89 protein-coding genes and 1 riboswitch are annotated in these 95258 nt (G+C 69.4%); of the genes, 55 read left to right on the top strand and 34 right to left on the bottom strand.

All coding sequences use genetic code 11. The features are described 5' to 3' along the window. Positions 1 to 143 precede the first annotated feature (143 nt). Entirely contained in the window at positions 144 to 1331 is a 1188-nt protein-coding gene (locus EV671_RS16085; protein ID WP_243655761.1) for a sensor histidine kinase, read from the top strand. 234 nt (positions 1332 to 1565) lie between these two features. Here the strand turns inward: EV671_RS16085 and EV671_RS16080 are convergent, their stop codons facing one another. The 6 genes from EV671_RS16080 to EV671_RS16055 form a co-directional block, all read right to left on the bottom strand. Then, positions 1566 to 2261 (bottom strand): hypothetical protein, encoded by a 696-nt coding sequence (locus tag EV671_RS16080; RefSeq protein WP_132573538.1) that lies wholly within the window; start codon positions 2259 to 2261, stop codon positions 1566 to 1568. After that, positions 2231 to 2650 carry a hypothetical protein gene (locus tag EV671_RS16075; RefSeq protein ID WP_132573536.1) on the bottom strand — a complete coding sequence of 140 codons (420 nt, stop codon included), beginning with the start codon at positions 2648 to 2650 and terminating at the stop codon, positions 2231 to 2233. Before EV671_RS16075 ends, EV671_RS16080 begins: the two co-directional genes overlap by 31 nt. A gap of 135 nt (positions 2651 to 2785) precedes the next feature. Continuing rightward, positions 2786 to 3607 (bottom strand): ParB N-terminal domain-containing protein, encoded by an 822-nt coding sequence (locus tag EV671_RS16070; RefSeq protein WP_132573534.1) that lies wholly within the window; start codon positions 3605 to 3607, stop codon positions 2786 to 2788. A 76-nt stretch (positions 3608 to 3683) separates the two neighbouring features. Then, the gene (locus tag EV671_RS16065) at positions 3684 to 4886 is read right to left on the bottom strand and encodes a glycoside hydrolase family 27 protein (RefSeq protein WP_132573532.1); all 1203 of its coding nucleotides are present in this window, start codon (positions 4884 to 4886) and stop codon (positions 3684 to 3686) included. A 19-nt stretch (positions 4887 to 4905) separates the two neighbouring features. After that, on the bottom strand, positions 4906 to 6348 hold the full coding sequence (locus EV671_RS16060; RefSeq protein ID WP_132573530.1) for an MFS transporter: 1443 nt from the start codon (positions 6346 to 6348) through the stop codon (positions 4906 to 4908). Positions 6349 to 6493: 145 nt separating this feature from the next. Further along, entirely contained in the window at positions 6494 to 7564 is a 1071-nt protein-coding gene (locus EV671_RS16055; RefSeq protein ID WP_132573528.1) for a LacI family DNA-binding transcriptional regulator, read from the bottom strand. A gap of 174 nt (positions 7565 to 7738) precedes the next feature. Here EV671_RS16055 and EV671_RS16050 point away from each other — a divergent pair, with 174 nt between their 5' ends. From EV671_RS16050 to EV671_RS16040, 3 genes are read left to right on the top strand one after another with little or no spacing between them, the layout of a single operon-like run. After that, complete coding sequence (locus EV671_RS16050) at positions 7739 to 8671, top strand: PfkB family carbohydrate kinase (RefSeq protein WP_132573526.1); 933 nt, start codon at positions 7739 to 7741, stop codon at positions 8669 to 8671. A gap of 8 nt (positions 8672 to 8679) precedes the next feature. Beyond that, positions 8680 to 10062, top strand: a complete 1383-nt coding sequence (locus tag EV671_RS16045; RefSeq protein WP_132573524.1) for a GH1 family beta-glucosidase — start codon at positions 8680 to 8682, stop codon at positions 10060 to 10062. Positions 10063 to 10094: 32 nt separating this feature from the next. Then, entirely contained in the window at positions 10095 to 11630 is a 1536-nt protein-coding gene (locus tag EV671_RS16040) for a tryptophan halogenase family protein (protein ID WP_132573522.1), read from the top strand. 77 nt (positions 11631 to 11707) lie between these two features. Here EV671_RS16040 and EV671_RS16035 read toward each other — a convergent pair whose 3' ends face one another. Then, positions 11708 to 14782: a TonB-dependent receptor gene (locus EV671_RS16035; protein WP_132573520.1), complete on the bottom strand. Its 3075-nt coding sequence runs from the start codon at positions 14780 to 14782 to the stop codon at positions 11708 to 11710. Positions 14783 to 14940: 158 nt separating this feature from the next. Continuing rightward, the gene (locus EV671_RS16030) at positions 14941 to 17433 is read right to left on the bottom strand and encodes a glycoside hydrolase family 2 protein (RefSeq protein WP_132573518.1); all 2493 of its coding nucleotides are present in this window, start codon (positions 17431 to 17433) and stop codon (positions 14941 to 14943) included. A gap of 190 nt (positions 17434 to 17623) precedes the next feature. Here EV671_RS16030 and EV671_RS16025 point away from each other — a divergent pair, with 190 nt between their 5' ends. Genes EV671_RS16025 through EV671_RS16010 form a run of 4 tightly spaced genes read left to right on the top strand, consistent with a single transcriptional unit; the run spans position 17624 to position 22233 of the window. Further along, the gene (locus EV671_RS16025) at positions 17624 to 17857 is read left to right on the top strand and encodes a hypothetical protein (protein ID WP_132573516.1); all 234 of its coding nucleotides are present in this window, start codon (positions 17624 to 17626) and stop codon (positions 17855 to 17857) included. 40 nt (positions 17858 to 17897) lie between these two features. Further along, the gene (locus tag EV671_RS16020; RefSeq protein WP_243655763.1) at positions 17898 to 20012 is read left to right on the top strand and encodes a GDSL-type esterase/lipase family protein; all 2115 of its coding nucleotides are present in this window, start codon (positions 17898 to 17900) and stop codon (positions 20010 to 20012) included. Further along, positions 20009 to 21226, top strand: coding sequence for an AGE family epimerase/isomerase (locus EV671_RS16015; protein ID WP_132573512.1), 1218 nt, complete (start codon positions 20009 to 20011; stop codon positions 21224 to 21226). The genes EV671_RS16020 and EV671_RS16015 overlap by 4 nt, the downstream gene beginning before the upstream one ends. Beyond that, on the top strand, positions 21226 to 22233 hold the full coding sequence (locus EV671_RS16010; RefSeq protein ID WP_132573510.1) for a glycoside hydrolase family 5 protein: 1008 nt from the start codon (positions 21226 to 21228) through the stop codon (positions 22231 to 22233). Before EV671_RS16015 ends, EV671_RS16010 begins: the two co-directional genes overlap by 1 nt. Here the strand turns inward: EV671_RS16010 and EV671_RS16005 are convergent. After that, complete coding sequence (locus tag EV671_RS16005) at positions 22230 to 22799, bottom strand: hypothetical protein (protein WP_132573508.1); 570 nt, start codon at positions 22797 to 22799, stop codon at positions 22230 to 22232. The two genes, EV671_RS16010 and EV671_RS16005, sit on opposite strands and share 4 nt — an antisense overlap. A gap of 159 nt (positions 22800 to 22958) precedes the next feature. Here EV671_RS16005 and EV671_RS27790 point away from each other — a divergent pair, with 159 nt between their 5' ends. Both EV671_RS27790 and EV671_RS15995 read left to right on the top strand, forming a co-directional pair. Next, positions 22959 to 23855, top strand: coding sequence for an AraC family transcriptional regulator (locus tag EV671_RS27790; RefSeq protein ID WP_132573506.1), 897 nt, complete (start codon positions 22959 to 22961; stop codon positions 23853 to 23855). After that, positions 23852 to 25261 (top strand): dihydrolipoyl dehydrogenase, encoded by a 1410-nt coding sequence (locus tag EV671_RS15995; protein WP_132573504.1) that lies wholly within the window; start codon positions 23852 to 23854, stop codon positions 25259 to 25261. Before EV671_RS27790 ends, EV671_RS15995 begins: the two co-directional genes overlap by 4 nt. A 25-nt stretch (positions 25262 to 25286) precedes the next feature. On the opposite strand, the gene EV671_RS15990 is transcribed toward EV671_RS15995, so the two are convergent. From EV671_RS15990 to EV671_RS15980, 3 genes are read right to left on the bottom strand one after another with little or no spacing between them, the layout of a single operon-like run. Continuing rightward, positions 25287 to 26783, bottom strand: coding sequence for an efflux transporter outer membrane subunit (locus tag EV671_RS15990; protein ID WP_132573501.1), 1497 nt, complete (start codon positions 26781 to 26783; stop codon positions 25287 to 25289). Positions 26784 to 26793: 10 nt separating this feature from the next. Then, entirely contained in the window at positions 26794 to 29979 is a 3186-nt protein-coding gene (locus EV671_RS15985) for an efflux RND transporter permease subunit (RefSeq protein WP_132573499.1), read from the bottom strand. Between the two features lie 14 nt (positions 29980 to 29993). After that, positions 29994 to 31340: an efflux RND transporter periplasmic adaptor subunit gene (locus EV671_RS15980; RefSeq protein ID WP_243655760.1), complete on the bottom strand. Its 1347-nt coding sequence runs from the start codon at positions 31338 to 31340 to the stop codon at positions 29994 to 29996. 23 nt (positions 31341 to 31363) lie between these two features. Here EV671_RS15980 and EV671_RS15975 point away from each other — a divergent pair, with 23 nt between their 5' ends. Both EV671_RS15975 and EV671_RS15970 read left to right on the top strand, forming a co-directional pair. Then, positions 31364 to 32134, top strand: a complete 771-nt coding sequence (locus EV671_RS15975; protein WP_132573497.1) for an exodeoxyribonuclease III — start codon at positions 31364 to 31366, stop codon at positions 32132 to 32134. A 156-nt stretch (positions 32135 to 32290) separates the two neighbouring features. Then, on the top strand, positions 32291 to 33517 hold the full coding sequence (locus tag EV671_RS15970) for a vanadium-dependent haloperoxidase (RefSeq protein ID WP_132573495.1): 1227 nt from the start codon (positions 32291 to 32293) through the stop codon (positions 33515 to 33517). A gap of 7 nt (positions 33518 to 33524) precedes the next feature. Here EV671_RS15970 and EV671_RS15965 read toward each other — a convergent pair whose 3' ends face one another. Then, positions 33525 to 34172: a CatA-like O-acetyltransferase gene (locus tag EV671_RS15965; protein WP_132573493.1), complete on the bottom strand. Its 648-nt coding sequence runs from the start codon at positions 34170 to 34172 to the stop codon at positions 33525 to 33527. Between the two features lie 90 nt (positions 34173 to 34262). Between EV671_RS15965 and EV671_RS15960 the strand changes: the two genes are divergently transcribed. Continuing rightward, a complete protein-coding gene (locus EV671_RS15960) occupies positions 34263 to 35864 on the top strand; it encodes a methyl-accepting chemotaxis protein (RefSeq protein WP_132573491.1) in 1602 nt (533 codons plus the stop codon). A 12-nt stretch (positions 35865 to 35876) separates the two neighbouring features. Here the strand turns inward: EV671_RS15960 and EV671_RS15955 are convergent, their stop codons facing one another. Both EV671_RS15955 and EV671_RS15950 read right to left on the bottom strand, forming a co-directional pair. Continuing rightward, the gene (locus tag EV671_RS15955; protein WP_132573489.1) at positions 35877 to 36119 is read right to left on the bottom strand and encodes a hypothetical protein; all 243 of its coding nucleotides are present in this window, start codon (positions 36117 to 36119) and stop codon (positions 35877 to 35879) included. A 320-nt stretch (positions 36120 to 36439) separates the two neighbouring features. Next, entirely contained in the window at positions 36440 to 37168 is a 729-nt protein-coding gene (locus tag EV671_RS15950; protein WP_132573487.1) for a helix-turn-helix transcriptional regulator, read from the bottom strand. 86 nt (positions 37169 to 37254) lie between these two features. On the opposite strand from EV671_RS15950, the gene EV671_RS15945 reads away from it, so the two are divergent. Together EV671_RS15945 and EV671_RS15940 are read left to right on the top strand one after the other, a co-directional pair. Beyond that, positions 37255 to 37671 carry a hypothetical protein gene (locus EV671_RS15945; protein ID WP_132573485.1) on the top strand — a complete coding sequence of 139 codons (417 nt, stop codon included), beginning with the start codon at positions 37255 to 37257 and terminating at the stop codon, positions 37669 to 37671. A gap of 67 nt (positions 37672 to 37738) precedes the next feature. Then, complete coding sequence (locus tag EV671_RS15940; protein ID WP_132573482.1) at positions 37739 to 38284, top strand: PaaI family thioesterase; 546 nt, start codon at positions 37739 to 37741, stop codon at positions 38282 to 38284. On the opposite strand, the gene eda is transcribed toward EV671_RS15940, so the two are convergent. Beyond that, entirely contained in the window at positions 38270 to 38890 is a 621-nt protein-coding gene (gene eda / locus EV671_RS15935; protein WP_132573480.1) for a bifunctional 4-hydroxy-2-oxoglutarate aldolase/2-dehydro-3-deoxy-phosphogluconate aldolase, read from the bottom strand. The two genes, EV671_RS15940 and eda, sit on opposite strands and share 15 nt — an antisense overlap. A 69-nt stretch (positions 38891 to 38959) precedes the next feature. Beyond that, positions 38960 to 40789 (bottom strand): phosphogluconate dehydratase, encoded by a 1830-nt coding sequence (edd, locus tag EV671_RS15930; protein ID WP_132573478.1) that lies wholly within the window; start codon positions 40787 to 40789, stop codon positions 38960 to 38962. Between the two features lie 119 nt (positions 40790 to 40908). On the opposite strand from edd, the gene EV671_RS15925 reads away from it, so the two are divergent. Beyond that, the gene (locus EV671_RS15925) at positions 40909 to 41532 is read left to right on the top strand and encodes a gamma-glutamylcyclotransferase (RefSeq protein ID WP_132573476.1); all 624 of its coding nucleotides are present in this window, start codon (positions 40909 to 40911) and stop codon (positions 41530 to 41532) included. A 9-nt stretch (positions 41533 to 41541) separates the two neighbouring features. Here EV671_RS15925 and EV671_RS15920 read toward each other — a convergent pair whose 3' ends face one another. Next, a complete protein-coding gene (locus EV671_RS15920) occupies positions 41542 to 42150 on the bottom strand; it encodes a nucleotidyltransferase family protein (RefSeq protein WP_341540504.1) in 609 nt (202 codons plus the stop codon). Between the two features lie 132 nt (positions 42151 to 42282). Here EV671_RS15920 and pdxH point away from each other — a divergent pair, with 132 nt between their 5' ends. Continuing rightward, a complete protein-coding gene (gene pdxH, locus EV671_RS15915) occupies positions 42283 to 42918 on the top strand; it encodes a pyridoxamine 5'-phosphate oxidase (RefSeq protein WP_132573472.1) in 636 nt (211 codons plus the stop codon). Here the strand turns inward: pdxH and EV671_RS15910 are convergent, their stop codons facing one another. From EV671_RS15910 to EV671_RS15890, 5 genes are all read right to left on the bottom strand, one after another. After that, positions 42919 to 43401 carry a DUF3299 domain-containing protein gene (locus tag EV671_RS15910; RefSeq protein ID WP_132573470.1) on the bottom strand — a complete coding sequence of 161 codons (483 nt, stop codon included), beginning with the start codon at positions 43399 to 43401 and terminating at the stop codon, positions 42919 to 42921. 176 nt (positions 43402 to 43577) lie between these two features. Next, positions 43578 to 44774 carry an FtsX-like permease family protein gene (locus tag EV671_RS15905; protein WP_132573468.1) on the bottom strand — a complete coding sequence of 399 codons (1197 nt, stop codon included), beginning with the start codon at positions 44772 to 44774 and terminating at the stop codon, positions 43578 to 43580. Then, the gene (locus EV671_RS15900) at positions 44771 to 45415 is read right to left on the bottom strand and encodes an ABC transporter ATP-binding protein (protein ID WP_132573466.1); all 645 of its coding nucleotides are present in this window, start codon (positions 45413 to 45415) and stop codon (positions 44771 to 44773) included. The genes EV671_RS15905 and EV671_RS15900 overlap by 4 nt, the downstream gene beginning before the upstream one ends. Then, positions 45415 to 45951: a peptide-methionine (S)-S-oxide reductase MsrA gene (msrA, locus tag EV671_RS15895; protein ID WP_132573464.1), complete on the bottom strand. Its 537-nt coding sequence runs from the start codon at positions 45949 to 45951 to the stop codon at positions 45415 to 45417. The genes EV671_RS15900 and msrA overlap by 1 nt, the downstream gene beginning before the upstream one ends. A gap of 9 nt (positions 45952 to 45960) precedes the next feature. Continuing rightward, positions 45961 to 49434 (bottom strand): DUF748 domain-containing protein, encoded by a 3474-nt coding sequence (locus EV671_RS15890; RefSeq protein WP_165917596.1) that lies wholly within the window; start codon positions 49432 to 49434, stop codon positions 45961 to 45963. 38 nt (positions 49435 to 49472) lie between these two features. Here EV671_RS15890 and EV671_RS15885 point away from each other — a divergent pair, with 38 nt between their 5' ends. Further along, a complete protein-coding gene (locus EV671_RS15885) occupies positions 49473 to 50264 on the top strand; it encodes a YdcF family protein (protein WP_132573460.1) in 792 nt (263 codons plus the stop codon). Between the two features lie 141 nt (positions 50265 to 50405). On the opposite strand, the gene ubiD is transcribed toward EV671_RS15885, so the two are convergent. Beyond that, positions 50406 to 51968: a 4-hydroxy-3-polyprenylbenzoate decarboxylase gene (gene ubiD / locus EV671_RS15880; RefSeq protein WP_132573458.1), complete on the bottom strand. Its 1563-nt coding sequence runs from the start codon at positions 51966 to 51968 to the stop codon at positions 50406 to 50408. 226 nt (positions 51969 to 52194) lie between these two features. Between ubiD and EV671_RS15875 the strand changes: the two genes are divergently transcribed. The 18 genes from EV671_RS15875 (at position 52195) to tolA (ending at position 66859) form a co-directional block, all read left to right on the top strand. After that, positions 52195 to 53040, top strand: coding sequence for a lytic transglycosylase domain-containing protein (locus tag EV671_RS15875; RefSeq protein ID WP_132573457.1), 846 nt, complete (start codon positions 52195 to 52197; stop codon positions 53038 to 53040). Between the two features lie 8 nt (positions 53041 to 53048). Beyond that, a riboswitch (ZMP/ZTP riboswitch) is annotated at positions 53049 to 53161 on the top strand. A 60-nt stretch (positions 53162 to 53221) separates the two neighbouring features. Further along, complete coding sequence (gene glyA / locus EV671_RS15870; protein ID WP_132573456.1) at positions 53222 to 54475, top strand: serine hydroxymethyltransferase; 1254 nt, start codon at positions 53222 to 53224, stop codon at positions 54473 to 54475. A 17-nt stretch (positions 54476 to 54492) separates the two neighbouring features. Then, positions 54493 to 54936 carry a transcriptional regulator NrdR gene (gene nrdR, locus EV671_RS15865; protein ID WP_132573454.1) on the top strand — a complete coding sequence of 148 codons (444 nt, stop codon included), beginning with the start codon at positions 54493 to 54495 and terminating at the stop codon, positions 54934 to 54936. Between the two features lie 144 nt (positions 54937 to 55080). Then, positions 55081 to 55629, top strand: coding sequence for a GspH/FimT family pseudopilin (locus tag EV671_RS15860; RefSeq protein WP_132573452.1), 549 nt, complete (start codon positions 55081 to 55083; stop codon positions 55627 to 55629). 45 nt (positions 55630 to 55674) lie between these two features. After that, positions 55675 to 56187, top strand: coding sequence for a type IV pilin protein (locus EV671_RS15855; RefSeq protein ID WP_132573450.1), 513 nt, complete (start codon positions 55675 to 55677; stop codon positions 56185 to 56187). Between the two features lies 1 nt (position 56188). Next, the gene (locus tag EV671_RS15850; RefSeq protein ID WP_165917595.1) at positions 56189 to 56782 is read left to right on the top strand and encodes a pilus assembly FimT family protein; all 594 of its coding nucleotides are present in this window, start codon (positions 56189 to 56191) and stop codon (positions 56780 to 56782) included. Beyond that, on the top strand, positions 56776 to 57534 hold the full coding sequence (locus tag EV671_RS15845) for a PilW family protein (RefSeq protein ID WP_132573446.1): 759 nt from the start codon (positions 56776 to 56778) through the stop codon (positions 57532 to 57534). Before EV671_RS15850 ends, EV671_RS15845 begins: the two co-directional genes overlap by 7 nt. Then, complete coding sequence (locus EV671_RS15840; RefSeq protein ID WP_277592414.1) at positions 57525 to 58820, top strand: pilus assembly PilX family protein; 1296 nt, start codon at positions 57525 to 57527, stop codon at positions 58818 to 58820. The genes EV671_RS15845 and EV671_RS15840 overlap by 10 nt, the downstream gene beginning before the upstream one ends. An 8-nt stretch (positions 58821 to 58828) precedes the next feature. After that, positions 58829 to 60139 (top strand): type IV pilus modification PilV family protein, encoded by a 1311-nt coding sequence (locus tag EV671_RS15835; protein ID WP_132573442.1) that lies wholly within the window; start codon positions 58829 to 58831, stop codon positions 60137 to 60139. Positions 60140 to 60165: 26 nt separating this feature from the next. Beyond that, the gene (gene ribD / locus EV671_RS15830) at positions 60166 to 61197 is read left to right on the top strand and encodes a bifunctional diaminohydroxyphosphoribosylaminopyrimidine deaminase/5-amino-6-(5-phosphoribosylamino)uracil reductase RibD (RefSeq protein WP_132573440.1); all 1032 of its coding nucleotides are present in this window, start codon (positions 60166 to 60168) and stop codon (positions 61195 to 61197) included. Between the two features lie 24 nt (positions 61198 to 61221). After that, positions 61222 to 62319, top strand: a complete 1098-nt coding sequence (gene ribBA / locus EV671_RS15825) for a bifunctional 3,4-dihydroxy-2-butanone-4-phosphate synthase/GTP cyclohydrolase II (protein ID WP_132573438.1) — start codon at positions 61222 to 61224, stop codon at positions 62317 to 62319. 17 nt (positions 62320 to 62336) lie between these two features. Beyond that, the gene (ribH, locus tag EV671_RS27455) at positions 62337 to 62810 is read left to right on the top strand and encodes a 6,7-dimethyl-8-ribityllumazine synthase (RefSeq protein WP_243655759.1); all 474 of its coding nucleotides are present in this window, start codon (positions 62337 to 62339) and stop codon (positions 62808 to 62810) included. Continuing rightward, a complete protein-coding gene (gene nusB / locus EV671_RS27450) occupies positions 62807 to 63310 on the top strand; it encodes a transcription antitermination factor NusB (protein WP_243655758.1) in 504 nt (167 codons plus the stop codon). The genes ribH and nusB overlap by 4 nt, the downstream gene beginning before the upstream one ends. After that, on the top strand, positions 63310 to 64500 hold the full coding sequence (locus tag EV671_RS15815) for a pyridoxal phosphate-dependent aminotransferase (RefSeq protein ID WP_132573436.1): 1191 nt from the start codon (positions 63310 to 63312) through the stop codon (positions 64498 to 64500). Before nusB ends, EV671_RS15815 begins: the two co-directional genes overlap by 1 nt. Then, positions 64497 to 64895 carry a tol-pal system-associated acyl-CoA thioesterase gene (gene ybgC, locus EV671_RS15810; protein WP_132573434.1) on the top strand — a complete coding sequence of 133 codons (399 nt, stop codon included), beginning with the start codon at positions 64497 to 64499 and terminating at the stop codon, positions 64893 to 64895. Before EV671_RS15815 ends, ybgC begins: the two co-directional genes overlap by 4 nt. Next, positions 64892 to 65569, top strand: a complete 678-nt coding sequence (tolQ, locus tag EV671_RS15805) for a protein TolQ (protein ID WP_132573432.1) — start codon at positions 64892 to 64894, stop codon at positions 65567 to 65569. The genes ybgC and tolQ overlap by 4 nt, the downstream gene beginning before the upstream one ends. Position 65570: 1 nt before the next feature. Then, positions 65571 to 66008 (top strand): protein TolR, encoded by a 438-nt coding sequence (tolR, locus tag EV671_RS15800; protein ID WP_132573430.1) that lies wholly within the window; start codon positions 65571 to 65573, stop codon positions 66006 to 66008. Continuing rightward, a complete protein-coding gene (gene tolA, locus EV671_RS15795; protein WP_132573428.1) occupies positions 66008 to 66859 on the top strand; it encodes a cell envelope integrity protein TolA in 852 nt (283 codons plus the stop codon). Before tolR ends, tolA begins: the two co-directional genes overlap by 1 nt. On the opposite strand, the gene EV671_RS15790 is transcribed toward tolA, so the two are convergent. Genes EV671_RS15790 through EV671_RS15775 form a run of 4 tightly spaced genes read right to left on the bottom strand, consistent with a single transcriptional unit; the run spans position 66843 to position 69156 of the window. Further along, positions 66843 to 67331, bottom strand: a complete 489-nt coding sequence (locus EV671_RS15790; RefSeq protein WP_243655757.1) for a DoxX family protein — start codon at positions 67329 to 67331, stop codon at positions 66843 to 66845. The genes tolA and EV671_RS15790 overlap by 17 nt on opposite strands. Then, positions 67328 to 68026, bottom strand: a complete 699-nt coding sequence (locus tag EV671_RS15785) for an HvfC/BufC family peptide modification chaperone (RefSeq protein WP_165917593.1) — start codon at positions 68024 to 68026, stop codon at positions 67328 to 67330. Before EV671_RS15785 ends, EV671_RS15790 begins: the two co-directional genes overlap by 4 nt. Beyond that, positions 68023 to 68877 carry an MNIO family bufferin maturase gene (gene bufB, locus EV671_RS15780; protein ID WP_132573424.1) on the bottom strand — a complete coding sequence of 285 codons (855 nt, stop codon included), beginning with the start codon at positions 68875 to 68877 and terminating at the stop codon, positions 68023 to 68025. Before bufB ends, EV671_RS15785 begins: the two co-directional genes overlap by 4 nt. 3 nt (positions 68878 to 68880) lie before the next feature. Further along, positions 68881 to 69156, bottom strand: coding sequence for a BufA1 family periplasmic bufferin-type metallophore (locus tag EV671_RS15775; protein WP_132573422.1), 276 nt, complete (start codon positions 69154 to 69156; stop codon positions 68881 to 68883). 112 nt (positions 69157 to 69268) lie between these two features. On the opposite strand from EV671_RS15775, the gene EV671_RS15770 reads away from it, so the two are divergent. The 17 genes from EV671_RS15770 to EV671_RS15690 all read left to right on the top strand — a co-directional run bounded on the left by EV671_RS15770 (position 69269) and on the right by EV671_RS15690 (position 86981). Next, positions 69269 to 69850, top strand: a complete 582-nt coding sequence (locus EV671_RS15770) for a sigma-70 family RNA polymerase sigma factor (RefSeq protein WP_132573420.1) — start codon at positions 69269 to 69271, stop codon at positions 69848 to 69850. Further along, on the top strand, positions 69847 to 70041 hold the full coding sequence (locus EV671_RS15765; RefSeq protein ID WP_132573418.1) for an anti-sigma factor family protein: 195 nt from the start codon (positions 69847 to 69849) through the stop codon (positions 70039 to 70041). Before EV671_RS15770 ends, EV671_RS15765 begins: the two co-directional genes overlap by 4 nt. A 102-nt stretch (positions 70042 to 70143) precedes the next feature. Beyond that, positions 70144 to 72669 carry a GspE/PulE family protein gene (locus EV671_RS15760; protein ID WP_132573416.1) on the top strand — a complete coding sequence of 842 codons (2526 nt, stop codon included), beginning with the start codon at positions 70144 to 70146 and terminating at the stop codon, positions 72667 to 72669. Between the two features lie 216 nt (positions 72670 to 72885). Then, positions 72886 to 74619, top strand: a complete 1734-nt coding sequence (locus EV671_RS15755) for a GspE/PulE family protein (RefSeq protein ID WP_132573414.1) — start codon at positions 72886 to 72888, stop codon at positions 74617 to 74619. 166 nt (positions 74620 to 74785) lie between these two features. Next, positions 74786 to 76012 carry a type II secretion system F family protein gene (locus tag EV671_RS15750; RefSeq protein ID WP_132573412.1) on the top strand — a complete coding sequence of 409 codons (1227 nt, stop codon included), beginning with the start codon at positions 74786 to 74788 and terminating at the stop codon, positions 76010 to 76012. Between the two features lie 149 nt (positions 76013 to 76161). Then, a complete protein-coding gene (locus EV671_RS27785; protein ID WP_132573410.1) occupies positions 76162 to 76536 on the top strand; it encodes a type II secretion system protein in 375 nt (124 codons plus the stop codon). Between the two features lie 6 nt (positions 76537 to 76542). After that, positions 76543 to 76989, top strand: coding sequence for a prepilin-type N-terminal cleavage/methylation domain-containing protein (locus EV671_RS15740; protein ID WP_132573408.1), 447 nt, complete (start codon positions 76543 to 76545; stop codon positions 76987 to 76989). A gap of 37 nt (positions 76990 to 77026) precedes the next feature. Beyond that, a complete protein-coding gene (locus EV671_RS15735) occupies positions 77027 to 77587 on the top strand; it encodes a type IV pilus modification PilV family protein (RefSeq protein WP_132573406.1) in 561 nt (186 codons plus the stop codon). Next, positions 77565 to 78389, top strand: a complete 825-nt coding sequence (locus EV671_RS15730; protein ID WP_132573404.1) for a prepilin-type N-terminal cleavage/methylation domain-containing protein — start codon at positions 77565 to 77567, stop codon at positions 78387 to 78389. The genes EV671_RS15735 and EV671_RS15730 overlap by 23 nt, the downstream gene beginning before the upstream one ends. A gap of 26 nt (positions 78390 to 78415) precedes the next feature. Then, on the top strand, positions 78416 to 78829 hold the full coding sequence (locus EV671_RS15725; RefSeq protein WP_132573402.1) for an agglutinin biogenesis protein MshP: 414 nt from the start codon (positions 78416 to 78418) through the stop codon (positions 78827 to 78829). Then, positions 78826 to 81987, top strand: a complete 3162-nt coding sequence (locus EV671_RS15720; RefSeq protein ID WP_132573400.1) for a polymer-forming cytoskeletal protein — start codon at positions 78826 to 78828, stop codon at positions 81985 to 81987. The genes EV671_RS15725 and EV671_RS15720 overlap by 4 nt, the downstream gene beginning before the upstream one ends. Next, positions 81987 to 82982, top strand: a complete 996-nt coding sequence (locus EV671_RS15715; protein WP_132573398.1) for a hypothetical protein — start codon at positions 81987 to 81989, stop codon at positions 82980 to 82982. The genes EV671_RS15720 and EV671_RS15715 overlap by 1 nt, the downstream gene beginning before the upstream one ends. 7 nt (positions 82983 to 82989) lie before the next feature. Beyond that, a complete protein-coding gene (locus tag EV671_RS15710; RefSeq protein ID WP_132573396.1) occupies positions 82990 to 83676 on the top strand; it encodes a PilN domain-containing protein in 687 nt (228 codons plus the stop codon). Further along, complete coding sequence (locus EV671_RS15705; protein WP_132573394.1) at positions 83673 to 84392, top strand: hypothetical protein; 720 nt, start codon at positions 83673 to 83675, stop codon at positions 84390 to 84392. Before EV671_RS15710 ends, EV671_RS15705 begins: the two co-directional genes overlap by 4 nt. Beyond that, positions 84389 to 84793 (top strand): hypothetical protein, encoded by a 405-nt coding sequence (locus tag EV671_RS15700; RefSeq protein ID WP_132573392.1) that lies wholly within the window; start codon positions 84389 to 84391, stop codon positions 84791 to 84793. Before EV671_RS15705 ends, EV671_RS15700 begins: the two co-directional genes overlap by 4 nt. Beyond that, on the top strand, positions 84790 to 86580 hold the full coding sequence (locus EV671_RS15695; protein WP_132573390.1) for a pilus (MSHA type) biogenesis protein MshL: 1791 nt from the start codon (positions 84790 to 84792) through the stop codon (positions 86578 to 86580). Before EV671_RS15700 ends, EV671_RS15695 begins: the two co-directional genes overlap by 4 nt. 2 nt (positions 86581 to 86582) lie before the next feature. Then, the gene (locus EV671_RS15690) at positions 86583 to 86981 is read left to right on the top strand and encodes a hypothetical protein (RefSeq protein ID WP_132573388.1); all 399 of its coding nucleotides are present in this window, start codon (positions 86583 to 86585) and stop codon (positions 86979 to 86981) included. 58 nt (positions 86982 to 87039) lie between these two features. Here EV671_RS15690 and EV671_RS15685 read toward each other — a convergent pair whose 3' ends face one another. The 5 genes from EV671_RS15685 to EV671_RS15665 form a co-directional block, all read right to left on the bottom strand. Next, on the bottom strand, positions 87040 to 87921 hold the full coding sequence (locus tag EV671_RS15685; RefSeq protein ID WP_132573386.1) for a DMT family transporter: 882 nt from the start codon (positions 87919 to 87921) through the stop codon (positions 87040 to 87042). Next, positions 87918 to 88409 carry a methylated-DNA--[protein]-cysteine S-methyltransferase gene (locus EV671_RS15680; protein WP_132573384.1) on the bottom strand — a complete coding sequence of 164 codons (492 nt, stop codon included), beginning with the start codon at positions 88407 to 88409 and terminating at the stop codon, positions 87918 to 87920. The genes EV671_RS15685 and EV671_RS15680 overlap by 4 nt, the downstream gene beginning before the upstream one ends. Then, the gene (locus tag EV671_RS15675) at positions 88406 to 89857 is read right to left on the bottom strand and encodes a DNA-3-methyladenine glycosylase 2 family protein (RefSeq protein WP_132573382.1); all 1452 of its coding nucleotides are present in this window, start codon (positions 89855 to 89857) and stop codon (positions 88406 to 88408) included. The genes EV671_RS15680 and EV671_RS15675 overlap by 4 nt, the downstream gene beginning before the upstream one ends. A gap of 72 nt (positions 89858 to 89929) precedes the next feature. Next, positions 89930 to 90679: a LytR/AlgR family response regulator transcription factor gene (locus EV671_RS15670; RefSeq protein ID WP_132573380.1), complete on the bottom strand. Its 750-nt coding sequence runs from the start codon at positions 90677 to 90679 to the stop codon at positions 89930 to 89932. Then, a complete protein-coding gene (locus EV671_RS15665; protein WP_132573378.1) occupies positions 90676 to 91806 on the bottom strand; it encodes a sensor histidine kinase in 1131 nt (376 codons plus the stop codon). Before EV671_RS15665 ends, EV671_RS15670 begins: the two co-directional genes overlap by 4 nt. Positions 91807 to 91942: 136 nt before the next feature. Here EV671_RS15665 and EV671_RS15660 point away from each other — a divergent pair, with 136 nt between their 5' ends. Beyond that, a complete protein-coding gene (locus tag EV671_RS15660; protein WP_132573376.1) occupies positions 91943 to 93340 on the top strand; it encodes a phosphomannomutase/phosphoglucomutase in 1398 nt (465 codons plus the stop codon). Next, positions 93324 to 94616 carry a 3-deoxy-D-manno-octulosonic acid transferase gene (locus tag EV671_RS15655; RefSeq protein WP_132573373.1) on the top strand — a complete coding sequence of 431 codons (1293 nt, stop codon included), beginning with the start codon at positions 93324 to 93326 and terminating at the stop codon, positions 94614 to 94616. The genes EV671_RS15660 and EV671_RS15655 overlap by 17 nt, the downstream gene beginning before the upstream one ends. On the opposite strand, the gene EV671_RS15650 is transcribed toward EV671_RS15655, so the two are convergent. Beyond that, on the bottom strand, positions 94607 to 95258 hold a 652-nt coding region (locus tag EV671_RS15650; RefSeq protein WP_243655756.1), incomplete at its 5' end, for a sensor histidine kinase. The two genes, EV671_RS15655 and EV671_RS15650, sit on opposite strands and share 10 nt — an antisense overlap.

Here is a 95258-nt window from a genome sequence, read left to right as displayed (position 1 = left end):
GCCCCACGGGGCCCTTCCCACTGGCCGGACCGGCTACCGGCTTACGCGCAAAACCGCGTCCTCACCGCCGAATAAGCGCGGATCCTGACCGCCGCTAACAGCAGGAGCGCCTGGCGCTACTCAAGTCCACGGCGGGGGCGGAATTGAGCGAGAGCCTAGACATTTTCGGAGCCCATGTCGAGACGGTACTGCGCGAATGCCGGCAGGTTGCGGATCTGCTGACCAAGCTGACGGCAGTGCCCGTTGCTGCTCGCGTCGACGAGATCCAGGGCTTGCTTAACGGTGAGCAAGCCCTGGCGGCCCGGCAGTCCCAGCGATACCGCCGCTATCTGTTCTGGTTTGCCGCGGCGCTGATTGCCTCGCTGGTCTACGCTGCGGTGCTCATCGCGCGCAGCCATGCCCTGGTTCGCAGCATGAACAAGGCCTTGGTTGAGGCCAATGAGGGGCTGGAGCAGAAAGTCCAGGCACGCACCTCTGAACTACTGAAGGCCAACGAAGAACTTCAAGCGGTGAATCGCCAATTGACCGACACGACCCGGCAATTGGTGCAGTCCGAGAAGATGGCCTCGGTGGGGGTGCTGGCCGCTGGCGTTGCGCATGAGCTCAACACGCCCATCGGCTTCGTGTCGAGCAACCTCGGTGCGTTGTCGGACTATGCCGATCAAATGCTGTCGTTGCTGGAGAGCTATGAGGCGGTCGAGTTCCTGCTCCATCCCATGGAGTCCGAGACCTCGTTGCGCCTGACCGAGGCCAAGCGAAACATCGATCTACCGTATCTGCGTCAGGACCTGCCGGAACTGATTCAGGAGTCGCGCGCCGGCCTGGAGCGTGTACGTAAGATCGTCGCGGACTTGCGGGCTTTCACGCAGTTGGACACCGTCGGCAGCCAGTCCTTTGACTTACACGAGGGGCTCGACCAGGCGATTGGCCTACTGGGCCGGCAGTTGGCTGGCAAAGCGGAACTGGTCCGGAGCTTCGGTAGCTTGCCATTGGTGGAATGCCAGACCGCGGAAATCAATCAGGTCTTCATGAATCTGCTACTCAACGCGGCGCAGGCCATCGGGGAGCATGGCCGCATCGAGGTCAGCACTGGCACGGACGGCGGCGATGTCTGGGTCCAGATCGAAGACAACGGTTGCGGAATCTCCGATGCCCAATTGCCGAAGATCTTCGACCCCTTCTTTACGACAAAGCCGGTGGGAACCGGTACTGGACTGGGCCTGTTTGTGTCGCACGCTATCGTGAAGAAGCATGGGGGGCGCATCAAGGTGGACAGCGAGGTCGGTCGGGGGACATGCTTTCGGGTGTGGTTGCCGGGCGTGCGCTACTGACCTGAATCGAACCGAACCCCTTGCAGCGAGGCGATCGGGAGGGCCTTCGGACGCTTTCTTTTCTGCACTCAGACTGTTGTTGCCGCATCCCTTCTGAGTCCGTCGTTGACGCCAGATGCGTCAAGGTCACCACGACCTCGAGAGGATTGTTCATCTCCGACACGGTGTCGGATGAGGAACTGTTTAAGGCATGCCGGGAGGCAGCCGAGGCGCGCCGGTGCGCCGTGCCCGGTCCTACTGCACCTGGGTGCTGGCCTTCCACGCCTCCCGTTCCCGTTTGGCGAGCTGCGCCATGGCCTCGCGTTCCAGGTTCTTGGCGGCGAGCCGCCGGGCCTGAACCTTGGCAGGCGCCCTTTCGGCGGTCGCGCGCGGGCTCATGACCTCGCCCAACAGGATCTGGAACTCGACGTCGCGGGCCCGGCTGAAGTTGGCGGAGCGCTTGGCATCGTCGACCAGCATGACCCGGATCGGGTTCAGGCGCAGCAGGGCACGCCAGCGCGCGTCGAGCGACGCGAAGTAGGGGATGAAGAACGAGCCCAGCACGGTTTGGCGGGCCGCGTCCTGCAGGGCGCGCAGGTGCGTCATGTCCCAGGCCATGCCGCGGGCGGCCTTCAGCGTCTTGTCCGAGGGGCTGATCAGGGGGCCGAAGAACGGCGCGACCGGCTTGGCGGTGATGCCGCTCCAGATCAGCGTCAGTTCCAGCAAGGGCAGGGCGCCCAGCTCGAAAATGCTGAAGTCGACCAGGTCGCGCAGGATGCGCCTCGGATCGGGCTTCGGGGCCGTCTTCCACAGGCTGGAGAAGCGAAGCAGGAGCGCCTCGGCGCCCAGGGCCCAGGCTTCACGCTTGAGGACCAAGGGGCTCGAATGCAGGCTCGTCAGGAACTCTCGGGCCTTGGGTTTCAGCTGCTCGCGCAGGTCGTCGGCCGGCATGGCGAACTTGAACTGCGTGGGGTCGGCCAGGAAGGCGTCCCAGTCCAGGTGATCGAGCATGTAGAAGGCGACGAGGGTGTCCAGGGGCGGTCGTTGTCGTCCTGGTCCCGATCGAAGCGCGTGTTCTCGATCAGAAACGGCTGGACGTCGAGCTGGACGCGCGGATTTGCAGCCTTGAGCTTCAACACGGCGGTGACGCGGTCGCGGTCGGCCTTCTCGACGTTGCGTCCGTGGAGCATGGCCTTGAGCTTGTCGGCGAAGTTCGAATCGAAGCCGATGGAGTAGTCCAGGGGCACGTTCGAGTGCCCGCCGGTCAGCAGGTTCTGGACGGCCGTGTGCGCCGACACCATCAAGGCGCGCGGGCCCTCGAAGATCGGCGTGACGGTCAATGTTGTCGCCAGAGGGCAGTCTCAAGGGGGGAATTCTTGTCGGACAGCTGAGGCCCGTCAGGCGGCGGCCGTGAACGAGTCGTCATTCGCTGCATTTCTGCGCCGGTTGACATAATGAACATTGTCGCCAATTTATCAAACCGCCCCGTGTGCGCGCAAGGCCGCCAGTTCCTGCCGCAGCGCAGAGTTCTCGGCCTCGAGTTGCGCAATGCGTTGTTGCAACGACTCCATCGAGCTGCCTGAAGCCTGGTCCACGACCGCTTCGGGCGACGGTGGGCTCGCATCCGGCGCCGGGCTGGCAGCCGGCGGCTTGCGCCGGGACTCGCGCACGCGCTTGGCGGCCTGCTTGAGTTCCTCGGCACCCACAGTGGCGGCAGCCGCCTGTTCCTCGACCGGCAGCGTGGCGACGGCCGCGGCGGCGTTGATCGAGATCGCGCCGGCCTTCACCGCCGCCACCAGCTCGGGGGCGCCTTGCTTCTGGATCTTCTCGATCAGCAGCACCTGGCTGCTGCTCAGACGGGCGGCCTTGGCCAGGGCCTCGCGCGTCTGCAGTGACTCCTGGGCGGGGATATCGGCGGGCTCCTGAGGCGCTGCGGCCTCAGCCGCGGGAGCCGGTGCGGCCGCGCGTGCGCGCCTCCCGGCCACGATCTCGCGCTTGCGCAGCGCTAGCACGCCGCGCTGGAAGTCGGAGACGCTGCGCCGGCCCAGGTGCTGGTCGATCATCCACAGGTGCACGTCCTCGAAGGACTTGAAGCGCGGGTTCTGGACCGTCTGGAAGCTCAGCCCGTGCTTGCGGCAGATGCCGTAGCGGTTGTGGCCGTCCACCAGCACATCGCCCCAAAGCACCAGCGCGTCGCGGCAGCCTTCGGCGAGGATGCTGCGCTCCAGGGCCTCGTATTCCTCCGGCGTCAATGGGTCGATGTAAGCCTTGAGTTCTTCGTTGACGACGATATCCATGGAGGCTGGCGCAAAAAAGGGGCGCATTCTAGAGAGGGCGCACAACGCGCCTGCGCCCTGCCCCCTCAGGTGCAGCTCAAGGCAGTGCCGGCGTCACGCGCAGCATCAGCACGCCGTGGCTGGCCACCCGGCCGCCGGTGCGGCCGGCGACGCCATGCGTTTTCCTGCCTGACCACAGGTCGTGCACGTCGGCCTTCAGCCGCGTCGGCAGGTCGAGAAGTTCCCAGCTCACGGACATCTCGGCCGCCGCATCGCCACGGTTGAACAGCACGACGGCGCGGTCACCGCCCTGCAGCGGCCGCACCCAGACCTCCAGCGGCCCCTGGCGCCAGACGCGCCGGCCCTGGCGGCCCAGCGGGTCCTGGTCGACCTTGATGACCTCGGCATTGGTCAGGATGCGGCGCGTGTCCGCGTCCATCTTCGCCATGTCGTTGCCGGCCACCAGCGGCGCGGCCAGCATGGCCCAGATCGAGAAATGGCTCTCGTACTCGGTCGTCGTCATGCCGCCGTTGCCGACCTCCAGCATGTCGGGGTCGTTCCAGCCATTGGGCGCTGCTTCGCTCCACAGCTCGGCATTCATGTCGATGATGTCCAGCAGGCCATGCGACCACTCCTTGGGGCCCTGCCAGGCGTCGCGGATGTCACCCGTCGTGCGCCACAGGTGGCCCACCGGATGCGCCCAGCGGCCCGGGTGGCTGCTGCCCCACTCGCAGATGGACAGCAGGATGTCGCGGCCCGACTCCCGCAGCGCCTTGGCCATCAGCATGTAGGCGGCCGGGGCGTCGCGGCTGCCGGTGTGGCACCAGTCGTATTTCAGGTAGTCCACGCCCCACTTCGCATACTGGCGCGCGTCCTGGAACTCATGGCCGGCGCTGCCCGGGCGGCCGCCGCAGGTCAGCACACCGGCGTCTGAGTAGAGGCCGAACTTCAGGCCCTTGCCGTGCACATAGTCGGCCAGCGCCTTCATGCCCGACGGGAAGCGCTCGGGGTCGGGCTGGATGTTGCCGTCGGCGTCGCGGCTCTTCTGCCAGCAGTCGTCGATGACGATGTAGGTGTAGCCGGCCGCCTTCATGCCGGAGGCAGCCATCGCATCGGCCTGCTCGCGGATCAACTGCTCGCTGACGTTGCAGGCGAACTTGTTCCACGAGTTCCAGCCCATCGGCGGCGTGGGCGCCAGGTCGGGCTTGGGGGCGTCGAGATGCAGGGTTTCGTGCGCCTGTGCGCCGCCAGCGGCCAGCAGGCAGGCCAGCAGCGCAAGGCGCAGCCAGTTTGTGAACATTGCGGGCTTTCCGAAGGGTTCAGACGGTGCCGCGGCGGGCTTCGAGTTCCGCGCGGATCTCGTGCATGCGCTGCTCGGTCAGGAAGTAGCGCGACACGACGTAGAGGGCCACCAGCAGGCCGCAGATCGGGATGCCCGACAGGAAGATGCGGATCAGCAGGATGGCGCCCTCGTCCTGCGCGGGCAGCTTGGCGTCGAAGCCGGTGAACTGCAGCACCCAGCCCGAGGTCATATTGCCCAGGGCCAGGCCGACCTTGGAAATCCAGGAGCCGCAGGCCGCGAACGAACCCTCGCGGCGCTGGCCGCTGTCGAGCTCGTCGTGGTCGATGACGTCCGCCATGGCAGAGCCGTAGATGGTCCAGAAGCCGGCGCCGATGAAGGCCACGCCGCCGCTGGCGAAGAGCTGCAGCCAGGGCAGCTGCGGGTTGTAGAAGAACCAGTCGCCGACGAAGGCCAGCACGCCCAGGGCCAGCACGGTCATCAGCGCATTGCGCTTGCCGTGGGCCCGCGCCACCCGGCCGGCGAAGGCGATGCCGGCCAGGCCGCAGGCCATGCCGGCCACGCCCATCATCGAGTTCCATTTCGTGGCCTCGGCGATATTGCCGCCGCAGACGTAGTAGACGGTCGCGTAATAGCCCAGCAGCCCGACCATGGCCGTGGCCATGTTGTAGGCCAGCATGGTGCCCAGCATCTGGCGGAAGGGGCGGTTCTTCAGCGTGCGGTAGAGGGTGTCCTTGAAGGGCACGCGCTGCGTGCTGCGCTTGACGACGGACTCGTAGTAGCGCTCGCGCGTCAGCAGGAAGATGGCCACCGACACGACGACCATGATGCCGCCCAGCATGCTGGTATAGACCTGGGCGCCGCGCAGGATGTCGGGCTTGCCCGAGGCGTCATTGAAAAGGGCCAGAGTCGTGAACTGGGCGGCAACGAACATCGCCAGCTCGGGGATCTTCTGGATCGCGTTCTTCACCGACATCACGCGCGTGCGCTCGTGGTAGTCGGGCGTCATCTCGGCGCCCAGGCTGTTCCAGGGCATGTTGAAGCAGCTCATCACCGGCACGTAGAGGCAGGTGGAGACAAGCATGAAGACGAAATACTCGCTGTCGCTCCAGCCGCGGCCGACGGCGAACATCAGCGGCAGGCCAATGCCCGCCAGCACGCCGCCGACAAGGATGAAGGGCCGCCGACGCCCCCAGCGCGTGCGGGTGTTGTCCGAGATCCAGCCGAACAGCGCATCCGAGACGGCGTCGACGAAGATCTTCAGGCCCAGGGCCGTCGAGATCAGGCCCGGCGCGACGCCGAGGAAGACATTGAAGACATGGAAGGCCAGGGACTGGTAGAGCCAGTGCCCCCACATGTCGAGGAAAGAACCGAGGCCGAAGCCGATCTTCTGCGGCAGCGGCACGCGGTCCCCGGCGGCGGTGGCTGACTGCGTGGGTGCTGGCGCTGCGAAACGGGGCATGGGAGGCGCGGCGGCCCCATCGGCATCGGCAATCACGGCTCTGTCTCCTGGGCCGCATAAGACGGCATATTTTTAGTAAACAGAGATATTTTTGTCCGATGTTCTATCCGGCGATAGGCGGTGCAAACACCTATGCCGGCGGGCGTCAGCCCTTGGCTGCAGCCGCCTGGCGCCCGGGCTTGCGCGCCGGGGCGGCCTCTGCCCCGGCGACGTCGACGTCGACGTCGCCGACGCGCGAGCTCTCGCGCACCACCAGCTCCACCGGCAGCGAGGCGTCGTTGGGCTCGATGTCGCCCTCGATCAGCGCGCGGGCCGCCACATGGCCCAGCGCCTCCTTGTCCATCTTCACGGTGGACAGCGACGGCTTGTTGTGCGCGGCCTCCTCGATGTCGTCGTAGCCGATGAAGCGGATGTCCTCGGGCACGCGCAGGCCGCGTTCGCGGCAGAACTCGATCGCGAAGATGGCCGTCGAGTCGTTGTAGGCGAACACGGCGTCGGGCGGCTCGGGCAGCGCCAGCAGGCGGCGCATCGCGTCGCGGCCCGCGTCGCGGTATTCCAGCGCCGGGTCCAGCGTGACTTCGTAGTCGGGGTCGAACAGCCGGCCGGCCTCGTAGAGCGCGCGGCGAAAGCCCTTGGCGCGCAGCGACACCGAATGATGGGCGAGCGGCCCGAAGATGGCCGCCACGCGCCGGGCGCCGCCGTCCAGCAGATGGCGCGTCGCCAGCCAGGCGCCGAGCTGGTTGTCGTCGTTGACGCAGCGCACGCCCGGGAAGAAATGGTCCACCAGCACCAGCGGCAGCTCGCAGCGGCGGATGGCGTCCATCGCCTCGGGGTCGAAATAGCCCGCACCGAGCAACGCGTCGGATTCGTGCCGGCGTACCTGGGAGGCCACGTCGTCGCCCGCCAGCACCGACATGATGCTCAGCGGCACCCCGGCCTCGCGGCAGGCCGTCTCGGCGCCATGCAGCACATACGAGTAGAAGGGGTTGTTGGCCAGCGAGCCGATGCTGCGGTTGTAGAGGAAGAGGATGCGCCGGGGCTTGCCGGTGCGCAGCTTGGCCGTGTCATAGCCCAGCTGCTGGGCGACGTCGAGCACCTGACTGCGCGTCTGCTCCGACAGGCCCGGCTGGCCCTTCAGCGCCCGGGACACGGTGCCGATGGACACCCCCGCTGCCTGGGCCAGCTCACGAATCGTCACCCCCCGCTTGTCGGCCATGCCCGAACTCCATTTGTTTAGCTGCGCGAACCGGCACGATTGTGGCATCCCCTGCCCCGGGCCGCTTTGAAGCGCCCTGCATCCGGGGCCGATCCGGGATCACCCTGAGCTAATGTTGTTCACTAAACACATATTGTTTGCATAGAATATTTCGTCCTTCCATCCGTTGCAAAGATGCCCCGTTGCCCCATCGCCGTCCTGGGCGAAGCCCTGGTGGACGAATTCCATGACGGCCCGGTCGCGGGCGGCGCACCCTTCAACGTGGCGCGCTCCCTGGCCGCCCTCGGCGTGCCGGCCCTCTTCATCAGCCGCATCGGCGCCGACGATGCCAATGGCCGCCTCCTGCTGCAGAGCGCGCGGCGCTACGAGCTGGCCGAGCAGGGCCTGCAGCGTGACATGGCGCATGCAACGGGCCGCGTCAGCGTGCACGAGCGGCCCGGCGGCGGGCACAGCTTCGAGATCCACGGCGACGCGGCCTGGGACCATCTCGACGCCGACCCCGCGGGAGCGGCGCTTGCCGAGGCCGGCCCCGGGATCCTCTACTTCGGCAGCCTTGCCCAGCGCCACCCGGTGTCGCGCGCGGCGATACGCGCCCTCGCCAAGGCCTTTGCCGGCGTGCGCCTGCTGGACCTGAACCAGCGCCCCGGCACCGACACGCCGCTGCTGGCCGCCGAGTCGCTGATGCTGGCCGACTGGGTCAAGGTCAACGACGAGGAGCTGGCGCGGCTGGCCGCGTGGTTCGCCGATCCGTCCGGCACCGAGGCTGCCCAGGTGGCCGCGCTGATGGACCGCTTCGCGCTGCAGCGCCTGGTGCTGACCTGCGGTCCCGAGGGCTGGCGCTTCTACGGCCCGGGCGGCGCCCTGCTCGCGCAAGGCGGCGGCGCAGCCCAGCCCCGCCTCGTCGACACCGTCGGCGCCGGTGATTCCTTCACCGCGCTGCTGCTGGCCGGCCTGGCCCTGCGGCGCGACCTGCCGGCCACGCTGGCCCTGGCCAACCGCTATGCCGCCTTCATCTGCGGCCTGCGCGGGCCCCTGCCCTCCCATCCGCAAGCCCTGGCCTCCTGGCGCGAAGCACTGCAGGCGCTGCCGCCCTCCCCCGCCGCCTGACCGAGCCCATGGACCTGACCCCGCCTCCCACCCTCGCCGAGCTCGTCTCGCCCCCGGCCGGTTCGGCCATGCGCCGCCGTGATTTCATCTTCGGCGCGGGCACCTCGTCCTACCAGATCGAAGGCGCCGCCCGCGCGGACAGCCGGCTGGAATCCATCTGGGACCGCTTCTGCGCCACGCCCGGCAAGGTGCTGCGCGGCGAGACCGGCGCCGTCGCCTGCGACCACTACCACCGCTGGCGGGAAGACCTCGACATCCTGGCCCGCCTGGGTGTGGACGCCTACCGCTTCTCCATCGCCTGGCCGCGCGTGATGGACGAGGCCGGCAGACCCAACCACCGCGGCATCGACTTCTACAAGCGCCTGCTCGGCGGCCTGGCCGAGCGCGGCATCCGCGCCTTCGTGACGCTCTACCACTGGGACCTGCCGCAGCATTTGCAGGACCGCGACGGATGGCTGAACCGCGGCACGGCCTGGCGCTTTGCCGACTACGCCGACCTGATGAGCCGCGCGCTGGCCGGCCATGGCGACGTGGCTGCCTGGACGACGCACAACGAACCCTGGTGCTCGGCCTACCTGGGCTATGGCGACGGCCACCATGCGCCGGGCCTCAAGTCCCCGCGCTGGGCTGCGCAGGCCATGCACCACCTGCTGCTCGGCCACGGCCTGGCCCTGCCGGCCCTGCGCGCCAATGCACCGCGGGCCCAGCACGGCATCGTCGCCAACGTGGCGCCGGGCTACGCCGACAGTGACACGGCCGCGGACCGCGACGCCGCCCATCTGTTCGAGACCTTCCAGAACCGCTGGGTGCTGGACCCGCTGCTCAAGGGCGAATACCCGGCCGACCTGTGGCGCTACTGGAAGGGCTGCGAGCCCGCGATGCAGCCAGGCGACATGGACATCATCCAGCGCCCCATCGACTACCTCGGCCTTAACTTCTACAGCCGCGCGTTGCTGCGCTCCGCCGGCCCCGACACCATGGCCTGGGTGCGCCGCCCCGACGTCGAGCGCACGACGATGGACTGGGAGGTCTACCCGCAGGGCATGCAGGACCTGCTGGAAGCCCTCGACCGCGAGTACGTCAGGCTGCCGCCGCTCTACATCACCGAGAACGGCATGTCGAGCCATGACGCCATCAGCCGCGGCGAGGTCGACGACGTGCAGCGTCAGGCCTACATCAAGCGCCATTTCGCAGCCTGCTCGCGGGCGATGGAGAACGGCGTGGACGTGCGCGGCTACTTCATCTGGTCGCTGTTGGACAACTTCGAATGGGCCTTCGGCTACGAGCGCCGCTTCGGCCTCGTGCACGTCGACTTCGACACGCAAAAGCGCACGCTCAAGCGCAGCGCGCTGGCCTACGCCGACTTCCTGCGCGAGCGCGCGGCGGGGTAGCGCCAGGACGGCACAGCACCCGGAGGCATCGCATGGACAATTGGGGCCGGCCACTGCGCAAGGTGGTCATCGTGGGCGGCGGCGCCGCGGGCTGGATGTCGGCCGCGGCGCTGAGCGCGGTGCTCAAACCGCCCTACGAGATCCGCCTCGTCGAGTCCGACGAGATCGGCATCATCGGCGTGGGCGAGGCGACGATCCCGCCGATCCGCCTGTTCAACAGCCTGGCCCGCATCGAGGAAGCCGACTTCCTGAAGGCCACGCAGGGCACGTTCAAGCTCGGCATCGAGTTCGTCAACTGGGGCCGCCAGGGCGAGCGCTATTTCCACGGCTTCGGCGGCATCGGCCGGGAGAAGCTCTGGCCGGTGGACTTCAGCCACTACTGGCTGCGCATGCGCGCGCTGGGCCGCGCCCTGCCGCTGGACGCCTATGCCATCTGCAATATGGCGGCCCGGGCCGGGCGCTTCATGCTGCCCAGGCCGGAGATGCAGAACTCGCCGCTGAACGCGATCAACTACGCCTACCACTTCGACGCCTCGCTCTACGCCCAGGCCCTGCGCCGCATCGGCGAGGCGCGCGGCGTGCGTCGCACCGAGGGCAAGGTCGTCAACGCGCTGCTGCACGAGCAGCCCGGCCCCAGGCAGGGCCAGCTGCGAGCGGTGCAGATGGAGGGCGGCGAGCTCATCGAGGGTGACCTCTTCCTGGACTGCTCGGGCTTCCAGGCACTGCTGATCGAGAAGGCCCTGGCCACCGGCCACGAAGACTGGAGCCACTGGCTGCCCTGCGACCGCGCCGTCGCCGTGCCCAGCGAGCCCGCCGGCCCGCTGCTGCCCTACACCCGCTCCACGGCCCACCGCGCCGGCTGGCAGTGGCGCATTCCGCTACAGCACCGCGTCGGCAACGGCCATGTCTATGCCAGCAGCCATGTCGGCGACGACGAGGCCGCCGACGTGCTGCTGCGCCATCTCGACGGCCGGCCGCTGGCCGAGCCGCGCGTCATCAAGTTCCGCACCGGCATACGCCGCCAGGCCTGGAACCGCAATGTCGTCGCCATCGGACTGGCGGCGGGATTTATCGAGCCGCTGGAGTCGACCGCCCTGCACCTGATCCAGATGGGCATCGGCGACCTGATCGAGCGCTTCCCGCATGCGGGCTTCGACGCGCTGGAGATCGCCGAATACAACCAGCGCAGCCGCGCCCGCTACGAGTCGGTGCGCGACTTCATCATCCTGCACTACCACCTGAACAAGCGCGACGACAGCGCCTTCTGGCAGGCCTGCGCGGCCATGGACATCCCGGGCACGCTGCGCCGGCGCATGCAGCTCTACGAATCCAGCGGGCGGCTGCTCTACGGCGACGGCGACGAGTTCCGCGAGCCGAGCTGGCTGGAGGTCATGGAGGGCCAGAACCAGCGCCCCAGGGCCTGGCTGCCGCTGGTCGAGCTGCAGGACGCCGACGACACGGCGGCCTATCTGAAGAGTGTCTCGGACACCATCGCGAAGTGCGTGGCCGTGATGCCCGAGCACGAGGCGTTCGTGCGCCGCTACTGCGCCGCGGCACCGATGGATTAGCAGGCCTGACCGGCAAAACAAAAGGGCACCGACTGTGGTGCCCTTTTTCATGCTGCCGGGTCGCCCCGGCCGCGGCCTCAGAAGCTGTACTGCGCGCTCATCTTGTAGACCCGCCCCGACGTGAAGTAGTTGTGGCCGATCATGCCGATGTGCTGCTGCATGATCTGCTTGTAGGTCTTGTTCGTCAGGTTGCTGACCTCGGCGCCCACGGAGAAGTTCTCGCCGAACTTGACATGGATGCCGGCATCGAGCTGGCCGTAGGCATCGGCCCACAGCGGCAGGCCCACCGGCAGGTTGTGCTGGCCATAGGTCGCACTCGCCGGGTTGGTGTCCAGCGCATTGGTCTGGTTGGGGCCGGTGTTGTCCGAGTTCAGCGCCACGCCATAGAGGTATTTGCCGCGCCAGTTGTAGGCCAGGCGCGCCGAGATCGGGCCGCGGTCGAACAGCAGCGCGATGTTGTAGGTATTGCGCGAGAGGTTGTCCAGCGGCATGTCGCCGAAGGAGCGGCCGTCGGTATCGCAGCCGTTGATGTAGAGGTTCAGGTTGTCCTGCCCCGCGCCCGGCGAGCAATAGCCCGTAAACACCGCGTTGTAGCGCTTCACCTTGCTGTCGACATAGGTGTAGTTGGCCTGCAGGCCCAGCCCCTGCAGCCATGACGGCAGCCCGTCGAAGTACTGCTGGTAGGCCAGTTCGATGCCGCGCGCATAGCCCTTGGCGCCGTTGACCGGGCCGTTCAGCACGAAGTTGACCGGCTTGCCGTTGTTGTCGGTGACCGTGCGGTTGAAGGCCTGGTTGACGATGATGTCCTTCAGGTCCTTGTTGAAGACCGCCGTCGTCAGCGAACCGTTCTTCGCGAAGTACCACTCGGCCGTCAGGTCCTCCTGGTCGGAGCGGATGGGCTTGAGCTCGGGGTTGCCGCTCGCCGTGCCGGTGAGGTTGACCTTCTTGACCGTGGGCGGCACGGCCTTGGTGTCGACCTCGATCCCCTGCGACATCTGCAGATAACCCTGCATCTGGCTGAACTGCGGCCGCGCCAGCGCGCGCGAGGCCGCGAAGCGGAACTGCAAGTCCGGTGCCGCCTTGTACTTCAGGTTCAGGCTGGGCAGGTAATCCGTGAAGCTCTGGTTGAACGTCTCCTTCTTGGCGAAGGGCGTGAGGTCAGGCACGGCCACGCCAACTGCCCCGACAGGCGCAGGCTGCGTGGTCAGGATGGTGTAGCCGTCGGCGTCGTTCTTCGTGTGGACGACGCGCAGGCCCACATTGCCGTCCAGCGGCAGGCCCTTTTCATCGAAGGAGAAACGCAGTTGCGCATAGCCGGCCGTGGTGGTTTCGGCCTGCGTGTTGCGGCCGGCCGGGTCGGTGCCGAAGGAGGTCGGCGCCCACTGGACGCCGCCCTGGATGCTGTTCCACTGGTCGCAGCCCGTCACGCCCGGGGCCCAACCCCAGTCCGGATGGGTCAGAGCCTTGCACTGGGTCAGGTAAAGCTGGTGCAGTTTGTTGTAGCTGCTGGGCCAGCCAAAGGCCACCGACGCTGCCGGAAAGTACAGCGACGGCGGTGCCACCTGCCCGTTCATGAAGCCGCTGTAGGTGTTCTTGAAGGTCGGGATGTCGGTCTTGTTGACCCAGGCCAGGTCGTTGATGTTCCAGCCCAGCTGCCAGGCATGGGTGATGGACGCCCAGTTGTAGCTCGGGTTGCTGTTGATGGTCTCGGCATCGCGCTTGGCAATGCGCACGCCGAAGCGCAGGTCGTTCAGGATGGCGCTGTCGTGGAAGACCCAGCGCGCATCGCCCTTCCAGGCCTTCTGCGTGCCCGTGCCCTTGTCCAGGTGGTCCATCATCATGGCCCAGTAGTACTTGGACGGGTCGTTCAGGATGGCTAGGTCGCTGGCATCGAACACCAGTCGCGGCATCGAGCCCGTGTAGTCCACCTGCTCCTTGGGCAGCTGCACGCCGGTGCCCACAGTGGAGTCGAAGTTGCTGGTCTTGGAGCGGATGTATTGGAAGTCGGAGGTCAACGTCAGCTGGTCGTTGACCTTGCCGCCGATCTTCCAGGCCAGCTCGTCGGTCTGCGAGGCCCGCTTGGAGTAGCGCGTCTGGTTCTCGACCTCGAGGCCCTGGTAGCTGCCGTCGGCGTTCTGCTTGCCGGTCAGCGTGCCCTTGGTCATCACGCCGTTCGCGTCGTAAGTGCCGTTCAACACGGTCACGTTGTAGGGGTCGACCTGGGCGCTGACGTTGTATTCGTTCCAGTCGAACTTGTACTTGGAGCGGAAGAAGGTCAGCGAGGACTCGACGTTGTCCTTCTTCCACTGCGCGGCGGCGTAGAGGCCGTCGCGCGTGCGGTTGTAGAACTGCTGCTTCCACGACATGTCGCGCGAGAACCAGGTCGTGCTGGTCGGCGAGGACTTGTAGAACGGGTCCAGCACCAGGCCGTCGGTGCGAGTCGAGCTCAGGGAGTGCGTCACGTCGATCAGCGCGCCGAACTTGCCTGCGTCGGTGTTCCAGGTGTTGGACAGCAGGCCCGAGATGCTGGGCTTGTTCTTCGCGGCCAGGCTGCTGCGCGTGACGTCGGCCGAGAACGCGCCCTTGAAGCCGGAGAAGTCGAAGGGCAGCGCCGTGCGCAGGTTGACGAGGCCGCCGATGGCGCCCTCGATCTGCTCGGCCGACGGATTCTTGTAGACGTCAACGCCGGCCATCAGCTCGGGCGGCACGTCCTCGAAGCCCAGCGTGCGGCCCTGGTTGGCGCTGAAGGTTTCGCGGCCGTTCAGCGTCGAGCTGACGTAGGTGAGGCCTCGGATATTGACGCCCGAGCCCTCGACCGAGAAGTGCACCGGGTCGTTGGACGCCGCGACGCGCGACATCGTCGCCCCCACGATGCGCTGCAGCACCTCGGAGACCGAGCGGTCCGGCAGCTTGCCGATCTCGTCGGCGACGACCGAGTCGACGATCTCGTCCGAGTCCTGCTTGATCTTCTGTGCGGTGGCCAGCGCGGCGCGCCGCCCCGACACGATCACGGTCTCCAATTGCTGGGCATCCTTGGCGGGCGCCGGTGCTGCGGCCGGGGCCGCCGTGTTCTGCGCGATCGCCGGCGCCATCCAGACCACCAGGGTCTGGGCTGCCGCCACGGACAACGCTGTCCTCTTGAAGTGTCTCATCCTCGTTTGCTCCTCTTTGGTGGAAACATTGAGCCTCTTCGGGCCTCGTGCTGCGGCGGTTGGCTTGCAATCTGCCGCCATTTGGTAACGCTACCAATCAGTGTGTTTTTCTAACATCGGGGTAATCAGCGAGAGGGTTTACGCATATCGACCTGCGCTCAACCTCCCGCCTCCGGAATTGCCACGACGCGTGCCGCATGCTCCAGCGCCATGACCTGCAGCCGCTGCGGCCAGGCCCCCGCCACCGCGACGCGCCGCGGCGCGCCGGGCACCAGGTCGATGAAGTTGTCGGCCAGCGCTGCGCCTTGCAGCCACAGACCTTTGACCGGCCGGTCGCAGCCCAGCAGCAGGGTCTGGCCGTCGCGGCGGATGTCGATGCGCGCGCTGCCCAGCCGGTAGAACCTGAAGGGCTCGGTCCAGGCGCAGTCGCGCGCCAGCTCAGTGCCGGCTTCGTCCAGCGCGCACAGCTCGGCCACGACGGGCCCGGTGAAATCCGGCAGCGCCTGCGTCGTCTCCAGGCTCGTCGACGCCGGCACCTCCTGCGCGAGGCGGGCATGGGCCAGCTCGCGCCCGTCCAGCGCGAACACGCGCAGCTGCAGCGTCAGCACGCAGGGCTGCAGGCCTCCGTTCATGACGGCCAGGCGCGCCTGGCCGGCCTCCAACCGCACGGCCACGGCCAGCGGGCTGAGCGCGCGGCGCACCGCATGCCAGGCCGGCTTGGCGGTGCCGGCCGAGTCGATCAGTGCCCAGCTCGTCACCGGCCAGCAATCGTTGAGCTGCCAGACCAGGGCGCCGCCCACGGCCCGCGCGCCGGGTTGCTGCCAGCGGCGGCGGAAGTCCTGGTAGGCCACGCGCATGGCCTCGGCCTGCACGAACTGCGTCGCGTAGACGTGCTCCGCCAGCGTCGGGCCGACGCGCAAGTTGTCGGCCAGGTAGACGGCCAGGCGCCGGTGCCCATCCGGCCCGGTGGCCGAGCCGGCCTTGTTGTGCCACTGCACCGTGCGACTCTCGGGAAAGCGCTCGCCCTCGGGCAACACCGATTCCAGCAGCGCGAGCGAGGGGTGGGACTGCATGCCGAACTCGCTGACGAAGCGCGCCTGCACGTCGCCATAGCGCTGGTAGGGCAGCATCTGCTGGTGCCAGACCTCCCAGCTGTGGCGGTCGCCGACGGTCGCGTCCGAGGATTTGGTGTCGGCACCCGGCGTGAAGGGGCTGCCGGGCCAGTAGACGCGGTCCGGGTCCAGCGCGGCGCAGACCTCGGGCAGCAGGCCCTCGTAGATCGCCCGCGCCTCGAAGCGCTCGGCTTGCACGCCGGGGCCGGCCAGGCCCACCGACTCAGCCAGCATGTAGTCCTCGTTGTTGCCGCACCAGAGCGCCAGGCAGGCGTGGTGGCGCAGCCGCTTCACGGCGGCCTCGGCCTCGGCGCGCACGCTGGCCAGGAACTCGGCATTGGCCGGATAGATGCCGCAGGCGAACATGAAGTCCTGCCAGACCAGCAGACCCTGCTCGTCGCAGGCCTCGTAGAAGGCTTCGTGCTCGTAGACGCCGCCGCCCCAGACGCGCAGCATGTTCATGTTCGCGGCGGCGGCCTGGGCCACGCGCTCGCGGTAGCGGGCCGGCGCGATGCGCTCGAGCAGGTTGTCGTCGGGAATCCAGTTCGCACCCCCGGCAAAGAAGGCCTGGCCGTTGACCTCGAAATGGAAGCTGCTGCCGGCTTCGCCTTCGACGGGCTCCTGCACCAGGCGCAGCGTGCGCAGGCCGGTGCGGCACCGGCTCTCGGCCAGCACGCGTTCGCCGTCCAGCACACGGGCGACCAGGGTGTAGAGCGGCTGCCCGCCCAGGCCGCGCGGCCACCACAGCCGGGCGCCGGCAACGCTGAGCGTGGCGCGGGCCACGGCCGATGCCGGCACCACAGCTTCGGCGACGCATCGGCCCTCGGGGTCCAGCAGCTCGAAGCTGCAGCGCTGGCCGGCGCCCGCCCCTGCCAGCTCCGCCGCGACCTGCAGCGTCGCGCGCGGGCCGTCGAGGCTGGACCGGCATTGCAGCTCGTCGATGCGCGCCGACCAGGCATGCCGGCGCACCGCGCGCCAGGGACCGCCGACGATCAGCTCGGGGCCCCAGTCCCAGCCGAAGTGGTATTGCGCCTTGCGCACATGCAGCCGGGCGCTGTCGCCGTTCCACAGCGCGCGCTTGCCGTGCACGGCCTCCACCGCGCGGGCCCGTGCCAGCGCGGGCTCGAAGCACAGCAGCAGCTCGTTGCAGCCGGGGCGCAGGCGCTCGCGCACGTCCACGCGATGCGGCACGAACATGTTGTCGGTGTCGAGCAGGCGCTCGCCGTTGAGCCAGGCCGTGCAATAGGTGTCCAGCCCCTCGAAGACCAGGTCCTCGTGCGCGGCCAGCTCGCCCGCGTCGAAGCGCAGCCGCCAGGCCCAGCGGCGCTCGCCCACCCAGCGCAGCTCGGCCTCGTTGCGGCCGTAGAAGGGGTCGGGGATGCGGCCGGCCGCGAGCAGCGCGCCATGGGCCGTGCCCGGCACCCGGGCAGGCAGCCAGGCCGCGTCGGGCAGGCCGGCCAGAGCCGGGCCCGCCAGGCCCTCGGGCGCCTCGGCCAGTTGCCAGCCGTCGTGCAGGTCGATCAGTCGTTCAGGGGTCACGTCGCGGGTGTGGTAGCGGTTGCAGCCTCACCTCAGGTGAAGCTAAACATCTATTTGTTGCGCATTTTGTTTCTCTAAATCATGAATCACACTCGGGGATAGTCCTGATGTTCCTCACAAGATGCGACGCATTTCCGCGCGACAACTTCTGCGCATAATGTCAATAGTTTAGTAAACACCAAGAGTCAACGTGACCCATCCGGCCACGCCCACCATCGCCAGGACCCTGCGGCGTAGCCAAGGTGTGCTGGCCCTTTTCGCCTGCCTCGCCGCCCTGCCGGCGCGGGTGCTGGCGGCAGACCTGGTCGTCTGGATGGTGGGGGACGACAAGACGCCGCGCGTGATGCTGCCGGCCGTCGTGCTTTTCCTGCTGTTTCAGCGCCGGTTCGTCGCCGGGCTGCAGGCGGGCGCCACCAAAGGTTGATATGAACGGAATGAAGGGATTTGCATTGGCCTTGTCTTTGATGCTTCCGGCCCTCGGCCATGCGGACGCGCGGTTGCAGGCCGTCATGCAGCGGCTCGATGCCGGCGAGCCCATCACGCTCGCGACGATAGGCGGCTCCATCACCACTGGGTATGCCTCCCAGCCGCCCAGCGAGCGCGGCTGGGCAGCGCTGCTGACGAAGTCGCTCGGCCCCAGGGTCAGGCTGGTCAACGCAGGTGTCAGCGGCACGGACTCGGCCGCCGGCGTGCAGCGCCTGCAGGCCCAGGTGCTGGACAAGTCGCCCGACCTCGTCATCGTCGAGTTCGGCGTCAACGACCAATGGCTGGACCCGGCCGTGCGCGGCAGCAGCTACGAAGCCATCCTGCGCCGGCTGCTCGGCGCGAAGAAGCCGCCCGCCGTCGTCGTGCTCGGCCTGACCCAGCAAGGCAATCAGGCCCGCGATGCCGTCGATGCCCAGTTGCAGCTCGCCGCCCGCTACGGGCTGACGGCGCTGGACTTCGGCCGCTGGATGCAGACCCGCGTCGAGGCTGGCGAGGACCGCTGGGCCGCCCTCTACCACGAACCTGTGCATCCCAACGACACCGGCCACCGGCGCATCGCACTCGCGCTGGCCGACACCCTGCGCGCCGCCGCGGGCGGGCCGGCCGCCGCGCCCGCCCCGCTGCCCGAGCCCGTCTACGGCAGCGCCCATGAGTTCACGCGGCTGCTGATGGGCGACACGCTCAAGCCCTACCAGCAGCACGGCTTCGCGCGCGGCGGCGAGGTGCACCCGGAGTGGCCCGGCCAGCAGCCCGGCTGGGTCACGACCGCCGACGACGCCGAGGCCCATTTCCTCGTCCATGGCAGCGAGATCGCCGTCTTCCACGCCGAGAGCGAGCACTACCGCAATCTCGAAGCCTGGGTGGACGACGGCGCCGTCGTCACGCTGCGCGGCCAGGTGCCCGAGCGCCGCGGCTACCTCGGCTGGCACTACAGCGTCGTCGGCCGCGACCTCGAACCCACGGCCCATCTGCTGCACATCCGCGTCAAGCGCGATGAATGGACCGGCAGCGGCCGCCCGGCCAGCTTGCTGGCCATCATGTCGGCCGGCATCGTCCCGCCGGCCCTGCGCCCGAGCGACTTCGTGGCCGAGGCATTGCCGGGCCGCCCCGTCCCGCTCGATGCCCCGGAGCTGCGTTGGATCGGGCGCATCGGCACGGCCGCCGGCGGCAGGCTGCTGGCCTGGAGTGGCAGCGAGCTGCGCGCCCGCTTCAGCGGCACGCAGCTGGGTCTGAGCTTCGCGTCCACCCATTGGGGCACCAGCCATTTCAGCGTCGAGATCGACGGCCGCCGCCACTGGCTGGCCGCGCCGGGCAATGCCAGCTCGGACTGGCGGCTGCGCGAGCCCCTGCCGCCCGGCGAGCACAGCCTGCGCCTGATCAAGCGCACCGAAGGGTCGATGGCCGAGACCGTCCTTACCGGCCTGCGCCTGGCCGAGGGCGGCCGGCTGCTTGCGCCGCCGCCGGCGCGCCCGCTGAAGCTCGAGTTCTACGGTGACTCCATCACCGCCGGTGCCTGCAATGGCGACATCGCCGACGACCAGTACGAGGATCTCTATTTCCACGACGGCACCCGTGCCTATGGCGCCGTGACCGCCGAGCGCCTCGGCGCGGACTATGTCGGCATCGCGGTCAGCGGCATCGGCATCACGGCCAGCTGGCACGAGCTGCTGATGCCCGATGTGTGGGACCGGTTCGCACCGCGCAAGGATGCGGCCGTCGCCCCGCCGGATGCGCGCACACCCGATGTCGTGCTGCTCAACTTGGGCCAGAACGACCACGGCTTCCCTGCATCCAAGGGCCAGGCCATTGCGACGGACTTCGGCGCGCGCTACCTCGCCTTCGTACGCCAGCTGCGCGCGCGCTACCCACAGGCCCGGCTGGTGCTGCTGATGGGCGGCATGTCGGCACCGCAGGAGCAGCCCGCCATCCCGCATGCCGTGCAGGCCGCCGTGCAAGCCCTGCGCGCCGAGGGCGACGCCAGGGTCTGGCTCTACCGCTTCCAGGCCTTCGCCTGGGCCCATCCCCGCATCGACGTCCATGCACAGATGGCCGACGAGCTGACGCGTTTCCTGAAAGACGAGGTCCTGAAATGACGCCCCCCGACATGCGCAAACCCGAGGCGCTGTGGGCCCATATGCGCCACACGCTGGCCTTCTACGCGCCGCGCGTGATGGACCCCAGCGGCGGCTGCTTCCAGTTCTTCAAGGACGACGGCGCCGTCTATGACCGCCGCACCCGCCATCTCGTCAGCAGCACGCGCTTCGTCTTCAACCATGCGCTGGCCTGGCGTTGGTTTGGCGGGGCTGTGGGCGACGTAGCCCATGCGCTGGCCTTCGTGCGCGAAGCCCACGCGCAGCCCCAGGGCGGCTATGCCTGGGTGCTGGATTGGCAGGACGGCCGCGCCAGCGTCGTCGACGGCAGCAATCACTGCTACGGCCTGGCCTTCGTGCTGCTGGCCCATGCACACGCGGCCGAGGCCGGAGTGCCCGGCGCGCGGGAGGGCATCGCCACCGCCTTCGCGCTGATGGAGCAGCGCTTCTGGGAGCCCGCCCATGGCCTCTACGCGGACGAGGCGACGCCGGACTGGCAGCTCGCCCCCTACCGCGGCCAGAACGCCAACATGCATGCCTGCGAAGCCATGCTGGCCGCCCATGCCGCGACCGGCAAGGCCGACTACCTGGACCGCGCGCTGACGCTGGCCACTGCCATTGCCCGGCGCCAGGCAGCGCTGGCCGGCGGCCTCGTCTGGGAGCACTACAAGACCGACTGGACGTCCGACTGGGACTACAACCGCGACGACAGGACCAACATCTTCCGGCCCTGGGGCTTCCAGACCGGCCACCTGACCGAGTGGGCCAAGCTGCTGCTGATGCTGGAGCGCCGGCTGGGTGATGCCGCGCCGGACTGGCTGCTGCCCACGGCGCGCCGTTTCTTCGACACCGCGATGAAGCATGGCTGGGACGCCACCCATGGCGGCCTCGTCTACGGCTTCGCGCCGGGCGGGGCGGTCTGCGACGGCGACAAATACTTCTGGGTCCAGGCCGAAAGCCTGGCCGCCGCCGCCTGGCTGGCCGTGCGCACCGGCGACGCGGGCTACTGGCAGTGGTACGACCGCCTCTGGGCCTATGCCTGGCAGCATTTCGTCGACCACGAGCATGGCGCCTGGTACCGCATCCTTGGCAACAACAACACCAAGCTCAGCGACGAAAAGAGCCCCGCCGGCAAGACCGACTACCACACGATGGGCGCCTGCCAGGACGTGCTCGCCGCGCTCGGAGTGCAGCCGCCCGCCAGGGGCATCGCGTGATGCGGCGCCTGCTCTGCAGCGCGCTGCTCGCGGCGGCCACGGCCCAGGCGGCGCCGCTCGAATGGCGTGGCATCAGCCTCTCCGGCGCCGAATGGGGTGAGAAGCTGCCCTTCCCCGGCGTCTACGGCAAGGAGTTCGTCTACCCCGGCGTCGCCAGCACGGCCTACTACCAGGCCCGGGGCATGAACCTGGTGCGCGTCGGCTTCCGCTGGGAGCGCCTGCAGCCCAGGCTGATGGACGAGCTCGATGCCGCCGAGCTGGCCCGGCTGCGCGAATTCGTCGACGGCACGACGGCGCGCGGCCTGCATGTGCTGCTGGACCCGCACAACTACGCCGCCTACAAGGACGTGCGCATCGGCACGCCCGAGGTGCCCGTGGCCGCCTTCGCCGATTTCTGGCGCCGCCTGGCACTGCAGTTCAAGGACAACGCCAGGGTCCAGTTCGGCCTCGTCAACGAGCCGCACAGCCTGCCCACCGAGACCTGGGCCACCGCCGCTCAGGCCGCCATCGACGCCATCCGCGCCACCGGCGCCACCAATCTCGTCACGGTGCCGGGCAACGGCTACACGGGCGCCTGGAGCTGGTTCGAGAGCCGCTGGTACGGCAGTGCCAATGCCGAGGTCATGGACCGCGTGCACGACCCGTTGGATCGCATGCTGTTCGAGGTGCACCAGTATTTCGACAAGGACGGCTCCGGCAGCCGGCCCGACTGCGTCAGCCCCGAGATCGGCGCCGCGCGGCTGCAGCGCTTCACGGCCTGGCTGCGCCAGCACAAGCGCCGCGCGCTGCTGGGCGAGATCGGCGGCGGCGCCAATGCGGTCTGCGAGCAGGCCGTGCGCGGCGCGCTGCAGCATCTGCAGGCCAATGCCGACGTCTGGGCCGGCTGGCTGTGGTGGGCCGGCGGCCCGAGCTGGGGCGACTATTTCCTGTCGCTGGAGCCCGATGCCGAGGGGCGCGACAAGCCGCAGATGCGCTGGCTGGCGCCCTTCCTGGCCGGTGATCGCTAGGCCTGGCGCGCCAGCGGGATCTGCAGGTTCGTCGGCCGGTTCGCCTCGGTGTCGAAGCCGCGGCCATCGACATGGCGGGAGCCCCAGAACAGCAGGCCGTGGCTCAGGTGGACGAGGTCGTGCTCCATGAAATGCCGGCCCTCGACCAGGCCGAAGGGCACGAAGGCCTTGCCGAAGACGCTTTGCGCCGCACCGACCTCCCAGCGCGCATAGCCCTGGGCCGCGACCTGGTTCAGCACGTCGGCAAAGCCCTGCAGCAGCGGCGCGACCTCGTAGGCCTCGTCGGCGATGAAGTCGACCTTCTGCGCACCCGACGCGATCGGGTGCTCGCCGCGCCAGAGCATGTGGCCGCGAATGAGGATGCGCGCCAGCGGCAGCTGGCCGAGCGGGTCGGCGTAGTTCGTGACGACCAGCTCGAAACGGTCGCCGGCCGCGTAGCGGAACTCGCGCCGCAGGTGGAAGGGCTTGACGCTGCCATCGGCGTTTTTCTGGCTGCTCGGGCGCAGTTCGGGGGCGAGGCTGGCCCAGCCGCCCAGCAACTGGGTCTTCAGGGTGTCGAGGCTCATGGCAGGGGCTTTCTTTGGTGCGGGCCGCAGGCCCGCGTCGGCACAGTATGCGCAGGCAGGCCGCGCCGGCGTTAGCCCAAATCGGCAAGACCTGGGGGTTCGGGGGCGATGGGGCGCGGGCTATCCTTGCCGGGCCCTGGCTCCCGTTCGGCAATCCGCATGGCGATCCGCCTCGACGTGTTCGACGACTTCCACCTGCACCGCGACTCGGCGCCCGAATGGGCGCAGCGCTATGTCCAGCTCAGCCCTGGCCGGATGCGCAGCGCCCTCGTCGAGACGACGGCGCCGGGCCTGCAGGTATTCCGCAAATGGATGAGCGAGCGCGTCGTGCAGCAGGGCTGCCTGCCGGCGGGCCGCATCTGCTTCGCGCTGCTCGGCCAGGCCGGCGCCGGCCGGCCCTGGATGCAGGGGCGGGAGCTGGGCGAGAACCTCGTCTTCGTGCTGCGCGCCGGCCAGGACTTCATGCTGCAACGCCCCCGGGGCATGGCGCTGCTGGCCTGCAGCTTCGCGGCCGAGGACTTCCGCGGCTTGCTGGACGCCCGGCCCTGGTCCCCCGCCGCCGCGGCCCTGCTCGCGCGGCCGGCCGTGCAAGCCCCTGGCACCGAGCTGGCGCGGCTGCGCAGCCTGCTGCTGGCCCGGCCGTCGGCCGCGTCGGTGTTCGCGGCGCTCACCGAGGTCTTCGAGGCCGCCGCCAGCCCGACCTGCAGCATCGGCAGCGCCTCGGCGGCCTATGTCGTGGCCGAATGCCATCGTCTCGTGGCCGCCGGCGGCGACGCGCCGCCCGACATCGCCGCGCTGGCCCGGCGCCTGCGCATCAGCCGGCGCAGCCTGCAGAACAGCTTCCGACAGGTGGCCGACACCACGGCCGTGCACTATCTCCGCAGCCTCAGGCTGAACGCGGTGCGGCGCCGGCTGCTAGATACCGGGGCGGCCGAGCTCGGGGTGTCCGAGGCCGCGGGCGATGCCGGCTTCGAGCACCTCGGCCATTTCGGCCAGCGCTACCGCCAGCTCTTCGGCGAACTGCCCTCGCAGACCTTCAGAAAGACCGCCCCATGACCCCTCTCTCCTGCGACGTGGCCATCATCGGCGCCGGCACGGCCGGCATGGCCGCCTACCGTGCCGCCCGCGTGCACACCGAGCGCGTGCTGCTCATCGAGGCGGCCCACTACGGCACGACCTGCGCACGCGTCGGCTGCATGCCGAGCAAGCTGCTGATCGCCGCTGCGGACGCGGCCCGGGCCGTACGCGAGGCCCACCGCTTCGGCGTGCAGGCCGAGGCGCCGCGCGTGGATGGGCGCGCCGTCATGCAGCGCGTGCGGGACGAGCGCGACCGCTTCGTCGGCTTCGTGCTTGAGACCGTGCATGGCTGGCCCGAGGCGACGCGGCTGTTCGGTCGTGCCCGCTTCACCGGCCCCCACACGCTGGACGTGGAAGGCCAGCAGGTGCAGGCCAGAGCCGTCGTCATCGCGACCGGTTCGCAGCCGCGCATCCCGGCCGGCTGGCGCGAGCGCCTGGGGCACAGGCTGCTCGTCAATGACGACGTGTTCGACTGGCAGGACCTGCCACGCTCGCTGGCCGTCTACGGCGCCGGCGTCATCGGCCTGGAGCTGGCGCTGGCCCTGCACAGGCTGGGCGTGCGCGTGCACCTGTTCGCGCGCAGCGAGCGCGTCGGCCCGCTGACCGACCCCGAGCTGCAGGCCCTAGCCCGCCGCCTCTTCGGCGACGAACTGCCGCTGACGCTGCATGCCGGCGTACCCGAGCCGGTGCTGGACGGCGAGATGGTGCGCATCGGCGACGAATGCTTCGACGCCCTGCTCTGCACGGCCGGCCGCGAGCCGAACCTGGCTGGCCTCGGCCTCGAGGCGCTGGGCCTGGGCGAGTTGCGGCCGGACCGCCATACCGGCCGGTGTGGCGACAGCCATGTCTTCATCGCCGGCGACGTGAGTGACGACCGCCCGCTGCTGCACGAGGCCGCCGACGCCGGCCGCATCGCAGGCGACAACGCGGCGCGCTGGCCCCAGGTGCACCGGCGCCCGCGCCGTGCGCCGCTGGCCGTCGTCTTCAGCGACCCGCAGATCGCGCTGGCCGGCGCCAGCCATGCCGAGCTGACGGCCGCCGGCCATGCCTTCGACACCGGCCGCGTCAGCTTCGCCGACCAGGGCCGCAGCCGCGTGATGGGGGTCAACCGCGGTGGCCTGCATGTCTACGCAGAGCGCGGCACGGGCCGGCTGCTGGGCGCCGAGATGATCGGCCCGGCCGCCGAGCACCTCGGCCATCTGCTGGCCTGGAGCGTGCAGCGCGGCGACACGGTGCAGCAGATGCTGGACAGCCCCTTCTACCACCCGGTCGTCGAGGAAGGCCTGCGCACCGCGCTGCGCCAGCTGCAGAGCGACCTGCACCTGCCCTCGCCGCCGATCGAGAACTGCCTGGACTGCGACACGTCGGCCGAGGTGGGGGCCTGATCCAGCGGCCTCGGGCCCAGGTTCTTCAGTGCCCCTCGGCGGCCTGCCCGGCCAGCGCCTGCGCGCCCTGCCGCCATCCGCCGCCCAAGGCCTGGAACAGGGCCACGCTGTCGCCGAGATGGGTCGCCTTCGCGCCGGCCCGGGCCAGCCTGGCCTGCAGCAAGGCCTGGCGCGCCGCCAGCCAGGCCGGCCGCGCGGCATAGCCCTGGCTGAACTGCTGCTCGGTCAGCGCCATGAGCCGCTCGGCAGCCGCCACGCTGCGCTGCGCGGCATCGAGTGCCTGGCCGTCGTGTTCCAGCGCATAGAGCGTGTCGGCCACGTTCTGGAAGGCTGTCAGCACGGCGCTCCGATATTGCGCCTGCGCGGCCTCGGCGGCGGCCTCGGCCGCGTGCTTGCGGGCGGTCAAGGCGCCACCCGCGAACAGCGGTTGCGTGAGGCCGGCCACCAGGCCCCAGGATTGATGGGCGGGCGAGATCAGGCTGGACAGGGACGCAGCGCTATAGCCCAGGTTCGCCCCGATCGAGAACTGCGGCAGCATATTGCTCACGCTGACGCCGATCTGGGCATAGGCCGCATGCAACTGCTCGAGCGCGGCCTGCACGTCGGGACGGTACTGCACCAGCTGCGAGGGCAGGACCCGCGGCAAGGGCTGAGGCATCTGCAGGCGGTCCAGGTACCCGGCCGCGCTCTCGTCATCCGTCGCCGCGAACTCGCTGGGCAGGTCTCCACACAGGGTCGACAGCAGATCCCGGGTCTGCTCCAGCTGCTTGTTCAACGGCGGCAGCAGCGCCTGCGTCTGGGCAAGAGCGGCCTCCTGCTGGGCGAGATCCAGCCCGCTGCTGTAGCCGGCCTCCTGCTGGGCCCGGCTGTGCCGCAGCTGCTCCTTGGCCACGCCCAGCGCCTCGTTCACGAGCTGCACCTGGTCCAGCAGCGACTGCTCCTGCAGCACGGCGGCGGCCACATTGCTGGCGATGGTGGTGCGCACGGCGTCGGTCTGGTAGCGCTGGCTGTCGGCACCGGCCTGCAACGACTCCACCTGGCGGCGGTTGCTGCCGAAGACGTCCGGCACGAAGCCCACGCTGAGCTGGGCCGTGTGCAGGTTGTAGAGCGACTGGCCTGAACTCAGCGGGGACGACAGCACGGTTCCAGAGTTCTGCCTGGTCGCGCTGTAGCCCAGCTGAGCGGAGGGGTAGAACAGGCCCCGCTGTGCGTTCACGTTCTCCTGGGCCTGCCGCAGGCTCGCCTCGCCCGCCGCGATGCCGGGGTTGCGCTGCAGCGCGCGCTCGACCAGGGCATCCAGCCGCGCGGAGCCATAGGCCGTCCACCAGCGCGGCTGGGGTGCCGCCGCGTCGCCGGGCACAACCGCGGTGTCCCTGGGCTCGCCGCGCAGATAGCCCGTGGCCTGCGGCGGCGGCGGGGCATGGAAATCGGGGCCCGCCGCGCAGCCCGACAGCGCGGCGACAGCGAACAGTTGAACCGCGCGGAGCAGCGGCTTCGGAAGGTGCTTATCTCGAAACTTCATGATTGCTCCTTCAGGCCAGCGCGTCGCCGCCCAGCCCCTTGCGGCGCTTCTTGAGCTTCACGCGGCGCAGCACGGCCAGCCGCAGCGCGGGCACCACGACCAGCAGGAAGAAGGGGCCGAGGAACATGCCACCGGCGACCACGGTGGCCAGCGGGCGCTGCACCTGGCTGCCGATGCCGTGGCTGATAGCGGCCGGGAACAGGCCGATGCAGGCCGACAGCGCCGTCATCAGCAAGGGGCGCATGCGGTGCATGTAGGCGTCGTAGATGGCCTGCTCGGGCGTGCTGCCGGCAAGCCGGAGTTCCTTGAAGTAGGTCAGGATCAGGATGCCGTCCATGACCGACACACCGAGCAGCGACACGAAGCCGATCACCGCGGAGATGCTGACCACCTGGCCCGAGACGAACAGGGCGAGCACGCCGCTGGCCACCGTGAAGGGCACCGCCACCAGCGCCAGCAGGCTGTAGCCGATGCTGTTGAACAGCGCATAGAGCAGCACCAGGATGAGCACGATCGCGGCCGGAATGAGGATGGCCATGCGGGCCTTGGCCTTTTGAAGCTCCTCGAACTCGCCGGCGTACTCGACCCGGTAACCCTCCGGCAGGGCCAGCTCCTGGCCGAGCTTGGTCTCGATCTCGGCCACGGTGCTGCCCAGGTCCCGGCCGCGCACGCTGAACTTGATCGGGATGTAGCGCTCGTTGCGCTCGTGATAGACATAGGTGGCGCCGGTGTCCAGGCCGATGGAGGCGATGTCCCTCAAGGGCACATAGGCCGTCCCGCTGCCCGTGCTGTAGCCCACGCGCAGGTCGCGAACCCGGTCGAGGCCGGCGCGGGCCGGGCCCGCGTAGCGGACCGACAGGCCGTACTGCCGGTCGCCTTCCAGCACGGTCGTGGCGACGGTGCCGCCGAGCGCTGCCTGCACCACGGCGTTGACGTCGCCGGTGTTGAGGCCGTAGCGCGCGGCCTTGGCGCGGTCGATCTGGATGTTGAGGTTGGGCTGGCCCAGCACGTTGAAGATGCCGAGATCGCCCGCCCCCTGGACCTGCCCCATCAGCGACATGGCCCGGTTGGCGAGCTTTTCGAGCACGACGAGGTCCGGCCCGATGATCTTGACCGAGTTGGCGCCCTTGACGCCGGACAGGCCTTCCTCGACGTTGTCCTGGATGTATTGGGAGAAGTTGAAGCCCACCCCCGGGAACTCGCGCGTCAATCGCTCCTGGAGCTCGTTCACGAGCCTTTCCTTGTCCACGCCCGCCGGCCATTGGTCGAAGGGCTTGAGCGGCGCGAACAGCTCCACGTTGTTGAAGCCCGATGCATCGCTGCCGTCATCCGGCCGGCCGTGCTGGGACACGACCGTGATCACCTCGGGAAAGCTCTGGATGATCCGGCGCATCCGGTTGGCCTTCTCGGTGCCGGCTTCGAGAGAGATGGTGGGGGGCATCGAGGCCCGGATCCACAGATTGCCCTCTTCCAGCGCAGGCAGGAACTCGCTGCCCAGGTGTGCCGCCAGCACCAGCACGCCCACCAGGAAGGCGACCGCGAAGCCGCACATCCAGCGCACATGGCCGAGGGACCAGCGCAGCAGCGGTTCATAGACGCGGTGAATCCACCGCACCAGCCAGGTCTCCTCCTCCTTCACCCGCCGGGGCAGCAGATAGGCCACCAGCACCGGTGTCACGGTGAAGGTCGCCAGCAGTGCACCGGCCAGCGCATAGCCATAGGTGCGGGCCATGGGGCCGAAGATCTGGCCCTCGACGCCCGTCATCAGGAACAGCGGCGAAAAGGCCGCGATGGTGATGACGGTGGAGAACAGGATCGAGTTGTCCACCTGCAGCGCGCTCATGAAGATCATGCGCAGGCGCTGGGTCCAGCCCATGGCCGGGTCGGTCACCATGCCATGAGGCCCGCGCGTCATCGCCCGCAGCGCCTCCACGCGCTGCCGGGGCGTGCGCTGGAAATTGCGGTAGACGTTCTCGACGAGGATGACGGCCGAGTCCACGATGATGCCGAAGTCCACCGCGCCCAGCGACAGCAGGTTGGCCGACTCCCCCGTGAGCACCAGCATGATGATGCTGAAAAACAGCGCGAACGGGATGTTGACGCTGACAATCACCGCGCTGCGCAGGTCCCCGAGGAAGATCCACTGGATGAAGAACACCAGCACGCAGCCGAACACCAGGTTGTGGATAACGGTGTGGGTCGTGACGCCTACGAGCGTCGAGCGGTCGTAATACGGCTCCAGGTGCACGCCCTGGGGCAGGCTGCCGTCGTGGTTGAGCGTGTCGACGGCCGTTTTGACCCGGGCGATCACGTCCTTGGTCTGCATGGTGCGGTTCATGACGACCACGCCGGTGACGACATCGTTGTTGCCATCGCGGCCGGCTTCACCCAACCGGGGGACATTACCGGCGCTGATCTCGGCGACGTCGCGCACGAGCACCGGCTGCCCGTTCTGCTGGCTCAGCACGGTGTTGCCGACATCCTGGATGTCGCGCACCAGGCCGAGCCCGCGCACGTTCACGGATTGCTCGCCCACGCTGACGGTGCGGCCGCCCACGTTGCTGTTCGCGTTCCCAAGAGCCTGTATGACCTGCTGCAGCGTCAAGCCATAGCTCTCCAGGCGGCTGGGCTGGACTTCGACGTGGTACTCCTTTGTGGTGCCGCCCCAGGTCACGATCTGGCTGACGCCCGGCACGGTGAGCAGGCGGCGCTGGACGATCCAGTCCTGGATGCCGCGCAGATCCGTCAGGCTGTAGGTGGCCGGACCCTTGACCTGGTAGCGCAGGATCTCGCCGACCAGGCTGGAGGCCTGGATCTGCGGCTGCACGCCGTTGGGCAGGCTGACGTTCTGCTGCAGGTTGATCGCGGTCTGGGTCAACGCCGACAGATAGTCCACGCCGTACTTGAAGGTCACGCGGACGAAGGAAAGGCCATAGAACGACGTGGAGCGGATGTTGTCCACGCCGAGGGTGGTGGCCAGGCCGATCTCCATGGGGCGCGTGTAGTAGCGCTCCATTTCCTCGGCCGACTGCCCGGCCGATTGGGCGGTGATCTCCAGGATCACCGGCGCCGGGTTGGGATAGGCCTCGACATTCAGTTCGTAGAAGGCCAGCAGCCCGGCCGCCAGGAAGGCCAGCAGCCCCAGCAGGACCATGGGGCGGCGCGTCAGCACAAAGGCCAGCAGGGGACGAAACATCTCGATGCCCCTGCTCAGTTCTGCGCCATCTGCGCCAGGTTGCTCAGGAAGAGCGCCCTGTCTTTCGCGATCCGCTCTCCGGCCTTGAGCCCGTCGACGATCTGCACCGAGCCGTCCTGGGTCATGCCCGTCACCACCTTGCGGCGCGTGAAGCTCTGCCCATCCTTGGTCACCCAGGCGCTGATGCTGCCGTCGCCTTCGCGGGCCAGGGCGTTCTCGGGCACAGCCGGGGCATCACTCGCCGCCTGCAGTTCGATCGTGAACTGCGCCAGCATCTGCGGCCGCAGCAGATGGCCGGCATCTGACACTTCGGCACGCAGGCCGATGCGGTGGGAAGCCGGGTCGGCGACGTCGCCGATGTAGCTCAGGCTGCCCGCGAAACGCTTGGCCGGGTAGGCCGACACGGTCACGGCCAACTTCTGCCCCAGGTGATAGCCGCCGAATTCGGACTCCGGCACGCTGGCCACCATCCAGAGCTTGCGCATGTCCGCCACCATGACGGGCGGATTGCCCGCGCCAGGCTGCACGAGCAGCCCTTCGGCGGCCGAGCGCGCCACCACCCGGCCGGCCAGCGGGCTGCGCACCGGCATCTCGGTGTCCACGCGCCGCGATTTCTCGATCTCGTCGATGTCGGTGCTGCCGAGTCCGAACAGGCCCAGCGTCTTGCGCGCCGCGCGGTAGGCGCCGTCCGCGGCCTGCTGGTCGGCGACGTTCTGCTGCAATTCCTTCTGGGGAATGCTCTGCCCTGCCGCCAGGCCCTGGGCGCGCTGGAGCGTCTGCGAGGTGACCTGCAGGCTGCCCGCGGCCGAGATCAGCGCCGAGGCCGCCTGGGCCAGGTCGGGAATCTGCACCGTGTACAGCACCTGGCCCTTGCGCACCTCATCGCCAGCACGCACCAGCACGCGGCCGATCCGGCCCTGGTAGGGCGAAAACACCTGGACCGCATGATCCTGGTCGAAGTCGATCATCCCGAGCGCCTCGCGCCGCGCCTGGAAGGGCCTGGTTTCGACGGGACCCAGCTTCAGCTCCGTCACCTGGGCGGGATCGAGGCGCACGGTGTCGCCGTTCAGCAGCAGCACGGCGGGAGAAGGGGCGGACGGCGCGGCCTTGGGCGCGTCCTGCAAGCGCAGGAACATCAGCAGGCCCAGGCCGATGACGAGGACGCCAGATGCGACGATACGCAGGGGGCGCCGCTGAAGCAGGCGGGGCGGCCGGGTACGGCCGGCGGACGGGGACAAACGCATGGCGGGCGGGGGCGGTGGTGGCGATGGATCGGCCGCCACTCTAGAAAACCCCAACTGACCGGATGCTGACCATTCGCGCGTACGGCCATTGCATGCGCCCGTCACAATGCCGGCCAACACCCTGCCTCGAGATGCCCGCGATGAAGAAGTTCGCCACCTGGAACGTCAATTCCCTGTCCATCCGCCTGCCCCAGGTGCTAGCCTGGCTGGCCGCGCATCCGGTCGACGCCCTGGTACTGCAGGAGACCAAGCTCACCGACGACAAGTTCCCGACCGCCGACTTCGGCGCAGCGGGCTGGCAGGTGCAGTGGTTCGGTCAGAAGACCTACAACGGCGTCGCGCTGATCAGCCGCGAGCCGGCCACCGACGTCGTCAAGAACATCCCCGGTTTTGCCGACGAGCAGGCCCGCGTCATCGCCGGCACGGTCGGCGGCGTGCGCGTCATCGGCGGCTATTTCCCCAACGGTCAGGCGCCGGACAGCGACAAGTTCGTCTACAAGATGGGCTGGCTGGACGCGCTGCGTGGCTGGGTCGGCGGGCAGCTGTCGGCGCATGAGCAGCTCGTGCTGATGGGCGACTACAACATCGCCCCCGAGGACCGCGACGTCTACGACCCGGTGGCCTGGGCCGGCCAGATCCACTGCACGCCCGAGGAGCGGGCACAGTTCCAGCAGCTCATCGAGCTGGGCCTGACGGACGCCTTCCGCCTTTTCGAGCAGCCGGCCAAGAGCTGGAGCTGGTGGGACTACCGCAATCTGGCCTTCCGCAAGAACCAGGGCCTGCGCATCGACCACATCCTCGTCAGCGCAGCGCTGAAGGGCCGGGTCACGGCATGCGAGATCGACAAGCTGCCGCGCAAGAACGAGCGCCCGAGCGACCACGCGCCGGTCGTCGTGACGATCAACGGCTAGAGGACACGCCGCCCCTCACCCGCAGGGCGCGAGCTGCAATCCACCGCCGCGCCGCCTATCTGTGTCCTCTCGCCGGCGATCGTCGGGGGATGCATTCGGGCGCGTGAGGCCCTCACTGCCCCCCTCCCGCAGCGGCGTCGATGTGTGGGGGTAGCCATGGCCTTTCGAAACGCAGCCGTCGTCCTGTTCTGCTCGCTCGCCATGGGCAGCGGGGCCTGTGCCGACGCGATCACCGACTGGAACGAGACCGCCTGCGACGCGAGTGCCAAGCTCGGGCCCGGGGCGCCGGGGCACCGGGCGATGGCCGTCGTCCAGGTCGCCGTGTTCGAGGCCGTCAATGCCATCGAACCTCGCTACCAGCCCTATCTGGAGCGGGTGCCGGCGCCACCGGGCGCATCCGTGGACGCGGCCGTCGCGGCGGCCAACCGCAGCGTTCTTATGGCCTTGATCCCCGCCGAGAAGGCGGCCGTCGAATCGGCCTACCGGGCGGCGCTGCAGGGCCTGCCCGACGGTGCGGCCAAGGCAGACGGCATCGCCGTCGGTGAGAAGGCCGCGGCACTGGTGCTGGCGCGGGCCGCGGCCGACGGTGCGAACGGCCCGGACAACTATCAGTGGCAGACCGTGCTCGGCCGCTACGTGCCGACGGTGATCCCGGCCGCCCCCACCTGGCCGCGGCGCAAGCCATGGATCATGGACAGCGCCAGCCAGTTCCGGCCGGGGCCACCACCCGACCTCGCCAGCGAGACCTGGGCACGCGACCTGCAGGAGGTGCGCCTGCTCGGCGGCAGGAACAGCACCGCGCGCAGCGCCGCGCAGACCGACATCGCCCGGTTCTGGGAGGAGACCCGTCCGCTCGTCTACCACCCCTTGCTGCGCGCGGTGGCCCGGATGCCCGGCCGCAGCGTCACGCAGAACGCGCGCCTGTATGCGGCTGCATCGATGGCGATGGACGATGCGCTGATCGCCGTCTTCGATGCCAAGTACACGTACAACTTCTGGCGTCCGATCACGGCGATCCGGATCGAGCATCAGGCCGGCCATGCGAAGTCGGAGGCCGACCTGGGCTGGACGCCGCTGATCCCCACGCCCATGCACCCCGAATACCCTTGCGCCCACTGCGTGGTGTCGGGGGCGCTGGGGGCCGTGATCCGGGAGGAACTGCAGGGCCAACCACCCCCCAGGCTCAGTTCGACCAGCCCGGCCGCGCCGGGCATGACCCGCGAGTGGGGCAGCGTCGATGCCTTCATGGAGGAAGTCCGCCTGGCACGCATCTACGACGGCGTGCACTACCGCAATTCGACCGTCGAGGGGAGCAAGCTGGGCATGGCCGTGGGCAGGCTGGTGCAGCAGCGCTTCGGGGCGCCGGCAGGCGGGCGTCAGTAAGGCGGGCCTAGATTGCGTCGAGCCCGGCCTGCAGCTGCTCGAAGAACCGCCCGACGTGCACGCCGTCGCACAGCGCATGGTGCACATCGACGGCCACCGGCATCAGCAGCCGGCCGGCCACGGCCTTGAAACGACCGAAGGCGACCTTGGGCCGGTCGTCGCCGGCGCCACGCGCATGCGTGAACGCGGTGAAGGCGAACCAGGGCAGCGCCGTCATGTGCACCAGCGTCTGCTCGCTCACGTCGCCGGGCTCGTCGCCGGCGAACAGCGAGCCGCTGGCGCGGCGCACGCGCGCGAGGCCGGCCTTGCCGTGTTCCGCGAAGGCGGCCAGCGAGGCCTCGCGCGGCAGCGTCAGGAAGCCGAAGCTGCCGTCATCGCGCAGCACCGTGGTGCTGGCATGGATGACGCCGAACTCGCGCACGCCGCGCCCGCCGTCGATCATCGTCTGGCGCATCGCATCGATGCCGTTGGCGGCCTCCAGCGCCGCGTGGTGATAGGCCAGCCAGGGCGTCGCGCCATGCGGCGCGGCGCGCTCGCGCAGGCCGGTCACGTCGACGTCGGCGGTGACGCTGAAGGCCGGCTGGGCCATCGCCCGGAAATGCTGCAGTGCCGCACGGCGCGGCCAGGATTCGAGAGGGATTTCACGGTCTTGCATGGCAGGCTGATGTGCGTTCGCCGAGGGTTGCGCAGGATCAAACTTTGCTGAGATTCAGTCGCGCATGCTCGCACGTCAAAGAGGATCCCCATGAGATTGCAAGCCGCCACCCAGCGCGAATACCCCTTCCCGACCGGCCAGTTGCTGGTTTCCACGACCGACCTCAAGGGCCGCATCCTGCACGCAAACGCGGTCTTCGTCACCACCAGCGGCTATGCGCTGGACGAGCTGATGGGCCAGCCCCACAACATCCTGCGCCACCCGGACGTGCCCGAGGAGGCCTTCCGCGACATGTGGGCCACCATCCAGGCCGGCCGGCCCTGGTCCGGCATCGTGAAGAACCGGCGCAAGAACGGCGACCATTACTGGGTGCTGGCCAACGTGACGCCGCTTCTCGACGGCGGCCGGCCGGTGGCCTATCTGTCGGTGCGCTCGCAGCCGACCCGTGCGCAGATCGACGCGACGGCGAAGCTTTTCGCACTGATGCGCGACGAGGCGCGTACCGGCAGGCTGCGCCATCGACTGAAGTCGGGCGAGCTGGTGCGCACGGGCATGGCCGGCGCCTGGGCCGGGCTGTGGCATCGCGCGCCTTGGCTGGGCGAGGCATCGGCCTACGCCGCCGTGGCCGTGCTGAGCACGCTGGCCTATGCGCAGGCCGGTCCCTGGGCGGCGCTGGGCTCGGCCCTGCTTGCCGGCAGCGCCCTCGCCGCCTGGCGCGATGGCAGCCGGCGCGCCGGGCTGGGCCGGGTGGAGGCCTATGCCAACGCGCTGGCGGCGGGCGACCTCGCCGCCACGCTGGAGCGCAGCGGCCGGCCGCAGTTGCGCGGGCTGGAGGCGTCTCTGGACCAGGTCGGCGTCAACCTGCGCGCGATGGTGACCGACACGCGCAAGGAAATCGAGCGCATCCGCAGTGTCAGCAACGAGATCGCCCAGGGCAACCGCGACCTGGCCGGCCGCACCGAGGCCCAGGCCGCCAGCCTGCAGCAGACGGTGGCCAGCATGGAGCAGATTGCCACGACGGTGCGCGACACCAGCAGCGGCACGCAAGCGGCCAACGGCGTCGTGGGCGAGTTGCACGAGGTGTCGCGCCACAGCGCCGAGGTCGTGCACTCGGTGACCGACACGATGGGCGGCATTGCCGGTTCGTCGAACCGCATCGGCGAGATCGTGCAGCTCATCGACAGCATCGCCTTCCAGACCAATCTGCTGGCGCTGAACGCGGCCGTCGAGGCGGCTCGCGCGGGCGAGCATGGCAAGGGCTTCGCCGTCGTTGCGGGCGAGGTGCGGGCGCTGGCCCAGCGCAGCTCGCTGGCCGCGCGCGAGATCAAGTCGCTGATCGACGATTCGACGCGCCGCGTGCAGGCCGGCGAGGCGCAGACGCGCACCGCACGGGAGAGCATCGACGCGACGTTGTCGAAGGTGGAGGCCTTCACCGCGCTGATCGGCAACATCGACAGCGCCGCGGCGGCGCAGATGCGCGGCGTGGCCGAAGTGCATGGCGCGATCCGTCAGCTCGACGGGATCACGGACCAGAACGCGGCGATGGTGGAGCAGCTGGCGCGCTCGGCCACGCAGATGCTGGACGACACGGCGCAAGTGGCCGCGGCGCTGCGCGTGTTCCGCCTCGCCGCCAACGAGACGCGGGCCATGCCCGATGCGGTCGACCTGCGGCGCACGGCCAAGCAGGCCTGATGCGAGCTGGTGTCAGTCGTGCGGAGCGGGCTGGCGCATGCCGAAATCGTAGAGCGCCCGCTTGAGCTCCTCGGTGCGCTCCTCGCCCAAGTCGGCGAGCAGGCGATGGGACGGCGTGCTGCGGATCTGGCCGATCTGGTGATAGCCCAGGGTCTTCGCGTAGATCAACGTACGCGAGGTCAGCGGCAGGCATTCGAGCGGTGCCTGATCGGCGAGGCTCAGCAGCCGGGCATAGGTCGCATCGGAGATGGCCACGATATTTGCACTGAGCTGCTTGGGAGGCGGCCGGGAACCTGTTCTACGCGGGGGCCGCAACGGATGCGCCAAGGGTGAGGAGCTCGTTGTCTGGAGCCGGTCACCTGGGGCATCCGTTGCGGGCCGCGTCGGGTTCTCGCCGTGTGGGGCGGGAGGTTCAGCCGCCGAGACGGGGCAGACCGAGGATTTCGTAGACGAGGTCGATGATCTTCATGGGGTACTCCAGCGACAGTGGAAGACAACTTGCTGGGTCCGGACTGTCCCTGTTTTCAGCTTCCCGGTAACCTAGCAAGTCTTCCAGGTTGTCTGCGCGGAGCGCCTCAAAGCAAGCCCGCGGCCACGCACTTCAGCACCGCCTGGTGCTTGGACTTCACGTCCAGCTTGCGCATCGCGTTGCCGAGATGGAAGTTCACCGTCTTCTCGCTCATGCCGAGGATGACGCTGACCTCCCAGGCCGTCTTGCCCTGGGAGGTCCAGCTCAGCACATCCAGTTCGCGCTTGGTCAGCCTGGGCAGGTCGTCCTTGCTGATCCTGGGGCTCAGCAGCCGGTCCGCGGCGGTCAGCGCATGTGCGGCCAGCAATTGCAGACCGGCCACCATCTGCATCAGTCGCGGGCCAGACTCGGGCAGCGCCTCGTCTCGGTCCACACCGAGCAGGAAAACCTTGTCGCCCGGCAGGTGCAGCTTGACCGCAATGCCGGTCTTGTAGCCGTAGGGCGCCTGCATCTCCCAGAGCTCACCCGCACCTGCGGCGACGTAGGTCTGCTGGTCGTAGGCCACCGGCACCGACTGCGTCATCAGCTTCATCATGACCGGGTCCCGACGCGCGTCGCCGAGATCCTTGGCCGCGGCCAGATAGCCCTCCGGCGTATTGCCCAGCGACGTGATCCTTACGTCGGCGTCCTGCAGCAGGCCACGCATCAGCACGCCCGAAATGATGGGAAAGCCCAGTGCCTCGGCCGTCTTCACCAGCCGCCGTTCGAAGCTGGTGAAGTCCTCGCTCAGGCCGACGTCGATCAGCTGCTGGTAGTTCATTTCGGGCTGGGCCATACCTGTCAAGTCTGCCAGCTTGTTCCGGGTCCGGCATGACCGGAGACTGCGCGCCGATCACGATTTACACCCCGAAAGGCGCTTGCATGTCGACCCTGATCCATCTCCCCGAGGGCAGCATCTGCTGGCCGGTTGCGGCACTGTCGGGCGCCGCTCAGGATGTCCGGCACGCCCAGACCCGTGTGCATCTGGCCCGCAGCGGCGAGCGTCGTGCCGGCGGCACGACGCGCTGGGAGCGCTGCTACGCCGATGCCTGCGCCTGGCTGGAGTGGGATTGGGTCGAGCTCGACGAGGGCACCGTCGTGCAGGCCGACCCGCTCAACGTGCGCTGCAACGTGCTGCTGCTGGACGAGCATCAGCGGCCTCTGCTGTCTTCGCGCCGCCGCGCGATGCTGGCCACTCTGGTCTATCTGCTGCCTTGGCAGGGGCCGGTGCTGGACAAGCTGCGCGGCCTGGAGGCGCCACGCCGCGTCGCCCGTGCCGCGCAGCGCCTGGCTGCCTGAACCTGGGTGACAGCAGGGGGCGGCGCGTTTACGCAGAATCGGCGGCTTCTTCCACGAAGCCGCCACCATGACAGCATCCAATCCCGACGCCACCCTCGCGCAATGGCAGGCCGAAGAGGCCGCCCTGCTGGCTCGCCAACGCCCTGAACCAGGCCTCGCCTCACGCGAGATGCTGGCAGGCAAGACCGGCCTGCAGCAGATGCAGGCCATGGTCGACGGGCTCGCGCCCCGCGCGCCGATCAGCCAGACGCTGGACTTCCTGCTGATCTCGGTCGCCGACGGTGAGGCCATCTTCCAGGGCCGGCCGCAGTTCAGGCACTACAACCCGCTGGGCAGCGTGCACGGCGGCTGGTTCGCGACGCTGCTGGACTCGGCGCTGGGCTGCTCGGTGCACACGACGCTGCCCGTGGACCGTGGCTACACGACGCTGGAGTTCAAGGTCAACCTCGTGCGTGCGCTGAGCGACAGGGTGCCGCTGGTGCGCGCCATCGGCCGCGTCGTGCACCGCGGCCGCCAGGTGACGACGGCCGAAGCCACGCTGGTCGGCCACGACGGCAAGCTCTACGCGCATGCCAGCACGACCTGCCTGCTGCTCGATCTACCGCAGGGCTGAAGCCTCGGCGGCGAGCCGGGTGATGCGCGCCCAGTCCTTGGCGTCGACGGCATCCTGAGGCGTGAGCCAGGAGCCACCGCAGACCTTGACGTTGGGCAGATTCAGGAAGTCGGGCGCCGTCTGCAACGAGATGCCGCCGGTGGGGCAGAAGGCCACGTCCGGAAAGGGGCCGGCCAGGGCCTTCAACAGGTTCACGCCACCGACCGCGACGGCCGGGAAGAGCTTCAGGAAGCCGTAGCCGGCCGCGTTGGCCTGCATGACCTCGGAGGCGGTGGACACGCCGGGCAGCAGCGGCAGGCCGTGCTGTTGGCAAGCTGAGCCGATGGCCTCGGTGAAGCCGGGGCTGACGCCAAACCGGCAGCCGGCGTTCTTCGCGTTGGCCACGTCCTGCGGGCTGCGCAGCGTGCCGGCGCCGACGATGGCGCCCGGCACCTTGGCCATGGCTTCCATGGCCTGAAGCGCAACCGGCGTGCGCAGCGTCACCTCGAGCACCTTGACGCCGCCGGCCACCAGGGCCTCGGCCAGCGGCACGGCGTCTTCCAGGCGCTGGATGACGATGACGGGAATGACGGGGCCGTGGCTGGCCAAGCTGAGGGTTTCAAGCATGAAGTCAATTTCTGAATCAGTGGGTGCCAGAGCTACTCGCTTCGCTCGGGCGGTCTGGCACTCCAGGTCTTACAACCAGGTGACGGCGCCTTCCTCGGCGCTCAGGACGTTGCGGCGCAGGCCGGCGAAAAGCTCGCGGCCCAGGCCGTGGCCGTTGACGTCGGCCTCGTCGGCGCTGAGCCGGGCCAGCTCGCGGGCGTCGAACTCGGCCTCGGGCACGCGGGCCTGCAGCGTGCCGGCGACGCCGTCCACGCGCACGACGTCGCCGTCACGCAGGCGGGCGATCGGGCCTCCAGCCAGCGCCTCGGGGCTGACGTGGATGGCCGCCGGCACCTTGCCCGAGGCGCCGCTCATGCGACCGTCGGTGACGAGGGCAACCTTGAAGCCCTTGCCCTGCAGCACGGCCAGCGGCGGCGTGAGCTTGTGCAGCTCGGGCATGCCGTTGGCGTGCGGGCCCTGGAAGCGCACGACGACGACGACGTCTCGCTCCAGCTCGCCGGCTTTGAAGGCGGCCAGCATGGCTTCCTGCGTCGTGAACACGCGGCAGGGAGCCTCGACGATGTGGCGGTCCTCGGGCACGGCCGACACCTTGATGACGGCACGGCCCAGGTTGCCGGCCAGCAGCTTGAGGCCACCGGTGGCACTGAAGGGAACGGCGGCGGTGCGCACGACTCCGTCGTCGCCGCTGGCGGCCGGCATGGGCTCGCGCAGCACCTCGCCGCCCTGCCCCACCGCACGGGGCACGAAGGCGTAGGGGCGCAGACTGTTGCCGGCGACGCTGAGCACGTCCTCGTGCATCAGGCCGGCATCCAGCAGCTCGCGGATGACGAAGCCGGGGCCGCCGGCGGCCTGGAACTGGTTCACGTCGGCACTGCCGTTGGGGTAGACGCGGCTCAGCAGCGGCACGACGGCCGAAAGCTCGGAGAAATCGCTCCAGTCGATCAGGATGCCGGCAGCACGGGCGACGGCGACCCAGTGGATCAGGTGATTGGTCGAGCCGCCGGTGGCCAGCAGCGCCACCATCGCGTTGACGATGCAGCGCTCGTCCACGACGTGGCCGATGGGCTTGGCGGCCTGGCCGGCCACGCGGCCGGAGATGTTCAGCGCGGTGGCGACGGCCTCGCGGGTGAGCGCCGTGCGCAGCTCGTCGTGCGGGTGCACGAAGGCGCTGCCAGGCGTGTGCAGGCCCATGGCCTCGAGCAGCATCTGGTTGCTGTTCGCCGTGCCGTAGAAGGTGCAGGTGCCGGCCCCGTGGTAGGCGGCGGACTCGCTCTTCAGCAGCTCGTCGCGACCGACCTTGCCCTGGGCGTAGAGCTCGCGCACCTTTGCCTTGTCGCTGTTGGAGATGCCCGAGCTCATCGGCCCGGCCGGCACGAAGACGCAGGGCAGATGGCCGAAGTGCAGCGCACCGATCAAGAGGCCCGGCACGATCTTGTCGCAGATGCCCAGCAGCAGCGCCGCGTCGAAGACGTCGTGGGTCAGCGCGATGGCCGTGCCCATCGCGATGGTGTCGCGCGAGAACAGGCTCAGCTCCATGCCCGGCAGGCCCTGAGTGACGCCATCGCACATGGCCGGCACGCCGCCGGCCACCTGCACGGTGGCGCCCAGGCGATGCGCCTCGGCGCGGATCTGGGCCGGGTAGCCCTCGTAGGGCTGGTGGGCCGACAGCATGTCGTTGTAGGCCGTGACCAGCCCCAAGTGGGGCGCCTTCTCGGCGACGATGCGCAGCTTGTCGTTGGCCGGCAGGGCCGCGACCGCATGGGCGACGTTCGCGCAGCCCATGCGCTCGAAGCCGCGCTGGCGGCCGTTCATCCTGGCGATGCGGGCCAGGTAGTCGCCGCGCAGCTTGGCGCTGCGCTCGCGGATGCGGTCGGTAACTCGGGTCAGTGTGGCGTGCATTCGGGTCTCCTGGGCCTGGATTCTGTAACTTGCCCTCTGGAATTTAGGTAACCATATTACTTGGCCGCAGGGCAGCGTGGGTTACGGCCTGGGTACCTCGCGTGACAAGATGATGGGCGATGTCGTCACACGCATTGAATATTCCGCACGGCCCGACGCGCAGCGCCCATCTGCTGCAGCGCACGGCCGCCGAATGGCGGGCCAGCGGCGATGACCTGCTGCTGTTCGCCTACGGCTCGCTGATCTGGCGCCCGGATTTCGACTATGCCCAGGCATTGCCGGCCCGGGTGCTGGGCTTTCACCGCGTGCTGCGCATGCGCTCGCGCACGAACCGTGGCTCGCCACAGGAGCCGGGCCTGGTGCTGGCCCTGGTGTCGGGTGGCAGTTGTCGCGGCCTGGTCTACCGCGTGCCGCGTGCCGCCGGCGAGGGTGTGCTGGTGCAGCTCTGGGACCGGGAGATGCCCAACGGCGTCTACGAGCCACGCTGGCTGAACTGCGAGACGCCCGCCGGGCGGCAGCGGGCACTGGCCTTCACGCTGTCGCGCCAGAGCCCGAGCTGGACCGGCCCGCTGCGCGAGCCCGAGCTGCTGCACATCTTCCGCCATGCCCGGGGCCGTTACGGCACGACACTGGACTATCTGCTGCGCACCGTCCAGGGCTTGCGCGAGCACGGCATCCGCGACGCCGAGTTGGAGCGCCAGGCGCACCTGGCCGCGCGCCACGGACTGTGCGCGCCGCCCTGACCCAGGCCCTCAGCTGCGCAGGCGAGCGAGATCTTCGGCGGTGTCGACGTCGATGTGCACGCCGGGGTCGTCCACCTCGATGGGCTGGGCGGCGTAGCGGGCCACGATGCGCCGGGCACCCTCGTCGCCGCTCAGGGCCACCAGCTCGGAATAAAGCTCGGTGCCGAAACCGACCGGATGGCCCTGGATGCCGCGGTACTGGGCGTAACAGACGGGGTAGCGCTCCAGGCCTTCGGCCACGGCCATGATGGTGGCGGGCCGCACCAGCGGCATGTCGGCCGGCAGGATGAGCCAGCCATCGGCATCGCCCGTGGCACTGACACCGGCAACGATGGAATGTCCCATGCCGACGGGCTGAAGCCGCCCCTGGGCATCGCGTTCGGGCAGGGTCACGATATCGCGCGCCGCGACGAGCTGGTGCACGGCCGGGGCCAGGGCCGGCGTCGTCACGACGACGACGGGAAGCCGCGTGGCAATGGCATGGCGCAGGCTGCGCGCGAGCAGGGTTTCCGCACCGGACGCGCCGCCCAGGTTCTGCTCGAGCTTGTGGCCCGGGCCGCGGAAGCGCGAGCCGCGTCCTGCGGCCAGCACGACGACGGCGGGGCGTCGTTTCATCATTCGGTGGTCGTCCTTGGCAATCCCTTGCGGCAGGGCATTTCGGCCTTTGCTGCGGTGCCACAAGCATGCCGAGCGGCCCTGCGCTTGAAACTGGGAGGTTCACTTAAGGGAAGGTCTGCATACTTCGGTCCTATGAGCAAGTTGAGCGAATTCCGAAAGAGTTACGAACTGGGCGAGCTGGACGAGGATCAGGCCTCGGACGGCCCGCTGGCCCTCTTCAACCGCTGGATGGACGAGGCCATCGCCCACGATGTGTCCGAACCGACAGCGATGACCGTGGCCACCGTGGGCGCCGATGGACGGCCTTCGACGCGCGTCGTGCTGCTCAAGGGCTGCGATGCACGCGGCATGGTCTGGTTCACGAACTACGAAAGCCGCAAGGGCCAGGAGCTGGCACACAGCCCCTACGCCGCCTTGCAGTTTCACTGGGTGGAGATGGAGCGCGTCGTGCGCATCGAGGGCCGGGTCGAGAAGACCTCAGCCGAGGAGTCGGACGACTACTTCAGGAGCCGGCCGCTGGATTCGCGGCTCGGAGCCTGGGCCTCGCCGCAGAGCCGAGTCATCAGCTCGCGCGCCGTGCTGGTGGCCAACGCCGCCAAGGCGGCGGTCCAGCATGGCCTGAACCCCGAACGGCCGCCGCATTGGGGCGGCTATCGCCTGCTGCCGGATCGTTTCGAGTTCTGGCAGGGGCGCCGCTCGCGGCTGCACGACCGGCTGGTCTTCAGGCTCGATGCCGGCGCCTGGGTCCGCGAACGGCTTGCGCCTTAATTAATTGACGGCGTCGCCCTCGTCGACACGGTAATAGAGGCCGTAGGGGTCGTCGGTCAGCACGGCCAGTTGGCCTTCGACGACGACCGGCTCCAGCGTGTAGCGCACGGGCTTCTTCGTGCGCACCTCGACAAGGCCTTCGGGGCCGGCCGGCACGCAGAAGGCGCAGGTCGTCGGCACCGAGGACAGCAGGAAGTGCTGCTGCTTGTCACCCGCCTCCAGCGGCATCATGAAGCCCTGCACCTTGACCGTCCTGCGATCCAGCGCCTGCACAGCGGCCGGGAAGGTCGGCACGATCTTCTTCTTCTCGGCCTTGGCCGTAACCTGGGACAGCAGCTTCCAGGACACGATGTCGCTGCGCTCCTCGAGCGGCTTGAAGGGGCTGCGCGGGTCGTGATAGCCGGGGCCTTGGCCGATGGCGGGCGAAACCTGGGCCATCACGGCGGTGGAGACCGAGAGAAGAGCTGCAACGAGAAATTTCATGGCTTAGGTGGCGTTCGCCAATACGAATATCGAGATTCTCCGCCCCCACCGCTGTGAGCACCAAAGCCCGCGCTCAGCGCAGGGCTCCATCGCGCGGAAGCCGAGGATCCGGCTTTCCCGATCCTGCGGCCTCGCCCCCTTGAGGGGGCCGGCGAAGCCGGTAGGGGGTGGGACGTTCAACGCGGAGCTTGCAGCAGAGTCGTGACGTCCAGGCGATAGGCCCGCCAGGCCGGCCAGGCGGCGGCCAGCAGTGCGAGGCCGCCAGCCAGCAGCGGCACCAGCCATTCCGCCTCGCTCCAGCCCAACGCGCCCAGCCGCAGCGACTGGCGCTCGGCCAGCAGCCGTTCCAGCACCGCAACCAGGCCGTGGCCAGCCGCCAAGCCCAGCACGGCGGCCAGGCCGGCCAGCAGCAGGGCTTCCAGCGCGATCAGAGCCGCGACACGGCGAGCCGGTGCGCCCAGCATGCGCAGCATGGCCAGGTCACCCTGGCGCGCGCGCACCGCGTGCAGCAGCGCAACCCAGACCGACAGCCCCGCCGCGGCCAGCAGCACGAGGCCGAAGCCACGGAGCACCTCGGTACCGGCACCGACGAGGCGCATCAGCCGGGCCGTTTCCAGCGCCGGCGCGGCGGACTGCAGGCCGTCCTGCGCATTGACCCAGCGCGGCAGCATCACGGCCGCCAGCGGGCTGCGGTAGCGCACCAGGGCCAGCGTGATCTCGCGCCTGTCGTCGGCTGCCTCGTCATGGGCCTCGCCGGCATGGTGCTCCTCGTGCACCTGCCAGACCGAGGCCAGGTCGGTCAGCACCAGGCGGTCCAGCACGCTGCCCGATTCGGCCAGCACGCCGACGACCTCGAAGAGATGGTCGCCATGGGCACCGCCGCCCTCGGCCAGGCCATGGCTGCCGGCGAAACGGTCGCCGACCTTGAGCCCGCTGACGTGGGCCACCTCGGCGCCCAGCACGGCCTGCATGGGCTTCGTCCAAAGCGCTCCCTGCCCCAGCCGGCCGCCGTAGAGGTCGACATAGTCCGGCGTCGTGCCGGCAATGCGGTAGCCGCGGAAGGAGTCGCCCAGCGACAACGGCACGGCCTGGGCCACCAGCGGCTGCTTCTTCAGCAGCGCCAGCGTCGCCAGCGGGATGTTGCCGGTCGGCGCATCGAGGTGGAAGACGCCGGCCAGCATGATCTGCATCGGGCTGCCCTTGGCACCGACGACGAGGTCGATGCCCGCCAGGTCGCGCCTGAGCCCGGCCTCGACCTGGGCGCTGGCGCGCAGCACGAAGGTCACGGCCGCGAGGCCAAGGGTCAGCAGCAGCAGGTTCAGCGCCGTCGTCAGCGGGCTGGACCAGAGATAGCGCCAGGCGAGGCGGATCACAGGCTCAGCTCCGAAACGTCGTCCCGCCCGCCCAGGGCCTCGACGACGCGGGCGTCATGGCTGGCGATGACCAGCGTGCAGCCCTCGCGCTCGGCCGCGTCCAGCAGCAGGGCCAGCATGTTCACGGTGTGCTCGTCGTCCAGGTTGGCGCTGGGCTCGTCGGCCAGCAGCAGGCGCGGCCGGCGCATCAGCGCGCGGGCCAGCGCCACGCGCTGGGCTTGGCCGACGCTGAGCTGGTGCGGCCGGCGGCCGGCCAGGCCGGCGATGTCCAGCGCGTCGAGCAGCTCGGCCGCGCGGGCCGGGTCGGCGCCCTGCCCTGCGGCCAGGGCCGGCAGGGCGAGGTTTTCGGCCACCGTCAGCGCCTCGCTCAGGTGCAGGCGCTGCGGCACGACGCCCAGCGTCGCACCCCGCCAGGCGTCCAGTTCGCGCGGGCTCAGGGCCGCGAGCTCGGTGCCGGCCACCTCCAGCCAGCCCTGCTGCACGCGCAGCAGGCCGGACAGCAGGGCCAGCAGCGTCGACTTGCCGGAGCCCGAGGCGCCGCGCAGCAGCAGGTGCCGGCCGTGGCCCAGCGCGAAGTCGGCATAGCGGATCGCATGTTCGGCGCCGGCGTAGTGGTGGGCCAGCCCCTGCCAGGCCAGCATCACTTCACGAGCCGCTTGAAGCTGGCCAGGAATTTGTCCACCTTGCCGGCGACGACGAAGGCGCAATAGCCCTGCTCGGGGTTGCGGGCGTAGTAATGCTGGTGGTAGGCCTCGGCCGGGTGGTAGTTGGTCTCGGGCAGCAACTCGGTGACGACACGGCCAGCGTGGTGCTCGTTGGCCTCGCCCAGCACCTCGGCCGCCAGTTGGCGCTGAGCCTCGCCATGCCAGTAGATGCCGGAGCGGTACTGCGTGCCGGCATCGGCGCCCTGGCGGTTTAGCGTCGTCGGGTCGTGGATGGTGAAGAAAACTTCGAGCAGCTCGCGCAGCGAGACCACGGCGGGGTCGAAGTCGATGCGCACGACCTCGGCATGGCCGGTATGGCCGCTGCAGACCTGCTCGTAGTTGGGGTTGGCGGCCTGGCCGTTGCTGTAGCCGTTCTCGACCTGGTGCACGCCGCGCACCCGCTCGTAGACGGCCTCCAGGCACCAGAAGCAGCCGCCGGCCAGGGTGATGCGTTCGAGATTGCTTGCGGTCATGGGCGTCTTTCAGTGGGCACCGAGGGACATTTCGACGTGGGGATGCCAGCCGGCGGCGCAAGCCCCGTCGCAGAGCTTGGGGGCGGCCAGGAAGACGCGGGCGTTCGGTGCACCGCGCGCCAGCAGTGCATCCCGCACGGCCACGGCCCGGGCCACGGCGAGCTGGCGCAGGGCCTCGGCGTCGACCGCATAGTTGGCCAGCAGCAGCGCGCGCATCTGCTCGGGCGGCAGGTCCTTGGCCATGCCGATGAGGTTCCGAGGCTTGTTGGGCAGCTTGGTGGCCTGGTAGAGGCGCTTGAGCGCGTCGGCCGGCGTGCCCGCGTTCTCGGCCTTCAGCGCGTTGTCCAGCCGCTGCTCGCGGATGGCGGCGGCCTCGGCGCTGGGATCGGCCCATCCGGTCAGCGTCAGCTGCACGCCGGGCTTGTCGGTCAGCAGCTGGGCAATGCGGTCGAGCTTGGCCGTGTCTCCCAGTTCGGCACCGCCGGGCGCGAAGGCGATTTCGGCCTCCTCGGGCGCGTCACTGCCCATGAACAGCGAGAAGGGCGAGGTCAGCGCCTTGCCGATCAGGTTCAGGATGAGCTTCCAGACGATGCCGCCGACGCTGAACTGCGGGTCGTTCAGCGAGCCGCTGATGGGCAGGTTGACGTCGATGACGCCGTTGCGGTCCTTCAGCAGCGCAACGGCGAAGCGCACCGGCAGCGTCGTCGCGTCGGGGCTCTCGACCTTGTCGCCGAAGGTCAGCTGGTTGAGGATGATCTGGTTGCTGGCGCTCAGGGAGCCGCCGGGCTCGATCTTGTAGTGCAGCTTGGTCGACAGCTTGCCGCGCTCGATCGCATAGCCGGCGTATTTGCCGGCATAGGGCGACAGCGGCGCGAGCTCGATGTCGGTGGCGTTGGCGGCAATGTCCATGGCCAGCGGCGCGCCCGGCTTCAGCTGCCCGTCGATCTCGAGCAGTCCGGTGCCGGCCACCTTGCCGCGCAGCGTCAGCGGCGCCATCGCGGGGCTGGCCGACGAGAACGCGCCGAGCGAGCCCTGCAACTCGCTGAGGCGGGCGCTGTAGTGCGGGCGCACGAAGCGGTCGTTGAAGTCGACGAAGCTGCGGTTCACGCGGATGCGCTCGACGGCGAACTCGGGCGGCGGGCCCGATGCCGCAGGCGCCGACGCTGCTGCAGCGGCGGCTTCGGCCGGGCCGATGTCGCGCAGGTTGAAGCGCCCCTCCTCGCTGACGATGAGGCGGGCATAGGCCTCGTCCAGCACGGCCTCGCGCACGGCCAGCTTCGGCGGCGCACCGGGCAACAGCGCGAGCTTCAGACCGTCGAGCTGCAGGGCCTGCCAGCTCAGCAGGTCTTCGCCGACGACGCGCTGGCCATCGATGGAGCGCGCCTGCTGCACGGCCAGCGGCCCCAGGCGCAGGTCGCCGTCCACGCCGGCCTGCCAGCCGGAGGCCTGGCGGGCGGCGCTGACATCGGCCTTCAGCCCCAGCTCGGCGCGCTGCAGATGCAGGCCCCAGGCCGGGTCCAGGTAGGCGTTGAAGAGCTGCAGCGGCAGGGCCTTGGCCTGCACCTTGCCGCGCGTCGACAAGGGTGCGAGGCCGACGCGGCCATTCCATTGCAGGCTGCCGGCGCTGGCGGCAATGGGCTGGTCATTGGCGCCCAGCGCTGCGAGTCGGGCCGACAGCTGGGCCTGCACCGGCGCGGCCGACGGCCAGGCCAGCGCGCCGAGCTGCAGTTGCAGCGGCTCGACCACCACGGCCACCGGCGCCACGCCCTCGGGTACGGCAGCATCGCGCCAGCGCAATGCGCCGCGTTCGACGGCGAGGCCGGCCAGCCGCACGGTCCAGGCCGGGCCGGAGGACCTGGCAGTGGACGCACCTTCAGCGGGCAGCAAGGCGGCGATGCTCAGGCGCCCGTCATGCTCGCGGGCGAGCTGGGCCCGCGGCGCGTCCAGCTTCAGCCGGCCCAGGCGGAGCGCGTGGCGGCCGGGCTCGACCTCGGCCTGGTCGAGCTCGGCGCTGGCCAGCGTCAGCAACGGCTTGCCGGCGCCTGCCAGACCGACGCGTACGTCGCTGATGCGTAGCTCGCTGAGGCTTAGGTTGGCGCGCTCGGCGGCGCCCTCGGCCAGCGGCTCCTTGACCTGCAGTGCGGCCTTGGTCGACACACCGGCCGCGACGCGCATGCCCCTGGGCAGCGGCAGCCAGGCGGCCAGGCGCTCGACGGCGAGGCCGTTCAGCTCGGCATCGGCCTCGAGCAGTTCGGGCGCGAGCTTGGCCCGCGCGCTCAGCGTGGCCTGGTCCAGGCGCAGGCTGGCGTCGAGTTGGGCCGGCTGCTTCAGCGGCCAGGCAGCGGGGCCGAGCTTGAGCTGGATGGCGTCCAGCGCGAGGTCGCGCGCGGTGAAGCGGCCGTCCCTGACCTCCAGGCCGGCAACGCTGACCTGCCAGGGCTGGGTGGCCGTGGGCGCGGAAGCCGCTGCGGCTGGTGCCGCCGGCAGCGGGTGCAACCAGGCACTGGGCGACTCCAGCAGGATCTGGCCGAGGCCGACCTGGTGGCGCAGCGGCTGCACGTCGACCAGCGGCAGGCTCAGGCGCTTGAAGCCCAGCAGGGGCTGGCCGTCGGGCTGGGTCAGCGCCAACTCGTGCAGCTGGATGCCGCCGCTGAGCTTGACGCCGGGCGGCTGCTTGGGATGCTCGGAAAAGTCCAGCGCCAGGTCGACATCGAGCCTGCCGGTGCTCAGGCGCAGCGGCGCACTGGCGGGGATGTAGGCGGCCAGCGGCGCGAGGTCCAGGCCGGCGAGCTTGAAGGACAGACGGGCGCTGGCGTCGTCCTCGAAAGGCAGCGCCTCGGCGCGGCTGTCGAAGGCGACGCCGTCGAGCTTGCCGCTCAGATGCGGCAGAACCTTGACGGCCACGTCGGCCGGCAGCGTGGACACGAAGGGCAGCGCCAGATGCAGGCCGGCCAGCTCATGCCTGCGCTGCACGGGGCGGTCGTCGAAGGCGACGAGCCCCTCGCTGAGCTCGATGTTGTAAACGGCGAACTCGGGTTCGGCGGCGTCGGGTGCCGGCTTGGCCTCGGGCTTGGCGGCGAAGCGCTGGATCAGGTCGTCGATGTCGTAATGCCCATCGGACAGGCGGGCGACGCGCAGTTCGGGCCGGGTCAGCACCACTGACTCGACGACGGCACGCCCCCGCAGCAGGGAGCGCAGCGACAGCGCGGCATCCAGCCGGTCGAGCTTGAACAGCGGTGGCTGGCCCGCAGCCGGGCCGGCGATGCTCAGCCCCTCGACGACGACGCCCAGGCGCCAGGGCTGGAAGCGTGCCTGCTCGATGTGCACCGTTCGGCCCAGGGCCTCGGTGGCGAGCGCAGCACCGCGGCCGGTGATCCAGCCCGGCAGGGCAAGCGTCGCGGCGAGCAGGGCCAGCACGACGACGACCGCCAGCGCGGCCAGGGTCCGGAGGGTGAGGCGAAGGAGGGAGCGGCGGTCGATCATCACGCCTCGCATTATTGATGTCGGCGATGATGCCGGCCGTGAGCCTCACTCTCGATTACTCGGGTTTCAAGACCCTGTTGCTGGCCGCCGTGCTGCCGCCCGCGCCGATGCTGCTGCTGGCGGCCTGGGGCGGCTGGCGGCTCAAGCGCGGCCGCCGATGGGGCGGCTGGATGCTGGGCCTGGCGCTGGTGCTGGCCTGGCTGTCGGCGACCGAGGCTGCCGGCGAATTGCTGAGCCGGGCCCGGCGGCCACCGCCGGCCCTGAGCCGCACCCAGGTCGAGGCGCTCAGGGGCAGCCAGGACGGTGTCGTGCTGGTGCTGGGCGGCGGCGTGCACCGCCACCTGCCCGAATACGACGCGGGCGCGCCGCGGCGCCACACGGCCGAACGCTTGGCCTATGGCGTCTGGCTGGCCCGGCGCACCGGCTGGCCCCTGGCCTTCTCGGGTGGCATCGGCTGGACGGCGACGGAACTGCGCCAGCCCGAGGCCGAGATCGTGGCCCGAGTCGCCGCCGAGGACTATGGCCTGCCGCTGCGCTGGTCCGAGTCCCGCTCGCGGGACACGCGCGAGAACGCGGCCAACTCGCTGCCGATGCTGATGGCCAGCGGCGTGAAGCGGGTGCTGCTGGTCACCGATGACGGTCATATGCCCCGGGCCGTGCGCGCCTTCGAGGGCGTGGCTGCGCCACTGGGCATCGCCATCGTGCCGGCGCCCGTCGGCCTGCGCGACGACGCGCTGAGCAGCTTCGACGACTGGTGCCCGTCGGTCGAAGGCTTCGCCCGGGTGCGCAACATCGTCTACGAGACGCTGGCCTGGTGGGCCGGCCGCTGAACGGGCTGCACAAATAGAAACCCCGCCGGGCTTGAAGGCCGGGCGGGGTGGGTGGCGAGGCCACCTTGGGGCTCAGAGGCTATCTGCCACTGGGCTCCTGGCGCGCAAAGATTGCGCCAGAGGGTTTGCCTGAAAAGGCACTCAAACAGTAGGCGAGCCTCCAACCGGGTTCAAGAAGAGTTGCCCGAATAGCGCCTCGGCCCGCTTTGTGACCTCGGCCGGCAGGCTGATGCCGCGTCCCCATTCGCGGCTGGTCTCGCCGGGCCATTTGTTGGTGGCGTCCAGCCCCATCTTGCCGCCCAGGCCGCTGACCGGCGATGCGAAGTCGAGATAGTCGATGGGCGTGTTGTCGACCAGGGTCGTGTCACGCACCGGGTCCATGCGGGTCGTGATGGCCCAGATCACCTCCTGCCAGTTGCGCGTGTCGATGTCGTCGTCCACGACGACGATGAACTTGGTGTACATGAACTGGCGCAGAAAGCTCCAGATGCCGAACATCAGCCGCTTGGCATGGCCCGGATAGGCCTTCTTGATCGACACGACGGCCATGCGGTAGCTACAGCCCTCGGGCGGCAGGTAGAAGTCGACGATCTCCGGAAACTGCTTCTGCAGGATGGGCACGAAGACCTCGTTGAGCGCGACGCCGAGGATGGCGGGCTCGTCGGGCGGCTTGCCGGTGTAGGTGGAGTGGTAGATGGGGTTCTTGCGCTGGGTCTGGCGCGTGATCTCGAAGACCGGAAACCAGTCCTGCTCGTTGTAATAGCCGGTGTGGTCGCCGAAGGGGCCTTCCAGCGCGTGCAGATAGCCCCCCTTCTCCTTCAGCGGCACGCCGCGCTCGCTGACGCCCACATAGCCCGGTTCGGCGGGCGGGATATGCCCCTCAAGCACGATCTCGGCCGAGGCCGGCGCCTGCAGCGGCAGACCCTCGCGGCCGACGCCGGTGTTGACCAGTTCGGTGCGCGAGCCCCGCAGCAGGCCGGCGAACTGGTACTCGGAGAGGCTGTCCGGCACCGGCGTGACCGCGCCGAGGATGGTGGCGGGGTCCGCGCCCAGCGCGACGGCAATCGGGAAGGGCTGGCCGGGGTGGGCCAGCGCGTGGTCGCGGAAGTCCAGCGCGCCACCCCGATGGGCCAGCCAGCGCATGATGACATGGCGCCGGCCGATGAGTTGCTGGCGGTAGATGCCGAGGTTCTGGCGCGCCCGGGCCGGCCCCCGGGTGATGACGAGTCCCCACGTGATCAGGGGGGCGGCGTCATCCGGCCAGCAGGTCTGGATGGGCAGGCGGCCCAGGTCGATGTCGGCGCCCTCCAGCACCTCTTCCTGGCAGGCCGCACGGCGCTGCACGGCGGGTTTCATGTCCCACAGCGCCTTGGCCATCTGAAGCAGCTTGGCCGTGTCCTTCAAGCCCTTGGGCGGGTCGGGCTCCTTGAGGCTGGCCAGAACCCGGCCGACATCCCGCAGATCGGCCAGGGATTCAGCCCCCATGCCGAGTGCGACGCGCCGGGTTGTCCCAAAAAGATTGGTCAAGGCCGGCGTGGAATGCCCCGTCGGCGCCTCGAACAACAGGGCCGGCCCTCCGGCCCGCAGCACCCGGTCGCTGAGCGCCGTCATCTCCAGCACCGGCGAGACTTTTTCACGCACGCGCTTGAGTTCGCCCAACCCCTCCAGCCCGGCGATGAAGTCCCTCAGGTCGCTGTATTTCATAACTTAAAGTAGTTTTGATCGGCTAAAACAGCCTTGACGGGTTATCTTCGACCCGTAGAGAATTCACGGCCTCGGGTTTGTACTGAAGCCCAACCGGCCGGGTCCACCGGGCACCGAAGTGCCACAGGCCCAGAGCAACGGCCGGGAAATTATCACCGTCGCCCCGTCCAGACCGCCCGCTTCGACAAGCGGCCAGCCTGTGGCGGGCTGCGATACAAGGAGTCGCATGACGACACGTCAAGACCTGATCAGCCTGGCCCGCCACACGCGCGATGCAGCGTCGCTGTTCGTGACGGACATCGGCAATGGCCTGCTGGTGGTCAGCCACAACACGCTGGCCCTCGTCGGGCTGGCCGTGGTGTCGGTGCTGCTGGTGTTCACGAGCCAGGCCGGCTTGCGCGAGAGCCTGGAATCGGCCGCCCTCGGCTGGCTGAACGCCCGCCAGGAAGCCCGCGCCGAGGCCGAAGGCAACACGCTGCTGGCCAGCGCCGAGCCCGACGCGATCGCCCGTGCCACCGCCACCGACCCGCGCGAACTGAGCCGCCAGCAGGCCGCCGTGGCCCATTGGCTGGCGCGCCGCTACCACGTCGCCCCCGAGCCCATCAGCCGCCTCGTCCAGGAAGCCTGGGCCGTCGGCAACCGCGCCAAGGTCGAGCCGACGCTGATCCTGTCCATCATGGCCATCGAGTCGGGCTTCAACCCGTTTGCGCAGAGCGCCGTCGGCGCCCAGGGCCTGATGCAGGTCATGACCCGCGTGCACGACGACAAGTACGAGGCTTTCGGCGGCACGCTGGCAGCCTTCGACCCGGTGACCAATCTGCGCGTCGGCGTGCAGGTGCTGAAGGAATGCATCCAGCGCGGCGGCAGCCTGGAGGAAGGCCTGCGCTACTACGTCGGCGCGGCCAACCTGCCCGAGGACACGGGCTACGCCTCGCGCGTGCTGGCCGAGCACGACCTGCTCAAGGCCGTGGCCGCCGGGCGCACCGTGCCGGCCAGCGCCAGCGCGCGCCCGCTGCGCGAGGCCGCGTCCGCGCCGGCGGGCGAATCGGCCCAGGTCGCGCTGCTGCGCTGAACTACACTGGGCGCTCACGCGACTGGCGATCAGGGTCACGAGCTGACCCGAGGTGGGCCACCACCGGGGAGCGTGAGGCGGCTGCTTCAGCCGCTTTCAGCCGTTCGCCTGGGCAGCCCTGGTATCGCGCCCCGCGTGATCGCCACGGATTCACCGCCTGACCTTCGGAACAACACCAGCCATGTTTGACCGCACCACCTCCACCCTCGCCCTGGTCGACCCCGAACTCTGGACTGCCGTCCAGAACGAGAACCGCCGCCAAGAAGACCATATCGAGCTGATCGCCAGCGAGAACTACACCTCGCCGGCCGTCATGCAGGCCCAGGGCAGCCAACTGACCAACAAGTACGCCGAGGGCTACCCCGGCAAGCGCTACTACGGCGGCTGCGAATACGTCGACGTCGTCGAGCAGCTGGCCATCGACCGCCTGAAGCAGCTCTTCGGCGCCGAATACGCCAATGTGCAGCCCAACAGCGGCTCGCAGGCCAACCAGGGCGTGTTCTTCGCGCTGCTGCAGCCCGGCGACACCATCATGGGCATGAGCCTGGCCGAAGGCGGTCACCTGACCCACGGCATGGCGCTGAACATGAGTGGCAAGTGGTTCAACGTCATCTCCTACGGCCTGAACGCCAAGGAAGAGATCGACTACGACGCGATGGAAGCCCTGGCCCGCGAGAAGAAGCCCAAGCTCATCATCGCCGGCGCGTCCGCCTACTCCCTGCGCATCGACTTCGAGCGCTTCGGCAGGATCGCCAAGGAAATCGGCGCCTACTTCATGGTCGACATGGCCCACTACGCCGGCCTGATCGCCGCGGGCGTCTATCCCAACCCGCTGCCGCATGCCGACGTCGTCACGTCCACCACGCACAAGAGCCTGCGCGGCCCGCGCGGCGGCATCATCCTGACGAACAAGGAAGACATCGCCAAGAAGATCAACTCGGCCATCTTCCCCGGCATCCAGGGCGGCCCGCTGATGCATGTCATCGCCGGCAAGGCGGTGGCCTTCAAGGAGGCGCTCGGCCCCGAGTTCAAGGCCTACCAGCAGCAAGTCGTCAAGAACGCCAAGGTGCTGGCCGACACGCTGATCGAGCGCGGCCTGCGCATCGTCTCCGGCGGCACGGAAAGCCACGTCATGCTGGTGGACCTGCGCCCCAAGAACCTGACCGGCAAGGAAGCCGAGGCCATCCTGGGCGCCGCCCACATGACCTGCAACAAGAACGGCATTCCCAACGACCCGCAGAAGCCCATGGTCACCAGCGGCATCCGCCTGGGCACGCCGGCCATGACGACGCGCGGCTTCAAGGAGGAGCAGGTCCGCCAGACCGCCCATCTGATCGCCGACGTGCTGGACAAGCCGCATGACGAGGCCAACCTGGCCGCCGTGCGCGAGAAGGTCGCCGCGCTGACGGCCGCCTTCCCGGTGTATCGCGGTTGATTGACGGTTAATCCGTAATGCGCTGCCCGTTCTGCTCTCACGCCGAGACCCAGGTCGCCGAGACCCGGGAATCGGACGAGGGCGACGTTGTCCGGCGCCGGCGCCGCTGCCTGTCCTGCGACAAGCGCTTCACGACCTATGAGCGGGCAGACATCGCCCTGCCCTCGGTCGTCAAGAAGGACGGGCGGCGCGCCGATTTCGACGCCACCAAGCTGCGCGCCTCCATGCAGCTGGCTCTGCGCAAGCGGCCGGTCAGCGTCGAGCAGATCGACGCGGCCATCAACCGCATCGAGGAGAAGCTGCTCGCCAGCGGCGCGCGGGAGATCGCGTCCACCCGCCTGGGCGAGCTCGTCATGCGCGAACTCAAGCGCATTGACAAGGTGGCCTATGTCCGCTTCGCGTCGGTCTATCGCAGCTTCGAGGACGTCGACGAGTTCCGTCAGCTGATCCGGGAGATCTGACCCCGGGTTTCCACTCCCCTCTTTGGAGGGAGTCATGGGGGATACGCCCCAGCTTCTCCTTCGCCGCCTCACCCTTGGAGGGAAAGACTCGGCGGAGCCTGCTTCCTAGAGTTCGTTCCACAGCAACGAACCGAAGGCAGCACCATGAAGCTCACCACCAAGATCCGCCGCAGCAGCCGTGGTTTCACCCTGGTCGAGCTCTGCGTCGGCCTCGGCATCGGCGCCGTGCTGATCGGCCAGGCCCTGCCGGCCATGAACCAGATGTTGCAGGAGCGTGCGCTGCGGGCTGGCGCCGAAGCGCTGGCCAGCGACCTGCGCTTCGCCCGCAGCGAAGCGGCGCGGATGAGCAACTCGGTCCACTTCCGAGTCAGCAACAAGGGCGCCAATGCCTGCTACATGCTGCACACCGGCGCCCGCAACGATTGCGACTGTGCCGCCGGCCAAGCCGTCTGCAGGACGCCGGGCAGCGAGGTCATCAAGGCCGAATGGCTGCCTGCCAGCCAGCCCCTCACGCTGCGCAGCAACGCCGAGACGCTGACATTCCAGCATCGCCAGGGCCTCGTGACGCAGACCGGCAGCATCGAGCTGAAGCTGGCCAGCGGCAGCGGCGTGCGGCAGGTGATCGCGATAACCGGCCGCGTGCGCAGTTGCTACACCGGCCCGAGGATGGCAGGCATGACGAAATGTGCCTAAACCCTTCATTCATGGTGGCGCCCGACCAGCGGTAGTAGAACCCGGATGAACGGCATCCGCATAACGGAGCATCTGGAGTGCCCTGCCGAGAATCCATCCATGCGCCAGCCTCTTCGTCGGGCCCGGCAGGGCTTCACACTGATCGAGCTGATGGTGGCCGTCGTCATCGTCGGCATCCTCGCTGCCGTCGCCTACCCGGCCTACACGTCCTTCGTGCAACGCGGCCGGCGCGCGGATGCGATGGCGGTGCTGACGGCAGTCGTTCAGGCGCAGGAGCGTTACCGAGCCAACAACAGCGCCTACGCATCGAGTCTGGACGCACTCAATGTGGACGCCAGCGCGATCACATCGAATTACGACGTCAGCACCGCAGGAGTCGGCAATCCGGCTTCGCTGGTGTCGGGCTATGTGGTGACCGCTGCAATCAACGCCTCCGGCCGGCAAAAGAACGACACGGTCTGTGCACAGATGAGCGTGCAATTGGACGGTGCCAAGTTGCAATACCTTGCCTACGACACCACCAATGCCGACACGCGCTTGGCCTGCTGGGGGCGTTGACATGAGGCAGCTCCATTCGATCGCCATGGCCGCTCGTCGACGGGGCCTCACGCTGGTGGAGATTCTGGTGGCTCTGGCCGTGCTTGGCGTGATCGCCGCCGCCGCTGCCCCCTCCTTGGCGGAGATGATGGAGCGCCGCCGCGTCGTGGCTGCCACCCAAGAGCTGGCCAGTATCTTCAGCTATGCGAAGTCCGAAACAAATGTCACTGGCGCTGTGCTGAACCTGCACCTTGAGCCGTCAGTTGACAGTCAAGTCAGTTGCGCACGTCTGGTGACGCAGAGTTCCCGGGATACCTGCGGTTGCAACGTCGCCACCAGCGATGCCTGCTCGCAAGTCAAAGGAGCCAGCGTCACGTTGCGTGAATTCCTGTTGCCCAAGAGTACGGGCGTTTCCTTTGTGGCCTCGGCAGTTTGGGGGGCTGGCGGCAACGTGCTGAGTTTCTCGCGCAACGTCCATTACACGAACGTGCAGAATTTCCAACTCACGGTGACAGGGCAGCGCACTGGCGCCCAACTGCGCATCGAATACAACGACCTCGGGCGTGTGCATGTCTGCGCGCCGAGCGGCAGCTTGGGCGGTTATCCAGCATGCTGATGAAATACATCCGCCAGCGTCAGCGCGGCCTGGGGCTGGTCGAGCTGATGGTGGGCATTACGGTCGGCCTGATCGTGGCGGCAGGGGCTTCGCTGGTCGCGGTCAACCAGATCAACGAGCACCGCCGGCTGATCCTCGAAACCCAGGTCCAGCAGGACTTGCGCACCGCCGCGGACCTGCTGCAGCAAGAGATGCGGCGCGCCGGTTTTCGGGGCCAGGCCGATCTCGGGGTCTGGGCGCCGGCCAAGGCCGTTGGGAGCCTGACGGAGCAAAGCCCAGGAACGGCCGGCGTCAACCAGTACGCACCGCTGACGGTGACCGTCGACTCGACGACCGGCACGGTTGTGAGCTATCTATATGCCCGGCAGGATCCAGTCACCCTCAAGTACAGCCCGACCGGCACGCCATCGAGCAACGAGCAATTCGGGTTCAAGTGGGACAAGACGACGGAGGTGCTCTACATGCAACTCGGCGTGGGTGCCGACGGACAGCCGAACTGGCAACCCATTACCGACCCCGACAATCTGCGGATCAAGGATTTCCGCGTGAATGTGACCAGCACCGCCATCAACCTGGGCGGTTTTTGCGATCAGCCCTGCGATTTGCCCGGCACGCCGAATTGCCCCAGCCAGGCTGTACGCGAAGTCAATTTCAAGATCGTGGGTCAGGCCAAGCACGATGTGAACGTCGTCAGGACGCTGTCGGGCACCGAGCGCATGCGTGCCGAGACGATCACCGGAGCGTGCCCGTGAGGCCAAGCAACCTACACCTGTCGGGAATACGTGAGCGCGGCGCTGCAACGCTGATCGTGGTCATGGTGCTCTTCCTGGTCATGGCCCTGCTTGCGGCCTACGCCAACCGGGGACTGCTGTTCGAGCAGCGCATCGCGGGCAGCTATGCGCGTGCAGCCCTGTCCCAGGAGGTCGCAGAAGGCGGCATCGAATGGGCACTGGCCCAGTTGAACGGGCCGGCCATCGATGCCAATTGCCAGCCTCTGGCCGTGGGCGGCCAGCGATTTGCCGACAAATATCTGCAGATCAACCCCAGCGACCGCAGCATCGTCCTGACGAAGCTCAATTACGCGCCCATTTTCGCTGACTGCACGCGCGACAACGCAAACGCCGGTTGGGCCTGTCGCTGCCCGGCCATCAACACTCGCGTCCCGCCGGCCGCGGCAGGCGGGACGGACCTGATACCGAGCTTCGGCATCCGGGCGATAGCCGGGTCTCGTGGCGGCACCATCCAACTGATTTCGACCGGCTGCACGGACAGCGTGGTCGACAATTGCGCGGGCTCCAACGCTTCCAGCCGCAGCACGTCGCAGTGGGCGATGGTCAGGTTCAATTCGACGATCGCCCTCGTCAGCGCCGTGCGCACGCCTCCGGCCACTCCCCTCGTCGTCAAGGGCAACCTCGACATGACGGGCGCCGGCCTGGGCCTGCACAACACCGACCCGCGCTCGGCAGGCCTGCTGCTGGACATCGGGGGCAGTTGGTCGGGCATGAACAACGCCCGCATGCAGAGCGTGCCCGGAACGGATCCCAGCCAGGCGAGCATCCAGAACGACCAGGCACTGAGCGCCGCCCCTGACGTCTTCAAGATGTTCATGGGAGCCACGCCGACCCGCTATTTCCAGCACCCGTCGCTGCGCACCGTGACCTGCAGCGGCGACTGTTCGAACGCGCTGCAGACCGCTTACAACGCCGGCTCGCGCATCCTTTGGGTTGCCGGCTCCATGAGTTTCAGCAGCAACAAGACGATCGGCTCACCCGGCGACCCGGTGCTGATCATCGCCGACGGCAATATCAGCCTGGATGGCCCTTTCATCCTGAACGGCATGCTGGTGGCGACCGGCAACCTGAGCTGGAACAACGCCGGGGGCGCCACCTTGCTGATCAACGGCATCGTGCTGGTCGGCGGAAGCATGCAGACCAGCGGCGCGATGGATATCGCCTACCAGCAGGCCATTGCCGACCAGTTGACCAATCGCATGGGCAGCTTCGTGCGCGTGCCCGGGGGCTGGGTCGACAATTACTGAACGTGGCCATGAAATCCAAGCACATCACCCCTCGCGGCACCCCAGGGCCTCGGCGCGGCGTCACGCTGATCGAAGCCCTGGTCGCCCTGTTGGTGATGTCCTTCGGCATGGTGGCGCTGGTGGGCTTGATGGCCAATTTGCGTCGTAGCGGCGACGTGGCCAGGCAACGCGGCGACGCCATGCGGATCGCCCAGGGAGAACTGGCAAACCTGCGGTCATTCGCCGTACTCACGTCCACGACAACACCGGACTACGACAACAGCATCGCGTCCCTCGCCCCATACGATGTCACGGGCCAGGACCTGAACACGACCTATACGCTCACGCGGGCTGTGACGCCCCTCATCCAGGGATCCGGCGAGCCGCGCGCGCGTACCATGTCGGTCACCGTCTCCTGGCAGGATCGTGCCGACCAGCAGAGCAGCATCAAGCTGGACAGCATCGTGTCCCGCACCGACCCCGCTTTCTCCGGCGCTACGGGCATCGCGCCGCCGACCAATGGCATTCGGACGCCCAGCGGTCGCCATCCGGCGGTCCCCGTCGATGCCAAGGACCTGGGCAACAAAAGCAGCGCCTTCCGCCCGGGTGGCGGCGGCACCGCCGTGTGGGTGTTCAACAACCTGACCGGCGCCATCACGAGCATCTGCACCATTCCGGTCGACACGCCGGTGTCGTCGCTGACGGCCAGCGACGTGGCGGGCTGCACCAGCACGACGGCCTTTCTCGTCAGCGGCACCATCCGCTTCTCCGCCACCAGCCCAGCCAATCCGACGACGCCTGAGGCGCTTGCACTGCCCTCGGTATCGGCCATGGTGAGCCTGATACCCAGCCAATTCTCGGATCCCAGCGACAAGACAAAACTGGCCCCCAACGCTGGCTACGCGGGAACCCCGCAGTGCTTCAGCGATGCGCCATCCAGCCCCGATGCCACGCGCAGCTTCGTCAACTACAACTGCATCGTCTATCCCAACACCCAGACCACGCCCAACTGGTGGGGCCATGTGTTGCTCACGGGACTGAATGTCGGCACCGACGCCACGCAGTTCCGCGTCTGCCGCTACAGCGCCGACTACAACGGCAACGGCTACACCTTCACCCCCAACGCGACGGCTGGCTACGCCTATCTCGCCGGCACCACGCCCAGCTATTTCCTGATCGACAACGAAGAGCACCCGGACATCTATCGAGGCGTGACCTACTCGTTGACCCGGCAGAACTTCCTCGTCGTCCGTGGCGACGTCGCCTGCCCCGCCGCGCCGGCGCCAAGCCCTTCTGCGGGCATCTTCGTCGACTACAGCACCCTCCAGCTGCAGCCCTAGCCCGGAGCCCTGGCTAGACTGGGCGCATGCCCGCCCCCGATATTCCCGCTGCGCTGCACCAGGCCCTCGCGCTTGCCGAGAGCGCCATCGGCCTCACCGATCCCAATCCCCGCGTCGGCTGCGTCATCCTTTCCGCCGATGGCGCGGTCCTTGGCGCCGGCCACACCCAGCCCGCCGGGCAGGCGCACGCGGAAATCATGGCGCTGCGCGATGCGGCCTCGCGCGGTCACGACCTGCGCGGCGCGACCGCCGTCGTCACGCTGGAGCCCTGCTCCCACCAGGGCCGCACGCCCCCCTGCTGCGACGCACTGATCGCCGCCGGCATCGCCCGCGTCGTCGCGGCCATCGAGGACCCCAACCCCGAGGTCGCCGGCCGGGGCCTGGCCCGAATGCGCGCGGCCGGCATCGCGGTCGAACTGGCAGACGCTGATCTGGCCGATGCCGCACGCGAGATCAATATCGGCTTTTTCTCCCGGATGCAGCGGGCCCGGCCCTTCGTGCGCCTCAAGTCGGCCATTTCGCTGGACGGCCGCACCGCCCTGCCCGATGGCCGCAGCCAGTGGATCACCGGCGCGGCCGCCCGCACCGATGGCCATGCCTGGCGCAGGCGCGCGGGTGCGGTCCTGACCGGCATCGGCACCGTGCTGGCCGACGACCCGCGGATGGACGTGCGCCTCGTGCCGACCGCAAAACAGCCGCTGCGCATCATCCTGGACCCACAGGGACGCATGCCTGCTGCGGCGCGCATCCTGCAGCCGCCGGGCGAGGTGCGCGTCGTCGGCCCCGGGCGGGCCGACCTGGCTGCTCTCTTGACCGAACTGGGCACACAAGGCATCAACGAACTGCATGTCGAGGCGGGCCCGACGCTGTCAGGCGCCTTCATCGACGCTGGCCTCGTGGACGAACTGCTGGTCTACCAGGCGCCGATGCTGATCGGCGAGGGCCGCCCGCTGGCCCAGCTCGCTGCACTGGCCGGGCTGGACGAGGCCCGGCGCTGGCGCCGGGTCGAGGCCACGGCCGTCGGCCAGGATCTGCGCCTTCGCTTTCGACCGACCTAGGGTCGCCACCTACAATCGCAAGCTATGCCCATCTCCCCCATCCCCGAGCTGGTCGCCGAGCTGGCCGCCGGCCGCATGGTCATCCTCGTCGACGAGGAAGACCGCGAGAACGAAGGCGACCTGGTCTTCGCGGCCGACCTCGTCACGCCCGAGGCCATCAACTTCATGGCCAAGCACGGCCGCGGCCTGATCTGCCTGACACTGCCGCGCGAGCATTGCGAGCGCCTGCAGTTGCCGCCGATGACGCGGCGCAACGGCGCCCAGCACGGCACGGCCTTCACCGTCTCCATCGAAGCCGCCACCGGCGTCACGACCGGCATCTCGGCCGCAGACCGCGCGCGCACCGTGCAGGCCGCCGTCGCCGCCGACGCCAAGGCCAGCGACCTCGTCCAGCCCGGCCACATCTTCCCGCTGCAGGCCCAGGACGGTGGCGTGCTGATGCGCGCCGGCCATACCGAGGCCGGCTGCGACCTGGCCCGCATGGCCGGCCTGTCGGCCACCTCGGTGATCTGCGAGATCATGAAGGACGACGGCACGATGGCGCGGCTGCCGGACCTCGAGATCTTCGCGGCCGAGCATGGGCTGAAGATCGGCACCATCGCCGACCTCATCGAATACCGCAGCCGCCACGAGAGCCTCATCACGCGCGTCGCCCAGCGCCGCCTGAACACGGCCCAGGGCGAATTCGACTGCCAGGTCTTCAGCGACCGTACCGGCGCCACCCATCTCGCGCTCAGCCACGGTGCCTGGAGCGCCGCCGACGAAGTTCTCGTGCGCGTGCACGAGCCGCTATCGGTGATGGACCTGCTAGAAGCCGGCGCCTGCGGCCATTCCTGGGGCCTGCCCGCGGCGCTCGCCGCGCTGGCTGCGAGCCCGGCCGGCGTCGCCGTGCTGCTGAACTGCGGCGAGGACGCCGCCGGCGTGCTGGCGCGCGCCCAGTCCGAAAAGCCCACGCCGGCCTCGCGCGGCGCGATGGACCTGCGCACCTATGGCGTCGGCGCCCAGATCCTGAAGGCCCTCGGCGTGCACCGCATGAAGCTGCTCGGCAGCCCGCGCCGCATGCCCAGCATGACCGGCTATGGCCTCGAGGTGGCCGGCTTCGTCGCCCCCCCCAACTGCTGACGCTGGAGAGACTCGCGATGCAAGATTCCGACCAAGGCCGGCCCGGCTTCGAGGGTGCCCTCGATGGCAGCGAGTTGACGATCGCCATCGTGCAGGCCCGCTTCAACGACTCCATCACCTCGGCCCTGGCCAGCGCCTGCCTGGCCGAGTTGTCTCGCCTGGGCGTGCCCACCGAGGCCATCCGCCACGTCACCGTGCCCGGTGCGCTCGAGGTGCCGCTGGCCCTGCAGGCCCTGGCCGAGAGCAACGACTGCGACGCGCTGATCGCGCTGGGCTGCATCATCCGCGGCGAGACCTACCACTTCGAACTGGTCGCCAACGAGAGCGGCGCCGCCGTGACGCGCGTCGGCCTGGACCACGGCATCCCGATCGCCAACGCGATCCTGACCGTCGAGAACGAAGCCCAGGCCTGGGCCCGCGCCGAGCCCAAGGGGCGCGACGCCGCCCGCGTCGCCGTCGAGATGGCCAATCTGCTGAAAGAGATCGAGTGAACGCACCGCAAAAGACCGCATCCAAGACGGCCGCCCAAACAGGCAAACCCGTTGCCGCCAAGCGCGCGACCGCCAAGTCCGCCCGCCGCCGCTCCCGCGAGGCCGCGCTGCAAGGCCTCTACCAGTGGCTGCTGACCGGCGAGGACATCGGCGCCATCGAAGCCCTGGGCCGCGAGCAGGACGGCTATGCCAAGCTGGACGTGAAGCACTACGACGCGCTGCTCGGCGGCTGCGTGCAGGAGGCCGCCGACCTCGACGTCATCCTCGCCCGCCATGTCGACCGCAAAACCACCGAGCTCTCGCCCATCGAGCACGCCATCCTGATGATCGGCGCCTACGAACTCAAGCACTGCCTCGACATCCCCTACAAGGTCGCGATCAACGAGGCCGTCGAGCTGGCCAAGGCCTTCGGCGGCACGGATGGCCACAAGTATGTGAACGGCGTGCTGGACCGCGCGGCCGGCGACCTGCGCCCCCTCGAGGTGGCCGCCAGGCGCTGATGAAGCTCGCCGCGCGGCTCGACCGCATCGAGCCCTTCTACGTGATGGAGCTGGCCAAGGCCGCGGCCCAGGTCGCTGCCGGTCCGCTGTGCGACCCGGCCAGGGGCGGCCGGCACATGATCCGCCTCAATATCGGCGAGCCCGACTTCGGCGCCGCCCCGGCCGTGCGCGAGGCCGCCGCCCGCGTCGCCCAGGGCCCCACGCCCTATACCGATGCCCTTGGCCTGCCGGCGCTGCGCGAGGCCATCGCGCGCTGGTACGGCCAGCGCTTCGGCCTCGCCATCGCGCCGGAGCGCATCGCGATCACGGCCGGCGCGTCGGCCGCGCTGCAGCTCGCCTGCCTCGCCCTCTTCGGGCCTGGCGACGAGGTGCTGATGCCCGACCCCTGCTATCCCTGCAACCGCCACTTCGTGACGGCCGCCGACGCCACGCCACGCCTGCTGCGCACCGGCGCGGCCGAGCGCTTCCAGCTCGACGCCACTCAGGTGCGCGATGCCTGGACGCCCGCCACCCGCGGCGTGCTGCTGGCCTCGCCGAGCAACCCGACCGGCACGTCGATTGCGCCCGAGGTGCTGGCCGACATCGCCGGCTTCGTGCGCAGCCAGGGCGGCGTCACCGTCGTCGACGAAATCTATCTGCCGCTGAGCTACGAGGAGCATTTCAGCCATAGTGCGCTCGGGCTTCCCGATGGACTGGGCGAGGACATCGTCTCGGTCAACAGCTTCTCCAAATACTTCGGCATGACCGGCTGGCGCCTGGGCTGGCTGGTGCTGCCCCAGGCCCTCGTGCCGGCCATCGAGCGCCTGGCGCAGAACCTCTACATCTGCCCCTCCACACTGGCGCAGAAGGCGGCGCTGGCCTGCTTCGAGCCCGAGTCCATCGCCGAATTCGAACGCCGCCGCGCCGTGCTGCGCGAACGCCGCGACTACATCGTGCCGGCACTCGACGCGCTGGGCCTGAACGTGCCGGTGCCACCCGACGGCGCCTTCTACGCATGGATGGACGTGAGCCGCTTCCACGCCGACAGCTGGGCCTTCGCCCACGAACTGCTGCAAAGCGCCCAGGTTGCGCTGACGCCCGGCCGCGACTTCGGCGTCGCCGACCCGCAGCGCTGGATGCGCCTGTCCTTCGCCTCGTCCATCGAGGACCTGCAGGAAGCCGTCGCCCGGCTGCGCAAGGTGCTCGCATGAACTTCGAATTCCCCATCCGCGTCTACTGGGAAGACACCGACGCCGGCGGCATCGTCTTCTATGCCAACTACCTGAAGTTCTTCGAGCGCGCCCGCACCGAATGGCTGCGTGCGGCCGGCGTCGAGCAGCACCAGCTGCGCGAGGAGACCGGCGTCATCTTCGTCGTCGCCGCCACCAGCCTGCGCTATCTGGCGCCGGCCCGGCTCGACGACCTGCTGACCGTCACCGTCGAGCCCGGGCCCGCCGGCCGCGCCAGCCTCGTCGTGCGCCAGCGTGCGCTGCGTGGCGACACCGTGCTGGCCGAAGGCGAGATCCGCATCGGCTGCGTGCGTGCCGAAGACCTGAAACCCCAACGCCTGCCCGACACGGTCGTCGCGGCGATCACTTCCGCATGAATCAAGACCTCTCCATCGTCTCCCTGATCCTGCACGCCAGCTTCGCGGTGCAGCTCGTCATCGCCGGCCTGCTGCTGGTGTCGCTCGCGAGCTGGAGCGTCATCTTCGGCAAGCTGATCGGCCTGGGCCAGATCAAGCGCCGCAACGACGCCTTCGAGGCCGAGTTCTGGAGCGGCAAGAACCTCAACGACCTCTACCAGTCGGTCGGCAACCGCACGGATGGCGCGCCGCTGGAGCGCATCTTCGCGTCCGGCATGCGCGAATTCCTGAAGCTGCGCGAGAAGCGCGTGGCCGACACCGGCGCGCTGCTGGACGCCGCCCGCCGCGCGATGCGCGCGAGCTTCCATCGCGAGCTGGACGCGATGGAGAGCAACTTGTCCTTCCTCGCCTCGGTCGGTTCGGTGTCGCCCTATGTCGGCCTGTTCGGCACCATCTGGGGGATCATGCACGCCTTCGTCGGCCTGTCCAACCTGACCCAGGTGACGCTGGCCACCGTCGCGCCCGGCATCGCCGAGGCCCTTGTGGCCACGGCCATCGGCCTGTTCGCCGCCATCCCCGCGGTGCTGGCCTACAACCGCTTCGCGCGCCAGATCGACCGCAGCGCCATCACGCTGGAGACCTTCATCGAGGAGTTCTCCAACATCCTGCAGCGCAACTCCACGCAGGGCCATTGAGATGGCCGCCACCGTCAGCCGAGGAGGCGGCCGCCGGCGCCGCACGATGAACGAGATCAACATGGTCCCCTTCATCGACGTGATGCTGGTGCTGCTCATCATCTTCATGGTCAGCGCGCCGCTGATCACGACCGGCCTCGTCGACCTGCCCAGCGTCGGCAAGAGCCGGCAGCAGCCCGAGCATGTCATCCAGGTCATCGTCGGCACCGACGAGAAGCTGAAGATCAAGATCGACCAGCTCGAGCCCGAATCCATCCCGGTCAACCGCCTGGCCGAGCGCGTGAAGAAGGCCCAGGGTCGCGACGAGACCAACCCGGTCGTCATCTCGGCGGACAAGAACGTCAAGTACGAAGCAGTCGTCCAGGTCATGGACACGCTGCAGCGTGCCGGCGTGCAGCGCGTCGGCCTGGCCGTGAAGAGCGGCGCCTCCGGCAACTGATGAGCACCGCGACACTTCGCCCTCCCGAGGTAGCCGGCATCGGCCGCGGCCTCGTGCTGGCGCTGCTGGCCCACGGCCTGCTGATCCTCGCGCTGAGCTATGGCCTGCACTGGCGCAGCGACAACTCACCGGCCTTCGAAGCCGAGCTGTGGGCGGCCGTGCCCACCGTCGCCGCGCCGCGTGAGGAAGCGCCGCCCGAGCCGGAACCCGAGGCACCCAAGCCCGACCTGAAGGCCCAGCAGCGCGCCGAGGCGGAAGCGGCCGAACAGCAGCGCGAGGCCGAAATCGCCATCGCCAAGGAAAAGAAACGCAAGGACAAGGCCCGCGAGGAAGCCGCCAAGCAGGAGCGCGACAAGGCGGCCAAGGAAAAAGCCGACAAGGAAAAGGCGGACAAGCTTGCCAAGGAAAAGGCCGAGCAGGACCGCAAGAAGGACAAGGCGGCCAGAGACGCTAAGGAGGCGAAGGAAGCCAAGGACGCCGACGCCAAGCGTGAGGCGCTGCGCCAGGAGAACCTGCGCCGCATCCAGGGCATGGCCGGCGGCACGCCGGGCTCGACCGGCGCCGCGGCTCAGAACGCCGCGCCGTCGGCCGGCTGGACGGGCAAGGTCAAGGGCAAGATCAAGCCGCTGATCATCTATTCGGGCGACAGCGCGGCCAACCCGAGCGCTGACGTTCAGGTTGCGCTGGCGCCGGACGGCCGCATCCTGGGCAGCAAGATCGTCAAGGCCAGCGGCGATCCGGAGTGGGATCGCGCCGTGTTGCGCGCCATCGAAAAGGCCGAGAGCCTGCCGCGCGACGTCGACGGCCGCGTGCCGTCGGTCATTCTCCTGGGCTTCACGCGGAACGAGTAGCCATCCAACGGTCGACGGACCAGCGACCTGCGCCCCACAGCGCGATGACCACGGCCAGCACGCCCCACAGCACATGCTGCAGTTCACCGGCGGGCGACAGGTCCTCCGCCGGCAGCGAGAGCGCGGCCATCAGGTTGACGACGAACAGCCCCGCCCCGGCGAAGCGCCCCGCCAGGCCGAGCACCAACAGCACCGGTATCGCCAGCTCGCCCGCCGCGCCCATATAGGCCGCGAGCGTCGGCGGCAGCAGCGGCACCTGGTAGTAGTCGTGGAACAGGGCCAGCGTGGCCGACCAATCGCGCAGCTTGGTCAGGCCCGACGTGAAGAAGATGTTGGCCACATAGAGCCGCGCCGCCAGCAGCACAAGCGACTGCAGATGGCCGACGAGGATGTCCAGCGCCGCCGGCATGCGGGTGGGCGCCAGGCCCGGGTCGGTGAAGGCGCGCAGCGTCGCGGAGATCAGAGCTTTCATGGTGTCGTCGTCCTGTGCGTGGGTGCCGTCCTGACTCCTTGCAGCCAGGCGTTGTGCAGCGCGGCTTGCAGCCATGCGCCGAAGTCGAAGTCGGCTTCGGGCGCCAAACCTTTCACTGCCGCGGCCTCGAGGGCGGCGGCAAGATTCACGTCGCCCAGCAGCGCCTGCATGAAGGCCGCCTCGCCGGCCTGCAAGGCCTGCCAGGCGCCGCGCCAGCCCTGACGCCAGACGAGCACCGGTCCGCCCGACTGCGCCAGCAACGCCACGCCGGGCCGCAGCTGCAGCCACAGACCCTCGGGCGGCGTGTCGCCGAGCCGGGCGAGCGACTCGGCGTCGAGCTCCGCATCGGCGGCCCGCTCCGCCTGGTGCAGGGCCCAGTCCAGCCGGGCCAGGTCCGGCAGTCCAGAGTCCTCGCCGGCATGCTCGACCAGAAAACCCGCGAGCGCCCCGCCCCACTGCGCCAGGTCGCCGCGCACGGGCGGCTGGGCGCGCCAGAAGCTCCAGGCCAGCGCCGCGAACTCGTCCTCGCCCAGGGCCTCGCGCAGCCGCGCGAAGGGCACGGCCAGCGCCTGGGCGGACAGTGCCTGCACATTGCCCCGGTAGGCCGTGAGCCCGCGCGCGCCGCCGCTCAGGCCGGCAGGCGGCTCGCCACGGCCCAGCAGCGCGTCGACCAGGGCCTGCTGCGCCGCCTTCATGGCTGCAAGGCCCGCGCCCGGCCGGCCTCGGCCAGCAGCACGTCGAGCTCGGGCAGGGACGTATCCCATTCGATCAGCGCCGGCACGGGGCCGAAGCGCCCGACCGCATGGGCATAGGCACGCCAGACCTCGTCGCGCACGCGGCTGCCGTGGTCGTCGATGACGAGGCCGTCTGGCCGCTCGCAATGCCCGGCCAGGTGGATCTCGCCGACGCTGCCGGGCCGGATCGCATCGACCCAGCGCATCGCCTCGCGCGCGGCGGCTTCAGGCGCGTGGCCGTCGTTGCGCGCATTGACGAAGAGGTTGTTGACGTCCAGCAGCAGGCCGCAGCCGCTGCGCCGCGTCAGCTCGTTGAAGAACTCGGGCTCGGCCAGCGTGTCGCCGGCCCAACCGACATAGGCACTGATGTTCTCGACCAGCATGCGCCGGCCGAGGCGCTGCTGCACCTGCTCCACATGCCGTACCAGCAGGGCCAGCGACTCGTCGGTGAAGGGGATGGGCAGCAGGTCGGCCGCATGCAGGCCCGAGCCGACGCGCGCAAAGCTGGCGTGGTCGGACACCCAGTCGGGCTGCACCCGCTGCACGAGGCGCGCGAGGCGCTCCAGATGCCAATCGTCCAGCCCGGCGGCCGAGCCCAGGCCCAGGCCCACGCCGTGCAGGCTGACGCGGTAGGCCTCCCGGCCGGCATCCAGCACGGCCAGCGTGGCACCGCCATCGGCGAAGAAGTTCTCGGAATGGACCTCGATGAAGCCGAGGCCAGGGCGCTGCTCCAGCAGCGCCTCGTAATGGGGCTGGCGCCAGCCTATGCCCACGAGGGCCCCGGCCGGCGCCTGGGAGGAAGCCGCCTGCAAGGCTTACTTCTTCATCTTGGCCTTGGCTTCTTCGAGCGTCGTGCCGCCGGCGCTCTTGCAGCTGCCCTTGGCGACGTACTTCCACTCGTCGACGCCGTTGTCGACCTTGTTCAGGCCGGCGCAGGCATGGCTGCCGCTGAGGTTGGCGCAATCGTTCTGGCCGGCCTTGGCGATGCCGAAGCATTTTTCCTTTGCCTTGTCCTGGGCCTGAGCCTGGGCGACGAAACCGAGGGACAGGGCGGCGGCAAGGGCCGAGGACACGAGGGCTTGGGTCTTCATGGACAGGTCTCCAAAAGCTTGAGGGTGGGAAGGCGGCCGATGATGCGGCGGCAGGGCTGAAGTCGCAAGACGCCGCCCAATCCTTACACTGCCCGCCGTTCACTGCATCGCCATGACAGCCTCTCAGGACTACTGCCGCCAGATCGAAGCCCTGCGCCCGGCCTTGCTGAAGTACGCGCGGCTGCAACTGCGCAACCCGGCCTGGGCGGAGGACGCCGTCTCCGACACCCTGCTCGCCGCGCTCGAGAAGCCCCAGGCCTTTGCGGGCCAGAGCCAGCTCAAGACCTGGCTGATCGGCATCCTCAAGCACAAGCTCATCGACCAGATCCGCAGGAACAGCCGCGAGCTGTCGACGACAACCGGCACTGACGACGACGCCGACCTGGACGAGCTGCTGTTTGCCAGCAACGGCCACTGGCGCGAAACCCAGCACGACTGGGGCAACCCCGAGGACGCTTTGCGCCAGATGGACTTCATGAAGGTGCTGGAAGCCTGCGTCGAGAAGCTGCCCGGCCAGCAGGGCCGGCTCTTCATGATGCGCGAGTGGCTGGAGCTGGACTCGGACGAGATCTGTAAGGAACTGGCCATCACGCCGACCAACCTCTGGGTCATGCTGCACCGTGCCCGGTTGAGGCTGAGGGACTGCCTGCAAGCCGGGTGGTTCAGTGCCGCATCTGCCGGAGGAGCGAATTGATCAAGCTGATGATCAACTGCCGCGAGGCAACACAGATCACGCTGCAGGCCGAGGACCGCTCGATGCCGCTGGCCGAACGCCTGACGCTGCGCCTGCACCACCGCATCTGCGGCAACTGCCGCCGCTTCGCCCGCCAGGTGCAGCTGATGCGCCAGGCCAGTGCGCGCTGGCGCCAGTACACGCAGGAGTGAAGCCGGGGCGCGGCCCGCATCCGGGCTGCAACAGGTCCTGATCGACGCCGGCGCATGCGCGGCGGCCCTCCATAATCGGCGCCACTCCATTTGCGCGAGCCCATGACCGACCCGTACCAGCCCCTGCCCTGGCCCGATGGCGACGCCGACACCGCCGGCCCGGGCGGCCAGCTGTCCGGCTTCCTCTGGCCCAGCCCTCCCTACGCGGCCTACCCGCAGGCCCAGACCCAGCGCGGCTCCGAGGCCTGCGAGATCCTCGGCCTGAACAACAGCCGCAGCAACGGCCAGTTGCTGGCGCTGGACGCGAGCGAGCGGCTCGTCACCATCAATGTCCCACCGGCACGCAACGGCATGCCGCTGAAGTTCAGCCAGTTCCGCGCGATCAAGCTGCTGAACCCGGTCGTCGTGCCGCCGCGCCATGCCAGCGACCTGAACTCGCCGCTGAGCGTCGACCAGCGTCCGCGCAGCGACTTCCGCATCGTCTTCACCGGCGGCGACGAGCTCAAGGGCGTCACCATCGGCCACCAGCACGACAAGCTCGGCCTCTTCCTGTTCCCGCCGCTGTCCGACAACGACGACTCGGTGCGCCGCGTCTTCATCCCGCGCGAGGTGCTGGCGCATTTCGAGGTCGGCGAGCGCATCGGCGACCTGCTGCTCAAGGACAATCTCGTCACGCCCGAGCAGCTCAACGCCGCCGCCGTCGAGCAGACCGGCCTGCGCCAGAAGCGCGTCGGCGACATCCTCGTCGACAAGCACATCGTCACCGCCGCGCAGTTGCTGCAGGCCATCGAGCAGCAGGCCAGGATGCCCATGGTGCGCATCGGCGAGGCGCTGCTGGCCCTGGACCTGGTCACGCCGGAGCAGCTGGATCAAGCCCTGGTGCAGCAGCGCAACGACCGCTCCGTGCCGCTGGGCGAGCTGCTGGTGCGCAAGGGCATCATCAGCCGCGCCCAGCTGCAGTCGGCGCTGGCACGCAAGATGGGCTATCCGGTCGTCGACGTCGAGAACTTCGCCATCGAGCCCGACGCAGTCCGCAAGCTGCCCTACGCCGTCGCCAAGCGGCTGGAGGTGCTGCCCCTGGTGCTGCGCGACGGCCGCCTGATCGTCGCGATGGAGGACCCGACGCGGCGCGACGCCATCGACGAGGTCGAGTTCATCACCCAGCTCAAGGTCATCCCGACGCTGACCAGGCTCGGCACATTGCAGTTCACCGTGCCGGCGACCTTCGAGCGCTTCGGCAGCGACGGGCCGCAGCGCAACGACGCCCCGCTGCCCGACTTCCAGCCCGACTTCCCGCTGGAGAGCTCCAACAAGCTGATCGAGAGCCTGGAACGCGACAGCAGCGAGCGCAGCAGTAAGGAGGACGAGTCGCCCATCGAGCAGAGCGACAACTCGCTGGTGCGCCTCATCAACACGATGATCATCGAGGCCCACGGCCAGGGCGTGTCCGACATCCACATCGAGACCTACCCGGGCCGCGAGAAGCTCAAGATCCGCTTCCGCCGCGACGGCGTGCTGCAGCCCTACCTCGAGCTGCCCCACACCTACCGCAACGCGATGATCGCGCGCATCAAGATCATGTGCGACCTGGATATCTCCGAGCGCCGCAAGCCGCAGGACGGCAAGATCAACTTCGCGCGCTTCTCGGCCCAGCACAAGCTGGAGCTGCGCGTGGCCACCATCCCGACCAACAACGGCCTGGAAGACGTCGTCATGCGCCTGCTGGCCAGCAGCAGGCCCATCCCGCTGGATCGCATCGGCCTCACGCCGGCCAACCTCGCGGCGCTGCAGACGGCCGTGGCCCGGCCCTACGGCATGGTGCTGTGCGTCGGCCCGACCGGCTCGGGCAAGACGACGACGCTGCACTCGGCGCTGGCCCACATCAACACGCCCGACCGCAAGATCTGGACGGCCGAGGACCCGGTCGAGATCACCCAGGCCGGGCTGCGCCAGGTCCAGGTCAACCCCAAGATCGACTGGACCTTCGCCAAGGCCCTGCGCGCCTTCCTGCGCGCCGACCCCGACGTCATCATGGTCGGCGAGATCCGTGACCAGGAGACCGCCGAGATCGCCGTCGAGGCCTCGCTGACCGGCCACCTCGTGCTGTCCACGCTGCACACCAACAGCGCGCCCGAGACCATCACGCGGCTGCTGGACATGGGCATGGACCCGTTCAACTTCGCCGACTCGCTGCTGGCCGTGCTGGCCCAGCGCCTGGTGCGGCGCAACTGCACGGCCTGCCAGACCAGCGGGCCGATGGGCGAGGCCGAAGTCGGCGAGTTGCTGGATGACTATCTGCACGTTTTCCCGGCCGAGGCGCGGCCGGCCAAACCTACGCTGATGGCCGACTGGATCAAGAACCACGGCAAGGACGGGCGGTTGATGAAGTTCACGAGCCCCGGCTGCCCGACCTGTGGCAGCAGCGGCTTCAAGGGCCGCGCCGGCCTGCACGAACTGCTGACCGTCTCCAGGAACCTGCGCCGCCTGATCCAGACCGGCGCCCGCGCCGAGGAAATCCACAACGCCGCGCTGGCCGAGGGCATGCGCTCGCTGCGCCAGGACGGCATCGTCAAGGTGCTGCAGGGCGTCACCACCCTCGCCGAAGTCCACGCCACCAGTAACACATGACCGGGATGGCCCACCCCCGACGCGCTTCGCGCGCCCCTTCAAGGGGGCTGAGCCCGGACACAAACAGTCCTGAGGACTGTTTGTGCCTGGCGAAGGACAAGGCCTCTGGCCTTGGCAACTGCCAGCGGCCCGGCAAAGCCGGTTCCGCGGCAGTCGCTGGGGAAGGCACTCTTGCGCTTCGAGTCTGCTACCTGCCACCCATGAGAGCCTGATCCGATGAGTGAAGCGTCCGCTGAAACCGCTGCCGCACCGCGCCCGAAACTGCGCCTCGGCGACGTCCTCGTCGAGCAGCAGCTGATCTCGTCCGAGCAGCTCACGCAGGCGCTGGAGCTGCAACGCGCCACCGGCAAGAAGCTCGGCCGCATCCTGATCGAGGCCAACCTCATCACCGAGGAGGCCCTGGCCCACGTGCTGGCCCGCCAGCTGCGTGCACCCTTCGTCAACCTCAAGACCTTCCCGCTCAAGACCGAGCTCGTGCGCCTGCTGCCCGAGACGCCCGCGCGGCGCTTCCGCGCCGTCGTGCTGGAGGAGCGCGGCGACACGCTGCTGGTCGCGATGGCCGACCCGCTGGACCTGTTCGGCTTCGACGAGCTGGCCAAGATCCTGAAGCGGCGCCTGGCCATGGCCGTCGTCGCGGACAGCCAGCTGCCCGCCGTCTTCGACAAGCACTACCGCCGCAGCGACGAGATCTCGGGCCTGGCCAAGGCGCTGGAGAAGGACATCGGCGACGCCGTGGACTTCGGCACCCTGCAGGCCAGCGTCGGCCAGGAGGGCGCGCCGGTCGTGCGGCTGCTGCAGTCCGTGTTCGAGGACGCGACCCGCGCCGGCGCCTCCGACGTGCACATCGAGCCGCAGGAAGGCGAGCTGCTGATCCGCAACCGCGTCGACGGCCTGCTGCAGACCCTCACCCAGGCCGACAAGCGCATCGCGCCGGCCCTGGCCCAGCGCCTGAAGCTGATGGCCGGCCTGGACATCTCCGAGAAGCGCCTGCCGCAGGACGGCCGCTTCACGCTGCGCCTGTCCGACCGCACGCTGGACGTGCGGCTCTCCACCATGCCCAGCCAGTACGGCGAGTCCGTCGTCATGCGCCTGCTCGGCCAGGGTTCGGCGTTGCGCCGCCTGGGCGAGATCGGCATGCCGGACGACATGCTCAAGCGCTTCCGCGAGCTGCTGGGCCGCGACTCCGGCATGATCCTCGTCACCGGCCCGACCGGCTCCGGCAAGACCTCCACGCTGTACGCCGCGCTGGCCGAACTGGACTCCGAGAAGCAGAAGATCATCACCGTCGAGGACCCGGTCGAATACCGTCTGCCCGGCCTGACCCAGGTGCAGGTCAACGACAAGATCGAGCTCGACTTCGCCCGCGTGCTGCGCGCCGCGCTGCGCCAGGACCCCGACGTCATCCTCGTCGGCGAAATGCGCGACGCCGAGACCGCCGAGATCGGCCTGCGTGCCGCCATCACCGGCCATCTGCTGCTGAGCACGCTGCACACCAAGGACACCGTCTCCACCCCCTTCCGGCTGCTGGACATGGGGGCACCGCCCTTCATGGTCGCCACCTCGCTGCAGGCCGTGCTGGCCCAGCGCCTGCTGCGCGGCGTCTGCAAGCACTGCGCCGAGCCCCACCTCGCCACGCCGCAAGAGCAGGCCTGGGTCAACGAGGTGCTGACGCTGAACGGCGAGACGCCGGCCCCCGTGCCGAACGTCAAGGGCCGCGGCTGCTCCGAATGCAATGGCACCGGCTACCAGGGCCGGCGCGGCATCTACGAGATGCTGGAGCTCGACCCCGACATGGCGCTGGCCATCCAGCGCAGCGAGGCGGGCGACTTCCTGACTGCGGCGCGCCGCTCGCTGAAGGGCCGGACCCTGGCCGACCGCAGCCTGGCCCTGGTGCGCGAGGGCAAGACCTCGCTGGCCGAGGCGGTGCGCATCAGCGTGGATACCGAGTGAATCGGCCCCTCGCCCAGTCCCGCGCCGCAGAACGCGGGCAAGCCTGGTCGGTCCCCCTAGGGGACGGCGATGCTTGCGGCGTTGAGCCGCAAGCACATCGCCCGCGGGCCGGCTTGGGACGGCCCGGCGCTCGGCCCACGGTTTCAAGTCACTACGGTCGACCGACATGAACTTCGCGTTCAAGGGCCGCAACGGCCGCGGCGAGCTCGTTGAAGGCATCGTCGATGCCGTCAGCAGCGACGCGGTGGCCGCCCAGCTGATGGCCGGCGGCGTCGTGCCAGTCAGCATCGAGGCGACGACCGAGGCGGTCAGCGTTGCGGGCGGTGGCTGGCTGGAGGCCCTGCTGGCCAGGCCCGTCACGCTGGACGACACCTTGGTGCTGACGCGCCAGATGTACACGCTGCAGAAGGCCGGCGTGCCCATCCTGCGCTCGCTGGCCGGGCTGGAGGCGTCCACTTCCCACCCCGGCATCATTAGCCTGCTGCAGGACGTGCGCGCCAGCCTCGACCAGGGCCGTGAGCTGGCCACCGCCTTCGCCCGCCATCCGGCCGTGTTCAGTCCCTTCTTCGTCGCGATGACCCGGGTCGGCGAGCTGACCGGGCGGTTGACCGAGGTCCTCAAGCGCCTGTCCGAGCATCTGGAGTTCGAGCTCGACATCCGCGCCCGCATCAAGCAGGCACTGCGCTACCCCGTCATGGTCATCTTCGCGATGGCCATCGCGCTGGTCATCATCAACCTCTTCGTGCTGCCCAAGTTCGCCGAGGTCTTCGCCCACTTCAAGAGCGAGTTGCCGCTGATGACGCGCATCCTGCTCGGCTTCTCGGCCTGGACGGTGCGCTGGTGGCCACTGGTCGTCGCCGGCGGCATCGGCGCCGGCCTGGCCTGGCGCAACTGGATCGCCACGCCGGGCGGCCGCTACGCCTGGGACCGTTTCAAGCTGCGCCTGCCCATCGCCGGCAACATCGTGCTCAAGGCCACGCTGGCCCGCTTCGCGCGCAGCTTCGCGCTGGCCAACAGTTCGGGCGTGCCCATCAGCCAGGCCATGACGGTCGTCGCGCAGACCGTGGACAACGCCTACATCGGTGCCCGCATCGAGCAGATGCGCGACGGCGTCGAGCGCGGCGAGAGCATCTCGCGCTGCGCCACGGCGACCGGCGTGTTCACGCCGATCGTGCTGCAAATGATCGCCGTCGGCGAGGAGACCGGCGAGCTCGACACGCTGATGACCGAGATCGCCCAGATGTACGAGCGCGAGACCGACTACGCGATCAAGGGCCTGTCCGCCGCCATCGAACCCATCCTGCTGGCCATCATCGGCGTCATGGTGCTCGTGCTGGCCCTGGGCGTCTTCCTGCCGCTATGGAACCTGGGTCAGGCCGCGATGGGCCGTTGACGGCCCATTTCGTGTGACGCTTGCAACGGTTTGCATGTCGACTGCAATCGGTGCGCCAACCCGTGCGCAATTCACTGTTCAAGGCCGCCGAGCCTGGCCGATAGTTGTGTCATCCCCCGACCACAGCGCCACGCGCAGGAAGAACCTTCATGAACAAGACTCGGCAAGCCGGCTTCACCCTCATCGAGCTGGTGATGGTCATCGTCATCCTCGGCGTCCTGGCCGCTGTCGCCCTGCCCAAGTTCGTCAGTGTTGATTCAGATGCGCGAGCATCGGCGCTGAATGGCGTGGCAGGCGCACTGAGTTCGGCCTCGGCCATCAACTACGCCTCTCGCAAGGCCAACAGCACCAAAGGCAATGCCGTCGCCAACTGCACCGACGTCGCCACCTCCATGCAGGGCGGCCTGCCTACCGGTTACACCATCACGGCGGCCACCGTCGCGGTGGATGCCACGGTCTCCTGCACGCTGACGCAGACCACCGGCGGTGCGACCGCGACCTTTACCGCCACCGGCATCAGCTGATTCGTCATGCCGCGCAGCTTGCGTGGCTTCACGTTGATCGAGCTCATCCTCGTCATCGTGATCACGGCCGCCCTGGCGGTGTTCGCCCTTCCAAAGCTGGTGGACACGACGCTGTGGCGGCTGCGTTCATTTGGCGACGACCTGCAGGCCCGCCACCAGGCCATGCTCAGGCTGGCGCTGCAGCAGCGCCGCCCCATCATCGCCACCATCACCGGCAGCGGCGTCAGCTGGGCCTATGGCAGCGGCACGGCGATCTCGGCCCTGCCCTGCCCGGCCACCGAGAGCCCCTGCATCGCCGAGGGCGGCAGCCGCACGGTGACCTTCAACAACGCCAACAGCGGCGCCACGGCGACCAGCACGGGCGCGGCGATGACGGTCACCGTTGCCTCCGGCAGCTACAGCCAGGCCTACCGCATCGAGGCGGATACCGGGCTGATCTACCCCACTCCTTGAGGCTCGCGCGATGCAATGCTCGGCTAGCATCCCGCACATGCCGGCCCTGCACCCCGGGCAGCGCAAGCGCGGCCTGACCCTGATCGAGTTGCTGCTCTTCGTCGTTGTCGTCGGCATCGCGCTGAGCGCGATGCTGCGGGTCTTCACCACCGCCACACAGGCCAGCGCCGATCCGGTGATCCGGCGCCAGGAGCTGGCCATCGCCGAATCGATGCTGCACGAGGTGCAGTTGATGCCGATGACCTGGTGCGACCCCACGGATGCCAATGTCGAGATCGCCACCTCGGCGTCGGGTTGCGCGTCGCTGGCCGAATCGCTGGGCCCCGAGCCCGGTGAATCCCGCTATGGCCCGACCTATTTCAACAATGTCAACGACTACGCCGGCTTCTCGATGAGCGGCATCCGCGACATCGGCAACGCCGCCGTGGCCGGCCTGACGGGCTATGCCGTCTCGGTGGCCGTGGCGCCCACCGCGCTGGACACGCTGACCGCAGGCGGCGAAGCCCTCAAGATCACCATCACCGTCACCGGCCCAGACGCCAGCACCCTGGTGCTGCAGGGCTGGCGCACCCGCTATGCCCCGCAGTCGCCGTACTGAAGGCTTCGCCGCCAGGCGTGCACAGGGCTTCACGCTGATCGAGGCCGTGATGGTCATCGCCATCACCGGCGTCGTCGTCGGCATCGTGTCGATCTTCATCCTGCCGGCGACGACCGCCTATTTCTCCAGCGCCACGCGCGCCCAGTTGACCGACCAGGCGGACACCGCGTTGCGCCGCATCGCCCGCGATCTCGCGGTCGCCCTTCCCAACAGCACAAGGGTCTCATCCAGCGCCCTCAGCCTGGAGTTGATCCCGGTCAGCGGCGCCGCCCGCTATGCCGTCGAGTCTGGCGACGTGCTGCGGTTCGGGGTGGCCGACACGAGCTTCGACATCGTCGGTCCCCCGCTCACGCTGCAGAGCGGCAACCAGCGCTTGGCCTGGTACAACCTCGGCGCCGGGGTGCCGGACGCAGACGCCTACACGCTGTCCAACGTGCGCATGGCGTCCAACGCGGCAGGCAGCGTCAGCAACGTCAGCATCAGCGGCGCGGCGCTTCCCAATGCGCTGCAGGCACCGCCGTTCCGCGTCTACGCCATCGAACAGCCGGTCACCTACCGCTGCGACCTCACGGCCGGCACGCTGACCCGCTATGCCGGCTATGGTTTCTCCAGCACTCAGCCGGACCCACCCGCCGGCGGCAGCAGTGCCGTGCTGGCGCGCAACGTGACCGGCTGCCTAATCTCCTACGACCAGCCCGCCATCGCGGCGCGCTACGCCTTCGTCACGCTGCGCCTGCAGCTGAGCGCCAACAGCGAGACCGTCTCGCTCTACCACACGGTCCATGTGGACAACCTGCCCTGACCATGCGAGCTCGCGGATTCACGTTGATGTCCATGTTGTTCATCCTGGTCGCACTGGCGGCGCTGGGGGCGGCACTGGCCTCGCTGAGCCAGCGCCAGCAGTTGGGCTCGGCCGGCGAGCTCGCCGCGGCCAGGGCCTACCAGGCCGCGTTCGCCGGCCTGGAATGGGGTAGCTATCAAATCCTCAACCCTTCGGGACAGCCGGCCTGTTTCGCGACAAAGAGCGTCGCGCTGCCCGACCAACTGTCCGATTTCACGGTCACCGTCAGCTGCACGCGCACGCCGGCCAACGGCACCGTGACCGACGGTGCACAGGCGCTGGCCTTCTATGTACTGCTGGCCACGGCCTGCAACAGCGCGAGCGGCGGCGCCTGCCCCAACCCGGCGACGACCGAACCCACCTACACGGAGCGGCAGCTGAGCCGCACTTTGAGCAAATGAAGCGCTGGCTGGGTCTGCTTCTCGCCGTCGCCTGCAGTGCCGCCGGCGCAGTCAACTACAGCTTTCCGAGCTACAAGCCCGCCGGCTGCTGGAATGGCGGCGGCGGGACCTACTACTGCAGCTCACTCACGCTCGCCTATGGGGACACCATCAGCATCAGCGGCTCGCGGCCTGCCACCATCAACATCAGCGGCAACCTGTCCACCAACAACGCCGTCATCAATGCCGCCGGCAACACCAGCGATCTCAACCTCGTCGTCAGCGGCACGCTGACGCTGGGCTATCAGGCCAGCATCAAGGCCAACGTGACAGCCGGCAGCGTCAACGACGCCGGCGGTGGTGCGGTGCTCATCAACGGCAACCTGACCGCGACGGCAGGCGACATCTCGCTGGCCTACAAGTCCTCGGTCACCGGCTCCATCACCGGCAGCGGCGTCGTCACGACCGGCCAGAGCGGCAGCGTGGGCGGCGGCATCAACGGTGGCACCTCCATCAACGTCAGCGATTCCTGCACCGTCTCGGGCAACATCAACACGACGGGCACCGTCAGCGTCGGCCAATCTGCCGTCGTGACGGGCAACGTGAGCGCCGGCAGCGGTGCGGTCAGCCTGGGCTACCAGTCGCAGGTGAACGGCAACATCTCGACGACCGGTGCGATCACGCTGGCGCAGGCCTCGCAGGTGGGCGGGCTGGTCAACGGCGGAGCGGGCAACGTGGACGTCGGCTATGCCGCCACGGTCGCCGGCAACTTGAGCACCAGCAGCGGCACCATCAACATTCAGCAGGCGGCCACACTGTCGGCCTGCGTGCAGTCCACCAACGGCGCTGCCATCACGCTGGGCTACCAGGCCAACGTCGCCAAGATCTGCTGTGGCGGCAGCAGCTGTGGCACGACCTGCGTCGCCAACAACTCCTCCTACCCGATGCCGGCGCTGTGCAGCGGGTCCGCGCCGACGTTGGCGGGCTTCTCGATCAGCGGCACCGGCAGCGCTTCGACCTGCCAACCGCAAACGCTGACCCTCTCGGCCAAGGACGCCTCCGGCAACACGCTGACGGGCTACACCGGCACGGTTCTGCTCACCACCTCCAGCGGCCGCGGCACCTGGGCCGCAGGCAGCGGCCCGGCGCCATCGGGCACGCTGACGCCCGGCGGCGCCAACAGCGGCACGGCCACCTACACCTTCTCGGCACTGGACGCCGGCATCGTCAAGCTCACGCTGGCGCACAGCCTGGCCCAGAGCCTCACGGTCAATGTCGTGGACACGAGCGTCCCGGCCTCCAGCAGCACGTCCGCGGCCATCAATTTCAGCAACAACGCCTTCGTCTGGGCCGAGGACCTGAACAACAACATCGCCGGCAGCAACATCGTCGTTGCCGGCCGCAACCACGACCTGCAGGTGTCCCTCATCAAGAAGGACCCCAGCACCGGCAGTTGCGGGGTCGCCACCGATTTTTCCGGCACACGCAACCTCAAGCTCTGGCGCACGGACAACGGTGGCCCCTGGACGGCCCCGTCGGTCAGCATCGGCGCCAACAGCTATGGCGTCCCGGGCGCACGGCCGACGTCGAACAATCTCAGCCTGGCATTCAGCGCCGGCTTCGCCAGCATGAACCTCGTCACGAGCGACGTCGGCAAGTACACCCTCAACCTGGACGACGACTCCCTCACTTACGCGAGCGGCACCATCAGCGGTGGCCTGGGCGACCTGACCGTGCGCCCCTTCACGCTGGCCTTCACGGCATTGACGCTGGCCGGCACGGCCAACCCCGCGGGCAGCGCGGCCACCGACGGCGTGTTCGGTGCCGCCGGCGCCGCCTTCAGTGCCACCGTGTCGGCCTACCGCTGGAGCGCTTCGGCGGACAGCAGCAATACCGGCGTCCCCAGCGCCTCCGCCACCCTGGCCCAGGTGTCCGCAGCCGGCCTGGCGCCGGGCTTCAACGCCACGGTCTCCCTGTCGCCCGCCTCCGGGTCGCAGACGCCCAGCGGCGGCGTGCTGGGCACGCTGTCCAACGGCAACGTCGGCGGGTTCTCCGGCGGTAGTGCCACGGCCACCTCGCTGGCCTACAGCGAGGTCGGCAGCTTTTTGCTGAATACCACCGGCGTGGTCAGCAGTTATCTCGGCACCGCGGGGCTGTCACTGAACGCCGTCGCCTTCAATGCCGCCGGCAGCCAGCAGACCCGCGTCGGCCGCTTCGTCCCGGGCGGTTTCGCACTCAGTGCGGCAAACCTCACCCAGCGCAGCGACATGGCCTGCAGCCCGGCGGCAAGCTTCACCTATCTGGACGAAAACTTCCTCGCCGCCTTCACGCTGACGGCCCAGACCACGACAGGGACGACAACGCAGAACTACACCGGCGGCTTTGCCAAGCTCGGCCTGACCACGCCGGCCAACCTGAAGCTGGCCGGCATCAGCGGCACGACCATGTTCAAGCCCGGCGGCCGCGTCACGCCGATTGCGAGCACCGGCAGTTGGAGCAATGGCGTCGCCGCGGTCACGCTGCAGGCCAAGGTAGCGCGCGCAAGCGCGCCTGACGGTCCGTTCGACACAGCGCAGTTCGGCATAGCCCCGCTGGACAGCGACAACGTGGGCATGCTGTCACTCAACCTCGACACCGACAGCCCGCCCAATGGCGTGGATGCAACGCTGCTGGGCACAATCCCGCTGCGCCATGGCCGCTTGCGCCTGCAGAATGCGATCGGCGCCGCAGCGCGCGCGCTCTACCTCCCGATCGCGGCGCAATACTGGAACGGCAGCGCCTTCACCACCAACACCTTGGACAACTGCACCCGCATCAGCGCTGCCAACATCAACTTCGGAAACCTCCGCAAGTCCCTGGCGCCCGGCGACGCCGCCATGAGCGGCAGCGCACTGACCCTCAGCAGCGGCACCGGCCGCCTGGCTCTGGCGGCCCCGGCAGCCGGCCACGTCGGCAGCCTGGACCTGAGCCTGGCGCTTGACAGCGCCACACCGCCCGGCGACCAGTCCTGCCTCAGCGGCAGCTGGACTCCGATCGTGGCAGCCACTCAGGGAGCCCATCTGACCGCGCTGCGCGCGGCCTGGTGCGGCAGCAGCTACACCAACGACCCCGGCGCCCGCGCCACCTGGGGGCTGTACCGAGGCGCCGACGGTGTCCTGTTCCAGAGGGAGAACTATTGATGCGCTGGCCATGGTCCCCGCGCCGTAGCGGCCAACGCCTGCTGCTGCGACGCGTCGGCGAGCAGCACGCCTTCGTGCTGACCGACGGCCCGCCGGGCGACGAAGCCGTTCGCCTGCTGCGCTGGGGCCTGACCGCCGACGCCAAACCCGTCCTCGCGGGAGACGCCATCGCCCTGCTCGACCCGGCCGACTACCTCGTCCTGAAGGTCGACACGCCCAATGTGCCGCAAGAGGAGCTCAAGTCCGCCGCACGCTGGCAGATCAAGGAGCTCGTGGACGTGGACCTCGCCGAGCTGACGCTGGACGTGATGCACGTCGGCGGCGATGTCGAGCGCCCCAACACCGCCAGCGCGCGCCAGCTGTTCGTCGTCGCGGCGCGCAATGCGGCCATCAAGTCCCTGACCGAGGGCGCGGCCGCCCTGACCGACCTGCTCTCCGTCGTCGACATCTGGGAGACCGCGCTGCGCAACCTGCTGGCGCGGCAGGCCAGGGCCGACGAACTCTCCGACCGCGCCTGCGCGGCCGTGCTCGTCGACGAGGGCCATTGCCTGCTCGTCGTCTGCGTCGGCGACGAACTCTTCTACACGCGCCGCCTGGAGGGCGACCCCAGCCTGCGCGCCCGCGCCCGCGGCGAGCAAACCGAAGCCTCGGCGGCCGAGCTGCCGCTGGGCTTCGAATACCAGCCCGGCAGCAGCTTCGACGGCAGTAGTGCGCCGGAATCCCCCCTCGTCGTCGAGCTGCAACGCTCCATCGACGTCTGGGAGCGCAGCTGGCCCGACCTGCCGCTGGCCCGCCTGTACGTCGTCACGGCCGAGCACGGCCCCGAGGTCGCGACGCTGATCCAGCGCGAACTGGGCCAGCGCACCGTCGCGCTGGACGCGCTGGCCGCCTTCGCCGCCGACGCCCCCACACCCGAGGGCGACGCCCAGCAGGCCCTGGCCGCCTGCCTGCCGCTGCTGGGCGCCGCGCTGCGCACCGAGACCCGCGAACTCTAGGCAGGCGATGACCCAGCAAATCAACCTGCTCGCGCCCATCCTGCTGGCCCCCCGGCGGGTCTTCTCGGCGCTGACGCTGCTGCAGGCCAGCGGCCTGATGCTGCTCGCGGGCCTCGTCGCCGCGCTGTGGCTGCAATGGCAGGACCGGCGCGCCGAGGGCCAGCACCAGGCGTTGCTGGCCCGATTCGCCACCGAGAAGCAATCCCTCATCGTCGCGCGGGCCGGCCTGCCCGCGCCGCTCGACGCCGCGCCCCTGCAACAGCGGCTGCAGGCCCTCGAAGGCGGCAACGGCGAACGCCGCCAGCTGCTGCTGGCCCTGGGCGCCGATGGTGCCGGCGCCGAACGGCGCAACTCCGCGCTGCTCGCCCTGGTCGCGCGCAGCCTGCCCGAGACCGCCTGGCTCAACGAGCTGCGTTATGCACCCGGCCGGCTGGAGCTGGTCGGCGGCACGCTGGACACTGCCACGCTGCGCCCCTGGCTCGCCCAGCTGGCAGGTCACCCGGCGCTGGCCGGGCAGAGCCTAGCCGCGCTGCGCGTGGAAAGGCCGGGCGCGCCGGGCAACGAGGACGGCGCCCATGCCCTGTTGTCGCGCGGCGGCCTGGCGCCATCGACCGGCGGCCTGCCCGTGTGGGCCTTCCGCGTCGTCAGCGCGCCCGCCGCGCCGGCCAGCGCCGCCTCGGGAGGTGCTCGATGAAGGCCGGCACGCGCATCGACATGGCGCTGCTGAGCCGCCGCCTCGCGCCGCTGCAGGCCCGGTGGGAACGCCAGGCCAAGCGCATCGACGGGCTGAGCCTGCGCGAGCGCGTCATCCTGTTCCTGAGCATCGTCGCCGTGCTGGCCGCCATTTTCGACACCCTCGTGCTTTCGCCGCTGTCGCTGCGCGCCAAGCTGCGCAGCGACAGCCAGGCCCAGCAGGCCGCCGAGCTGAAACAGTTGCGCGAGCAGTTCGTCGCCGCCAGCCGCAGCGTGGGCGCCGACCCGGCAGACGGGCTGCGCCAGCGCCTGGACGCCGCCCAGGCGGAGCGCCAGCGCCTGGACGCCGAGCTGCGCAGGGGCGGCTCGCTCAGCAGTGCCGAGGCCCTGTCGGCCGTGCTGCAGCGCCTGCTGGCCCAGCAGCCCGGCCTCGTGCTGGAGCGGCTGAGGCTGCTTGACGACAGCCCCGTCACGGCCGCCACCGCAGCCGCTCCTGCATCGGCCGCCCGCCCCGCGCCCTCAGCGCTGCCCGGCATCAGCTGGCAGGGCGTGGAGCTGCAGGTCCAGGGCGGCTACCGCGACCTGCAGCACTATCTGCAGGCCCTCGAGCAGGAGCTGCCCGGCCTGCGCTGGGGCGAAATGCATCTGAGTGCGTCCGGCGCCAACGACGCACCGCGCCTGGTGGCCCAGCTCTTCCTGCTGAAGGTGCAGCCATGAGAACCCGCCTCCCGTTGCTGCTCCTGCTGCTGCCGACGCTGTCGGCCCGTGCCGCCGACGAGCCTGCGCGCGACCCCATGGCCTGGCCGCCGGCGCTGCGCGGCGCGGTGGCCGCGGCCCAGGCCGCCTCGGCGGCATCGGCCCCGGGCGGCGAAGCCCCCGACAACAGCATCCGCCAGGTCGTGTTCAGCAGCGGCCGCGGCTATGTCGTCGTGCGCGGGCGCCGCTACGGCGTCGGCGAGCAGCTCGACGGCGCGCGCATCGAGCGCGTCACCGAGCAGGCCGTCTGGCTGCGCGAGTCGGGCCAGCTGCGCCGCGAGCCGCTGTACGGTGGCGTCGAGAAACGTCCGCCTCCGGCCAGGGCCGCCGCCGGCGCCAAGAATTCCAAGGAGAAGCCATGAAGGCCCCCGTCCCCCGCCTCCTGCTGCTCAGCGCAGCCACCGCGTTGCTCGCGGGTTGCGCCGACAAGCCGTTGAGCGTGGCTCAGCCCAGCCAGGCGCTGCGCGCGGAACTGCAGGCCCAGCGCGCCGCAGCGCCTGCCGCCGCCGCCTCGGCCACCCCAGCCCAGGCGGCCGAGGCCCGGCCCGTGCCGCCGCCCCCGCCGGCCCTGCCGCCGGAACCGCGCTTCGACCTCATCGTCAACGGTGCCAATGCGCGCGACGTCTTCCTGTCCCTGGTCAGCGACACGCGCTACAGCATGCTGGTGCACCCGGCCGTGTCGGGCCAGCTGTCGGTCACGCTCAAGGGCGTCACGCTGCGCGAATCGCTCGACGCGATCCGCGAGGTCTATGGCTTCGACTATTCCATCGACGGCCGCCGCGTGACCGTCTTCCCGCCGACGCTGCAAACGCGCGTCTTCACGATCAACGCGCTGGCCCTGCAGCGCAGCGGGCGCAGCGAGGTGCGCGTCAGCTCCGGAGCCGCGCCGATCAGCAGCCAGAACAACCCCAGCGGCGCCGGCGGCAGCCCGACGCCGGTGCCGGGCAGCGGCGGCAGCACGAACACCGTGCTGCAGCAGGAAAGCAGCCAGCTCAGCACCAAGGTCGCGAGCGACTTCTGGGGCGAGACGGCCGCGGCGCTGAAGGCCCTGGTCGGCACCGGCGACGGCCGCACCGTCATCACCAGCCCGCAGACCGGCACCGTCGCCGTGCGCGCCATGCCCGACGAGCTGCGCCATGTCGAGGCCTGGCTGAAGGCGACGCGCATCGCCGTCGAGCGCCAGGTCATGCTGGAGGCCAAGATCGTCGAGGTCGAGCTGCGCGAGGGCTACCAGAGCGGCATCGACTGGTCGCGCATCGGCAACAACAGCGCCATCGGCCAGACCAGCGTGAACCCGTCCATCCCGAGTGGCGTCAACACCATCATCAACCCGCTGGTCAGCAACTCGCGCGGCCTGCCGGTGCTGTCCACCGGCACGCAAAGCCCGGCCTGGCCCGACCTCATCCCCCTGCCCTCGGCCGGCGGCGGCAGCTTCGGCCTCGCGCTGTCGCGCGGCGGCTTCCAGGCACTGCTGAGCTTCCTCGAGAGCCACGGCGACACGCAGATCCTGTCCAGCCCGCGCATCGCAACGCTGAACAACCAGAAGGCCGTGCTCAAGGTCGGCACCGACGACTACTTCATCACCGGCATCAGCGGCAGCAACTCGAACAACAGCTCCAGCAGCACGGGCACCACCGTCAACCAGATCCCAACGCTGACACTAACGCCATTTTTCAGCGGCATCGCGCTGGACGTCACGCCGCAGATCGACGCGGCCGACATGATCACGCTGCACATCCACCCCTCGGTGTCCAACGTGACCGAGAAGATCAAGCAGGTCGACCTCGGCTCGGTCGGCAGCTTCCGCCTGCCGCTGGCCAGCGCCAGCATCAACGAGACCGACACGGTCGTGCGCATCCACGACGGCCTCATCGTCGCCATCGGCGGCCTGATGCAGATGGAGGCCACGCGCCGCGGTTCCGGTCTGCCGGGCGCCGACAGCAACCCGCTGACATCCACGCTGTTCGGCAACCGCGCCAACGTCGGCCACAAGCGCGAGCTCGTCGTCCTCATCAAGCCCAGCATCATCCGCAGCGCCGAGGACTGGGAGCAGCACAACCGCCTCGTCAGCGAGTCGCTGGACGACACCGAGAGCCGCTCGCGCCGGGTGATCCGGCTGGACGGGACTACCACGCCCACGCCGAAGTGACGATGCGCCGCTTCGGCGTTCCGGCCGCGATGTCGCTGCTCGTCGCGATGTCAGCGTCGATGCAGGTGCAGGCGATGGACAGCGACGAGCCCGCCACCGTCGCCGCACCGAACCCGCCGACGGGGCCAGGCACCGTGGCCCGGCTGGACTTGCGGATACCGCCAACTGCCGCGGCACTCGCCGCCTTCGCCAGGGCAGGCAGCATCGGCTCCCAACCGCCTGAACGCGTGCGGTCGATTCGGCTGGAGCCTCGAAAATCGCTGATCGAACGGGGTGTGGAAGGCAGCCGGGAGGCGTTGATCGCCTGCCAGCAGGGTGCATATCCCGGTGCGACCGTGTCGGTGTCCACGGTGAAGGTCGCCGGCGGCGAGGCGCAGCCAGACCACTGCTACCGCTTCTGACGGATGCGCGCCGGTCGCGGCGCCCTGCATTGCCGCGCCGGAAGACCCCACTGCCGCGTCAGCGCGCCCTGGGACCCACCAATCCCAACGCCAGCGCAATGCCCACCAGCACGATGGCGCCGCCGGCGACCATCTTCGCCGTCACGGCCTCATGCAGGAACAGCGCGCCCCACAGGATGGCGAACAGCGGGATCAGGAAGGTCACCGACACCGCGTTCGTCGGCCCGACGCGACTCATCAGCCGGAAGTAGAGGATGTAGGCCAGGGCCGTGCAGAGCGCGGCCAGGCCGAGGGCGCTGCTCCAGGCCACGGCGCCCGGCATCGCAGCAGGCCACAGCCAGGCTGCCGGCAGCGCGAGCAGCAGCGTCGCGGCAAACTGGCTGCCCGTGGCCACGGCCAACGGCGGCACGCCGGTGAGGAACCGCTTCGTCGCATTGGCCGCCAGGCCGTAGCAGAGCGTCGCCGTCGCGCAGGCCAGCACGGCCAGCAGGCCGCTGTGGTCGGCGCCGGGCTTGAGGCTGGCCTTGTCCCAGGCCAGGAAGGCCACGCCCGCGAAGCCGATGACGAGGCCCAGCACGCGCAGCGGCGTCAGCCTCTGGCCCAGCCAGACGAAGGCGACGACGGCCGTCCACAGCGGTGTCGTCGCGTTGACGATGCTGGACAGGCCGGCCGTGATGGACAGGGCCGCGAAGGAGAACAGCGCGAAGGGGATGGCGCTGTTCAGCGCGCCGACGAGCAGCAAGCCATTCCAGTGCGTACGCAGCTCGGCGAGCTGGCCGCGCGAGGCCAGCAGCGGGACCAGCATGGCGCTGGCCAGGCCCACGCGCACGGCCGCCAGCGGCACGGGCCCGAACTCATGGGCACCCAGGCGCATGAACAAAAACGAAGCGCCCCACAGCGCCGCGAGCAGGACGAGTTCGCCGATATCGAAAGCCTTCATGCCGAAACGCCCTCCAGGCTGAGCAGGGCCTTCTTGCGTTCCAGGCCGCCGGCATAGCCGGTCAGCGAACCGTCCGCGCCGACGACGCGGTGGCAGGGAATCAGGATGGAGATCGGGTTGCGCCCGACCGCCGCGCCCAGAGCCCGCGCGGCTTGCGCACGGCCAAGCCGCTCGGCCAGGTGGCCATAGGTGTCGGGCGTGCCGGCCGGGATCTCCAGCAGTGCCCGCCAGACCTCGCGCTGGAAGGCCGTGCCGGCCGGATCCAGCGGCGGCAGCTCGTAGCGCCCGCCGCTGAAATGGGCCGCCAGTGCGGCGGCAGCGGCCGACAGCACGGCGTCGCTGCCGTCGTCCTCGGGCACGTCGAGCGGCCCGGGATGGTGCTTCTGACCGTCGAACCACAGCCCCGACAGACCGGCTGCGCTGCGAGCGGCCGTCAGCGGGCCGAGTGGCGTCGCAATGCGGCGCTGCAGGATGTGATGGTGGCTCATGATTTTCTCCATAGATGAAGGACGGCGTAGCTGCGGAAGGGCCGGTAGCGCTCGGCCGCCTCGAGGTAGGCCTTGGGCGAGATGGGCGGCCCGTCGCCGCTCAGGGCCTTGCGCAGGATGACGTCGCCGGGCGGAAAGGCATCGGGCCAGCTCCAGCCGCGCATCAGCATGTAGCCGGCCGTCCAGGGGCCGATGCCGGGGACGGCGGTGAGCTCCTCTGCCGCGGCCTCGGGCGTGCCCTCGCGCCGCGCAAAGGCAAGCGCGGGCCAGGCTTGGGCCAGTGCGACGAGGCTGTCGGCGCGCCGGCCGATGATGCCGAGCGATGCGATGTCGTCGCGCGTCGCGGCGGCGATGCGCTCGGGCGCCGGGAAGAGCCGGCCGCAGCCCTCGGGTGCCTGCTCGGACTCGGGCAGGGCCTCACCGAAGCGCTCGACGAAGCGCCCCGCCAGCGTCCGTGCCGCGGCCACCGTGACCTGCTGGCCGAGGACGGCGCGCACCGTCAGCTCGAAGCGGTCGAGGCAGCCCGGCAGGCGCTGGCCCGGCACACCGCCCTCGCCCAGAGCATGGGCGATGGCCTCGGGGTCGGCATCCAGGTCCAGCCAGCGGCGCACGAGCGGCAACAGCGAACCCACGGCCGGCCACAGCGCGGGCGACAGCTCGACACCGACCTCCCCCGCCTTGTCGAATCCCACCCGCAGCCAGCCAGCGTGGCGCACACCGGCGTGCACCAGTGCGAGCGAGCGCGTGACATCGCCGGCCGCCACGGCCTCGACGCCGGCCACTGCACGCGGCGCGAGAAAGGCGAGGACGCCGGCGACGTCATAGGGCTGGCGATAGCTCAGGCGCAGCTTGGACAGGGGCGCAGCGCCGCCGCCCTCGCGCCGCAGCGCCGTCGGCTGCAGGCGGTAGTGCTCGACAAAGGCGGCGTTGAAGCGGCGCAGGCTCGCGAAGCCGGCCGCGAAGGCGACCTCCTGGACGGGCAGCGTGCTGTCGGTCAGCAGCGCCTTGGCGAGCAGGAGGCGGCGCGTCTGCAGGTATTGCAGCGGCGCGACGCCATGCTCGGCCTGGAAGATGCGGCGCAGATGGCGGCTCGTGATGCCCAGGTGCCGGGCCAGATCCTCGACGCTGGCCTCGGCGTCGTCGCAAGCGTCCAGCCAGGCGGCGGCCTGGGCCGCCAGCGTCCGCGAGGCGTCCATCGTCGTCCACGGCAGTGCGCGGGGCGCCAATTCGGGCCGGCATTTCATGCAGGGGCGAAAGCGCTCGGCCTCGGCCTGTGCCGCCGTCGAGAAGAAGCGGCAGTTCTCGCGCCGCGGCAGGCGCACCCGGCAGACGGGCCGGCAATAGATGCCGGTGGACGTGACGCCGACATAGAGTCGGCCGTCGAAGCGCGCGTCATGCGCCTGGAGCGCGGCGTAGGCGGCGTCGGGGGGCAGGTTCTCGGGCGACATGCAGCCAGTCTAGGGCGGGCCGCAGCCCTGGACTGGCAGTTTTCGGACATGCCCCTGCGCCGCAGCGGGCGCTTACATGGCCTTGAAGAGATGGACGTAGGCACGGCTGACCGGCAGTTCGCGCGATTGGCCGTGTACCCGCACGAACAGGCGACTCTGCTCGTCGCGGCGCGTGCCGGCGAGGTGGTCGAGGTTGATGATGGTGGAGCGGTGGACCTGCCAGAAGCGCTCCGGGTCGAGCTGGCCGGCCAGCTCGAAGATGGGCGTGCGGATCAGGTGCTCCTGCGTCGCCGTCTGCACGACGGTGTATTTGTCGTCGGCGTGGAAGAACAGCACGTCGTCGACCGGGATCTGGTGCATCAGTTCGCCCTGGGCGGCGCGGATATAGCGCAACCTTGCCGGCGCTGCGGCGCCGGGCAGCAGGCGCTTGAGCGTCTCGGCCAGCGCATCGTCGCCGCCGTTCGCCAACGGCGCCGCGCGCAGCCGGGCCACGCAGGCCGCCAGCCGCTCGGCCTTCAGTGGCTTGAGCAGGTAGTCGACGGCACGCGCCTCGAAGGCGTCGATGGCGTACTGGTCGTAGGCCGTCACGAAGACGACGCGCGTCGCGCCCTCGATGCCCTGGGCCACCTCCAGGCCGGTCAGGCCGGGCATCTGGATGTCGAGGAAGGCCAGGTCGGGCTCGAGCGCGGCGATGGCCTCGGCGGCCTCGACGCCGTTGGCGGCCGTCCTGACGATCTGCAGCTCGGGCCAGGCCTGGGCGAGCTGGGCCTTCAGGTACTGGACCAGATGGGGTTCGTCGTCGGCGATCAGGGCAGTGGTCATGAGGCTTGGGCAGGAAGGGGAATCTGGATGCGGGCGAGCGTGCCGCCGCCATCGCGCGGCAGTAGGTCGAGCGTGGCCGAGGGGCCGAAGCGGGCCGCCAGCCGGGCGCGGATGTTGCCGAGGGCGACGCCGTTGCCGCCGCGGCGCTTCGGGCCGTCGAGGCCCTGGCCGTCGTCGGCGACCTCGATCCACAGCCGGCCGTCGACGCGCCGGGCGCTGACGGCCACCGTGCCGCCGGCGATCTTGGGCTCCAGGCCGTGGTGGATGGCGTTCTCGACCAGGGGCTGGGCCAGCAGCGGCGGCACCTCGATGCCGCCGAGCTCGGCCGGCAGCGCCAGCTCGACCTTGAGGCGCTCGCCCATGCGCAGCTGCATCAGCCCGAGATAGGCCTCCAGCATCGCGAACTCCTGGGCCAGCGTCGTCGCGTCGCCGCGCAACTGGCCGAGGCTGGCGCGCAGGTAGTCGGTGAAGCGCTCCAGCATCAGCTTCGCCCGTTCGGGGTCGAAGTCGATCAGGCTCTGCACATTGGCCAGCGTGTTGAACAGGAAGTGGGGCTCGATCTGGCCCTGCAGCAGCTTGAGCTGGGCCTCGGTGACGCGGGCCTGCAGCATCTCCTGCTTCCAGCGGGCGCGGTAGCGCAGGCCCATGATGAAGGTGACCAGCACCGATACCGACAGGAACTCGCGCCAGAAGCCGGGCTGGGCCAGCAGCTTGTCCAGCCCCTGGCTGAGCCAGATACGGTCGACGACGCCCAGGCCGATGACGACGCCGAGCAGCGAGCAGGCGATGGAGAAGGTCGAGAAGAAGACGCCCGAGCGCCAGTCACGCCAGCCCATGATGGTGTCCAGCCAGCGCTGCGGCGCGAGCCGCTCGAAGCCGCGAAAGCCGATGACGAAGCAGGCCGTCACGCAGGCGCTGACGAGCATATGGCCCGGCACGTCGCCGAGCCACCAGCCGGCCGAGCCCAGCCGGCCGCTCTGCAGGCCGTTGATGGTGGCGAAGAACAGCCCGAAGCCGACCAGCCAGATCAGGTAGATCAGCGCGCGCATGCGCAGCCGGTCGGGCCGGCGCTTCATCAGCATGCGCTGGTGGCGCAGGGCCTGCGCGAATTCCTCTTTGAACGTCATGGGCCGCGAGTGTAGGAAGCCTGCGGCCCCGGCCTGGCGGTTACAGCGACGAATCGACAGACGGGCAGATGGACGGACAGCCACGCCGCCTGCCTACAATCCGCCGCGCTTTTCAAACCCGATCTCCGAGGCATCCATGCAGGTTCACGCATCCATCTTCAAGGCCTACGACATCCGCGGCGTCGTCGGCCAGACCTTGAACGAGGAACTCGCCGAGCACCTGGGCCGCGCCTTCGGCACCGAGGCCAAGGCCGCCAGCGAGAAGGCCGTGGCCGTGGGCCGCGACGGCCGCCTGTCGGGCCCCGGCCTCGTTAGCGCGTTGATCCGCGGCATCGCGTCCACCGGCCTGGACGTCGTCGACATCGGCGCCGTGACGACGCCCATGCTCTATTACGTCGCCGCCACGCGCGGCAAGCATGGCTGCAACTCCGGCATCCAGGTCACCGGCAGCCACAACCCCAAGGACTACAACGGCTTCAAGATGGTGCTCAAGGGCGCGGCCGTCTACGGCGAGCAGATCCAGGGCCTGCGCCGGCGCATCGAGGCCGAGGACTACGCCAGCGGCAAGGGCCGCACGGCCGCGATGGACATCGTGCCCGAGTACGCCGCCCGCATCGTGCGCGACTGCAAGCTGGCTCGGCCCATGAAGATCGTCGTCGACAGCGGCAACGGCATCCCCGGCGCCTCGGCCCCGGCCATCCTGCGCGCGCTGGGCTGCGAGGTCATCGACATCTACTCCAAGGTGGACGGCGACTTCCCCAACCACCATCCCGATCCCTCGCGCCCCGAGAACCTGGAAGACCTCAAGCGCATCGTCCACGCCTGCGATGCCGAGCTGGGCCTGGCCTTCGACGGCGATGGCGACCGCCTCGGCATCGTCACCAAGGACGGCGAGATGATCATGCCGGACCGCCAGATCATGCTGATCGCGGCCGACATCCTGAAGCGCAACAAGGGCGCCGAGATCATCTTCGACGTCAAGTGCACCCAGCGCCTGGCGCCGTGGATCCGCGAGCATGGCGGCAAGCCGCTGATGTGGATGACCGGCCATTCGCTGGCCAAGGCCAAGCTGAAGGAAACCGGCGCGCCGCTGGCCGGCGAACTGTCGGGCCACATCTTCTTCGCCGAGCGCTGGTACGGCTTCGACGACGCGATGTACACGGCCGGCCGCATGCTCGAGATCCTGAGCCGCGACGCCGACCCCAGCGCCACGCTCAAGGCCCTGCCCAACAGCTTCAACACGCCCGAGCTCAACGTGCCCTGCGCCGAAGGCGAGCACCACGAGGTCGTCAAGAAGCTCAAGGAACTGGTTACGCTGGCCGACTTCCCCGGCGCCACCGAGATCATCACCATCGACGGCCTGCGCTTCGAGTACGCCGACGGCTTCGGCCTGATCCGCCCGTCCAACACGACGCCGGTACTGGTGCTGCGCTTCGAAGGCCATACGCCCGAGGCACTTGAGCGCATCCAGCACGACGTGCTGGCCCAGCTCAAGCGCGTGAAGCCGGACGCCACGTTTGCCGCCGGCCATTGAACCCGCCCGGTGGCTCTATGCCACCGCACTGCGGCTACTGACGCCGCTGTACCTGCTGCGTCTGTGGCGCCGTGGCGCCCGGGAGCCGCTCTACCGGCAGGCGCTCGGCGAGCGGCTGGGTCTCTACAAAGGCGCGCAGCCGGCACCCGGCCGGCTGTGGATCCACGCCGTGTCGCTGGGCGAGACGCGGGCCGCCAGCGCGCTGGTCCATGCGCTGCGCGAGCGCGAGCCGGGCCTGCGCATCCTGCTCACGCATTCCACCGCCACCGGCCGTGAGGCCGCCCAGGCCCTGCTGCGTGATGGCGACGCGATGACCTGGCTGCCCTACGACACGCCCGGTGCCGTGCGCCGCTTCCTGGGCCGCTGGCAGCCGCGCCTCGGCGTGCTGATGGAGACCGAGGTCTGGCCGGTGCTGCAGCGCGAGGCCGAGAAGGCCGGCCTGCCCATGGTGCTGGCCAATGCCCGCCTGTCCAAGAAGAGCCTGCGCCAGGGCCTGCGCTTCGCGGCGCTGATGCGCCCGGCCGCGCAGCGCATGACGCTGGTGCTCGCGCAGAGCGAGGCCGATGCGACGCGGCTGCGCACGATGGGCGCGCCACGCGTGGAGGTGGCCGGCAATCTGAAGTACGACATCGCCGTCGACCCGGCGCTGATCGCCCGCGGCCAGGCCTGGGCCGCGCAGCTCGGCCGGCCGGTGCTGATGTTGGCCGTCAGCCGCGAAGGCGAGGAGGCCGCGCTGCTGGCCGAATGGGCGAGGCAACCCTGCCCCCGCCCGCTGCTGGCCATCGTGCCGCGCCACCCGCAGCGCTTCGACGCGGTCGCCGCGTTGATCGAGGACGCCGGCCTGAAGCTCGCCCGGCGCAGCGCCTGGCTCGACGAGCCAGCGCCCCAGGCCGTGAGCGCGGACGCCTGGCTCGGCGACTCGATGCGCGAGATGCCGCTCTACTACGGCCTGGCCAGCGTCGCCCTGCTGGGCGGCAGCTTCGAGCCCCTGGGCGGCCAGAACCTGATCGAGGCCGCGGCCTGCGGCTGCCCGGTGCTGTGCGGGCCCCACACCTTCAACTTCGCCGAGGCGACCGAACTGGCGCTGGCGGCGGGGGCGGCAAAGCGGTGCGCGACGCTGGCGGACGGCATCGCCGCCGGGCTGGCCCTGTGCACTGACGCCGCCGCGCGCCGGGCCATGCAGGAACAGGCGTTGGCGTTCGCCAGCGCGCATCGCGGCGCGGCGGCACGCATGGCCGGGACGCTGCTGCAGCTGGACAGCCGGGCTCAGGCCTGAACGGGCGCGAGTGGCAGCGTCAGGCTGAAACGGCTGCCCACGCCCGGCGTCGACTGCAGGTCCAGCCGGCCTTGCATCAGCTCGGCCAGGCCGCGCGACAAGGCCAGGCCCAGGCCCGTGCCGCCATGCTGGTGGCTCACGCTGCCATCGGCCTGGCGGAACTTCTCGAAGATCACGCCCTGCAGTTCCTCGGCGACGCCCGGACCGGTGTCTTCGACGTGAAAGACCAGGCTGCCGGGCCGGCACTCGAGCCTGAGCTCGACGTGGCCCTGGCTGGTGAACTTCAGCGCGTTGGACAGCAGGTTGTTGAGGATCTGCTTCAGGCGCAGGCTGTCGCCGATCCAGCGGCGCGGGCAGTCCGCGGGGATGCTGACGCGCAGCGCCAACCCCTTCTCCTGGGCCGTCAACGCGAAGAAATCCGCCGTGCCCCTGACGAGGGCGACCGGATCGACAACCTCCTCGTGCAAGACCATCGCACCTGCCTCGATCTTGGAGAAATCCAGGATCTCGGTCAGCAGTTCGTTCAGGTGCTCGGCGCCTTTGCGGATTGTTATGACCGTCGCTGTCTGAGGCTTGCCAGGGCTTGATGTCCCAGGAACGTTGGGGGCGTTCGTGAGAACGCTGCCGCGGTCATCGCGGGAC

Origin of the sequence: Roseateles saccharophilus, from assembly GCF_004342485.1 — a bacterium.
Taxonomy (GTDB): domain Bacteria; phylum Pseudomonadota; class Gammaproteobacteria; order Burkholderiales; family Burkholderiaceae_C; genus Pelomonas; species Pelomonas saccharophila.
The sequence above is the reverse complement of the archived record's forward strand: the minus strand, read 5'-3'. Positions and strand labels throughout refer to the sequence as shown.

Bases quoted from the DNA above. Each gene is read 5' to 3' on its own strand.
- EV671_RS15950 (WP_132573487.1), bottom strand. From the start codon at position 37,168: ATGGCCCAGCCCGAAATGAACTACCAGCAGCTGATCGACGTCGGCCTG.
- EV671_RS15815 (WP_132573436.1), top strand. From the start codon at position 63,310: ATGAAGCTCGCCGCGCGGCTCGACCGCATCGAGCCCTTCTACGTGATG.
- EV671_RS15705 (WP_132573394.1), top strand. From the start codon at position 83,673: ATGAAGGCCGGCACGCGCATCGACATGGCGCTGCTGAGCCGCCGCCTC.
- EV671_RS15790 (WP_243655757.1), bottom strand. From the start codon at position 67,331: ATGAAAGCTCTGATCTCCGCGACGCTGCGCGCCTTCACCGACCCGGGC.
- EV671_RS15665 (WP_132573378.1), bottom strand. From the start codon at position 91,806: ATGACGTTCAAAGAGGAATTCGCGCAGGCCCTGCGCCACCAGCGCATG.
- EV671_RS15965 (WP_132573493.1), bottom strand. From the start codon at position 34,172: ATGCAAGACCGTGAAATCCCTCTCGAATCCTGGCCGCGCCGTGCGGCA.
- EV671_RS15740 (WP_132573408.1), top strand. From the start codon at position 76,543: ATGCCGCGCAGCTTGCGTGGCTTCACGTTGATCGAGCTCATCCTCGTC.
- ribBA (WP_132573438.1), top strand. From the start codon at position 61,222: ATGCCCATCTCCCCCATCCCCGAGCTGGTCGCCGAGCTGGCCGCCGGC.
- EV671_RS15850 (WP_165917595.1), top strand. From the start codon at position 56,189: ATGAGGCAGCTCCATTCGATCGCCATGGCCGCTCGTCGACGGGGCCTC.
- EV671_RS15920 (WP_341540504.1), bottom strand. From the start codon at position 42,150: ATGATGAAACGACGCCCCGCCGTCGTCGTGCTGGCCGCAGGACGCGGC.
- EV671_RS15725 (WP_132573402.1), top strand. From the start codon at position 78,416: ATGTCCATGTTGTTCATCCTGGTCGCACTGGCGGCGCTGGGGGCGGCA.
- pdxH (WP_132573472.1), top strand. From the start codon at position 42,283: ATGAGCAAGTTGAGCGAATTCCGAAAGAGTTACGAACTGGGCGAGCTG.
- EV671_RS16080 (WP_132573538.1), bottom strand. From the start codon at position 2,261: ATGCCGGCCGACGACCTGCGCGAGCAGCTGAAACCCAAGGCCCGAGAG.
- EV671_RS16045 (WP_132573524.1), top strand. From the start codon at position 8,680: ATGGACCTGACCCCGCCTCCCACCCTCGCCGAGCTCGTCTCGCCCCCG.
- EV671_RS15945 (WP_132573485.1), top strand. From the start codon at position 37,255: ATGTCGACCCTGATCCATCTCCCCGAGGGCAGCATCTGCTGGCCGGTT.
- edd (WP_132573478.1), bottom strand. From the start codon at position 40,789: ATGCACGCCACACTGACCCGAGTTACCGACCGCATCCGCGAGCGCAGC.
- EV671_RS15685 (WP_132573386.1), bottom strand. From the start codon at position 87,921: ATGAAGGCTTTCGATATCGGCGAACTCGTCCTGCTCGCGGCGCTGTGG.
- EV671_RS15995 (WP_132573504.1), top strand. From the start codon at position 23,852: ATGACCCCTCTCTCCTGCGACGTGGCCATCATCGGCGCCGGCACGGCC.
- EV671_RS15755 (WP_132573414.1), top strand. From the start codon at position 72,886: ATGAGTGAAGCGTCCGCTGAAACCGCTGCCGCACCGCGCCCGAAACTG.
- EV671_RS15690 (WP_132573388.1), top strand. From the start codon at position 86,583: ATGCGCCGCTTCGGCGTTCCGGCCGCGATGTCGCTGCTCGTCGCGATG.
- tolQ (WP_132573432.1), top strand. From the start codon at position 64,892: ATGAATCAAGACCTCTCCATCGTCTCCCTGATCCTGCACGCCAGCTTC.
- EV671_RS15925 (WP_132573476.1), top strand. From the start codon at position 40,909: ATGTCGTCACACGCATTGAATATTCCGCACGGCCCGACGCGCAGCGCC.
- EV671_RS15675 (WP_132573382.1), bottom strand. From the start codon at position 89,857: ATGTCGCCCGAGAACCTGCCCCCCGACGCCGCCTACGCCGCGCTCCAG.
- EV671_RS15975 (WP_132573497.1), top strand. From the start codon at position 31,364: ATGAAGAAGTTCGCCACCTGGAACGTCAATTCCCTGTCCATCCGCCTG.
- EV671_RS15910 (WP_132573470.1), bottom strand. From the start codon at position 43,401: ATGAAATTTCTCGTTGCAGCTCTTCTCTCGGTCTCCACCGCCGTGATG.
- EV671_RS15875 (WP_132573457.1), top strand. From the start codon at position 52,195: ATGACGACACGTCAAGACCTGATCAGCCTGGCCCGCCACACGCGCGAT.
- nrdR (WP_132573454.1), top strand. From the start codon at position 54,493: ATGCGCTGCCCGTTCTGCTCTCACGCCGAGACCCAGGTCGCCGAGACC.
- EV671_RS15670 (WP_132573380.1), bottom strand. From the start codon at position 90,679: ATGACCACTGCCCTGATCGCCGACGACGAACCCCATCTGGTCCAGTAC.
- EV671_RS15770 (WP_132573420.1), top strand. From the start codon at position 69,269: ATGACAGCCTCTCAGGACTACTGCCGCCAGATCGAAGCCCTGCGCCCG.
- EV671_RS15680 (WP_132573384.1), bottom strand. From the start codon at position 88,409: ATGAGCCACCATCACATCCTGCAGCGCCGCATTGCGACGCCACTCGGC.
- ribD (WP_132573440.1), top strand. From the start codon at position 60,166: ATGCCCGCCCCCGATATTCCCGCTGCGCTGCACCAGGCCCTCGCGCTT.
- EV671_RS15730 (WP_132573404.1), top strand. From the start codon at position 77,565: ATGCCCCGCAGTCGCCGTACTGAAGGCTTCGCCGCCAGGCGTGCACAG.
- EV671_RS15845 (WP_132573446.1), top strand. From the start codon at position 56,776: ATGCTGATGAAATACATCCGCCAGCGTCAGCGCGGCCTGGGGCTGGTC.
- EV671_RS16055 (WP_132573528.1), bottom strand. From the start codon at position 7,564: ATGGCCGACAAGCGGGGGGTGACGATTCGTGAGCTGGCCCAGGCAGCG.
- tolA (WP_132573428.1), top strand. From the start codon at position 66,008: ATGAGCACCGCGACACTTCGCCCTCCCGAGGTAGCCGGCATCGGCCGC.
- EV671_RS16040 (WP_132573522.1), top strand. From the start codon at position 10,095: ATGGACAATTGGGGCCGGCCACTGCGCAAGGTGGTCATCGTGGGCGGC.
- EV671_RS15735 (WP_132573406.1), top strand. From the start codon at position 77,027: ATGCCGGCCCTGCACCCCGGGCAGCGCAAGCGCGGCCTGACCCTGATC.
- EV671_RS16050 (WP_132573526.1), top strand. From the start codon at position 7,739: ATGCCCCGTTGCCCCATCGCCGTCCTGGGCGAAGCCCTGGTGGACGAA.
- ybgC (WP_132573434.1), top strand. From the start codon at position 64,497: ATGAACTTCGAATTCCCCATCCGCGTCTACTGGGAAGACACCGACGCC.
- EV671_RS15710 (WP_132573396.1), top strand. From the start codon at position 82,990: ATGACCCAGCAAATCAACCTGCTCGCGCCCATCCTGCTGGCCCCCCGG.
- EV671_RS15720 (WP_132573400.1), top strand. From the start codon at position 78,826: ATGAAGCGCTGGCTGGGTCTGCTTCTCGCCGTCGCCTGCAGTGCCGCC.
- EV671_RS16070 (WP_132573534.1), bottom strand. From the start codon at position 3,607: ATGGATATCGTCGTCAACGAAGAACTCAAGGCTTACATCGACCCATTG.
- EV671_RS27790 (WP_132573506.1), top strand. From the start codon at position 22,959: ATGGCGATCCGCCTCGACGTGTTCGACGACTTCCACCTGCACCGCGAC.
- EV671_RS15715 (WP_132573398.1), top strand. From the start codon at position 81,987: ATGCGCTGGCCATGGTCCCCGCGCCGTAGCGGCCAACGCCTGCTGCTG.
- EV671_RS15660 (WP_132573376.1), top strand. From the start codon at position 91,943: ATGCAGGTTCACGCATCCATCTTCAAGGCCTACGACATCCGCGGCGTC.
- EV671_RS16020 (WP_243655763.1), top strand. From the start codon at position 17,898: ATGCTTCCGGCCCTCGGCCATGCGGACGCGCGGTTGCAGGCCGTCATG.
- msrA (WP_132573464.1), bottom strand. From the start codon at position 45,951: ATGACCGCAAGCAATCTCGAACGCATCACCCTGGCCGGCGGCTGCTTC.
- eda (WP_132573480.1), bottom strand. From the start codon at position 38,890: ATGCTTGAAACCCTCAGCTTGGCCAGCCACGGCCCCGTCATTCCCGTC.
- EV671_RS15750 (WP_132573412.1), top strand. From the start codon at position 74,786: ATGAACTTCGCGTTCAAGGGCCGCAACGGCCGCGGCGAGCTCGTTGAA.
- EV671_RS15760 (WP_132573416.1), top strand. From the start codon at position 70,144: ATGACCGACCCGTACCAGCCCCTGCCCTGGCCCGATGGCGACGCCGAC.
- EV671_RS16005 (WP_132573508.1), bottom strand. From the start codon at position 22,799: ATGAGCCTCGACACCCTGAAGACCCAGTTGCTGGGCGGCTGGGCCAGC.
- EV671_RS15775 (WP_132573422.1), bottom strand. From the start codon at position 69,156: ATGAAGACCCAAGCCCTCGTGTCCTCGGCCCTTGCCGCCGCCCTGTCC.
- EV671_RS16065 (WP_132573532.1), bottom strand. From the start codon at position 4,886: ATGTTCACAAACTGGCTGCGCCTTGCGCTGCTGGCCTGCCTGCTGGCC.
- EV671_RS16060 (WP_132573530.1), bottom strand. From the start codon at position 6,348: ATGCCCCGTTTCGCAGCGCCAGCACCCACGCAGTCAGCCACCGCCGCC.
- EV671_RS15990 (WP_132573501.1), bottom strand. From the start codon at position 26,783: ATGAAGTTTCGAGATAAGCACCTTCCGAAGCCGCTGCTCCGCGCGGTT.
- EV671_RS15985 (WP_132573499.1), bottom strand. From the start codon at position 29,979: ATGTTTCGTCCCCTGCTGGCCTTTGTGCTGACGCGCCGCCCCATGGTC.
- EV671_RS15970 (WP_132573495.1), top strand. From the start codon at position 32,291: ATGGCCTTTCGAAACGCAGCCGTCGTCCTGTTCTGCTCGCTCGCCATG.
- EV671_RS16035 (WP_132573520.1), bottom strand. From the start codon at position 14,782: ATGAGACACTTCAAGAGGACAGCGTTGTCCGTGGCGGCAGCCCAGACC.
- EV671_RS15940 (WP_132573482.1), top strand. From the start codon at position 37,739: ATGACAGCATCCAATCCCGACGCCACCCTCGCGCAATGGCAGGCCGAA.
- EV671_RS15860 (WP_132573452.1), top strand. From the start codon at position 55,081: ATGAAGCTCACCACCAAGATCCGCCGCAGCAGCCGTGGTTTCACCCTG.
- EV671_RS15900 (WP_132573466.1), bottom strand. From the start codon at position 45,415: ATGCTGGCCTGGCAGGGGCTGGCCCACCACTACGCCGGCGCCGAACAT.
- tolR (WP_132573430.1), top strand. From the start codon at position 65,571: ATGGCCGCCACCGTCAGCCGAGGAGGCGGCCGCCGGCGCCGCACGATG.
- EV671_RS15695 (WP_132573390.1), top strand. From the start codon at position 84,790: ATGAAGGCCCCCGTCCCCCGCCTCCTGCTGCTCAGCGCAGCCACCGCG.
- ubiD (WP_132573458.1), bottom strand. From the start codon at position 51,968: ATGAAATACAGCGACCTGAGGGACTTCATCGCCGGGCTGGAGGGGTTG.
- EV671_RS15785 (WP_165917593.1), bottom strand. From the start codon at position 68,026: ATGAAGGCGGCGCAGCAGGCCCTGGTCGACGCGCTGCTGGGCCGTGGC.
- EV671_RS15960 (WP_132573491.1), top strand. From the start codon at position 34,263: ATGAGATTGCAAGCCGCCACCCAGCGCGAATACCCCTTCCCGACCGGC.
- EV671_RS15890 (WP_165917596.1), bottom strand. From the start codon at position 49,434: ATGATCGACCGCCGCTCCCTCCTTCGCCTCACCCTCCGGACCCTGGCC.
- EV671_RS27785 (WP_132573410.1), top strand. From the start codon at position 76,162: ATGAACAAGACTCGGCAAGCCGGCTTCACCCTCATCGAGCTGGTGATG.
- EV671_RS16015 (WP_132573512.1), top strand. From the start codon at position 20,009: ATGACGCCCCCCGACATGCGCAAACCCGAGGCGCTGTGGGCCCATATG.
- EV671_RS16010 (WP_132573510.1), top strand. From the start codon at position 21,226: ATGCGGCGCCTGCTCTGCAGCGCGCTGCTCGCGGCGGCCACGGCCCAG.
- ribH (WP_243655759.1), top strand. From the start codon at position 62,337: ATGCAAGATTCCGACCAAGGCCGGCCCGGCTTCGAGGGTGCCCTCGAT.
- EV671_RS15835 (WP_132573442.1), top strand. From the start codon at position 58,829: ATGAAATCCAAGCACATCACCCCTCGCGGCACCCCAGGGCCTCGGCGC.
- EV671_RS15700 (WP_132573392.1), top strand. From the start codon at position 84,389: ATGAGAACCCGCCTCCCGTTGCTGCTCCTGCTGCTGCCGACGCTGTCG.
- glyA (WP_132573456.1), top strand. From the start codon at position 53,222: ATGTTTGACCGCACCACCTCCACCCTCGCCCTGGTCGACCCCGAACTC.
- EV671_RS15855 (WP_132573450.1), top strand. From the start codon at position 55,675: ATGAACGGCATCCGCATAACGGAGCATCTGGAGTGCCCTGCCGAGAAT.